The 108937-nt window shown below is 70.2% G+C and carries 120 protein-coding genes, 4 tRNA genes and 1 riboswitch (2 of these 125 only partly in view); of the genes, 98 read left to right on the forward strand and 26 right to left on the reverse strand.

The features are described from left to right. On the forward strand, positions 1 to 88 hold the final stretch of the coding sequence (gene recQ / locus ACIRQ9_RS03685) for a DNA helicase RecQ (protein ID WP_404167510.1). Its footprint begins 1934 nt before the window's first position; the window shows 88 of its 2022 coding nt (coding positions 1935-2022); its start codon lies beyond the left edge, outside the window; its stop codon occupies positions 86 to 88. A gap of 82 nt (positions 89 to 170) precedes the next feature. On the opposite strand, the gene ACIRQ9_RS03690 is transcribed toward recQ, so the two are convergent. Continuing rightward, positions 171 to 1109: a M56 family metallopeptidase gene (locus ACIRQ9_RS03690; protein WP_404166797.1), complete on the reverse strand. Its 939-nt coding sequence runs from the start codon at positions 1107 to 1109 to the stop codon at positions 171 to 173. Positions 1110 to 1340: 231 nt separating this feature from the next. Next, positions 1341 to 2558 (reverse strand): fumarylacetoacetase, encoded by a 1218-nt coding sequence (gene fahA, locus ACIRQ9_RS03695; RefSeq protein ID WP_404166799.1) that lies wholly within the window; start codon positions 2556 to 2558, stop codon positions 1341 to 1343. A gap of 276 nt (positions 2559 to 2834) precedes the next feature. On the opposite strand from fahA, the gene ACIRQ9_RS03700 reads away from it, so the two are divergent. Both ACIRQ9_RS03700 and ACIRQ9_RS03705 read left to right on the forward strand, forming a co-directional pair. Then, the gene (locus ACIRQ9_RS03700) at positions 2835 to 4079 is read left to right on the forward strand and encodes an ATP-grasp domain-containing protein (protein ID WP_404166801.1); all 1245 of its coding nucleotides are present in this window, start codon (positions 2835 to 2837) and stop codon (positions 4077 to 4079) included. 172 nt (positions 4080 to 4251) lie between these two features. Continuing rightward, positions 4252 to 5058, forward strand: a complete 807-nt coding sequence (locus ACIRQ9_RS03705) for an HAD family hydrolase (protein ID WP_404166803.1) — start codon at positions 4252 to 4254, stop codon at positions 5056 to 5058. Positions 5059 to 5081: 23 nt separating this feature from the next. Here the strand turns inward: ACIRQ9_RS03705 and ACIRQ9_RS03710 are convergent, their stop codons facing one another. Beyond that, positions 5082 to 5579, reverse strand: coding sequence for a transglycosylase SLT domain-containing protein (locus ACIRQ9_RS03710; protein ID WP_404166805.1), 498 nt, complete (start codon positions 5577 to 5579; stop codon positions 5082 to 5084). Positions 5580 to 5584: 5 nt separating this feature from the next. After that, a riboswitch (cyclic di-AMP (ydaO/yuaA leader) is annotated at positions 5585 to 5780 on the reverse strand. Between the two features lie 697 nt (positions 5781 to 6477). Between ACIRQ9_RS03710 and ACIRQ9_RS03715 the strand changes: the two genes are divergently transcribed. The 4 genes from ACIRQ9_RS03715 (at position 6478) to ACIRQ9_RS03730 (ending at position 10961) form a co-directional block, all read left to right on the forward strand. Then, positions 6478 to 7485 (forward strand): polyprenyl synthetase family protein, encoded by a 1008-nt coding sequence (locus tag ACIRQ9_RS03715; RefSeq protein WP_404166807.1) that lies wholly within the window; start codon positions 6478 to 6480, stop codon positions 7483 to 7485. A 305-nt stretch (positions 7486 to 7790) separates the two neighbouring features. Beyond that, a complete protein-coding gene (locus tag ACIRQ9_RS03720; RefSeq protein WP_404166809.1) occupies positions 7791 to 9032 on the forward strand; it encodes an outer membrane lipoprotein carrier protein LolA in 1242 nt (413 codons plus the stop codon). 53 nt (positions 9033 to 9085) lie between these two features. Next, positions 9086 to 10093 (forward strand): ABC transporter ATP-binding protein, encoded by a 1008-nt coding sequence (locus ACIRQ9_RS03725; protein ID WP_404166811.1) that lies wholly within the window; start codon positions 9086 to 9088, stop codon positions 10091 to 10093. Continuing rightward, positions 10080 to 10961: an ABC transporter permease gene (locus ACIRQ9_RS03730; RefSeq protein ID WP_404166813.1), complete on the forward strand. Its 882-nt coding sequence runs from the start codon at positions 10080 to 10082 to the stop codon at positions 10959 to 10961. Before ACIRQ9_RS03725 ends, ACIRQ9_RS03730 begins: the two co-directional genes overlap by 14 nt. On the opposite strand, the gene ACIRQ9_RS03735 is transcribed toward ACIRQ9_RS03730, so the two are convergent. After that, the gene (locus ACIRQ9_RS03735) at positions 10951 to 11562 is read right to left on the reverse strand and encodes a flavodoxin family protein (protein ID WP_404166815.1); all 612 of its coding nucleotides are present in this window, start codon (positions 11560 to 11562) and stop codon (positions 10951 to 10953) included. The two genes, ACIRQ9_RS03730 and ACIRQ9_RS03735, sit on opposite strands and share 11 nt — an antisense overlap. Before the next feature lie 246 nt (positions 11563 to 11808). On the opposite strand from ACIRQ9_RS03735, the gene ACIRQ9_RS03740 reads away from it, so the two are divergent. Further along, positions 11809 to 13107, forward strand: coding sequence for a tetratricopeptide repeat protein (locus ACIRQ9_RS03740; RefSeq protein ID WP_404166817.1), 1299 nt, complete (start codon positions 11809 to 11811; stop codon positions 13105 to 13107). 15 nt (positions 13108 to 13122) lie between these two features. Here the strand turns inward: ACIRQ9_RS03740 and ACIRQ9_RS03745 are convergent, their stop codons facing one another. The 3 genes from ACIRQ9_RS03745 to ACIRQ9_RS03755 form a co-directional block, all read right to left on the reverse strand. Further along, complete coding sequence (locus ACIRQ9_RS03745; protein WP_404166819.1) at positions 13123 to 13587, reverse strand: VOC family protein; 465 nt, start codon at positions 13585 to 13587, stop codon at positions 13123 to 13125. Positions 13588 to 13619: 32 nt separating this feature from the next. Beyond that, on the reverse strand, positions 13620 to 14585 hold the full coding sequence (rarD, locus tag ACIRQ9_RS03750; RefSeq protein WP_404166821.1) for an EamA family transporter RarD: 966 nt from the start codon (positions 14583 to 14585) through the stop codon (positions 13620 to 13622). 159 nt (positions 14586 to 14744) lie between these two features. Next, positions 14745 to 15596, reverse strand: a complete 852-nt coding sequence (locus ACIRQ9_RS03755) for an NAD(P)H-binding protein (protein ID WP_404166823.1) — start codon at positions 15594 to 15596, stop codon at positions 14745 to 14747. Between the two features lie 173 nt (positions 15597 to 15769). Here ACIRQ9_RS03755 and ACIRQ9_RS03760 point away from each other — a divergent pair, with 173 nt between their 5' ends. After that, positions 15770 to 16108, forward strand: a complete 339-nt coding sequence (locus ACIRQ9_RS03760) for a winged helix-turn-helix transcriptional regulator (RefSeq protein ID WP_404167512.1) — start codon at positions 15770 to 15772, stop codon at positions 16106 to 16108. Positions 16109 to 16169: 61 nt separating this feature from the next. Here ACIRQ9_RS03760 and ACIRQ9_RS03765 read toward each other — a convergent pair whose 3' ends face one another. From ACIRQ9_RS03765 to ACIRQ9_RS03785, 5 genes are all read right to left on the reverse strand, one after another. Next, positions 16170 to 17231 carry a 2-oxoacid:ferredoxin oxidoreductase subunit beta gene (locus ACIRQ9_RS03765; protein ID WP_404166825.1) on the reverse strand — a complete coding sequence of 354 codons (1062 nt, stop codon included), beginning with the start codon at positions 17229 to 17231 and terminating at the stop codon, positions 16170 to 16172. Beyond that, positions 17224 to 19152 (reverse strand): 2-oxoacid:acceptor oxidoreductase subunit alpha, encoded by a 1929-nt coding sequence (locus tag ACIRQ9_RS03770; RefSeq protein ID WP_404166827.1) that lies wholly within the window; start codon positions 19150 to 19152, stop codon positions 17224 to 17226. Before ACIRQ9_RS03770 ends, ACIRQ9_RS03765 begins: the two co-directional genes overlap by 8 nt. A gap of 200 nt (positions 19153 to 19352) precedes the next feature. After that, positions 19353 to 20060 (reverse strand): LuxR C-terminal-related transcriptional regulator, encoded by a 708-nt coding sequence (locus ACIRQ9_RS03775; RefSeq protein WP_404166828.1) that lies wholly within the window; start codon positions 20058 to 20060, stop codon positions 19353 to 19355. Between the two features lie 217 nt (positions 20061 to 20277). Then, positions 20278 to 21657 carry a sensor histidine kinase gene (locus ACIRQ9_RS03780; protein ID WP_404166830.1) on the reverse strand — a complete coding sequence of 460 codons (1380 nt, stop codon included), beginning with the start codon at positions 21655 to 21657 and terminating at the stop codon, positions 20278 to 20280. A 134-nt stretch (positions 21658 to 21791) separates the two neighbouring features. Further along, positions 21792 to 22985: a sensor histidine kinase gene (locus tag ACIRQ9_RS03785; protein ID WP_404166832.1), complete on the reverse strand. Its 1194-nt coding sequence runs from the start codon at positions 22983 to 22985 to the stop codon at positions 21792 to 21794. A gap of 248 nt (positions 22986 to 23233) precedes the next feature. Here ACIRQ9_RS03785 and ACIRQ9_RS03790 point away from each other — a divergent pair, with 248 nt between their 5' ends. From ACIRQ9_RS03790 to ACIRQ9_RS03850, 13 genes are all read left to right on the forward strand, one after another. Then, positions 23234 to 23644 (forward strand): NADH-quinone oxidoreductase subunit A, encoded by a 411-nt coding sequence (locus tag ACIRQ9_RS03790; protein WP_351937508.1) that lies wholly within the window; start codon positions 23234 to 23236, stop codon positions 23642 to 23644. Continuing rightward, positions 23635 to 24234, forward strand: coding sequence for an NADH-quinone oxidoreductase subunit B (locus tag ACIRQ9_RS03795; protein WP_404166834.1), 600 nt, complete (start codon positions 23635 to 23637; stop codon positions 24232 to 24234). The genes ACIRQ9_RS03790 and ACIRQ9_RS03795 overlap by 10 nt, the downstream gene beginning before the upstream one ends. Next, complete coding sequence (locus ACIRQ9_RS03800) at positions 24231 to 25673, forward strand: NADH-quinone oxidoreductase subunit C (RefSeq protein ID WP_404166836.1); 1443 nt, start codon at positions 24231 to 24233, stop codon at positions 25671 to 25673. The genes ACIRQ9_RS03795 and ACIRQ9_RS03800 overlap by 4 nt, the downstream gene beginning before the upstream one ends. Continuing rightward, positions 25670 to 26638 carry an NADH-quinone oxidoreductase subunit H gene (locus ACIRQ9_RS03805; protein ID WP_404166838.1) on the forward strand — a complete coding sequence of 323 codons (969 nt, stop codon included), beginning with the start codon at positions 25670 to 25672 and terminating at the stop codon, positions 26636 to 26638. The genes ACIRQ9_RS03800 and ACIRQ9_RS03805 overlap by 4 nt, the downstream gene beginning before the upstream one ends. Before the next feature lie 2 nt (positions 26639 to 26640). Next, positions 26641 to 27195, forward strand: a complete 555-nt coding sequence (locus ACIRQ9_RS03810; RefSeq protein ID WP_351937512.1) for an NADH-quinone oxidoreductase subunit I — start codon at positions 26641 to 26643, stop codon at positions 27193 to 27195. Next, positions 27192 to 27920, forward strand: a complete 729-nt coding sequence (locus tag ACIRQ9_RS03815; RefSeq protein WP_404166840.1) for an NADH-quinone oxidoreductase subunit J — start codon at positions 27192 to 27194, stop codon at positions 27918 to 27920. The genes ACIRQ9_RS03810 and ACIRQ9_RS03815 overlap by 4 nt, the downstream gene beginning before the upstream one ends. Then, positions 27920 to 28303, forward strand: coding sequence for an NADH-quinone oxidoreductase subunit NuoK (nuoK, locus tag ACIRQ9_RS03820; protein ID WP_404166842.1), 384 nt, complete (start codon positions 27920 to 27922; stop codon positions 28301 to 28303). The genes ACIRQ9_RS03815 and nuoK overlap by 1 nt, the downstream gene beginning before the upstream one ends. Further along, on the forward strand, positions 28300 to 30294 hold the full coding sequence (locus tag ACIRQ9_RS03825) for an NADH-quinone oxidoreductase subunit L (protein ID WP_404166844.1): 1995 nt from the start codon (positions 28300 to 28302) through the stop codon (positions 30292 to 30294). Before nuoK ends, ACIRQ9_RS03825 begins: the two co-directional genes overlap by 4 nt. Positions 30295 to 30300: 6 nt before the next feature. Then, the gene (locus ACIRQ9_RS03830; protein WP_404166846.1) at positions 30301 to 31875 is read left to right on the forward strand and encodes a NuoM family protein; all 1575 of its coding nucleotides are present in this window, start codon (positions 30301 to 30303) and stop codon (positions 31873 to 31875) included. Next, positions 31872 to 33395, forward strand: a complete 1524-nt coding sequence (locus ACIRQ9_RS03835) for an NADH-quinone oxidoreductase subunit N (protein WP_404166848.1) — start codon at positions 31872 to 31874, stop codon at positions 33393 to 33395. Before ACIRQ9_RS03830 ends, ACIRQ9_RS03835 begins: the two co-directional genes overlap by 4 nt. Positions 33396 to 33664: 269 nt before the next feature. Next, positions 33665 to 34528 carry a zinc metalloprotease HtpX gene (htpX, locus tag ACIRQ9_RS03840; protein WP_404166850.1) on the forward strand — a complete coding sequence of 288 codons (864 nt, stop codon included), beginning with the start codon at positions 33665 to 33667 and terminating at the stop codon, positions 34526 to 34528. Continuing rightward, a complete protein-coding gene (locus ACIRQ9_RS03845) occupies positions 34525 to 34917 on the forward strand; it encodes a YccF domain-containing protein (RefSeq protein WP_404166852.1) in 393 nt (130 codons plus the stop codon). Before htpX ends, ACIRQ9_RS03845 begins: the two co-directional genes overlap by 4 nt. Positions 34918 to 35028: 111 nt before the next feature. Beyond that, positions 35029 to 35601, forward strand: a complete 573-nt coding sequence (locus ACIRQ9_RS03850; RefSeq protein WP_404166854.1) for an SMI1/KNR4 family protein — start codon at positions 35029 to 35031, stop codon at positions 35599 to 35601. Positions 35602 to 35724: 123 nt separating this feature from the next. Here the strand turns inward: ACIRQ9_RS03850 and ACIRQ9_RS03855 are convergent, their stop codons facing one another. Continuing rightward, positions 35725 to 36969, reverse strand: a complete 1245-nt coding sequence (locus ACIRQ9_RS03855) for an APC family permease (protein ID WP_404166856.1) — start codon at positions 36967 to 36969, stop codon at positions 35725 to 35727. Positions 36970 to 37156: 187 nt separating this feature from the next. Between ACIRQ9_RS03855 and ACIRQ9_RS03860 the strand changes: the two genes are divergently transcribed. Beyond that, positions 37157 to 37423 carry a GlsB/YeaQ/YmgE family stress response membrane protein gene (locus ACIRQ9_RS03860; RefSeq protein WP_404166858.1) on the forward strand — a complete coding sequence of 89 codons (267 nt, stop codon included), beginning with the start codon at positions 37157 to 37159 and terminating at the stop codon, positions 37421 to 37423. 117 nt (positions 37424 to 37540) lie between these two features. Here the strand turns inward: ACIRQ9_RS03860 and ACIRQ9_RS03865 are convergent, their stop codons facing one another. After that, complete coding sequence (locus ACIRQ9_RS03865) at positions 37541 to 38029, reverse strand: YajQ family cyclic di-GMP-binding protein (protein ID WP_404166860.1); 489 nt, start codon at positions 38027 to 38029, stop codon at positions 37541 to 37543. A 222-nt stretch (positions 38030 to 38251) separates the two neighbouring features. Here ACIRQ9_RS03865 and ACIRQ9_RS03870 point away from each other — a divergent pair. Together ACIRQ9_RS03870 and ACIRQ9_RS03875 are read left to right on the forward strand one after the other, a co-directional pair. Next, positions 38252 to 38333, forward strand: a tRNA-Tyr gene (locus tag ACIRQ9_RS03870). Between the two features lie 243 nt (positions 38334 to 38576). After that, a complete protein-coding gene (locus ACIRQ9_RS03875; protein ID WP_404166862.1) occupies positions 38577 to 38789 on the forward strand; it encodes a hypothetical protein in 213 nt (70 codons plus the stop codon). 48 nt (positions 38790 to 38837) lie between these two features. Here ACIRQ9_RS03875 and ACIRQ9_RS03880 read toward each other — a convergent pair whose 3' ends face one another. After that, a complete protein-coding gene (locus tag ACIRQ9_RS03880) occupies positions 38838 to 39494 on the reverse strand; it encodes an SDR family oxidoreductase (RefSeq protein WP_404166864.1) in 657 nt (218 codons plus the stop codon). Positions 39495 to 39770: 276 nt separating this feature from the next. Then, entirely contained in the window at positions 39771 to 41039 is a 1269-nt protein-coding gene (locus tag ACIRQ9_RS03885; protein WP_404166866.1) for a hydrolase, read from the reverse strand. A 267-nt stretch (positions 41040 to 41306) separates the two neighbouring features. On the opposite strand from ACIRQ9_RS03885, the gene ACIRQ9_RS03890 reads away from it, so the two are divergent. The 9 genes from ACIRQ9_RS03890 (at position 41307) to ACIRQ9_RS03930 (ending at position 47133) form a co-directional block, all read left to right on the forward strand. Beyond that, positions 41307 to 41379, forward strand: a tRNA-Thr gene (locus ACIRQ9_RS03890). Between the two features lie 44 nt (positions 41380 to 41423). Next, positions 41424 to 41496: transfer RNA gene (locus ACIRQ9_RS03895), tRNA-Met, on the forward strand. A gap of 89 nt (positions 41497 to 41585) precedes the next feature. Next, positions 41586 to 41750, forward strand: a complete 165-nt coding sequence (rpmG, locus tag ACIRQ9_RS03900) for a 50S ribosomal protein L33 (protein ID WP_003948671.1) — start codon at positions 41586 to 41588, stop codon at positions 41748 to 41750. Positions 41751 to 41867: 117 nt separating this feature from the next. Beyond that, the gene (locus ACIRQ9_RS03905) at positions 41868 to 42332 is read left to right on the forward strand and encodes a MaoC family dehydratase N-terminal domain-containing protein (protein ID WP_404166868.1); all 465 of its coding nucleotides are present in this window, start codon (positions 41868 to 41870) and stop codon (positions 42330 to 42332) included. A gap of 7 nt (positions 42333 to 42339) precedes the next feature. Next, positions 42340 to 42768, forward strand: coding sequence for a MaoC family dehydratase (locus tag ACIRQ9_RS03910; RefSeq protein ID WP_404166870.1), 429 nt, complete (start codon positions 42340 to 42342; stop codon positions 42766 to 42768). 271 nt (positions 42769 to 43039) lie between these two features. Further along, positions 43040 to 43612 (forward strand): TetR/AcrR family transcriptional regulator, encoded by a 573-nt coding sequence (locus ACIRQ9_RS03915; RefSeq protein ID WP_404166872.1) that lies wholly within the window; start codon positions 43040 to 43042, stop codon positions 43610 to 43612. 99 nt (positions 43613 to 43711) lie between these two features. Next, positions 43712 to 45160: a DHA2 family efflux MFS transporter permease subunit gene (locus ACIRQ9_RS03920; protein ID WP_404166874.1), complete on the forward strand. Its 1449-nt coding sequence runs from the start codon at positions 43712 to 43714 to the stop codon at positions 45158 to 45160. 123 nt (positions 45161 to 45283) lie between these two features. Further along, a complete protein-coding gene (locus ACIRQ9_RS03925) occupies positions 45284 to 46339 on the forward strand; it encodes a UDP-N-acetylmuramate dehydrogenase (RefSeq protein ID WP_404166876.1) in 1056 nt (351 codons plus the stop codon). A 125-nt stretch (positions 46340 to 46464) separates the two neighbouring features. Then, positions 46465 to 47133: a hypothetical protein gene (locus tag ACIRQ9_RS03930; protein ID WP_404166878.1), complete on the forward strand. Its 669-nt coding sequence runs from the start codon at positions 46465 to 46467 to the stop codon at positions 47131 to 47133. A gap of 42 nt (positions 47134 to 47175) precedes the next feature. Here ACIRQ9_RS03930 and ACIRQ9_RS03935 read toward each other — a convergent pair whose 3' ends face one another. Together ACIRQ9_RS03935 and ACIRQ9_RS03940 are read right to left on the reverse strand one after the other, a co-directional pair. Continuing rightward, complete coding sequence (locus ACIRQ9_RS03935; protein ID WP_404166880.1) at positions 47176 to 48216, reverse strand: adenosine deaminase; 1041 nt, start codon at positions 48214 to 48216, stop codon at positions 47176 to 47178. A gap of 143 nt (positions 48217 to 48359) precedes the next feature. After that, positions 48360 to 49586: a pyridoxal phosphate-dependent aminotransferase gene (locus ACIRQ9_RS03940; RefSeq protein ID WP_404166882.1), complete on the reverse strand. Its 1227-nt coding sequence runs from the start codon at positions 49584 to 49586 to the stop codon at positions 48360 to 48362. A 262-nt stretch (positions 49587 to 49848) separates the two neighbouring features. Between ACIRQ9_RS03940 and ACIRQ9_RS03945 the strand changes: the two genes are divergently transcribed. From ACIRQ9_RS03945 to tuf, 14 genes are all read left to right on the forward strand, one after another. Beyond that, positions 49849 to 49921 (forward strand) — tRNA-Trp (locus ACIRQ9_RS03945). Positions 49922 to 50029: 108 nt separating this feature from the next. Next, positions 50030 to 50314: a preprotein translocase subunit SecE gene (secE, locus tag ACIRQ9_RS03950; RefSeq protein ID WP_404166884.1), complete on the forward strand. Its 285-nt coding sequence runs from the start codon at positions 50030 to 50032 to the stop codon at positions 50312 to 50314. A gap of 80 nt (positions 50315 to 50394) precedes the next feature. Next, positions 50395 to 51288 carry a transcription termination/antitermination protein NusG gene (nusG, locus tag ACIRQ9_RS03955; RefSeq protein WP_404166886.1) on the forward strand — a complete coding sequence of 298 codons (894 nt, stop codon included), beginning with the start codon at positions 50395 to 50397 and terminating at the stop codon, positions 51286 to 51288. Positions 51289 to 51445: 157 nt separating this feature from the next. Beyond that, entirely contained in the window at positions 51446 to 51880 is a 435-nt protein-coding gene (gene rplK, locus ACIRQ9_RS03960) for a 50S ribosomal protein L11 (protein ID WP_037858373.1), read from the forward strand. Positions 51881 to 51961: 81 nt separating this feature from the next. Then, positions 51962 to 52687, forward strand: coding sequence for a 50S ribosomal protein L1 (gene rplA, locus ACIRQ9_RS03965; RefSeq protein WP_404166888.1), 726 nt, complete (start codon positions 51962 to 51964; stop codon positions 52685 to 52687). Between the two features lie 215 nt (positions 52688 to 52902). After that, positions 52903 to 53769 carry a hypothetical protein gene (locus ACIRQ9_RS03970; RefSeq protein WP_404166890.1) on the forward strand — a complete coding sequence of 289 codons (867 nt, stop codon included), beginning with the start codon at positions 52903 to 52905 and terminating at the stop codon, positions 53767 to 53769. A gap of 285 nt (positions 53770 to 54054) precedes the next feature. Continuing rightward, positions 54055 to 54585 (forward strand): 50S ribosomal protein L10, encoded by a 531-nt coding sequence (gene rplJ, locus ACIRQ9_RS03975; protein ID WP_351318133.1) that lies wholly within the window; start codon positions 54055 to 54057, stop codon positions 54583 to 54585. Between the two features lie 160 nt (positions 54586 to 54745). Beyond that, on the forward strand, positions 54746 to 55129 hold the full coding sequence (rplL, locus tag ACIRQ9_RS03980; RefSeq protein ID WP_404167514.1) for a 50S ribosomal protein L7/L12: 384 nt from the start codon (positions 54746 to 54748) through the stop codon (positions 55127 to 55129). A gap of 559 nt (positions 55130 to 55688) precedes the next feature. Next, the gene (gene rpoB, locus ACIRQ9_RS03985; protein WP_404166892.1) at positions 55689 to 59174 is read left to right on the forward strand and encodes a DNA-directed RNA polymerase subunit beta; all 3486 of its coding nucleotides are present in this window, start codon (positions 55689 to 55691) and stop codon (positions 59172 to 59174) included. A gap of 102 nt (positions 59175 to 59276) precedes the next feature. Continuing rightward, on the forward strand, positions 59277 to 63176 hold the full coding sequence (locus tag ACIRQ9_RS03990) for a DNA-directed RNA polymerase subunit beta' (RefSeq protein ID WP_404166894.1): 3900 nt from the start codon (positions 59277 to 59279) through the stop codon (positions 63174 to 63176). A 691-nt stretch (positions 63177 to 63867) separates the two neighbouring features. Then, positions 63868 to 64239 carry a 30S ribosomal protein S12 gene (gene rpsL / locus ACIRQ9_RS03995; RefSeq protein ID WP_003948652.1) on the forward strand — a complete coding sequence of 124 codons (372 nt, stop codon included), beginning with the start codon at positions 63868 to 63870 and terminating at the stop codon, positions 64237 to 64239. A 2-nt stretch (positions 64240 to 64241) separates the two neighbouring features. Beyond that, complete coding sequence (gene rpsG / locus ACIRQ9_RS04000; RefSeq protein ID WP_007384059.1) at positions 64242 to 64712, forward strand: 30S ribosomal protein S7; 471 nt, start codon at positions 64242 to 64244, stop codon at positions 64710 to 64712. A gap of 39 nt (positions 64713 to 64751) precedes the next feature. After that, positions 64752 to 66878: an elongation factor G gene (fusA, locus tag ACIRQ9_RS04005; protein ID WP_404166896.1), complete on the forward strand. Its 2127-nt coding sequence runs from the start codon at positions 64752 to 64754 to the stop codon at positions 66876 to 66878. Between the two features lie 156 nt (positions 66879 to 67034). Then, entirely contained in the window at positions 67035 to 68228 is a 1194-nt protein-coding gene (tuf, locus tag ACIRQ9_RS04010; RefSeq protein ID WP_351693772.1) for an elongation factor Tu, read from the forward strand. A gap of 100 nt (positions 68229 to 68328) precedes the next feature. Here tuf and ACIRQ9_RS04015 read toward each other — a convergent pair whose 3' ends face one another. Then, the gene (locus ACIRQ9_RS04015) at positions 68329 to 68550 is read right to left on the reverse strand and encodes a hypothetical protein (RefSeq protein ID WP_404166898.1); all 222 of its coding nucleotides are present in this window, start codon (positions 68548 to 68550) and stop codon (positions 68329 to 68331) included. A 213-nt stretch (positions 68551 to 68763) separates the two neighbouring features. Next, positions 68764 to 69606 (reverse strand): FkbM family methyltransferase, encoded by an 843-nt coding sequence (locus ACIRQ9_RS04020; protein WP_404166900.1) that lies wholly within the window; start codon positions 69604 to 69606, stop codon positions 68764 to 68766. Between the two features lie 265 nt (positions 69607 to 69871). Here ACIRQ9_RS04020 and ACIRQ9_RS04025 point away from each other — a divergent pair, with 265 nt between their 5' ends. Further along, positions 69872 to 70747, forward strand: coding sequence for a helix-turn-helix domain-containing protein (locus ACIRQ9_RS04025; protein WP_404166902.1), 876 nt, complete (start codon positions 69872 to 69874; stop codon positions 70745 to 70747). Then, the gene (locus tag ACIRQ9_RS04030; protein ID WP_404166904.1) at positions 70744 to 70968 is read left to right on the forward strand and encodes a DUF397 domain-containing protein; all 225 of its coding nucleotides are present in this window, start codon (positions 70744 to 70746) and stop codon (positions 70966 to 70968) included. The genes ACIRQ9_RS04025 and ACIRQ9_RS04030 overlap by 4 nt, the downstream gene beginning before the upstream one ends. Positions 70969 to 71049: 81 nt before the next feature. On the opposite strand, the gene ACIRQ9_RS04035 is transcribed toward ACIRQ9_RS04030, so the two are convergent. Beyond that, positions 71050 to 71394 carry a hypothetical protein gene (locus ACIRQ9_RS04035; protein ID WP_404166906.1) on the reverse strand — a complete coding sequence of 115 codons (345 nt, stop codon included), beginning with the start codon at positions 71392 to 71394 and terminating at the stop codon, positions 71050 to 71052. A gap of 78 nt (positions 71395 to 71472) precedes the next feature. On the opposite strand from ACIRQ9_RS04035, the gene ACIRQ9_RS04040 reads away from it, so the two are divergent. After that, a complete protein-coding gene (locus ACIRQ9_RS04040) occupies positions 71473 to 72120 on the forward strand; it encodes a hypothetical protein (protein ID WP_404166908.1) in 648 nt (215 codons plus the stop codon). Between the two features lie 43 nt (positions 72121 to 72163). Here the strand turns inward: ACIRQ9_RS04040 and ACIRQ9_RS04045 are convergent, their stop codons facing one another. Then, positions 72164 to 72664 (reverse strand): nuclear transport factor 2 family protein, encoded by a 501-nt coding sequence (locus tag ACIRQ9_RS04045; protein ID WP_404166910.1) that lies wholly within the window; start codon positions 72662 to 72664, stop codon positions 72164 to 72166. Positions 72665 to 72823: 159 nt separating this feature from the next. Here ACIRQ9_RS04045 and ACIRQ9_RS04050 point away from each other — a divergent pair, with 159 nt between their 5' ends. The 32 genes from ACIRQ9_RS04050 (at position 72824) to truA (ending at position 91222) form a co-directional block, all read left to right on the forward strand. Beyond that, positions 72824 to 73138 (forward strand): hypothetical protein, encoded by a 315-nt coding sequence (locus ACIRQ9_RS04050; RefSeq protein ID WP_404166912.1) that lies wholly within the window; start codon positions 72824 to 72826, stop codon positions 73136 to 73138. Between the two features lie 673 nt (positions 73139 to 73811). Further along, positions 73812 to 74120: a 30S ribosomal protein S10 gene (rpsJ, locus tag ACIRQ9_RS04055; protein WP_003948644.1), complete on the forward strand. Its 309-nt coding sequence runs from the start codon at positions 73812 to 73814 to the stop codon at positions 74118 to 74120. A 17-nt stretch (positions 74121 to 74137) separates the two neighbouring features. Beyond that, on the forward strand, positions 74138 to 74782 hold the full coding sequence (gene rplC, locus ACIRQ9_RS04060) for a 50S ribosomal protein L3 (protein WP_351318159.1): 645 nt from the start codon (positions 74138 to 74140) through the stop codon (positions 74780 to 74782). A 7-nt stretch (positions 74783 to 74789) separates the two neighbouring features. Beyond that, positions 74790 to 75446 (forward strand): 50S ribosomal protein L4, encoded by a 657-nt coding sequence (gene rplD, locus ACIRQ9_RS04065; RefSeq protein ID WP_351318161.1) that lies wholly within the window; start codon positions 74790 to 74792, stop codon positions 75444 to 75446. Continuing rightward, positions 75446 to 75865: a 50S ribosomal protein L23 gene (gene rplW / locus ACIRQ9_RS04070; protein WP_404166915.1), complete on the forward strand. Its 420-nt coding sequence runs from the start codon at positions 75446 to 75448 to the stop codon at positions 75863 to 75865. Before rplD ends, rplW begins: the two co-directional genes overlap by 1 nt. Positions 75866 to 75903: 38 nt before the next feature. After that, positions 75904 to 76740, forward strand: coding sequence for a 50S ribosomal protein L2 (gene rplB / locus ACIRQ9_RS04075; protein ID WP_189268841.1), 837 nt, complete (start codon positions 75904 to 75906; stop codon positions 76738 to 76740). 12 nt (positions 76741 to 76752) lie between these two features. After that, positions 76753 to 77034 carry a 30S ribosomal protein S19 gene (gene rpsS, locus ACIRQ9_RS04080; RefSeq protein ID WP_003992359.1) on the forward strand — a complete coding sequence of 94 codons (282 nt, stop codon included), beginning with the start codon at positions 76753 to 76755 and terminating at the stop codon, positions 77032 to 77034. 44 nt (positions 77035 to 77078) lie between these two features. After that, a complete protein-coding gene (gene rplV, locus ACIRQ9_RS04085) occupies positions 77079 to 77426 on the forward strand; it encodes a 50S ribosomal protein L22 (RefSeq protein WP_003974262.1) in 348 nt (115 codons plus the stop codon). After that, entirely contained in the window at positions 77426 to 78253 is an 828-nt protein-coding gene (gene rpsC, locus ACIRQ9_RS04090) for a 30S ribosomal protein S3 (RefSeq protein WP_093499641.1), read from the forward strand. The genes rplV and rpsC overlap by 1 nt, the downstream gene beginning before the upstream one ends. Positions 78254 to 78258: 5 nt before the next feature. Further along, positions 78259 to 78678 (forward strand): 50S ribosomal protein L16, encoded by a 420-nt coding sequence (gene rplP / locus ACIRQ9_RS04095; protein ID WP_030788270.1) that lies wholly within the window; start codon positions 78259 to 78261, stop codon positions 78676 to 78678. Then, positions 78678 to 78902 carry a 50S ribosomal protein L29 gene (gene rpmC, locus ACIRQ9_RS04100; RefSeq protein ID WP_018564811.1) on the forward strand — a complete coding sequence of 75 codons (225 nt, stop codon included), beginning with the start codon at positions 78678 to 78680 and terminating at the stop codon, positions 78900 to 78902. The genes rplP and rpmC overlap by 1 nt, the downstream gene beginning before the upstream one ends. Next, on the forward strand, positions 78902 to 79189 hold the full coding sequence (gene rpsQ / locus ACIRQ9_RS04105; RefSeq protein ID WP_404166918.1) for a 30S ribosomal protein S17: 288 nt from the start codon (positions 78902 to 78904) through the stop codon (positions 79187 to 79189). The genes rpmC and rpsQ overlap by 1 nt, the downstream gene beginning before the upstream one ends. Before the next feature lie 100 nt (positions 79190 to 79289). Next, the gene (gene rplN / locus ACIRQ9_RS04110) at positions 79290 to 79658 is read left to right on the forward strand and encodes a 50S ribosomal protein L14 (RefSeq protein WP_003992364.1); all 369 of its coding nucleotides are present in this window, start codon (positions 79290 to 79292) and stop codon (positions 79656 to 79658) included. 2 nt (positions 79659 to 79660) lie between these two features. Continuing rightward, entirely contained in the window at positions 79661 to 79984 is a 324-nt protein-coding gene (rplX, locus tag ACIRQ9_RS04115; protein ID WP_030967306.1) for a 50S ribosomal protein L24, read from the forward strand. Beyond that, on the forward strand, positions 79984 to 80541 hold the full coding sequence (rplE, locus tag ACIRQ9_RS04120) for a 50S ribosomal protein L5 (RefSeq protein WP_093499638.1): 558 nt from the start codon (positions 79984 to 79986) through the stop codon (positions 80539 to 80541). The genes rplX and rplE overlap by 1 nt, the downstream gene beginning before the upstream one ends. A 5-nt stretch (positions 80542 to 80546) precedes the next feature. Next, positions 80547 to 80732: a type Z 30S ribosomal protein S14 gene (locus ACIRQ9_RS04125; protein ID WP_003948630.1), complete on the forward strand. Its 186-nt coding sequence runs from the start codon at positions 80547 to 80549 to the stop codon at positions 80730 to 80732. A gap of 210 nt (positions 80733 to 80942) precedes the next feature. After that, positions 80943 to 81341 carry a 30S ribosomal protein S8 gene (gene rpsH, locus ACIRQ9_RS04130; protein WP_030420829.1) on the forward strand — a complete coding sequence of 133 codons (399 nt, stop codon included), beginning with the start codon at positions 80943 to 80945 and terminating at the stop codon, positions 81339 to 81341. 24 nt (positions 81342 to 81365) lie between these two features. Next, positions 81366 to 81905 (forward strand): 50S ribosomal protein L6, encoded by a 540-nt coding sequence (rplF, locus tag ACIRQ9_RS04135; protein WP_404166921.1) that lies wholly within the window; start codon positions 81366 to 81368, stop codon positions 81903 to 81905. A gap of 3 nt (positions 81906 to 81908) precedes the next feature. Then, a complete protein-coding gene (gene rplR, locus ACIRQ9_RS04140) occupies positions 81909 to 82292 on the forward strand; it encodes a 50S ribosomal protein L18 (protein WP_089099426.1) in 384 nt (127 codons plus the stop codon). A 36-nt stretch (positions 82293 to 82328) separates the two neighbouring features. Continuing rightward, positions 82329 to 82934 (forward strand): 30S ribosomal protein S5, encoded by a 606-nt coding sequence (gene rpsE, locus ACIRQ9_RS04145; protein WP_009190144.1) that lies wholly within the window; start codon positions 82329 to 82331, stop codon positions 82932 to 82934. A gap of 2 nt (positions 82935 to 82936) precedes the next feature. Beyond that, positions 82937 to 83119, forward strand: coding sequence for a 50S ribosomal protein L30 (gene rpmD / locus ACIRQ9_RS04150; RefSeq protein ID WP_003974250.1), 183 nt, complete (start codon positions 82937 to 82939; stop codon positions 83117 to 83119). A 2-nt stretch (positions 83120 to 83121) separates the two neighbouring features. Then, positions 83122 to 83577 carry a 50S ribosomal protein L15 gene (gene rplO / locus ACIRQ9_RS04155; RefSeq protein ID WP_007443991.1) on the forward strand — a complete coding sequence of 152 codons (456 nt, stop codon included), beginning with the start codon at positions 83122 to 83124 and terminating at the stop codon, positions 83575 to 83577. Positions 83578 to 83916: 339 nt separating this feature from the next. Then, positions 83917 to 85230, forward strand: coding sequence for a preprotein translocase subunit SecY (gene secY, locus ACIRQ9_RS04160; protein WP_351318172.1), 1314 nt, complete (start codon positions 83917 to 83919; stop codon positions 85228 to 85230). Further along, complete coding sequence (locus ACIRQ9_RS04165) at positions 85230 to 85895, forward strand: adenylate kinase (protein ID WP_404166925.1); 666 nt, start codon at positions 85230 to 85232, stop codon at positions 85893 to 85895. Before secY ends, ACIRQ9_RS04165 begins: the two co-directional genes overlap by 1 nt. Before the next feature lie 104 nt (positions 85896 to 85999). Further along, on the forward strand, positions 86000 to 86836 hold the full coding sequence (gene map, locus ACIRQ9_RS04170; RefSeq protein ID WP_404166927.1) for a type I methionyl aminopeptidase: 837 nt from the start codon (positions 86000 to 86002) through the stop codon (positions 86834 to 86836). A 237-nt stretch (positions 86837 to 87073) separates the two neighbouring features. Next, entirely contained in the window at positions 87074 to 87295 is a 222-nt protein-coding gene (infA, locus tag ACIRQ9_RS04175; protein WP_003948620.1) for a translation initiation factor IF-1, read from the forward strand. A gap of 61 nt (positions 87296 to 87356) precedes the next feature. Continuing rightward, the gene (rpmJ, locus tag ACIRQ9_RS04180) at positions 87357 to 87470 is read left to right on the forward strand and encodes a 50S ribosomal protein L36 (RefSeq protein WP_003998809.1); all 114 of its coding nucleotides are present in this window, start codon (positions 87357 to 87359) and stop codon (positions 87468 to 87470) included. Positions 87471 to 87661: 191 nt separating this feature from the next. After that, positions 87662 to 88042: a 30S ribosomal protein S13 gene (gene rpsM / locus ACIRQ9_RS04185; protein WP_360487433.1), complete on the forward strand. Its 381-nt coding sequence runs from the start codon at positions 87662 to 87664 to the stop codon at positions 88040 to 88042. A gap of 70 nt (positions 88043 to 88112) precedes the next feature. Further along, positions 88113 to 88517: a 30S ribosomal protein S11 gene (rpsK, locus tag ACIRQ9_RS04190; protein WP_003956432.1), complete on the forward strand. Its 405-nt coding sequence runs from the start codon at positions 88113 to 88115 to the stop codon at positions 88515 to 88517. A 124-nt stretch (positions 88518 to 88641) separates the two neighbouring features. After that, complete coding sequence (locus ACIRQ9_RS04195; RefSeq protein WP_003966937.1) at positions 88642 to 89664, forward strand: DNA-directed RNA polymerase subunit alpha; 1023 nt, start codon at positions 88642 to 88644, stop codon at positions 89662 to 89664. Between the two features lie 86 nt (positions 89665 to 89750). Then, the gene (gene rplQ / locus ACIRQ9_RS04200) at positions 89751 to 90248 is read left to right on the forward strand and encodes a 50S ribosomal protein L17 (RefSeq protein ID WP_404166930.1); all 498 of its coding nucleotides are present in this window, start codon (positions 89751 to 89753) and stop codon (positions 90246 to 90248) included. A gap of 128 nt (positions 90249 to 90376) precedes the next feature. Continuing rightward, positions 90377 to 91222, forward strand: coding sequence for a tRNA pseudouridine(38-40) synthase TruA (gene truA / locus ACIRQ9_RS04205; protein ID WP_404166932.1), 846 nt, complete (start codon positions 90377 to 90379; stop codon positions 91220 to 91222). 219 nt (positions 91223 to 91441) lie between these two features. On the opposite strand, the gene ACIRQ9_RS04210 is transcribed toward truA, so the two are convergent. Then, complete coding sequence (locus ACIRQ9_RS04210) at positions 91442 to 92320, reverse strand: hypothetical protein (protein ID WP_404166934.1); 879 nt, start codon at positions 92318 to 92320, stop codon at positions 91442 to 91444. A gap of 368 nt (positions 92321 to 92688) precedes the next feature. On the opposite strand from ACIRQ9_RS04210, the gene rplM reads away from it, so the two are divergent. From rplM to glmM, 3 genes are all read left to right on the forward strand, one after another. Next, a complete protein-coding gene (gene rplM / locus ACIRQ9_RS04215) occupies positions 92689 to 93132 on the forward strand; it encodes a 50S ribosomal protein L13 (protein ID WP_404166936.1) in 444 nt (147 codons plus the stop codon). A 42-nt stretch (positions 93133 to 93174) separates the two neighbouring features. After that, positions 93175 to 93687 carry a 30S ribosomal protein S9 gene (gene rpsI / locus ACIRQ9_RS04220; protein WP_351318187.1) on the forward strand — a complete coding sequence of 171 codons (513 nt, stop codon included), beginning with the start codon at positions 93175 to 93177 and terminating at the stop codon, positions 93685 to 93687. Positions 93688 to 93915: 228 nt separating this feature from the next. Beyond that, positions 93916 to 95274 (forward strand): phosphoglucosamine mutase, encoded by a 1359-nt coding sequence (gene glmM, locus ACIRQ9_RS04225; RefSeq protein WP_404166938.1) that lies wholly within the window; start codon positions 93916 to 93918, stop codon positions 95272 to 95274. Between the two features lie 106 nt (positions 95275 to 95380). On the opposite strand, the gene ACIRQ9_RS04230 is transcribed toward glmM, so the two are convergent. Both ACIRQ9_RS04230 and coaA read right to left on the reverse strand, forming a co-directional pair. Next, complete coding sequence (locus tag ACIRQ9_RS04230; RefSeq protein WP_404166940.1) at positions 95381 to 96301, reverse strand: DUF389 domain-containing protein; 921 nt, start codon at positions 96299 to 96301, stop codon at positions 95381 to 95383. 22 nt (positions 96302 to 96323) lie between these two features. Beyond that, positions 96324 to 97292: a type I pantothenate kinase gene (gene coaA, locus ACIRQ9_RS04235; RefSeq protein ID WP_404166943.1), complete on the reverse strand. Its 969-nt coding sequence runs from the start codon at positions 97290 to 97292 to the stop codon at positions 96324 to 96326. A 232-nt stretch (positions 97293 to 97524) separates the two neighbouring features. Here coaA and glmS point away from each other — a divergent pair, with 232 nt between their 5' ends. The 8 genes from glmS to ACIRQ9_RS04275 all read left to right on the forward strand — a co-directional run bounded on the left by glmS (position 97525) and on the right by ACIRQ9_RS04275 (position 105946). Next, positions 97525 to 99372, forward strand: a complete 1848-nt coding sequence (gene glmS / locus ACIRQ9_RS04240) for a glutamine--fructose-6-phosphate transaminase (isomerizing) (protein WP_404166945.1) — start codon at positions 97525 to 97527, stop codon at positions 99370 to 99372. A 53-nt stretch (positions 99373 to 99425) separates the two neighbouring features. Continuing rightward, entirely contained in the window at positions 99426 to 99797 is a 372-nt protein-coding gene (locus ACIRQ9_RS04245) for a holo-ACP synthase (RefSeq protein ID WP_404166947.1), read from the forward strand. A 54-nt stretch (positions 99798 to 99851) separates the two neighbouring features. Next, entirely contained in the window at positions 99852 to 101306 is a 1455-nt protein-coding gene (locus tag ACIRQ9_RS04250) for an NAD(P)H-hydrate dehydratase (protein WP_404166949.1), read from the forward strand. A gap of 275 nt (positions 101307 to 101581) precedes the next feature. Next, positions 101582 to 102502: a L,D-transpeptidase family protein gene (locus ACIRQ9_RS04255; protein WP_404166951.1), complete on the forward strand. Its 921-nt coding sequence runs from the start codon at positions 101582 to 101584 to the stop codon at positions 102500 to 102502. Between the two features lie 94 nt (positions 102503 to 102596). After that, on the forward strand, positions 102597 to 103793 hold the full coding sequence (alr, locus tag ACIRQ9_RS04260) for an alanine racemase (RefSeq protein WP_404166953.1): 1197 nt from the start codon (positions 102597 to 102599) through the stop codon (positions 103791 to 103793). 129 nt (positions 103794 to 103922) lie between these two features. Continuing rightward, positions 103923 to 105176: an alpha/beta fold hydrolase gene (locus ACIRQ9_RS04265; RefSeq protein WP_404166955.1), complete on the forward strand. Its 1254-nt coding sequence runs from the start codon at positions 103923 to 103925 to the stop codon at positions 105174 to 105176. Continuing rightward, positions 105142 to 105654: a tRNA (adenosine(37)-N6)-threonylcarbamoyltransferase complex ATPase subunit type 1 TsaE gene (gene tsaE, locus ACIRQ9_RS04270; RefSeq protein ID WP_404166957.1), complete on the forward strand. Its 513-nt coding sequence runs from the start codon at positions 105142 to 105144 to the stop codon at positions 105652 to 105654. The genes ACIRQ9_RS04265 and tsaE overlap by 35 nt, the downstream gene beginning before the upstream one ends. 130 nt (positions 105655 to 105784) lie before the next feature. Further along, positions 105785 to 105946 carry a hypothetical protein gene (locus tag ACIRQ9_RS04275; protein ID WP_404166959.1) on the forward strand — a complete coding sequence of 54 codons (162 nt, stop codon included), beginning with the start codon at positions 105785 to 105787 and terminating at the stop codon, positions 105944 to 105946. A 31-nt stretch (positions 105947 to 105977) separates the two neighbouring features. On the opposite strand, the gene ACIRQ9_RS04280 is transcribed toward ACIRQ9_RS04275, so the two are convergent. Beyond that, positions 105978 to 106541, reverse strand: a complete 564-nt coding sequence (locus tag ACIRQ9_RS04280) for a hypothetical protein (RefSeq protein WP_404166961.1) — start codon at positions 106539 to 106541, stop codon at positions 105978 to 105980. A gap of 112 nt (positions 106542 to 106653) precedes the next feature. Here ACIRQ9_RS04280 and tsaB point away from each other — a divergent pair, with 112 nt between their 5' ends. The 4 genes in view from tsaB to ACIRQ9_RS04300 are tightly spaced (at most 17 nt apart) and all read left to right on the forward strand, a layout consistent with a single transcriptional unit that may run on beyond the window. Then, positions 106654 to 107310, forward strand: coding sequence for a tRNA (adenosine(37)-N6)-threonylcarbamoyltransferase complex dimerization subunit type 1 TsaB (tsaB, locus tag ACIRQ9_RS04285; protein WP_404166963.1), 657 nt, complete (start codon positions 106654 to 106656; stop codon positions 107308 to 107310). 17 nt (positions 107311 to 107327) lie between these two features. After that, a complete protein-coding gene (rimI, locus tag ACIRQ9_RS04290; RefSeq protein ID WP_404167516.1) occupies positions 107328 to 107825 on the forward strand; it encodes a ribosomal protein S18-alanine N-acetyltransferase in 498 nt (165 codons plus the stop codon). Continuing rightward, positions 107818 to 108912, forward strand: coding sequence for a tRNA (adenosine(37)-N6)-threonylcarbamoyltransferase complex transferase subunit TsaD (tsaD, locus tag ACIRQ9_RS04295; protein WP_404166965.1), 1095 nt, complete (start codon positions 107818 to 107820; stop codon positions 108910 to 108912). Before rimI ends, tsaD begins: the two co-directional genes overlap by 8 nt. Next, positions 108909 to 108937 carry the 5' end (the start) of a hypothetical protein gene (locus ACIRQ9_RS04300; protein ID WP_404166967.1) on the forward strand. It continues 238 nt past the right edge of the window, so only the first 29 of its 267 coding nucleotides appear in the window; its start codon is at positions 108909 to 108911; the stop codon falls past the right edge of the window. Before tsaD ends, ACIRQ9_RS04300 begins: the two co-directional genes overlap by 4 nt.

Below are 108937 nucleotides of genomic sequence, written 5' to 3' on the forward strand. Positions count from 1 at the left end.
CGCCGAGACCCCCGCGGCCGCCGCCACCGAGCACGAGGACCACTGGCCCGAGCTGGACGCCGAGCCGGAACCGGAGGACTGGGAGTAGGCCGGTCCGGCCGCCCGGTGGGCCGGCGCCCGTCCCGAGTTCCCCGCGGAGAAGGCGGTCCGGGCGGCGCGGCCCCGCAGGGTCAGCCGAGCGCTGTCAGGCCCGGGGCGAAGGTGATCAGCAGCGGGAGGAGAGGGACGAGCGCGGCCACGGTCGTCGTCAGGGCCCGCTGACGGCGCAGCAGCCGCGGCGGCGGCTCCAGGAGCCGGTCGACCCGCTCGCCGAGCAGCCGCCGGCTGGACGCGCAGGACAGCACACCGCGGTGCTGGTTCAGTTCGATCAGAGCCAGCGCCGTGGTGAGGTGGCCGCAGCGGCGGGACGCCGCGTCGTCGGCGGCGAGTTCGACGAGCCGGTGGGTCTGGTCGCAGAAGTGGGAGAACAACGGCACGCGCGGGAAGCCCGTGGCCAGCGCGCTGGACAGGTGGAGCAGCCAGTCGTGGTGGGCGCGGGCGTGGCCACGCTCATGGGTGAGCACGGCGTCGAGCTGGTGGTCGGTGAGGCGGTGCAGCGCCCCGGTCGTCACGACCAGCTGCGCCGGATGCCCGGGCATCCACCAGGCGTCCGGGTACTCGTCCTCCAGCACCAGCATCGGCCCGCGCGCGGCCGGCAGCCCGGCCGGCAGTTCCGGGGCCCGTTCACGCAGGTGCGCGCGGGTCTGGCCGCGCCGCCGCCGGGCTTCGACCAGTTCGCGGGCGAGCATCGCCGTCGTCCACGCGGCGCCGCAGGCGAGCAGCACCGTGAGGGCGTCCGCCCACGCCGGCGCGGCGGACAGGTCGTAGGCGGCGGTGACCGCCGGTGGCGCCGGCGCGAACACCCGGTCGCGCACGGTGTGGAAGACGGCCGCCGCGCCCAGGACGAGCGCGGTCAGGCAGCACATCAGCACCGTGGCGACCAGGCACTGCCACACCCACAGCGCGACCACCGGTTCCCGTTCCGGCCACAGGGCCCGCACCAGCGCGCGCGGCGCGGGCACCGCGGCCGTCAGGGCGACGACGCTCAGCAGGAGCAGGCAGACAGTCATGCCGAGGCTCCGTTTCCCGGTCGAGGGGTGTGCGGGTGGCGTGGTGCTGGGGTGATGCGCCGTTGCGCGACGGAGTGCGTACGCCGGCGCATCACGTGACAGGTGCGCCGTCGCCTCGCATGGTGCGCGTGCGGGCGCATCGCCATGGTGCGTGTCCCGTCAGTATGACGGCACCGGGAGTCCCGAGTCAGGCATCGACGAGGATCCGGGTCTCCTCGTCACACCCCGCCCTCACCCGGCGACGATCCGCCCGCTGACGTCCCCGAGCCCCACCCGGACGCCGCCCGGTCCCGGAGCCCACGCGGACATCGTCACCACGTCACCGTCCTCCAGGTACGTCCGCTTGCCGTCCGGGAGTTCGAGCGGATCCCGTCCGTTCCAGGTGAGCTCCAGCAGCGAACCGCGCTGCGCGGGTTCCGCGCCGCTCACCGTGCCGGAGCCGTACAGGTCGCCGGTGCGCAACGAGGCGCCGTTGACGGTCAGATGGGCGAGTTGCTGGGCGGCGGTCCAGTACATGGTGGAGAACGGCGGCTCGGAGACCACGTTGCCGTTGATCGCGATCGACATCCGCAGGTCGTAGCCCGCGGGTTCCTCGGCGCTGTCGTCGAGGTACGGCAGCAGCGGGTGGGTCCGCGCGGGCGGGGCGACGCGGGCGTCCTCCAGCGCGTCCAGCGGCGTGATCCACGCCGAGACCGAGGTGGCGAACGACTTGCCGAGGAAGGGGCCGAGCGGGACGTACTCCCAGGCCTGGATGTCGCGCGCGGACCAGTCGTTCAGAAGGGTCAGCCCGAACACGTGCTCGCGGTAGTCGCCGAGCGGCACCGGCCGCCCCTGCTCCGACGGCGCGCCGACGACGAAGCCGACCTCCGCCTCGATGTCCAGCCGGACGCTGGGCCCGAACACCGGTGCCTCCGCCGGGTCCGGGGACGTCTTGCGCTGGCCGGAGGGCCGTACGACATCCGTTCCCGACACCACGACCGTGCCCGCGCGGCCGTGGTAACCGATCGGCAGATGCTTCCAGTTGGGGGTGAGCGGATCGGCGGCGTCGGGGCGGAAGATGCGGCCGGCGTTACGGGCGTGGTTCTCCGAGGCGTAGAAGTCGACGTAGTCGGCGACCTCGAAGGGGAGGTGCAGGGTCACCGCCGGCAGCGGGTGGAAGAGCGGTTCGAGCACCTCGCGGTGGGCGGGCACGGTCACCCATGCGGTCAGGGCGCGCCGGACGTCCGACCAGGTGGTGCGGCCCGCGGCCAGCAGCGGGTTGAGGGTCGGACGGGCCAGCAGCGTGGCGTAGGGGGAGCCGAGCGCGAGAGCCGCGGCACCGGCATCCAGGACGTGGTCTCCGAGGCGGACGCCGACCCTCCGTTCCGTGCTCTCGGAGGTCGAGAACACGCCGTACGGAAGATTGTGCGGGCCGAAGGGGTCACCCTCGGGGACCTCGAAAGGGGGCAAGGGGGGCATGGGGGTGGCTGCCTCGCTCTCATCCGTGCCGCGCCTGGCCGACTGTGTGGTGACGCCGTTCCGACGTCGCGCGGCATTCCATGTGGTCGCGCCACACGTTACGGGTGAGTCGGCTGTCGCGGCAGTGTCTAAAGAGTTCGCAATGTCCGGATAAGCCTTGTCGGAGGGTTCAATTCCGGCTTAGCGTCCTTTGGGGGACACGGACGGGGTGGGTCCGGTCCGTAGGGGGAACACGTGGGGGGACCCGTGGCCGGGAGTGCCGTCAGCATGCCGCTCGACGCGGATCGCGACGTACCGGGCCTGATCGTCAAGTTCGGCGACTATCCGCTGCATCACGGCGGGGTCGGCGCGATCCGCAGTCTGGGGCGCATGGGCGTTCCCATGTACGCGATCACGGAGGACGCCTACACGCCGGCGGCCTCCTCCCGTTATCTCGCACGGGCGTTCGTGTGGCCGACGACCGGCGCCGAGGAACCGGACCACCTGGTCGAGGGACTGCTCCGCATCGGCCGCCGCATAGGCCGTCCGGCCGTGCTGATCCCCACCGACGAGGAGGCAGCCGTCCTGATCGCCGAGCACCAGGACGCGCTCGCAGACCGCTTCCTCTTCCCGCGCGTGGACCCCGCGCTGCCGCGCCGGCTCGCCAGCAAGCAGGGGCTGCACGAACTGTGCGTGGAGCACGGCGTCCCCAGCCCCGCGGCCGCCTTCCCGCAGTCGTACGACGACATCGCCGACTTCGCCGAGAAGGCCCGCTTCCCGATCGTCGCGAAGAACCGCGAGGCCTTCGTCCGGCGCAGCAGGCCCGCCGTCAACGGCACGACGAAGATCGCCACGCGTGAGGGACTGCTCGCTCTCGCCCGTGACTGGGGCACCCGTCCGGGTGTCATCCTCCAGGAGTACCTGCCGAGAGAGGACGCCGAGGACTGGATCGTGCACGGCTACGCCGACGCCGATTCCAACCCGCTCGCCCTGTTCACCGGCGTCAAGGTGCGGTCGTGGCCGCCGCACGCGGGCATGACGGCCAACGCGTACGTCGTCGACAACCCGGAACTCGCCGACCTCGCCGCGCGTTTCGTCAAACAGATCGGCTTCAGCGGCGTCGTCGACCTCGACCTGCGCTTCGACCGCCGCGACGGGCGGTACAAACTGCTCGACTTCAACCCGCGGATGGGCGCCCAGTTCCGGCTCTTCGAGAGCGAGTCGGGGGTGGACGTGGTCCGCGCGATGCACCTGGATCTCACCGGGCGCCGGGTCCCGGAGGGGGAACAACGGGCCGGGCACCGGTACGTGGTGGAGAACATCGACCTGCCCGCCCTCCTCGCCTACCGGCGCAGCGGCTACACGACACCGCACGCGCCCGGCCGGCCGAGCGGGACCGAGCTGGCCTGGCTCGCCGGCGACGATCCGCTGCCGTTCGTCACGATGCTCGCCCGCCTCGTGCGACCGGGCGCGAAGCACCTGTACGAACTGTGGCGCACCAACCGCCGCGGGTCCGGCGCGTCCGCGCCTTAGCCGCCGGACCGTCCGACCGGCCGCGGACGCCGTTCCCGGCCGGCCACCGCCCGTGTCCCGCCGCGGACCTCACGCGCCCTGCCCGGGACGCCCCATCACCGTGACCGCGGGCGCCACTTGGGGCCGAGACGCACGGTGAGTCTGCCGGGCGTGCTGTCCGTATTCTCTGATCATGGTCGCACCCACGCCGTACTCACTGATCGCCACCGACCTGGACGGCACGCTGCTGCGCGCCGACGACAGCGTGTCGGAACGGTCGCTCGCCGCGCTCGCGCGGGCGGCCCGGGCCGGGGCCCGGCATCTCGTGGTGACCGGCCGCCCCGCGCCGAGAGTGCGCGCTCTCCTGGCGGACCTGGGCTGCACCGGACTCGCGGTCTGCGGCCAGGGCGCCCAGGTGTACGACGCCGGCGCGCACCGGCTGCTCTGGTCGGTGACCCTGGACCGGGACCTGGCGGAGACCGCCCTGGGCAAGATCGAGGCCGAGGTCGGTCAGGTCTACGCGGCGGTCGACCAGGACGGCGTGGACGGGCTCACGCTCATCGAGCCGGGCTACCGGATGCCCCACCCCGCGCTGCCCGCGCTGCGGGTCGGCCGGCGCGACGACCTGTGGTGCGCGCCCATCAGCAAGGTGCTGCTGCGCCACCACACCCTGTCCGACGACGAACTGGCGGCGACCGCCCGCGCGGTGGTCGGGTCGCTGGCGACGGTCACCATGTCGGGACCGGGGACGGTCGAGCTGCAGCCGTGCGGGGTGACCAAGGCGACCGGCCTCGCGCTGGCCGCCGACCGGCTCGGGCTGAGCCCGGAGCGGGCGGTCGCCTTCGGGGACATGCCCAACGACGTCCCGATGTTCGACTGGGCGGCCCACGGGGTGGCGATGGCCGACGCCCATCCCGAACTCAAGACGGTGGCCGACGAGATCACCTCGTCGAACGAGGACGACGGCGTGGCCGTCGTCCTCGAACGACTTTTCGGCTGACGGCGGCGGTCAGTACGCGCCGGTCAGTACGCGCCGTGCACGTTGTCGATCGAGCCGTACCGCGCGGCGGCGTAGTTGCAGGCGGCGGTGATGTTCGCGACCGGGTCGTAGACGTCGAACGACGTGCCGTCCACGTGGTAGGTCTTGAACGTCGGGTCGATCACCTGGAGCAGGCCCTTGGACGGGATGCCCTTGGCGGCGTTGGAGTCCCAGAGGTTGATGGCACTCGGGTTGCCCGAGGACTCGCGCATCACGTTGCGGTAGATGCCGTCGTAGGTGCCCGGGATCTTCTTTTCGGCCATGATCGCGAGGGACTCGCGGATCCAGCCGTCGAGGTTGTTCGGGTACCCGGCGAGCGTCGTGGAGGCCGACGAAGCCGTCGTGGCGGTGGACGTGGCGGCGGAGGCGGCGCTCGCCCCGATGAGCGGAAGGGCGAGAACGGCCGCGCCGGTCGCCGCGACGGTGAGCCTGCGAAGGACGGAGTTGCGGCGGGTACGGCGGTGCTGGGCGACAACGGACATGGTGACGTTCCTCTCCGTCGCCTGCGAGGTGAGCTGTCGGGTTCGGGCCCGGGGAGTGCCCGGCCGCACCGCCCTGAGGCGGAGCGACTTCACCCCTAGCCGTTCCGGTACGACGTTCTTCGATGACGTCCGTCGCCCGGTCCGGCGGCTTACCTGGTTCCCCCGCTCCTGCCGTGCGAATGAACTCGTCAATGGGTCACGACGGGCGGCGGCAGGATTCGGCGTCCGCCCGGTGAGCCGGAACGTATGCGAGAGCACATGTCCGAAACAAGCGCCTGATGCCCACAAAACCTCTATTGACCTTGATCTGAGTATTATGGGGTACTTGATCCTTTGCGGTTGCCAAGCCTCAACTCCCGTGCGGCGCAAGGGAAGAAAGGGTCACCTCACCGCATGTGTGGCACCCAGGGCCACGTGACTCACTTCACGAAGAGGCAATTGCGGCGAATCGGACAATAGGGATTCATTGCATGAGCTTTTCCGGGTGTCGACGGAATAGCGGGACGCCGCGATTTGTAGGCATTGCCCCGATGGAGGCGGGTGGAGTGGCGGGCGTCACAGGTAATTCCGAGAATTGTCCGAATTGTTCTTATTCGGAATGAGAGGCCGCGCAGTGGGGTCTGCCGGCATCGACGAGCGGCGGCAGGGGTACCTCCGGTCCGGGGCACCGCGTGCCTCCGGTTCGCGACAAGATCCGGTACTTCCTGTTAAGTCATGAGATGTCAGGTCGTATCGGCTGATCAAAAACATACCGGTCGTGATCCGATAGCGCCCGGGGTGTAACGGTGGGCGCCCTCGGTGATCGAAACCTGACCGGATACGCTGACTTGAGTGATGGCAGCGACCTATCGACAAACCGTGTAAGCGCCAGTGGACACCAGCAGACAGGAGACCCCTCGTGACCGTCGGGCCGTTCGGGCTGAGCGTGCGGGACCAGGCTCTGGAAGCCGATGTCCAGGCCGGATTGACGGCTGTCGAGGAGGGCTTGCTAGAAGCCACCAAGAGTGAGGTCCCGTTCATCACGGAGGCCGCGCAGCATCTGGTGCGGGCCGGCGGGAAGCGGTTCCGGCCCCTGCTGGTGATGCTGGCCGCGCAGTTCGGCGACCCGTACGCGCCCGGCGTCGTGCCGTCGGCGGTGGTCGTCGAGCTGACCCACCTCGCCACGCTCTACCACGACGACGTCATGGACGAGGCGGCCGTGCGGCGCGGCGTCGACAGCGCCAACACCCGCTGGGGCAACTCGGTCGCCGTCCTGACCGGCGACTTCCTCTTCGCCCGCGCCTCGCAGATCCTCGCGGACCTCGGACCCGAGGCGGTGCGGGTCCAGGCCCTCGCGTTCGAACGGCTGGTGACGGGCCAGATCCTGGAGACCGCCGGGCCCTCCGACGGACGCGACCCGGTCGACCACTACCTCGACGTGCTCGGCGGCAAGACCGGCTCGCTGGTGGCGGTCTCCTGTCGCTTCGGCGCGATGATGTCCGGCGCCGACGAGACGGTCGTGGACGTCCTCACCCAGTACGGCGAACGCCTCGGCGTCGCCTTCCAGCTCGCCGACGACGTCCTGGACATCGCCTCCGATTCCCACGAGTCCGGCAAGACCCCGGGGACCGATCTCCGCGAGGGCGTCCCCACGCTGCCGGTGCTGCGGCTGCGGGAGCGGGCGGCCCGGCTGGGGCTGGCCGAGGACCTGGCGCTGTGCGAGCTGCTGGACTCCGACCTCACGGACGACGCGCGGCATGCGGAGGCCCTGGCCGCCCTGCGGGCGCATCCGGCGCTGGAGCAGGCACGCCGGGACACGGTCAGGTACGCGGAGGAGGCCAGGGCCGCCCTGGCGCCGCTGCTGGAGTGCGACGCGAAGGCCGCGCTCCTGGAGCTGTGCGACGCGGTCGTGCACCGCGCGGGCTAGCTCCGGCCCTTCTTGTGTGACACAGGTCGTGCATCCCGGAGGACCCGCGCGGCCGGCGGGTCACGGAACGTGACCGGAGGCGCCTGTGCCGTGCGACCCCTACGGGTCGGGGCAGGCGCCTCCGCTCTTGTGTCATACCGCAGTCGTACACGGAGTTGGCTCCCGGGTCTGACGCTTGAGCGGCCCGGATTTGGTGAGATGGACACCACGGAAATCACCACCGCTCACCGATTCGGGTGAGAATGGCGGCTCAGGGTGGGACACGTGCGAGCACAGCCGCCGCCGACGACGGAGGTAAGGCACACATGGCACCGTACGAAACCGAGGACAGCACGGGGGCCGCGCAGGCCGACGACGAGCTGCGCGCCGAGCGGCGGCGCAAGGCCACGCGATACGTCGTCCCGGTCGCGGTCATGGGCGTGGCCGCGGCCACGATCGGCCTGGTTCCGGCACTCGCCGACTCCGGCGACCCCGACCTGCCGAAGATCACCGCTCAGGAACTCATCAACAAGATCGCCAAGTCGGACGTGCAGCAGCTGTCCGGCACGGTGAAGATCAGCACCGACCTCGGCCTGCCCGACCTCGGCGGCCTGGAGAACGGCCTGCTGTCCGGCGCCACGCAGGGCGGCGGCGGCTCCTCGGCCGACCCGTCGGCCAAGCTCACCGAGCTGGCCTCCGGCACGCACACCCTGCGGGTGGCCGCCGACGGCCCCGACCGGCAGAAGGTGTCGGTGCTGGAGAGCGGCGCCGAGTACAGCCTCATCCACAACGGCACGAACGTGTGGGGCTACGACAGCAAGTCCAACGAGGTCTACCACTCCACCGCCGCGGCCTCCGGCAAGGGCGAGCGCCACGACGCCCCGGCCACCCCGAAGGACTTCGCCGACCAGCTCCTCAAGTCGGTCGACGACACCACCTCGGTGAAGGTCGACGGCACCGCCCAGGTCGCGGGCCGCGACGCCTACCGGCTGGTCGTCAAGCCCAAGCAGTCCGGCACGACGGTCGGCGCGATCAGCATCGCGGTGGACGCCAGGACCGGCACCCCGCTGAAGTTCACGCTCACCCCGTCGAGCGGCGGCGCGGCCGTGATCGACGCCGGGTACACCCAGGTCAGCTTCGCGAAGCCGGCCGCCTCCACCTTCGACTTCACCCCGCCCAAGGGTGCCAAGGTCACCGAGGGCGACAGTCCCGACAAGGCGGGCAGGGCCGAGAAGGGCGACAAGGGCGACAAGATCACCAGGACCCCCGGCGGCCACGCCACTCCCGAGGCGCCCGGCAAGAACGGCTTCGACGTCCTCGGCAAGGGCTGGAACGCGATAGCCGTCGTCGACACCGGCGACAAGGGCGGCCTGCCCAGCGGCTCCGCCTCCGCGGGCGGTGACCTCGGCGGCTTCCTCGGCTCGCTCGGCGACCCGGTCTCCGGCAAGTTCGGCAAGGGCACCGTCTTCTCCACCCGCCTGATCAACGCCCTGATGACGGACGACGGCAAGGTCTACGTCGGTGCCGTGGACAAGGCCGCGCTGGTGAAGGCGGCGAACGCGGGGTAACAAGGGCGTCAGGAGTTCCCCGCCCGGAGCGGCACGACGAATCGAGGGAGCCGATGGACCGACCGTCCGCCACGGAGCGCGAGCAGCGTGACCAGGGTGAGGACGACCCGGGCCGGGACGACCCGGCGCGCGCGGGCGTCATCGACACCCGCGGCCTCACCAAGCGCTACCGCGGCGGACAGCTCGCCGTGGACGGTCTGGACCTGACCGTCCCGGCGGGCAGCGTCTTCGGCTTCCTCGGTCCGAACGGCTCCGGCAAGACCACCACCATCCGCATGCTGATGGGCCTCATCGCCCCCACCTCGGGCACCGCCCGCGTCCTGGGCCGCCCGATGCCGCGCGCCTCCCGCGTCGTCCTGCCCCAGGTCGGGGCGCTCATCGAGGGCCCGGCGCTGTACGGCTTCCTCTCCGGCCGCGACAACCTGCTGCGGTACGACGCGGCCGACCCGACCGCCGACCCGCGCACCCGGCGCACCCGCGTCGAGGCCGCGCTGGACCGGGTGGGCCTGACGGCGGCCGCCGCGAAGAAGGCGAAGGCCTACTCCCTGGGCATGAAACAGCGCCTGGGACTGGCCGCCGCCCTCCTCCAGCCCCGCAAGCTGCTGGTCCTGGACGAGCCGACCAACGGGCTCGACCCGCAGGGCATGCGGGAGATCCGGTCCCTGGTGCGGGAGCTGGCCGGGGACGGCACCACCGTCTTCCTCTCCTCCCACCTCCTCGACGAGATCGAGCAGGTCTGCACCCACGCCGCCGTGATGGCGCAGGGCCGGCTGATCGCCCAGGGGGCGGTGGCCGACCTGGCGGCCGGGGCGCGCGGCCGGCTCGTGGTGCACACCCCGGACACCGGCGACGCGGCCCGGGTGCTCAAGGAACAGGGCGTCGCGGACGTCGTCACCACCGAGGACCGGGTCACCGGCGAACCGCCCGAACGCGACCTCGCCGAGGTCAACGCGGCGCTCGTCGCGGCGGGCGTGCGGGTGCGCGGCTTCACCCTCGAACGGGCCTCGCTTGAGGACGCGTTCGTGGCACTGACCGGGGAGGGATTCGATGTCGCGGGCTGACGCGGCGGTCCTGGACGCGCCGGCCGCACGGCCGAACCCGCTGTGGACCCTCGGCCTGTTCCGCAGCGAGCTGGCCGTCACCCTGCGCCGCTGGCGCACCCTCGCGCTCCTCGGCGTCCTGGCCGCGGTGCCCGTCCTGATCGGGATCGCCGTCAGGATCGAGACGCGGGGCGACGGGCCGGGCGGCGGTGGCGGCGGCCCGGCGTTCATCGCGCAGATCACCAACAACGGGCTCTTCCTGGTGTTCACGGCACTGGCGGCGACCCTCCCGTTCTTCCTGCCGATGGCGGTCGGCGTGGTGGCCGGGGACGCGATCGCCGGCGAGGCCAACGCGGGCACCCTGCGTTATTTGCTGGTCGCCCCGGCGGGCCGAACCCGCCTGCTGCTCACCAAGTACGCGACGACGATGACCTTCTGCCTGCTGGCCACCCTGGTGGTGGCCGCCTCCGCCCTCGCCGTCGGCGCGCTCCTCTTCCCGCTCGGCGACCTGACCACCATCTCCGGCACCCGGATCTCCTTCACCGAGGGCCTCGGCCGGGCCCTGCTGATCGCCCTGGTGGTGGCGGCCTCCCTGACCGGCACGGCCGCGCTGGGCCTGTTCGTGTCCACGCTGACCAACAGTGGCATCGCGGCGATGGCGACCACCGTCGGCCTGCTGATCACCGTCCAGATCCTGGACCAGATACCCCAGCTGCACGCGCTCCAGCCGTACTTCTTCTCCCACTACTGGCTGTCCTTCGCCGACCTGATGCGCGACCCCGTCTACTGGGACGACCTGGTCAAGAACCTGGAGCTGCAGGCCCTGTACGTGGCGGTGTTCGGCTCGGCGGCCTGGGCACGGTTCGGTACGAAGGACATCACGGCCTGACGGCGTCCGGTCCGCCGGTCCCGGCCGTCGCGAAGCGGGCCGGCGGTGCGTCCGCGGCGAAGAACTCCTTGGCCCGCGCCAGTGCCCCGCTGTCCCTGAGGACGTCCCCGCGCGCACTGCCGTTGCCGAGCAGTACGCCGCCGAAGCGCATGCCGAGGTAGGCGGCCGAGTTGTGCAGAAGGCCGGCGTACGGGTCCGCGACGGACGGATCGTCGTCGGCCAGGGCGGCCACGCCCCACAGGGTGCGGCCCGCGAGGGTCGCCTTGAAGTCGACGCCGGGCGTGCGCAGCCAGCCCGACCAGTGGTCCAGGTAGCGCTTGGTGAGGCCGGACACCGAGTACCAGTACACGGGCGAGGCGATCACGATGTCGGTGGCGGCGAGCGTGGCGTCGAGCAGCAGGCCGGGCGCGGTGTGCGCGGGCGGCCGTACGTGGTCGGCGTCGCGGCGCAGATCCACGAAGTCCGGCAGCGGGTGGTCGGCCAGGCTGATCCAGCGCTGTTCGACGCTCTCGGGCAGCTGCTCGGCGGCCCGGCGCGCCAGGAGTTCGGTGTTCCCCTCGGGACGGGAGCTGCCGAGCAGGAACAGGAAACGTCGAGTCACAGGATCCCCCAGGTGAGCGGCGCGCGATGAATAAAGCCCTCTGCATCTTATGCGTATGCATTCATATTGGCCAGGGGGTTGCGTCGGCGGCCGGGCCGGAACGCGGCCGGGCGCGCGAGGACACCGGGTGGGCCCTTCCTGATGCGAGGCTGTGACGTCGCGGTGACGCGTGGGCCGAGGGGAGCGGCCAGACTTGACGGTACGCACGGGTACGACCGGACGGTGACGCCGGGGGAATGAGGGCCGATGTCCGGACTCAGCCGCGAGACGAAGCGGGAAGCGCAGCAGACCGGCCGGCCGGCCGAACCGGTCGAAGTCCGGGTCACGGGCGCCGCCGCGACCGTCGACGGCGTCCCGCTGTTCCCGGCACCCGGCGAAGAGCCCCAGCAGGCGGTCCTCAACCACCTCCAGCGCCGCGCCCTCGCCGCCGGCCGCCCCGCCCTCGCCACCGTGCACGACAGCCGCATCGGCTATGTCGTACGCCTCCAGGTGAACCCGGACGGGTCCAGCAGCTTCACCGGCGAACCGGTACGGATGGCCGTGCCCGGCGCTCCGGCCCCGTCCATGGCCCCGGATCCGGCGCAGCGGCCCGGCCGGGACCGGCCCGTGCCCGCTCTGCACGCCGTCGCCGAACCGGAGCCCGCGCACTCCTCGCACGCCGTCACCGCACCCGAGGCCGCGGACCCGGCTCCCGCCCACCGCCCGAAGGCAGCCCCGGTCCCGCGCCTCCTCGGCACGGTGCAGCCGCCGACCGGCGTCTTCGGCCCGCCCCCGGTCATGGACGGGCCGAAGGCCCCCGCTGCCGTCCCGGCACCCGGCCCCGCAGTCGTCCCACCACCCGCCCCCGTCGTCGTCCCCGCGCAGGCCGTCACCGGGCTTCGGCCGGCGCCCCGGACGGAGGGGACCGGCCCTCGCGTCCAGCCCCGCACGGCGCCCCCCGGGCCCGTCCCGGCGCTGCTCGTGCGGTCCTCGGGCGGCGGGGTCTTCGACCCCGACCCCAGGCACACCCCGGCCCGCGGCTTCGACGCCGTCGCCGAGGAGGTGCTCGGGGACGAGCCGGTGACCGTGACCGCGGAAGGGGCCGCCCTGCTCACCGGGCCGGTGTCGCGGATCAACGAGGCCGTCCGCGCGGGCCGTATCGAGGCGGCGGCCGAACTCGCCGGGCGCACCGTCGCCGAGGCCGGCGCGACCCTCGGCGAGAACCACACCGAGGTGCTGCGCCTGCGCGAGCTGACCGCCTACATCGCCTACCTGTCCGGCGACCCGCTGCGCGCCTTCCACCTCTCCCTCGACCTGGCACGGCAGCACCGGCGGGCCGGGGACGGCGAGGGCGCCTACGGGAACGTGCGCAGCGCGGCCACCGCCTGGCGCGCGGTGCGCGACCCGGGGCACGGGCTGCGCCTGGGCCGCGACCTGATCGACCTCTGGGCACAGCTCACCGCCGAGGACGGCCCGGCCGCGGGCGAACCGGAGGAACTGGACTCCGCCCGCGCCCGGATGGGCCGCCTCACCGAACGGGCCCGGCGCGCCGCCGAGCAGGCCTGAGCGCGGGGCGGCGGGTCACTGTACGCAGAACTCGTTGCCCTCCGGGTCGGCCATCACCGTCCACTCCCCGGCCGGTTCGGACACGTGCCGCACCACCGTCGCGCCCAGCTCCTCGAGCCGGGCCACCTCCCGCGACCGCTCGCCCGCCTCGGCGTGCAGGTCGATGTGGAGCCGGTTCTTGCCCGGCTTGCCCTCCGGCACCCGCTGGAACAGCAGCCGCCGGCCCAGCCCGGTGCCGCGCTCCTGGTCGAACGGGTCGTCCGGATGCCGTACGGCGACCAGGTCACGGAAGGCGGCACGGCCGTGGTGCCGGACGGCCGCCGCGGCGGGCAGCGCGCCCAGCTCCAGCAGCCGTTCGACGAACGCGCTGTTGTCCTCGGCCGTGTAGTGCAGCGCGGCCGCCCAGAAGTCGGCCTGTGCGTGCGGATCGCGGGCGTCGATGACGAGCTTCCAGTGCAGGGGTGCGGGCGTCTGCGTCATGGCGCCCACTTATAGCCGACCGGGCGCCGGCCTCACACCTGGCTTCGCGGTGCCGGGGCGGCCGCGGTCACCGGCAGGGCGGCGGCCGCCGCCGCGAGCGCCCGCGCGGACCGGTGGGCGGTGCGCAGGGCGTCCCAGGTGAGCAGGGCGAGGGCGACCCAGACCAGGGCGAAGCCGGCCCAGCGCTCGGCGGGCATCGCCTCGTGGAAGTAGAGGATGCCGAGCAGGAACTGGAAGACCGGCGCCAGGTACTGCAGCAGACCGAGCGTGGAGAGCGGGACGCGGATCGCGGCGGCGCCGAAGCAGACCAGCGGCAGCGCGGTGACGATCCCGGTGGAGGCCAGCAGGGCGGCGTGTCCGGCCCCGTCGTTGACGAAGCTGGACTCGCCGTGGCCCGCCAGCCACAGGAGATAGCCGAGCGCGGGCAGGAACTGGATCGCGGTCTCCGCGGCGAGGGACTCGACGCCGCCGAGGTTGACCTTCTTCTTGACGAGCCCGTAGGTCGCGAAGGAGAAGGCCAGGACGAGCGAGATCCACGGCGGCTGCCCGTAGCCCACGGTCAGCACGATCACGGCGGTGAGGCCGACGCCCACCGCCGTCCACTGCACGGGCCGCAGCCGCTCCTTGAGCAGCAGCACGCCCATCGCGATGGTCACCAGAGGGTTGATGAAGTAGCCGAGCGAGGCCTCGACGACGTGACCGGCGTTCACGGCCCAGATGTAGACGCCCCAGTTGACGGTGATCACGGCGGCGGCGACCGTCACCAGGGCCAGCCGGCGCGGCTGCCGCAGCAGTTCCCCGGCCCACGCCCACCGCCGTACGAAGGCCAGCGCGACGGCGACGAAGACCAGGGACCATGCCATCCGGTGGGCCAGGATCTCCAGGGATCCGGCGGGCTTGAGCAGCGGCCAGAACAGCGGGACCAGGCCCCACATCCCGTACGCGGCGAAGCCGTTCACCAGCCCCGCCCGCCGCTCACCCCTCGATATCTCGGCCACCGGCCCTCCTCACGCCCACGTGCCCCGCTCCGGCACACCGGGACGAAGGTAGCGCCGAGCACCCCCGCCTGTCATGGCCGTATCGGCATACGGTCATGACAGGCGGGGGTGCGGGCACCACGGGGCTCGCGGGCCGCTCCCGGCCCGCCGGCTCCGGGGCTACTTCAGCGCGTCCGCGACGGCCTCCGAGATCGGCGTGGTCGGCCGCCCGGCCAGCCGGGAGAGGTCGCCGGAGTCGACGACCAGCTCGCCCTTGGCGATCGACGCGTCGACCTCGGCCAGGATCCCCGCGAAGGCCTCCGGCACGCCGGCACCCGTCAGGATGGACCGCAGCGTCTCCACGGGCACGGAGTTGTACGCGATCTCCTTGCCGGTGTGGCGCGCGATCTCCGCCGCGTACTCCGCGAAGCTCCAGGCGGTGTCGCCGCCCAGCTCGTACGTCCGGTTCTCGTGGCCCTCGCCGGTCAGCACGGCGACGGCCGCGGCCGCGTAGTCCGCGCGGGAGGCCGAGGAGACCCGGCCGTCACCGGCGGCCGCGACGACGGCGCTGTGCTCCAGCACCGGGGCGAGGTTCTCGGTGTAGTTCTCGTGGTACCAGCCGTTGCGCAGCAGGGTGTAGGGCAGGCCGGAGGCGAGCAGCAGCTCCTCGGTGGCGCGGTGGTCGTCCACCAGCGAGGCGTTCAGGCTGGCCGGTGCGCTGGTGTACGCCAGGAGCGCCACACCGGCCGCCACGGCCGCGTCTATGACGACCTTGTGCTGCTGCGGACGGCCCTTGTCGAACTCGTTGCCCGAGATCAGCAGCACCTTGTCGCCCGCGGCGAAGAGGCCGTCGAACGTCTCGGGGGAGTTGTAGTCGGCGACGGCGACGGTGACGCCCCGGGCGGCGAGGTCGGCGGCCTTCGCCTCGTCGCGCACGACGGCGGTGATCTGCTCGGCCGGGACCTTCTCCAGCAGCTGTGCCACGACGTGGCGGCCCAGGTGTCCGGTGGCTCCTGTGACGACGATGCTCATGGTCTGCGATCTCCTTGTGGGGTGCGGATGTCACTAACCTTAGGAGGTGCGCTAACCATTGGAAAGTACCCACTTTGAAGTAAGGTACTGGCATGGTCGTACGTACTCATGAAGCCGAGAACCGCTCCGACGCGCCCGCGGCGCGGGCCGACCGGTACGCCGTCGGCGAGCAGATGTGCCCGCACCGGCTGGTCCTGGAGCACGTCACCAGCCGCTGGGGCGTCCTGGTCCTGATCCAGCTCCTGGACCGATCCCACCGCTTCAGCGAACTGCGCCGGGCCATCGGCCGGGTCAGCGAGAAGATGCTCACCCAGACCCTCCAGACCCTGGAACGGGACGGCCTCGTCCATCGCGACGCCCAACCCGTCATCCCGCCTCGGGTCGACTACTCCCTCACCGACCTCGGCCACGAGGCCGCCCTGCAGGTGCGGGACCTGGCGCTGTGGACCGAACGGCGGATGGCGGACGTCACCCGGGCCCGGGAGGCCTACGACGAGGCGAAACGCGCCTGAACGCGGAGCGGGGCCCGGACGTCGCGTCCGGGCCCCGCTCCGTGTTTCCGGCCGGGAAGGGTCAGCCCACGACCGTCCAGGTGTCCCCGCCGGCCAGCAGCGCCGCCAGGTCGCCGGTGCCGTGCTGTTCCACCGCCGTGTCCAGCTGCTGCGACATCTGGACGTCGTAGACCGGCCGTTCCACCGAACGGAAGACGCCGATGGGCGTGTGGTCCAGGGTGTCCGGGTCGGCCAGCCGCGACAGGGCGAAGGCCGTCGTGGGGGAGGGGGAGTGGGCGTCGTGGACGAGGATCTCGGACTCGTTGTCCGGGGTCACGTCGACGATCGTCAGGTCACCGGTGAGCCGGTCCCGGACGAGTCCGCGGGCGCCGCCCGCGCCGAACCGGATGGGCCGGCCGTGCTCCAGACGGATCACCGCCTCCTCGGCGGACTGCTTGTCCTTGAGGGTGTCGAAGGCGCCGTCGTTGAAGATGTTGCAGTTCTGGTAGATCTCGATCAGGGCCGTGCCGGGATGGGCGGCGGCCTGCCGCAGCACGTCGGTCAGGTGCTTGCGGTCCGAGTCGACGGTGCGGGCCACGAAGGACGCCTCGGCGCCGATCGCCAGGGACACCGGGTTGAAGGGCGCGTCCAGCGAGCCCATCGGCGTGGACTTGGTGATTTTCCCGACCTCGGACGTCGGCGAGTACTGGCCCTTCGTCAACCCGTAGATGCGGTTGTTGAAGAGCAGGATCTTCAGGTTGACGTTGCGGCGCAGGGCGTGGATCAGGTGGTTGCCGCCGATGGAGAGGGCGTCGCCGTCGCCGGTGACGACCCAGACGCTCAGGTCCCGGCGCGAGGCGGCCAGCCCGGTGGCGATCGCCGGGGCACGGCCGTGGATCGAGTGCATCCCGTAGGTGTTCATGTAGTACGGGAAACGCGAGGAGCAGCCGATGCCGGAGACGAAGACGATGTTCTCCCGCGCCAGCCCCAGCTCCGGCATGAAGCCCTGCACTGCGGCCAGGATCGCGTAGTCACCGCAGCCCGGGCACCAGCGCACCTCCTGGTCGGACTTGAAGTCCTTCATGGACTGCGCGGCCTGGGCCTTGGGGACGAGCTGGAGCAGTCCGTCGGCGGTGTCAGTCATGGATGGCCTCCCTGAGCGCCTCGGCGAGCTGCTCGGCCTTGAACGGCATGCCGTTGACCTGGTTGTAGGAGTGCGCGTCCACGAGGTACTTCGCGCGGACGAGGGCGGCGAGCTGGCCGAGGTTCATCTCGGGGATCACCACCTTGTCGTACCGCCCCAGGACCGCGCCCAGGTTGCGCGGGAAGGGGTTGAGGTGGCGCAGGTGCGCCTGGGCGATCGGCTCGCCGGCCCGGCGCAGCCGCCGCACCGCCGCCGTGATCGGCCCGTAGGTGGAACCCCAGCCGAGGACCAGGGTGCGCGCGCCGTCCGGGTCGTCGACCTCGATGTCCGGGACGTCGATGCCGTCGATCTTGGCCTGCCGGGTGCGGACCATGAAGTCGTGGTTGGCGGGGTCGTAGGAGATGTTGCCGCTGCCGTCCTGCTTCTCGATGCCGCCGATGCGGTGTTCGAGACCGGGCGTGCCCGGGATCGCCCACGGACGGGCCAGGGTCTGCGGGTCGCGCTTGTACGGCCAGAAGACCTCGGTGCCGTCGTCGAGGGTGTGGTTGGGGCCGGACGCGAACTCGACGCGCAGGTCAGGGAGTTCCGTCAGGTCCGGGATGCGCCAGGGCTCGCTGCCGTTGGCCAGGTAGCCGTCGGACAGCAGCATGACCGGGGTCCGGTACGTCAGCGCGATCCGGGCTGCCTCCAGCGCGGCGTCGAAGCAGTCGGCGGGGGTCATGGGGGCGATCACGGGGACCGGGGCCTCGCCGTTGCGGCCGTACATCGCCTGGAGCAGGTCGGCCTGCTCGGTCTTGGTGGGCAGTCCGGTGGACGGCCCGCCGCGCTGGATGTCGACGACCAGCAGCGGCAGCTCCAGCGAGACCGCGAGCCCCACCGTCTCCGCCTTCAGGGCGACGCCGGGACCGGAGGTGGTCGTCACGGCGAGCGAGCCGCCGAACGCCGCGCCGAGGGCCGCGCCGATCCCGGCGATCTCGTCCTCCGCCTGGAAGGTCCGCACACCGAAGTTCTTGTGCTTCGACAGCTCGTGCAGGATGTCGGAGGCCGGGGTGATCGGGTACGAGCCGAGGAAGAGCGGCAGGGCGGCCTGCCGGGAGGCGGTCACCAGACCGTAGGCCAGCGCCAGGTTCCCGGAGATGTTGCGGTAGGTGCCCACCGGGAAGGCGGTGCTCGCGGGGGCGATCTCGTAGGAGACCGCGAAGTCCTCCGTCGTCTCCCCGAAGTTCCAGCCCGCGCGGAAGGCCGCCAGGTTGGCGTTCATCACCTCGGGCTTGCGGGCGAACTTCTGCTTGAGGAACCGCTCCGTGCCCTCGGTCGGCCGGTGGTACATCCATGACAAGAGGCCGAGCGCGAACATGTTCTTGCTGCGCTCGGCCTCTTTGCGGGTGAGGTCGAATTCTTTGAGGGCTTCCACCGTCAGGGTGGTCAGGGGCACCGGATGGAGGCTGTAGCCGTCCAGCGAGCCGTCCTCCAGCGGTGAGGCGTCGTAGCCGACCTTCTGCATCGCCCGTCTGGTGAACTCGTCCGTGTTGACGATGATCTCCGCGCCGCGCGGCAGGTCCCCGATGTTCGCCTTCAGGGCGGCCGGGTTCATCGCGACCAGCACGTTCGGCGCGTCCCCGGGGGTGAGGATGTCGTGGTCGGCGAAGTGCAACTGGAACGAGGAGACCCCGGGCAGGGTGCCTGCCGGGGCCCGGATCTCGGCGGGGAAGTTGGGGAGGGTCGAGAGATCGTTGCCGAAGGACGCGGTCTCGGAGGTGAAGCGGTCGCCGGTGAGCTGCATACCGTCACCCGAGTCCCCCGCGAACCGGATGATCACCCGGTCGAGGCGCCGGACGGCCTTCACACCGCCCGGCCTGCGCTGTTCTCCCACGACGGTTCCGTCGGCCTGTTCCGTTGTCCTGCTGACCTGGCTGGTCACTGAACTGGACCTCCTTCGAGGCGGCTGTCCGGGGGCGGCCGTCCCACTGACCATCCCGCAATCAACCCTACGTCGGTTAGGGTCGCCTTCCCGTGCCGGCTCACATGATGGACGGCGTTCCGAGACGACCTGTCGCCCTGACTTGTCATGATTTTCTCTCCCGCTGACCGCCTTCCGGTTCCGACACGGTGCCGGCTCCGTCAGGAGTTCAGATAGGTCAGAACGGCCAGCACGCGCCGGTGATCCCCGTTGCTCTGGGACAGTCCCAGTTTGAGGAAGATGTTGCTGACGTGCTTCTCGACGGCTCCGTCGCTCACGACCAGCTGGCGGGCGATCGCCCCGTTCGTCCGCCCCTCGGCCATCAGGCCCAGCACCTCCCGCTCGCGCGGGGTCAGGCCGGCCAGCACGTCCTGCTTGCGGCTGCGCCCGAGCAACTGCGCGACCACCTCGGGATCGAGCGCGGTACCGCCCTCGGCGACCCGCACCACCGCGTCCACGAACTCCCGGACCTCGGCGACCCGGTCCTTCAGCAGGTAGCCCACGCCCCGGCTGGAACCGGCCAGCAGTTCGGTGGCGTAGCGCTCCTCCACGTACTGCGACAGCACCAGCACGCCGAGCCGCGGATGCGTCTTCCGCAGCCGCACGGCGGCCCGCACCCCCTCGTCGGTGTGCGTCGGCGGCATCCGTACGTCCGCCACCACCACGTCCGGCAACGCGCCCTGCGCGTCCAGATCGGCGATGGTCTTGACCAGCGCCTCCGCGTCACCGACGCCCGCGACGACGTCATGTCCGCGGTCGGTCAGCAGCCGGGTCAGCCCCTCTCTGAGCAGCACGGAATCCTCGGCGATGACCACCCGCACCCTGTCCTCCACGATCTCCCGGCCCCCCACACCCCGTCCGGCGTACATGCCTGCCCTGTCCGAAAGACCAGCATTCCAGCATTCGCGACGGCGCGCGGGGCGCTCATGGCAGGAGAGGGGTCAATTCGGCCGGGCCGACGCCTGGAGAGGCGCGGCCCGGCATCGGGAGAGAGGTAGCACGCGGGGACCGGAATCCGGGGGACGGGAGACCGGGGAACGGGACGCCGCGGGACCAGACGTCCGCGGGGCGCGAAAGCAACGGGCCTCAGCGGCGCCAGGGCAGCTCAGCGGTCACCCGGGTGGGGCCGCCCGCCGGCGAGTCCACCACCAGGATCCCGTCGACCGCGTCCAGCCGCTCGGCCAGCCCGGCCAGACCCGACCCGCTCGCCGTGTCCGCGCCCCCCACCCCGTCGTCCACGACCTGCAGCATCAGCCGGTCCTCGCTCCGCCACACGTCCACCGTCGCCGCACCCGCCCGCGCGTGCTTGCTGACGTTCTGCAGCAGCTCGGAGACCGTGAAGTAGGCGATGCCCTCGATCGCCGCCGCCGGCCGCTCCGCCAGATCGACCTCGACCCGCACCGGCACCGTGCACCGCGAGGCCACCGCCGACAGCGCCGCGTCCAGACCCCGGTCGGTGAGCACCGCCGGATGGATGCCCCGGGCGAGATCCCGCAGCTCCCGCAGCGCCGTCTTCACCTCGCCGTGCGCCTCGTCCACCATCCGCGCGGCCACCTGCGGATCCTCCCGCAGCTTCTCCTTCGCCAGCCCGAGATCCATGGCCAGCGCCACCAGCCGGGCCTGCGCCCCGTCGTGCAGGTCCCGCTCGATGCGCCGCAGATCGGCCGCAGCCGTGTCGACGACCGTCCCCCGGTCGGACTCCAGCTCCACCACCCGCGACGCCAGCTTCGAGGGCCCCAGCAGACCGTGCACCATCAGCCGGTCCACCAGCGTCAGCGCCCGCACGATCCACGGCGTCGCCAGCGTGAAGAGCAGCCCCACCAGCGCGGTCACCGTGATCTCGAACGGGTTGTCGAGGTAGACGCTGTGGTGCGCGTCGCCGTACAGCTGGAGGCCGTCCTGCCCGGCGTGCACCGGCAGCACCCAGAACCACAGCGGATACGTCAGCAGGGCCCAGCCGTACGCCCAGAAGTTCAGCGCGACGACGAAGGAGAACACCGACCAGGGGAACTGCAGGACCGCGTAGAGCAGATGCCGCCACGACACACCGCTCTTGAGCACCGCGCCGATCCACGCCGCCACCCCCGGCTTGCGCATCCGCAACGGCTCCGGATCCGCCACCTCGAGGCCCAGCAGCCCACGCGCCCGCGCCCGCTCCAGCGCTCCGAACCCGCGGCAGCCTGCGAGCGCCGCGGCCAGCACCGGGATCCCGACGAAGGTCACCAGCAGCCCGGCGCCCAGGGACAGCATCGTCACGGTCCACACGAACAGCGCCACACCGATCGGGAAGCCCAGCAGCACATACGCGAACTCACGCCAGCTGCGCGCCTCGAACGGTGCCCGCAGCACCGCCGGCACCCGGTGCCGGCGCTCCCCGTGGAAGCCGTCGTCGCGGCCGTGGCCGAACCCGTGGTCCTGACCGTATCCCTGCCCGTATCCCTGCCCGTGCCGGTACTCCGTGGCCATCGGTGCCGTCCCGTCCGTCCTGTGCCGTCTGTCCCTGCCCGTCCGCCAGGACTGTCCCTGGCGTACCTCCACCCTGCTCTGCCGCCGCTCCCCGGACCATGGAGCCCGTCTCCGTCTTGAACGGGGGGTTTTCCCTACCCCCGGTCCCGCCAGGGCAGCTCGGCGGTGACCGTCGTGGGCCCGCCCGCCGGCGAGTCGACGACGAACAGGCCGTCCACCGCGCCCAGCCGGTCCGCGAGCCCGCGCATCCCCGTACCGCCGTCCAGGCTCGCCCCGCCCCGCCCGTCGTCCTTCACCTGGATCAGCAGCCGGTCGTCACTGCGCCACACGTCGACCGAGGCGGTCCGCGCCCCGCTGTGCTTGCTGATGTTCTGCAGCAGCTCGGAGACCGTGAAGTAGGCGATCCCCTCGATCGCGGGCGCCGGTCTCGACGGCAGATCGGCCGTCACCTGGACCGGCACCGTGCAGCGCGAGGCGACCGAGGACAGCGCCGCGTCCAGCCCGCGGTCGGTCAGCACCGCCGGGTGAATGCCCCGGGCGAGATCCCTGAGCTCCCGCAACGCCAGCTTCACCTCGCCGTGCGCCTCCTCGACCATCGCCGCGGCCCCGTCGGGATCCTCCAGAAGCTTCTCCTTGGCCAGCCCGAGCCCCATGGCGAGGTTGACGAGCCGCGCCTGCGCGCCGTCGTGCAGATCCCGCTCGATGCGCCGCAGATCGGCGGCGGCCGTGTCCACCACGACTCCCCGGTCCGACTCCAGTTCGGCGATCCGACGCTCCAGCTCGTCGGAGGGCGACAGCAGACCGCGGACCATCGCCCGGTCCGCGTTCGTCAGCCCGCGGGCGATGAACGGCAGCACCGGCCACAGCACGAACAGCGACACCAGCACCGTGCAGAAGGTGAGCACACCCCAGGGCAGCCGGATGAAGTCGTACAGCAGGGTCCGCCAGCCCACCGGATCCTTCAAGGCCATGAACAGCCGCTGCGTCCCTCCGCCCCGCTTGCCCAACGGCAGCGGAGTCGGCTCCTCCACCCGCACCCCGAGCAGCGCCCTCGCCCGCGCCCGCTCCAGCTTCCCCAGCTGCCGCGCGCCCAGCAGCGTGGCCGCCAGCAGCGGGATGCCCACCACCGTGATCGTCAGCGCGGCGCTCACCCACACCGTGGTGACGACGTAGACGAAGCCGAACACCGCCGCCGGCAGATTCAGCAGGAGGTGCGCGATCTCCTTCCAGGTGTGACCGTCGTAGGCGAAGCGGACGGGCGGAAGCCGGTCGCGGTCTTCGCCGCCGTCGGCCTGACTGCTGCGGGAACGGGGAACAGGTGCGGTCATATGCGCCAGCGTGCCGTGTGCCGTGGCGCGACGCCATGGAGTTCGCCGCCGGGGCCACCCTGGGAAAACCCCACCGGCCGCTCCCGCCGCCCCCTCCCACCGCTCTCACCGCGTGACGGGCTGCTTACCGTGTCTTTATCAGGGCCTAGACTCCCGTGCGTACAGATCGTCGAATCAAGAGTTGACTGAGGTCACGACGCGGAGCCCGGACCGGCCCGCGGTCAGTCGAGGGAGCGAGGGGACCGACGATGCGGGAGACGGTGAACGGCGGACCGGCCACGGTCCTCGCCTCGGACTACTTCGCGTCCTACTCGGTCGTGGGACTGCTGACCCTGCTCGGCGTGCTCTTCGTCGCCGTCGCCTTCGGCACCGGCCGGCTGCTGCGCCCCGTGGTCCCCACACCGGAGAAACTCCTGACCTACGAGTGCGGTGTCGACCCCGTCGGCGAGGGCTGGGCCCACACCCAGGTCCGCTACTACGTCTACGCCTTCCTCTACGTCATCTTCGCCGTCGACTCGATCTTCCTGTTCCCCTGGGCGACGGTCTTCGCCGCCCCCGGCTACGGCGCCACCACGCTCGTGGAGATGTTCGTCTTCCTCGGCTTCCTGGCCGTCGGCCTGCTGTACGCCTACAAGAAGGGCGTCCTGACATGGACGTGACGCCGTCGGAGCCCGTGCTGCTCCCGGAACCCAAACGACTGGGCACGCTCGCCCGCCTCGCCCCCGAGCCGATGAAGGTCGTCCTGAACTGGGGCCGCCGGTACTCGCTGTGGGTCTTCAACTTCGGCCTCGCCTGCTGCGCGATCGAGTTCATCGCCGCGTCCATGGCCCGCCACGACTTCATCCGCCTCGGCGTGATCCCCTTCGCGCCCGGCCCCCGCCAGGCCGACCTGATGGTGGTCTCGGGCACGGTCACCGACAAGATGGCCCCCGCCGTCAAGCGCCTGTACGAGCAGATGCCCGAGCCCAAGTACGTCATCTCCTTCGGCGCGTGCAGCAACTGCGGCGGCCCCTACTGGGACTCCTACTCCGTCACCAAGGGCGTCGACCAGATCATCCCGGTCGACGTCTACGTCCCCGGCTGCCCGCCGCGCCCCGAGGCCCTCCTCCAGGGCATCCTCAAACTCCAGGAGAAGATCGCCGCGGAGTCCCTGGGCGAGCGCTACGGCACCTCGCGCCCGTCCGCCGCCGCCCTGCAGAGCGACCTGGTGCGGCCACCGGCCCCCGCCGCCGAAGAGGACCCGCGATGACCGCCCCCGCCGGCTGGCTCCCCGCACCCGTGGACGAACTCTTCGGCCCTGACGCCACCGCCGAGGAGTCCTACGAGGTCCTCACCGTCGATGTCCCTCCCTCCTCCTGGCTCACCGCCCTCGACACCGCCCGTGCGGCCCTGGGCTGCACCTTCTTCGACTGGATGAGCGCGGTCGACGAACCCGGCACCGGCTTCCGCGTCTGCGCCCACCTCGTCGCCCTCGCTCCCGTCCGCCGCCTGCTCCTGCGCACCACCGTGCCGCACACCGCCGCCGAACTCCCCTCGGCCGTCGGCGTCTACGCGGGCGCCCGCTGGCACGAACGCGAGACCCACGAGATGTTCGGCGTCCGCTTCTCCGGACACCCCGGCCTGGACCACCTCCTCCTCCCGGAGACCTTCGAGGGCCATCCCCTGCGCAAGGACTTCGTCCTGGCGGCCCGCGTCGCCAAGGCCTGGCCCGGAGCCAAGGAGCCCGGCGAGTCCGACCACGCCGGGCCCAGGCGCCGCCAGATGCTCCCTCCGGGCGTTCCCGACCCCAACGACTGGGGCCCCCAGAAGGGCCAGCTGCCCCCCGCCCCCGCGCGCCCGGCCCGAGCCGCCGCGGGCCGCCCCGCCGGCGACCGCCCGGCCCGCGCGGCAGGCGACCGCCCGGTACGCCGCGCCCGCACGGCAGCGGGGGGCTCGGCCAGCCAGACGACCGACGAGACGCCCCCGACCACCCCGACATCCGCCCCGGAACCGACACCCACCGGCACAGAGCCACCGGTCACGCCCCGGCGGGGGCGGAGCGCGAGCGAGGGGTCTGCTTCGCAGCGGGAGGTGTCTGCCGCGAAGCAGAACGCGGCCGGGGACGAGACCACGTCAGGCGGGAGCGCCGCGGGAGGCGAGTCCTCTCCGGGAGGCGAGACCGCCGGGGCGGAGCCGACGGCAGCCGCTCCCCGCGGGCCGCGCCGGGCCCGCACCGCGTCCGGAGGATCCGCGTCGCAACGCGCGCAGCACACGGCACCGGCGTCGAACCCTGCCATCCCGGCCCGGCCCTCGACGCCGCGCAGCCCCGACGCCCCCTGGCACCACGCCCGTCCGGCCTTCGACGAACCCGGGCCCGAAGAGGAACGGCGGGACACCACCAACGGGGTGACGGAGCCGACCGGGGTGACGGAGCCGACCGGGGCGACGGAGCCGGGTGGGTCGGCTGAGCCGGGTGGGTCGGCTGAGCCGTCCGGGCCCACCGAGGCGGAGTCTGTCCCGCCCGCCCCGCCCGCGGTTCCTGAGGAGGGCGAGGCGTCCCAGGCGTCGGAGGATGCCGGTTCCGAGTCCTCACGCCCCGACGCCGACGACGCCGGTGACTCCGAGGCCGCCCCTGGCTCTGGAGCCGCTCCCGAAGAGCAACCCGACCGACCCGCCCCCCGTGAAGAGCGCTCAGGAGGCCCGCAGTGAACGACGCCCTGGACGTCGTGTTGCGACTCCTTCTCGTGTTCGTCGTCTTCCTCACCTTCCCTCTGATCGTCGGTCAGACCGAGCACAAGGTGATGGCCCACATGCAGGGCCGTCTCGGTCCGATGTACGCGGGCGGCTTCCACGGCTGGGCCCAGCTGGTCGCCGACGGTGTGAAGTTCGCGCAGAAGGAGGACGTGGTCCCCGCGGGCGCGGACCGCCGCATCTTCCAACTGGCCCCCGCCGTCGCCCTCCTCCCGTACCTGCTGGTGCTGCTCGCCATCCCGATCGGCCCCGGCGAAGGCGCGGTGGGCCAGGTGCTGGACGCCGGCGTGTTCTTCGTGCTGGCCGTCATGGGCGTCGGCGTCCTCGGCTCGCTCATGGCCGGCTGGGCCAGCGCCAACAAGTTCTCCCTCCTCGGCGGTCTGCGTACCGCCGCTCAGCTCCTCGCCTACGAACTGCCCATGCTGCTCGCCGCCGCCTCCGTGGCGATGGCGGCCGGCACGGTCTCCCTGCCGGGCATCGTCGGTGCCTTCCACTGGTGGTGGCTGCCCTGGCAGATCACCGGCGGCCTGGTCTTCTTCATCTCCGGTCTCGCCGAACTCCAGCGGCCCCCCTTCGACATGCCCGTCGCCGACACGGAGATCATCTTCGGCGCGTACACCGAGTACACGGGCCTGCGGTTCGCCCTGTTCCTGCTCGCCGAGTACGCCGGGATCGTCGTCCTGTGCGGTCTGACCACCGTCCTCTTCCTGGGCGGCTGGCACGGCCCCTGGGGAGCCGACGGCCTCGGCTGGCTGTGGACCCTCCTGAAGACCGCGCTGCTCGCCTTCGTCGTGATCTGGCTCCGCGTGACCTATCCCCGGCTGCGCGAGGACCAGTTGCAGAAGTTCTCCTGGACCCTCCTCGTCCCCCTTTCCCTCGCCCAGATCGCCCTCACCGGCATCGTCAAGGTGGTGATCTCCTAACCGTGGCCCCCATTCCCGGCAGCGGCCTCGCCAAGGGCCTGGCCGTCACCCTGCGCACGATGACCCGGAAGACGGTCACCGAGCAGTACCCGGACGCTCTGCCCGAGCTCCCGCCCCGCACCCGCGGTGTCATCGGCCTGTTCGAGGAGAACTGCACGGTCTGCATGCTCTGCGCCCGTGAGTGCCCCGACTGGTGCATCTACATCGACTCCCACAAGGAGACCGTCCCGGCGGCGGCCCCGGGCGGCCGCGAACGCAGCCGCAATGTCCTGGACCGCTTCGCCATCGACTTCTCCCTGTGCATGTACTGCGGTATCTGCATCGAGGTCTGTCCTTTCGACGCCCTGTTCTGGTCACCGGAGTTCGAGTACGCCGAGACCGACATCCACGAACTCACCCACGAGCGGGACAAGCTCCGCGAGTGGATGTGGACGGTCCCGGCCCCGCCCGCCCTCGATCCCGGCGCGGAGGAACCGAAGGAGATCGCCGCCGCCCGGAAAACCGCGGACAAGCTCGCGGCCGCCGCTCAGGACGAACCGCAGGAAGGGGAGTCGTGAGCCCTCTCGCCCAGGCGCCGCACGGCTTCCTGTCCCCGACCGGTGTGGAGATCGCGTTCCTCCTCGTCGGTCTGGTCACCTTCGGCGCCGCCCTCGTCACCGTCACCACCCGCCAGCTGGTGCACGCCGCCCTGTGGCTCGTGGTCACGCTCGGCGGTCTCGCCGTCGAATACCTGCTGCTCACCGCGGAGTTCATCGCCTGGGTGCAGGTCCTCATCTATGTCGGTTCCGTAGTCGTCCTCCTTCTCTTCGGTCTGATGCTCACCAAGGCCCCGATCGGCCGCTCCCCGGACGCGGACTCCGAGAACCGCTGGACCGCGCTCGCCGTGGCGGTGGCCGCCGCGGCCGCCCTGGTCTGGGTGGTCGTCGACGCCTTCCGCACCACCTGGGTCGACCTCGGCGGTCCCGCCGCCGGCTCGACGAAGGTCACCGGCGAGAGCCTGTTCCAGAACTGGGTGCTGCCCTTCGAGGCACTCTCCGTCCTCCTGCTCGCGGCCCTGGTCGGCGCGATCGTCCTGTCCCGGAAGACGAAGGCGGACCCGGCCCCGCCCCCTGTGAACGGCCGGCCCGTCACGCAGAGTTCCCCTCCCGTCACCAATCCGGGGATTCACCCGATCGAGCGGGACACCGTGCGACGAGTCACCGAGCGGCGAGGCACCGCGGGGCGAGGCACTGAACAGGAAGCCGCCGAGCCGCAGGACACCGAGCAGGAAGGCGCCCGCTGATGCACCTCGCCTATCCCGCCGTCCTCTCCGCGCTCCTCTTCTGCACCGGCCTGTACGGCGTCCTCGCCCGCCGCAACGCGATCCTGGTCCTGATGTCGGTCGAGCTGATGCTCAACGCCGTCAACCTCAACCTCGTCGCCTTCGACGTGTGGCTGAACAAGGCCGCCCGGGACACCCTGCACTCCGGACAGGCACTGACCCTGTTCACCATCGCCATCGCCGCCGCCGAGATCGGCATCGGCCTGGCGATCGTCCTCGCCGTCCACCGCAACCGCGGCACCTCCGACATCGACCGGCTCCGCGACACCGCCGAGGGCCACGAACACGGCACGCCCACGCCCCCGGACGGGACGACCGGCGAGAAGGCGGAGGCCACCGCGTGACCACGATCCACCTCGCCGCCCTCGTCCCCCTCCTGCCCTTCCTCGCCGCCGTGGCCGGCCTGCTCGTGGGGCGCTCGGCACCCGGTTTCGTCCGCCCGCTCGCGGTCCTGCCCGCGCTCGCCGCGCTCGCGCTGGCCAGCACGGTCGCCGTGGACCAGAGCGGCGGCCGGGCCGTCGAAGCCCACACCCAGCTGACCCCGACCGGCTCGGTCCCGATCGAACTCGCCCTGCACATCGACGGCTTCGCCGCCCTCGTCGCGGTGCTGGTCGCCTTCGTCGCCACCTGTGTGCAGATCTACTCGACCGGCTACCTGCGCGACGACCCCCGCTACCCGTCGTACGCCGCCCTCGTCTCCCTCTTCACCTCCGCGATGCTGCTGGTCGTCTACTCCGGCGACCTGATCGTCCTGCTCGTCGGCTGGGAGGTCATGGGCATCTGCTCCTACTTCCTGGTCGGCCACTACTGGGAGACGCCCGAGGCCCGCGCCGCCTCCGTCAAGGCCTTCCTGGTCACCAAGCTCGGCGACGTGCCGTTCCTCATCGGCCTGTTCGCCCTCGCCACCGACGCCGGTTCGTTCCGCATCAGCACGATCCTCGGCACCGTCGCCGACGGCGGACTGCACCACCCGACCCTGGTCGGCCTGCTGCTCCTGTGCGGCGTCGCGGGCAAGTCGGCGCAGTTCCCGCTGCACACCTGGCTCCCCGACGCGATGGCCGGCCCGACACCCGTCTCCGCGCTGATCCACGCCGCCACGATGGTCGCCGCCGGTGTCTACTTCATCGCCCGTCTCCTCCCGGTCTTCGAGGCCAGTGCGGCCGTGATGGTCGTCCTCGCCGTCATGGGCGCCGTCACCATGGTCGGTTCGGCCCTCGCCGCGCTCGCCCAGGACGACATCAAACGCGTCCTCGCCTACTCGACGATCGGCCAGCTCGGCTACATGACCGGCGCGCTCGCCGTCGGCGACCGCGGCGCCGCCGTCTTCCACCTCCTGTCCCACGGCGCCTTCAAGGCGCTGCTGTTCCTCGCCGCCGGCGTGGTCATCCACGCCGCGGGCACCAACTCACTGGCCGTCATGTCCCGCACCTCCGGACTGCGTCAACGCGTCCCGGACGCCTACTGGACGATGACCGTGGCACTCCTCGCCCTGGCCGCGATCCCGCCCTTCAGCGGCTTCTTCTCCAAGGAGTCCGTCCTGGGCGCCGCCGAACGAGCGGCCGAAGGCCACACCGCGCACGCCCCCGGCAGCGCCGGCTGGATCGTCCTCGTCGCCGGCCTGGTCACCGCCCTGCTCACCGCCGCCTACGCGACCCGGCTGTGGCTGCTCGCCTTCCGGGGCCGGGGCACCGAGGCGCCCGACCACGGTCGGCAGCCGCTGTCCATGATCGTGGTGCTGTGGGTCCTGGCCGTGCCGTCCCTCGCCTTCGGCGGCTTCGCCTACCGGTCACTGCCCGGCTGGTTCGACGGCCGCGACCTCACCCCCACCCTCACCACGTCGGTCCTCGGCACCGGCCTCGCACTCGTCGGCGCACTCCTCACCTACGGGGCGTGGACGCACACCAGGACACAGGCCGCCGGCGCCCCGCTCGGAGCCGTCGCCGCGCACCCCGAGGGCGACGCCGCCCTCGTGGAGGCCGAGGCGATCGCCACCCACGAGCCCGCCTTCGGCGACATCGCCTACGCACCCGACCCGGCGGACCCCGCCCGGCTGCTGCTCGGCCCGCTCCGCCGGCCCGCCGCCGCGGGCTTCCACCTGGACGCCGTGTACGACGCGCTGTTCGTCCGCCCGGTCCTGGCCGCCGCCGGCCTCGTCCAGTTCCTGGACCGCGAGGTCGTCGACACCTACGTCCGCGGCGCGGCCGCCGCACCCCGCCTGCTCGGCGCCGCCGTACGCCGCGCCCAGACCGGCAACGTCCAGACCTATGTGAGCGCGCTGCTCGCCGGCACCGTCGTCCTGGCGGTCGCCGTCCTCCTCGTCGCCACGGGAGCGTGAGCAGGCGTGATCGATATCAACGAGTCCGTGATGCAGATCCTTCTGGCATTGATCGTCGTCGGCCCGCTCCTCGGTGCCGCCGCCACCCTGCTGCCCGCCCCGCCGGGACTGAAGGGGAAATCACCCGAGCAGGCCGTGCTCCGCCACGGCGTGACCGTCACCGGTGCCGTCCTCATCGCCGCGATCGTCCTCGCGGCCGGCTTCGACCAGGACCATCCGTCCAGGATGCAGGCCACGACCGACATCAGCTGGATCCCCGCACTCGACGTGCGCATCCACCTCGGCATCGACGGCATCTCCCTCCCCCTCGTGGTCCTGACCGCGCTGCTGACCTTCCTCTGCGCGCTCTACTCGTACTTCAACATGCCCGCCGGCCCGTCCCCGAAGGCCTTCGTCGCCCTGCTGCTCGTCCTGGAATCCGGCACCCTCGCCAGCTTCGCCGTCCTCGACCTGCTGCTGTTCTTCCTCGCCTTCGAGACGGTCCTCATCCCGATGTACTTCCTCATCGCCCGCTGGGGCGGCGCGGGCCGGACCCGGGCCGCCTGGAAGTTCATCCTGTTCACCCTGCTCGGATCCGTCGTCATGCTGCTCGGCCTGCTCCTGATCGGAATCAAGGCGGGCACCTTCGACATGGTGGCACTCGCCACTGACAACGGGCGGTCCCTGACCACATCCGTGCAGGTCATCGCCGTTCTCGCGATCGGCATCGGGCTGGCGGTCAAGACCCCGATGTGGCCCCTGCACAGCTGGCTGCCGGACGCCCACACCGCCGCGCCGACCGTCGGCTCGGTCCTGCTGGCCGGCGTCCTGCTGAAGATGGGCACCTACGGATTCGTGCGGATCCTGCTGCCGGTCGCCCCGGACGGGTTCCGCACCTTCGCCCCCTACCTCGCGGCCCTCGCCGTGATCGGGATCGTGTACGGCTCCCTGGCCTGCCTGAACCTTGCCAAACGGGGCGCCAGGGGCGACCTCAAACGCCTGATCGCCTACTCCTCCGTCGGCCACATGGGCTTCGTGCTGCTCGGCATCGCCACCATGACCCCGACCGGCGTCAACGGCGCCCTGTTCGCCAACATCGCCCACGGACTCATCACCGGCCTGCTGTTCTTCCTGGTCGGCGGCATCAAGGACCGCACCGGAAGCACCGACCTCGACACCCTCGCCGAGGAGACGGGGGCCGCGCTGTACGGCAAGGCACCGCGCCTCGGCGGGCTCATCGCCTTCGCCGCCGTCGCCTCGCTCGGACTGCCGGGCCTCGCCGGCTTCTGGGGCGAGATGCTCGCCCTGTTCGGCGCGTTCAAGCCCGCCGCCGGCCTCAGCAGGCCCGCCTTCCTGACCTTCATGGCGGTCGCCGCCCTCGGCACCCTGCTGACCGCCGCCTACATGCTCGCCGTGATCCGCCGCGTCTGCATGGGCGCCGTCCCCCGGGACATGCCGGAACTCGCCGACGTCCGCACCTACGAGTTCGCGGCCTGGACCCCGCTCGTCGCCCTCACCGTCGTCGCCGGACTGTGGCCCAAGGCCCTGCTCGGACTGACCGACCCGGCCGTGCAGCAGCTCCTCGCAGGAGGCCCCCGATGAGCGCCCTGGCCCAGTCGCCGGCCGCGACCCTCGTCCAGTCCGTCGACTGGCTCGCCATCGCCCCGCCCACCCTCACCGCGGTGGTCGCCCTCGCCGTCCTGGTCGCCGACCTGTTCCTCCCCGAAGCCAGGAAACCCGTCCTCGGCTGGATCTCCACGGCCGGACTCGCCGCGGCCGCCGCCCTGCTGCTGCCGCTCCTCGACCACGACCGCAGCACCTTCTGCCTGACGGGCACCACGCGCGCGTGCAGCTACACCGCCGACCGGTTCACCCTGGTCGTGCAGTTCCTGGTGCTCGGCGGCGCCCTGCTCACTGCCCTGCTGTCCGTCACCACCCTCAAGGACGGCAACCGCCGCTACCCCCAGGGCGAGTTCTGGTTCCTGCTGCTCTCCTCGGCCGCCGGCGCCGCCCTGCTGCCCGCCTCCCGCGACCTCGCCACCCTGATCGTCGCCCTGGAGGTCGCCTCCCTGCCCGCCTTCGCCCTCGTCGGCATCCGGCACGGCGACGCGAAGTCCTCGGAAGCCGCCCTGAAGTTCTTCCTGTCCTCGGTGACCGCGACCGCCGTCAGCCTCCTCGGCGTCAGCTTCGTGTACGCCACCACCGGCACCCTCTACCTCACCCAGGTCGCCGACCGCCTCCAGCACGTCGACGGCCAGCTGCACACCCTCGCCCAGACCGGCGTCGTCCTCACCCTCGTGGGCTTCGCCTTCAAGACCGCCGCCGTCCCGTTCCACTTCTGGGTCCCCGACACCTACGTCGGCGCCCCGCTGCCCGTCGCCGCCTACCTGTCGGTCGTCGGCAAAGCCGTCGGCTTCTCCGGCCTGATCCTGGTCACCGTCGTCGCCTTCCCCTCGTACGCCGACGTCTGGGGACCGGCCCTGGCCGCCCTGGCCGCCCTCACCATGACCGTCGGCAACGTCGCGGCCCTGCGCCAGCAGGCCACGCGCGCGTACAGCGCGGTACGGCTGCTCGCCTGGTCGTCGGTCGGACAGGCCGGCTATCTCCTCGTACCGATCGCCGCGGCCGGATACGCCGAAGACCCCCGGAAGGCCATCGGCTCCACCGTCGCCTACGCCCTCATGTACGCGGCCGTGAACCTCGGCGCCTTCACGGTGGCCGCCCTGGTCGGCCGTACGAAGGAACTCAACCGGCTCTCCGACTACCGCGGCCTGTACGGCAAGAACCCGCTGACCGCGCTGCTCCTGGCGTTCTTCCTGCTGTGCCTGGCCGGACTCCCGCCCGGCGTCATCGGACTGTTCGCCAAGGTCACCGTCTTCTCGGCGGCCGTTGACGCCGGCCTCGGCTGGCTCGCCGTCGTCATGGCCGTCAACGTCGTGATCGCCCTCTACTACTACCTCCAGTGGGCGGGCCTGCTGTTCCGCGCCCCCGACGGCGAGGCCACCGAGCACCGCGTCCCGGCCTCCCTCACCGCCGCGCTCGCCCTCACCGGAGCCGTCGGCGTCGCCCTCTCCGGCGCACCCCAGCTGGTGCTCCGCTTCGCCGCCACCGGACTCTTCTGACACCGCCGCCGGACTCTTCTCACCCCCTCCTGCGCGCGTCCGCCCCCGCCGCCGCACGCCTGCCGCCCCAAGCGCGCCAAGGCGCGGCTCTCACCCGAACGGCCCACGCGGCGCACAGCGGACACAAGGGAACTAGTGGCCGTCGCCTGGCGTTGACCAGTGCGTAAGGGTCCACTGGACGTGACACCACGACACCGGTGGCAAGGCAGATCGGAAGGCAGCACCGCAGCGCAAAGGGTTCTCCTGCCGCACGACTTGGAGGGCGTACCGTGCACCGCCGGCACAACGGACTCAGAACCGCAGTTCTCCTCGGAGGACTGTCGGCACTCATCATCGTCATCGGCAGCTTCTTCGGCCGTACGGGTCTGATCGTCGCGGTCCTCGTCGCACTCGGCACGAACGCGTACGCGTACTGGAACAGCGACAAACTGGCGCTACGCGCGATGCGCGCCCGCCCGGTGAGCGAATTCGAGGCCCCGGCCCTCTACCGGATGGTCCGTGACCTCTCCACCCAGGCCCGCCAGCCGATGCCCCGCCTGTACATCTCCCCGACGGAGGCCCCGAACGCCTTCGCCACCGGCCGCAACCCGCGCAACGCCGCCGTGTGCTGCACGGAAGGCATCCTGCGCATCCTCGACGAGCGCGAACTGCGGGGCGTGATCGGCCACGAGCTCAGCCACGTCTACAACCGGGACATCCTCATCTCGTCGGTCGCCGGCGCCCTCGCCTCAGTGATCATGTTCCTGGTCAACTTCGCCTGGCTGATCCCGATCGGCCGTTCGGACGACGACGACGGCCCCGGCTTCCTCGGCCTGCTGCTCATCATGATCCTGGGCCCGCTCGCCGCGACCCTCATCCAGCTCGCCATCAGCCGCTCCCGGGAGTACGAGGCGGACGCCTCCGGCGCCCAGCTCACCGGTGATCCGCTCGCCCTCGCCAGCGCCCTGCGCAAGCTGGAGGTCGGCACCAAGCAGCTCCCGCTGCCCCCCGAGCCCCGGATCGAGACCGCGAGCCACATGATGATCGCGAACCCCTTCCGTCCGGGCCAGGGACTGTCCAAGATGTTCTCGACGCATCCGCCCATGGCGGAGCGGATCGCCCGACTGGAGAAGATGGCAGGTCGCCCGCAGTGAAGACCATCCTGAACGTCATTTGGCTCGTCCTGAGCGGCTTCTGGCTGTTCCTCGGGTACCTGCTGGCGGGCGTGATCCTCTGCATTACGATCATCGGCATTCCCTTCGGCCTGGCCGCGTTCCGTATCGGCGTCTACGCCTTGTGGCCCTTCGGGTACACGACCGTCGAGCGGCGGGACGCCGGCGCGCCCTCCTGCGTCGGCAACGTCCTGTGGCTGGTCCTCGCGGGCTGGTGGCTGGCTCTCGCCCACATCGTCACCGGCGTCGCGATGTGCCTGACGATCATCGGAATCCCGTTCGGCATCGCCAACTTCAAGCTGATCCCGGTCTCCCTCCTTCCGCTGGGACGCGAGATCGTACCCACCGACCAGCCGTTCGCGAACCGCTGACCGCACCTCATCCAGGCCCTCTCACGCCGGAGTTGCCCACAGGGCCCAGGTCCGGTCCGAGGTTGTCCACAGGCCGCCACGCTTGTCGGTGGCGGCCTGCATCATGAAGCCATGACCGAGATCGAGCAGATGCTGGCACGGGTGGCCGTACAGGCCCGCGACTCCCGTCCGTGGGGCTGGCCTTCGCTTCCCGCGCCCGTCGACGCGGCCACCCTCGACCGCGCCAGGGAGGCCCTGGGCTTCCCCCTGCCGCCTCTCCTCGCCGCGCTCTACGAGCAGGTGGGCGACGGCGGCTTCGGACCGTCGTACGGCCTGCTGCCCCTGCTCGACGCCGCGCCCTCCGGCGAACCGGCCGCCGTCGCCCAGTACCTCGCCAACCGCGCGTACGGCCGCAAGAACCCACAGTGGCCCTGGCCGGAGGGCGTCCTGCCCATCTCCCACTGGGGCTGTGGCATGTACGCGTGCGTGGACTGCCGAACCCCGCAGGCCACGGTCCTGCTCTACGAGCCCAACGCCGATGCCGCCGAGGGCGCCTGGTTCGTGGACGCGCCCAGCCTCACCGACTGGCTGCGCGTCTGGATGGACGGCACCGGCTGGTACGAGGAGACCGACGAGGGCACGGACCTCGCGCCGTGGGACGACGTCCGGATACGCACGGCCCCGGCCCCGCAACAGGGCCCCTGACCGACCGGTCTCCCTACGGACGGGCCAGGACCAGGCCTCCTTCCGGACCGGAACCCGCCGGACCAGAACCCGCCGGACCAGAACCCGCCGGACCGGAACCGGCCTTCCGAGGGCCGCGGCCGGCTACGGAGCGGGCGACCGCCGCGGTACGGCATACGCCAGCGCCCCCACCGCCAGCACCGCCGCCCCCGTGACCACCGACACCACCGGCAGCGCGAACGCCAGCACCGCGCACCCCAGCACGCCCACCACCGGCACCACGCGCGCCCGCGGAGCCGGATCGAGCGTCCAGGCCGAGGCGTTGGCCACCGCGTAGTACACCAGCACACCGAAGGAGGAGAAACCGATGGCACCCCGCACGTCCACGGTCGCCGACGCGACGGCGACCACCGCACCCACCGCCAGCTCCGCGCGGTGCGGGACCGCGAAACGCGGATGCACGGCGGCCAGCGCCGCGGGGAGACGGCGGTCCCGGGCCATCGCGAGCGTGGTCCGTGACACGCCCAGGATCAGCGCCAGCAGCGAGCCGAGCGCCGCCACCGCCGCCCCCACCCTCACCACGGGCACCAGCCCCGGCACCCCGGCCGCCCGCACCGCGTCCGCCAGCGGCGCCCCCGATCGGCCCAGCGCGTCGGCGCCGAGCACGGAGAGCACGGCCACCGCCACACACGCGTACACCACCAGCGCGATACCCAGGGCCACCGGAATCGCCCGCGGGATGGTGCGCGCCGGATCCCGCACCTCCTCGCCGAGGGTCGCGATCCGCGCGTACCCGGCGAACGCGAAGAACAGCAGACCCGCCGCCTGAAGCACACCGCCCGCACCCGACGACAGACCGACGTCCAGCCGCCCGAAGCCCGCCCGCCCCGACGTCAGGCACACGACCACCACGGAAGCGAGGACGCCCAGCACCACGGCCACGATCACCCGCGTCAGGCGGGCCGACTTCTGGACACCGCCGTAGTTCACCGCGGTCAGCGCCACCACGGCCGCGACCGCGACGGCATGCGCGTGCCCCGGCCACGCGTAGACGCCCACGGTCAGGGCCATCGCGGCGCAGGACGCCGTCTTGCCCACGACGAACGCCCAGCCCGCGAGATATCCCCAGAAGGCGCCGAGCCGCTCCCGTCCGTAGACGTAGGTCCCGCCCGACTGCGGGTAGCGGGCGGCGAGGCGGGCCGAGGACATGGCGTTGCAGTAGGCGACCACGGCGGCGACGGCCAGAGCGGGCAGCAGCCCCGTCCCGGCCGCGCGAGCCGCCGGACCCAGGGCCGCGAACACACCGGCCCCGATCATCGAGCCGAGGCCGATCACCACGGCGTCGCGGACGCCCAGCGTGCGCCGCAGAACAGGGGAGGGGGAGGACATGCGAGCACCCTACTGATCGCCGCAACCGCAGGGTGGCGTCACGGCGTCCTCGTCATCGACAGGGCGCGAACAGATGCGCGACGGTCATCTGCGGATGACTCGGACAACCTGTCCGCCACGACCGGCCGAAACCGAATTCACAGCGCCGGAACAGTGCGAACACAGCGCGGAAGGGCAGGTGCAGGGCATGGGCATCATCGGTTGGATCATCCTGGGACTGTTGGCCGGCGCCATCGCCAAAATCCTGCTGCCGGGACGCGACCCGGGCGGCTTCGTCGGCACGACCCTCATCGGCATCGTGGGCGCGTTCCTCGGCGGCTGGATATCGGCCCGCTGGCTGGACCACCCCGTCTCCAAGCACTTCTACGACGGCGCGACCTGGGTGGCGGCGATCGGCGGCTCGCTGGTCCTGCTGATCCTCTACCGCCTTCTCTTCGGCAATTCACGCGACTGACCACCGGCCGCGACCGGCCCACGAGAAGAGCCGCCGGACGAGAAGAGCACGCGAACGAGACGAAGGGTGGGCGCCAGGGGCGCTCACCCTTCGTCGTCCCTCGCCCGGGCGGTGTGACTACCGGTAGTTCACGAACTGGAGGGCGAAGTCGAAGTCCTGGCCCTTCAGGAGCGTGATCACGGCCTGGAGGTCGTCGCGGCTCTTGGAGCTGACGCGCAGTTCGTCGCCCTGGACCTGGGCCTTCACGCCCTTGGGGCCCTCGTCACGGATGACCTTCGCGACCTTCTTCGCGTTCTCCTGGGAGATGCCCTCCTCGATGGACGCGAAGATCTTGTACTCCTTGCCGGAGAGCTGCGGCTCACCCGCGTCGAGCGCCTTCAGCGAGATGCCGCGCTTGATCAGCTTCGACTGGAAGACGTCGAGGATGGCCTTGGCCCGCTCCTCGGAGTTCGCCTGCATCAGGATCTTCTCGCCGGACCAGGCGATCGAGGCGTCCACGCCCTTGAAGTCGTAGCGCTGTGAGACCTCCTTGGCGGCCTGGTTGAGGGCGTTGTCGACTTCCTGCCGCTCGACCTTCGAGACGATGTCGAAACTGGAGTCGGCCATGTCCTGTGGCTCCTTGTATCGGGGGGCGTAACGGGATGCGTTCCGGTGCGTGACGGCGACCGCGCCTGGTGTGGGGACCGGGCCGCATCCGCCCAAGCGTAGCCACCCCGCGTCCCCTGAGCGCAGATCAATCGGGTGGCGGAGCACCCCCGGGGATCGGGTATTGTTTACGTCGTTGCCAGGGAGCGCCGCCGAAAGCGGTTCGACTTGGCGGCAAACCCCGGCGGTGTGCCCGAGCGGCCAAAGGGAGCAGACTGTAAATCTGCCGGCTTCGCCTTCCCAGGTTCGAATCCTGGCGCCGCCACTTTGGGGAAGACCCCCTCTGCACTGTGGAAACACAGCGCGGAGGGGGTCTTTTGTTGTGCCGTGAGCGTGTCGGGGAGAGGGCGTGACGTGCCCCACACCGAGGGTGAGGCGCCGCTCCCGGACGGTTGCCGCAACAGCCTTCGCGCGCCTGCCGGTGCGCGCGGCCCGCGGACCCTCGGACCTGCCGCCGAGGACCCCTGCGGCCCGGTACGAGCGGGGCGCTCCGGGGCACACTGGGCTCATGTCCTCCCGACGCAGAACCTGTCCGGTGTGCCGCCGCGAAATCGCCGTCGTCGCGGGCCGCTTCGCGCGGCACGACCCGCCCGGGGCGCGGGACACCGGCGACCTCGTCTCCTGCTCAGGCTCCCGGCGGCAGGCGGAACTCGGCGCGGCCCAACCGGCGTTGGACGGGTATGCCGTGCCGGACTTTCCGGGTCAGCTGCCGTTGTTCTGAGGACCGGGCCCGGCCGCCGTCACCCTGTGCAACGGCCGGGCAGTGCGCTCAGTTCCCGGCCACCGACTTCACGGCCACCGAGATCGGCGTGGAACCGCTGATCAGCTCCAGGGTCAGACCTGCCGTCGCCGAGGTGTCCACCAACTCCGCGAGCACGGCGGCCACATCGTCACGGGGGACCGTCCCGCGACCGGTGTGGGCCTCCAGCCGCACCAGGCCCGTGCCCGGCTCGTCCGTCAGCCGGCCGGGGCGCAGGATCGTCCAGTCCACGGCGCTCTGCCGGGCGACATAGGCGTCGGCCTCGCCCTTGGCCCGCAGATACACGTCGAAGACGTCGTCACCGGGGTGCGCCGGGTCCGCGCCGATCGACGACACGATCACGAAACGGCGCACGCCCGCGCGTACCGCCGCGTCCACGAACAGCACCGCCGCGCCCTTGTCGACCGTCAGCTTGCGCGCCGTGCCGCTGCCCGGGCCCGCGCCCGCCGCGAACACCGCCGCGTCGGCACCCCGCAACCGCTCCGCGACCTCCTCGACCGACGCCGACTCCAGGTCGAGCAGCACCGGTTCGGCACCGACCGCCCGCAGATCGTCGCTCTGCTCGGCCTTCCGGATGATCCCCGCGACCTCGTCCCCGCGCGCGGAGAGCAGCCGCTCCAACCGCATCGCGACCTGACCATGACCACCAGCGATGACAATGCGCATGTCTCCGACCGTACGCCCGAAGCCCCGCATCCGCCGCACGACTTCATGCGCCCCGCGCGCCCGCGCCGGGCCCGTGAACTGCCTCGGAACCGCCTCCGGCGGCGTCCAGAAGCACTGTGAGCGCCCCGCCGGGTTCGCCCCGTCCGACGTCGCGCGCCCGCCCGCACCATGCCCACGCGCACCGCAGGCCCGTACGGCACGCCGCCTGCCCCCGCCGCACCGCGCCCCTACCGCGCCCTCGGCCACCGCGCCCCTTCCGTCAGGACACCCCGCCCCTCACGACACCTCGCCCCGCCCCTGCCGGGGCAGCCCCAGTTCCGAGGTGCCCGCGGAGTTGCAGTACTCGCGGACAGCGCTCGTGCGTGCCACCACGCGCCCCCGGTGCACCACGATCCGGCTGTACGCGAGTGAGAGGGCGCCGGCCAGGTGGTCGCCGCGTACGGCGAGGAGTTCGGCGGGGAAGCCGGCCTCGACGCGGACCTCGGGAAGGCCCAGGGCGGCGCGGGCCGACGTGCTCACGGCGTCGTAGGCGTCCTCGGGGCGCAGGCCGTGCCGGGACGCCAGCAGGTAGGCGGCCTCCAGCGGGTCGCCACGGCCCACGGGGTTCGACAGGTCGCGCAGGGCGCCGCTGCCTGCCGCCACCCGCACCCCGGCCGCGCGCAGCAGCCGTGCCGGGGCGGTGCCGCGGCGGTCGACGGACCCGCAGCCGCCCTGGGGCAGGCACACCACCGTGACACCGGCCGCGGCCAGCTGGTCGGCGACCCGGGTGACCGCCTCCGCGGGCAGGCGCGCGAGCCCGGCGCACGGGCCGAGCGTCACGCCGGGGCGCATGCCGCCGGAGATCGCCGCGAGCCTCGCCAGCCGGGCGGGGTCGACGGCGTCGGTGTGCAGGTCGACCGGGCAGCCGTGCTCGGAGGCCACCTCCAGGACGGCCTCCGCGTACCCCGTGGGATCGGGGTCCAGGTCCGGACAGCCGCCCAGGACGGACGCGCCCATCTTCGCGGCGTCCCGCAGCAGCGCCAGCCCCTCGGCCCCGGCCACTCCGGTCAGCACGCGCGGCATCGCGACCGCTGTCAGTTCCGCGAGCCCGCGCAGCGAACGGCGTGCCTGCAGAACGGCGGCCAGGGCGGCCAGCCCCTGGACGTCGCCCACGCGCACGTGCGCGCGCACCGCCGTCGCGCCGTGGCCGAGCTGCAGCAGCGCGGCCTCGGTGGCGCGCCGCTGGACGTCGTCGGAGTCGTACGGGACGGGACCGTCGTGGTCGGCGGAGAGCGCGGTGTCGCCGTGGGCGTGCGGCTCGGCCGGGGCGGGCAGCAGGAGGTAGCCGCTGAGGTCCACGCGCGCGCCGCCCGTGCGGGCCGGACCCGGTGCCAGGCTGCCGGCCGTACCGACCGCCTCGATGCGCCCGCCGCCCAGCCGTACGTCCACGGTCCGGCCGTCGGTGAGCCGTGCCCCGCACAGCAGGATTCCGGTCGGCTCGGACTGGCCCGAGGAGCCCGGGGAGTTGGACGACGACGAGGGCGGCTGCGGCTGGCTGTCTGGCATCGCGCTCCAGGGAGGTCGGTCCGGGCCGGGGGACTCAAGATCACGCAGAGTGAGTCGAGCCTAGGGTGGCGAACCGTGCGTGGCGGGGAGGAGCGCAATAGTCGTACCGGCCTCGTCGGACCCGTCGGGAACGGTTCGGCACGCGCGCGTGAGCTGCGTCGGAAGCGGCTCCCGAGGCTGCTGTGGGCCCGGTGGAACGGGGCCGGTGGAGCCGTGGGAAACGGATTTGGGCGAACGGCTGCCGAGCGTGTAATGTCTTCATCGCTCGCCCCAATAGCTCAGTCGGCAGAGCGTCTCCATGGTAAGGAGAAGGTCAACGGTTCGATTCCGTTTTGGGGCTCTGGTGTGAGAGGTCCCGTCGCGAGGCGGGACTGATCTCATCAAAGCGGTGTAGCTCAGTCGGTAGAGCAAGCGGCTCATAATCGCTGTGTCACCGGTTCAAGTCCGGTCACCGCTACTGACAGTAGCCGATTGCGGGGTCGGTCCTTCGATCGGCTACTCTTTTTGCGTTGAACCAGTCCATCCGTTCGTCTTAGGAGCACTCACGTGGCTGCCACCGACGTCCGCCCGAAGATCACGCTGGCCTGCGTGGAGTGCAAGGAGCGGAACTACATCACCAAGAAGAACCGGCGTAACAACCCGGATCGTCTTGAGATGAAGAAGCACTGCCCGCGTTGCAATGCGCACACCGCGCATCGCGAAACGCGATAATTTCAGGCTCGTTCGTGAGGCCGTCCCCGGCTCGGGGGCGGCCTCACGGCGTTTCGGCGGTCGGCTTTCCCGCTAGTTTGTGGGACATCACAGCAGACATCAGGAGGTGCCGGGCCAATGGCGCTCGACCAGTCCTTCGTGGGACGGACCTACCCACCCACCGAGCCCTATGAGGTGGGCCGGGAGAAGATCCGTGAGTTCGCCGAGGCGGTCGGCGACACCAACCCGGTGTACACGGACCCGGAGGCCGCCAAGGCGCTCGGTCACTCCGACGTGATCGCTCCGCCGACCTTCGTCTTCTCGATCACCTTCCGGGCGGCCGGACAGGTCGTCGAGGACCCGCAGCTGGGCCTGGACTACAGCCGGGTGGTGCACGGCGACCAGAAGTTCACCTACCGCCGTCCGGTGCGGGCCGGCGACCGGCTGACCGTCGTCTCCACGATCGAGGCCGTCAAGTCCCTCGCGGGCAACGACATCATCGACATCCGCGGCGACGTCCGCGACGAGACGGGCGAACTCGTGGTGAGCGCCGTCACCAAGCTGGTGGCCCGCGCCGCCGACGCTGCAGAAGGCGAGGCGTGAGGATCCGATGACGTCGAAGATCGCGTACGAGGACGTCGAGGTCGGCACCGAGCTGCCCGCCCGGACCTTCCCCGTGACCCGCGCCGCACTGGTGCGGTACGCGGGTGCCTCCGGGGACTTCAACCCCATCCACTGGAACGAGAAGTTCGCCAAGGAGGTGGGCCTGCCGGACGTCATCGCGCACGGCATGTTCACCATGGCCGAGGCGATCCGCGTGGTCACCGACTGGACCGGGGACCCGGGCGCGGTCACCGAGTACGGCGTCCGCTTCACCCGGCCCGTCGTCGTCCCGAACGACGACCAGGGCGCCCTGATCGAGGTCAGCGGAAAGGTCGCGGCCAAGCTCGACGACAACACCGTGCGCGTCGACCTGACGGCGACGAGCGCGGGCCAGAAGGTGCTGGGCATGTCACGGGCGGTCGTGCGACTGGCCTGAAGCCGGGGCGTCCGGCGGCGGGCCGTGAGGTCCGCGACCGGGGCCAAGGCCTGTACGGCGGGGGTGGAGACCTCCACGGATCGCGGCCTCGGCCTCCACGGATCGCGGCCTCGGCCGTGACCGCGTGCTGGTAAGGGGCGTTCTCCACTGCGGGGCGCCCCTTACGTGTGGTCGCCCCCTACCCGTCGAACGGTCGGTGAGGGAGCGGGGTTCCGGGACGGCCTGGAGCGCACCCTTGACTTGGTTAGTGATTGAGTACTAACTTTCTCGCATGGTCAGGATGAGTGCCGAGGAGCGGCGCGAGAGCGTCGTCCGTGCGGCGATCACCGAGTTCTCGCGGAGGGGCTACTACGGCACCTCCACCGAGGCGATCGCCAAGCGGGTCGGAGTGTCGCAGCCGTACCTCTTCCGGCTCTTCCCGGGCAAGAAGGCGATCTTCGCCGCCGCCTCTCAGCGCTGCCTCGACGAGATGTGCGAGCTGTTCGAGGGGGCGGCCCACGGGGTGCGGGGCGAGGGCGCCCTGCATGCCATGGGTGACGCCTACGTGCGGCTGATCCAGGAGCGCCCGGAGTGGCTCCAGATGCAGATGCAGATGTACATCGCCGTCGCGGCCGCGGAGGCGGAGGGCGAGCACGAGTTCGGCGAACTGGTGCGGGCCGGCTGGGGGCGGCTGTGGGACACCGTGCATCTGCTCTCGGGGGCCGACATGGGACGCACCACGACCTTCCTGGCCAAAGGGATGCTCATCAACACCTACGCGGCCATGGGCTTCCCGCCCGAGCACCGGGTCTGGCAGGGGATGGCCGCCGTCATGGGCCAGCTGGACGAGCACGGCGACGACTGAGGAAGCGGGGGACCGCCCCGTCACCGGGCCTTTCCATGGATCAAAAAATTAGTGATCAATAACTAATCCACCTTCGCAGAAGCACGCTCTGGGGGAGCGATGTCACAAGAGACCGCACAGCAGAACGCCCGTCAGGGGGGCGCCGTATGGGCGCTCGTCATCACCAGCGTCGCCGGATTCATGGCGGCCCTCGACAACCTCGTCGTCACCACCGCACTGCCCTCCATCCGCAAGGACCTCGGCGGTGCGCTGGACGACCTCGAATGGACCGTGAGCGCCTACACGCTCACCTTCGCCGTCCTGCTGATGTTCGGCGCGGCCCTCGGTGACCGCTTCGGCCGCCGCCGGCTCTTCCTCGTCGGCCTCGCCGTGTTCACCGGCGCCTCCGCCGCCGCGGCCATGGCACCCGGCATCGACTCCCTGATCGCGGCCCGCGCCGTGCAGGGCGTCGGCGCGGCCGTGATGATGCCGCTGACGCTGACCCTGCTGACGGCCGCCGTGCCGGAGGCCAGGCGCGGAATGGCGTACGGCATCTGGGGCGCCGTCAACGGACTCGCGGTCGCCTCGGGACCGCTCATCGGCGGCAGCCTCACCGAACACGTGTCCTGGCACTGGATCTTCTGGCTGAACGTCCCGCTCGGCCTCGTCCTGCTGCCGCTCGCCCGGCTCCGGCTCGCCGAGTCCCACGGCGCCGGCGCCCCGCTCGACTTCCCCGGCACCCTGCTCGCCAGCGGCGGACTCTTCGGCATCGTCTACGGCCTGGTGCGCGGCCCCGCCGACGGCTGGACCAGCCCCCTCGTGCTCACCGGACTGTTCGCGGGCGGCGCCCTGCTCGTCGGGTTCGTCATCCACGGCAGCCGCGCCAAGAACCCCATGCTCCCGATGCGGCTCTTCCGCTCCCGCGCCTTCTCCGGGATCAACGCGGCAAGCCTGCTGATGTTCCTCGGCATGTTCGGCTCGATCTTCCTGCTCAGCCAGTACATGCAGGGCGTCCTCGGTTACTCGCCCACCGAGGCGGGCCTCAGGATGCTGCCCTGGACCGGCATGCCGATGCTCGTCGCACCGATCGCCGGCATCCTCTCCGACCGGATAGGCGGCCGCCCGGTCGCCGCCGCGGGACTCTTCCTGCAGGCCGTCGGGCTCGGCTACATGGCCTCCGTGGTCACCGCCCACGCCTCCTACGGCGTCCAGCTGCCCGCCCTGATCATCAGCGGGATCGGCATGGCGCTGTACTTCGCGCCCGCCGCCAACCTCGTGATGTCCTCCGTGCTGCCGCAGGAACAAGGCATCGCGTCCGGCGCCAACAACGCGCTCCGCGAGGTCGGCGGCGCGCTCGGCATCGCCGTCATGTCCTCCATCTTCGCCGCCCAGGGCGGCTACGAGAGCGCCCAGAGCTTCGTGGACGGACTGCGGCCCGCCCTGGTCACCGGCTCGGCCGTGGTCGCCGTCGCCGGGATCGCCGCCCTCCTCATCCCCGGCCGCAGGCGCGCCGCCCGGACGGTGACCGGCACCGAGCCCGCGCCGGCCCTGGAGAGCGTCGGCGGCTGACGCTCACGCGCGCGTGGGGCCCCGTTCCGGGCGGACGGGGCCCCACGCGCGCGTGCGGCCCGTCACGGGGAGAGCGGGGAGAGCACGGAGGGGGTGCCGGTGACGTCTCGTAGTCTTGGGCGCGTGCAGGAACTCCACGACGCCCCCCTCGCCCCCCTCACCACCTTCCGGCTCGGCGGCCCCGCCACCCGGCTGGTCACCGCGACCACCGACGCCGAGGTGATGGCCGCCGTGCGTGAGGCCGACGACACCGGCACCCCGCTGCTCGTCATCGGCGGCGGCTCGAACCTCGTCATCGGCGACAAGGGCTTCGACGGCACGGCGCTGCGCATCGCCACCACCGGCTTCGAGGCACGCGGTACGGGGCTGGAGCTGGCGGCCGGCGAGGTGTGGACCGACGCGGTCGCCCGCACCGTCGAGGCGGGCCTCGCGGGTATCGAGTGCCTCGCCGGGATCCCGGGCTCCGCGGGCGCCACCCCCATCCAGAACGTCGGGGCCTACGGCCAGGAGGTCTCCTCGACCATCACCGAGGTCGTCGCCTACGACCGGCGGGCCGGCGAGACGGTGACGCTGACCAACGAGGAGTGCGCGTTCTCCTACCGGCACAGCCGGTTCAAGGCCGACCCCGAGCGGTACGTCGTCCTGCGCGTGCGCTTCGGACTGGAGGACGCCGGCGGGCTGTCGGCGCCGGTGCGGTACGCCGAGGCCGCACGCGCGCTCGGAGTGGCACCGGGCGAACGGGCACCGCTGGCCCGAGCCCGCGAGGCCGTGCTCGCCCTGCGCGCGGGGAAGGGCATGGTGCTCGACCCCGAGGACCACGACACCTGGTCGGCGGGATCCTTCTTCACCAACCCCATCCTCACGGACGAGCAGTTCGCCGACTTCCACGCGCGCGTGCGCGACCGGCTCGGCGACGAGGCCGAGCCGCCCGCCTACCCGGCGGGGGAGGGACGCACCAAGACCTCCGCGGCCTGGCTGATCGACAAGGCCGGGTTCGGCAAGGGATACGGCAGCGGGCCCGCCCGGATCTCCACCAAGCACACGCTGGCGCTGACCAACCGGGGCGGGGCCACGACCGAGGACCTGCTGGCACTCGCGCGCGAGGTCGTCGCCGGTGTCCACGGGGCGTTCGGAGTGACCCTCGTCAACGAGCCGGTGACCGTCGGCGTGAGCCTGTAGCGACCGGCGCCCGCGGCAACCGCCCCGCCCCGGGCCACGCCCGCCCCGGACCACGTCAGGCCCGGCGGAATCCCGTTGCCGGGAGACACCGCCGTCCGCGACCCTGGTGCCGTGAGAAGCGCCCCATGCGGCTGAGACTGCGCGAGTTCCGGCCCCGCACCGGCCCGCACGAACACCGCGTCGTCCAGCCCCGGCAGCCGCTGCGGCACACCGCGCTGCGCGAGCCCGCGCCCGTCGGCGTCCTCATGGGCGACCACGACGGGCTCAGCCGGCTCGCCGGACTGTTCTCGTTCGCCGCCCACTCACCGCACACCGTCGTCCACGTGCCGCTGCGGGACGGAGTCCCGCCCGACGAGGGACGGGGCCCGCTCGTCGACCTCGTCCTGGCCCACGGCACGCTCGGGCTGCGCGCCTCGCAGTGGCCCGCACTGCGCCGGCGGCTGCGGCGGGGCGGCGTCCCGCTCACCGTCCGCACCGACGAGGCGCGCACCGCACGGCACGCCGCCGCCCTGCTCGCGCGGGAGCACCACGCCGACCGCCGCGACGAACTGCGCCACACCACCCACGCGGGCACGTTCTTCCTCTTCGGCAGCCGGGACGTCTTCGCCGACGCCGCCATGTCGTTCGCCGACGCGGCCGGCCGGGGCCCCCGGCAGAAACGGGTGGCCACGGGACAGGCGGCACTGGTGGCCGGGCTGCGGGGCCTGCGGCAGCCGCCCGGCGGCGGACACCCGGTCGAGCTCCTGATCTGCTTCAAGGCCCACCCGCCCTACGCCCACTTCCGCAGACCCTGACGGAACCACGAGGGCACCCGCCCGGTCAGGACACCGGCCCGATCAGGACACCGGCGCGGTCAGCCAGGCGTCGATGTCCGTCAGCAGCCGCGCCTTCACGTCCTCGGGTGCCGCCGAACCCCGTACCGACTGCCGGGCCAGCTCCGCCAGTTCGGCGTCCGTGAAACCGTGGTGCACGCGCGCGATGTCGTACTGGGCGGCCAGCCGTGAGCCGAACAGGAGCGGGTCGTCGGCGCCCAGCGCCAGCGGGACGCCCGCCTCGAACAGCGTGCGCAGCGGCACGTCCTCGGGCTTCTCGTAGACGCCGAGCGCCACGTTGGAGGCCGGGCACACCTCGCAGGTGATGCCCCGGTCCGCCAGCCGCTTGAGCAGCCTCGGGTCCTCCGCCGCCCGCACACCGTGCCCGATCCGGGAGGCGTGCAGATCGTCCAGGCAGTCCCGCACCGACGCGGGCCCGGTCAGCTCGCCGCCGTGCGGGGCCGCCAGCAGGCCGCCGTCGCGCGCGATGTGGAACGCCCGGTCGAAGTCCCGGGCCATGCCCCGCCGCTCGTCGTTGGAGAGGCCGAAGCCGACCACACCCCGGTCCGCGTACCGCACGGCGAGCCGCGCGAGCGTGCGCGCGTCCAGCGGGTGCTTCATGCGGTTCGCGGCGACCAGGACGCGCATCCCGAGCCCGGTGTCCCGGGACGTCGTCTCCACCGCGTCCAGGATGATCTCCAGCGCCGGGATCAGCCCGCCCAGACGCGGCGCGTACGACGTCGGGTCCACCTGGATCTCCAGCCAGCCCGAGCCGTCCCTGATGTCCTCCTCGGCGGCCTCCCGGACCAGCCGGCGGATGTCGTCGGGTTCTCTCAGGCAGGAGCGCGCGGCGTCGTACAGGCGCTGGAAGCGGAACCAGCCGCGTTCGTCGGTGGCCCGCAGTCTCGGTGGTTCGCCGCTGGTCAAGGCATCGGTCAGCGCCTCCGGCAGGTGTACGCCGTACTTGTCGGCCAGCTCCAGGACGGTCGCCGGCCGCATCGAACCGGTGAAGTGCAGATGCAGATGAGCCTTGGGCAGCTCAGAGACATCACGTACGTGCTCCATTCCAGGATCCTGCCGTACGCGGCGGCCGTACCGGTAGCGGATTCCCCGTTAGTGGCCTTGCTCGCACAGACAAACGGGCCGCCTCCCCGCGGGGGAGACGGCCCGTACGCGCGCGTGCGACGCGAGGCGACGACGGTCCGGGGTCAGTCCCGTGCCTCGGCCAGCAGCTTCTGCAGGCGGCTCACGCCCTCGGCGAGGTCCTCGTCACCGAGCGCGTACGACAGCCGCAGGTAGCCGGGCGTGCCGAAGGCCTCGCCGGGCACGACCGCGACCTCGGCCTCCTCAAGGATCAGCTCGGCCAGCTCCACCGACGTGGCGGGCCGCCTGCCGCGGATCTCCTTGCCGAGCAGCCCCTTGACCGACGGGTACGCGTAGAAGGCGCCCTCGGGCTCCGGGCAGACCACGCCGTCGATCTCGTTGAGCATCCGCACGATGGTCCTGCGGCGCCGGTCGAAGGCCTCGCGCATCGTCGCCACGGCCTCCAGGTCGCCGGAGACGGCGGCCAGGGCGGCGGCCTGCGCCACGTTGGAGACGTTCGAGGTGGCGTGCGACTGCAGGTTGGTCGCGGCCTTGACGACGTCCTTGGGGCCGATGAGCCAGCCCACCCGCCAGCCCGTCATGGCGTACGTCTTGGCGACACCGTTGACGACGATGCACTTGTCGCGCAGCTCGGGCAGGATCGCCGGCAGCGAGGTGAACTTCGCGTCGCCGTAGACGAGGTGCTCGTAGATCTCGTCGGTCAGCACCCACAGGCCGTGCTCGGCTGCCCAGCGGCCGACCGCCTCGGTCTCGGCCTCGCTGTAGACGGCGCCGGTCGGGTTGGACGGGGAGACGAAGAGCAGGACCTTCGTCTTCTCCGTGCGCGCCGCCTCCAGCTGCTCCACGGAGACCCGGTAACCGGTCGTCTCGTCGGCGACGACGTCCACCGGGACACCGCCGGCGAGACGGATCGACTCCGGGTACGTCGTCCAGTAGGGGGCGGGGACGATGACCTCGTCGCCCGGGTCCAGGATCGCGGCGAAGGCCTCGTAGATGGCCTGCTTGCCGCCGTTGGTGACGAGGACCTGGCTCGCGTCCACCTCGTAGCCGGAGTCCCGCAGCGTCTTCGCGGCGATCGCGGCCTTCAGCTCGGGCAGGCCGCCGGCCGGCGTGTAGCGGTGGTACTTCGGGTTGCGGCAGGCCTCGATCGCGGCGTCGACGATGTAGTCCGGGGTCGGGAAGTCGGGCTCACCGGCGCCGAAGCCGATCACCGGACGCCCGGCGGCCTTCAGGGCCTTGGCCTTGGCGTCCACGGCGAGGGTCGCGGACTCGGAGATCGCGCCGACTCGGGCGGAGACCCGGCGCTCGGTGGGAGGGGTTGCAGCGCTCATGGGGCCCATCGTTTCAGACCGGAAACCTGACCGGCACGCCGGTTTCACGGACTGAACCGCCAAGAGCCGGGCCGTGAACAAGCGTCCGGATCCCGGCCCCGGCCAGGACGATCTTCCGTACGGTCGCCCCGGACTGCCGCTTTCTGTTCGACGCGGCGCCCGCGACCACGTACACTCACTCCTCGTTGGCCTTCAGCAGGCGCGACCGAGCCGGTGCACTCCGAGCACTCGGCCGGATGCGGTACGTTGGGGGACACAGCAGAGGGTCGTAGCTCAATTGGTAGAGCACCGGTCTCCAAAACCGGCGGTTGGGGGTTCAAGTCCCTCCGGCCCTGCTACACACACCGCCAGGATGTGTGCCCATGTACGTACAAGCATTGCACCGCCGTGCGGCTCTGGAACCGGGCGCGGCACGGCCACGACCCGGGATCAGGTGAGGATGAATGACGGACGCCGTGGGCTCCATCGATACGCCTGATGCCCAGGACGAGGTGTCGGAGTCCAAGAGGGCCCGCAAGGGCGGTAAGCGGGCCAAGAAGGGCCCGCTGAAGCGTCTTGCCACCTTCTACCGCCAGATCATCGCGGAACTCCGCAAGGTCGTCTGGCCGACTCGCAACCAGCTGACGTCGTACACCACCGTGGTGATCTTCTTTGTCGCCATCATGATCGCTCTGGTGACCGTGATTGACTATGGGCTCAACCACGCTGCCAAGTACGTCTTCGGCTGAGCACAGAGCGAAGGGCGCCGTGGTACCGGCGCCCCTTTTCGCATGTTCCACCCCTATGTATCCAGGAAGAAGCAGCCATCGTGTCTGACCCGAACCTGAACGACGACGCCACCGAGCCCCGTGGGCAGGCGGCCGAGACGGTCGACGACGAGCTCGACATCGTCGAGGGCGCGGACGAGCAGGACGAGTTCGAGGCTGCAGAGGCCGAACTGGGGGAGCCGGCCGAGGAGGCCGCGGTCCACGTCGAGGACGAGGACGTCGACGCGGAGGAGTCGGACGAGGCTGACGACGCCGAAGAAGCCGACGAGGACGACGAAGAGGCCGAGGCGGCCGCCGAGGAAGAGCCCGCGGAGCCCGTTGATCCCGTCCAGGCGCTCCGTGAGGAACTGCGGCTCCTGCCGGGCGAGTGGTACGTCATCCACACCTACGCCGGCTACGAGAACCGCGTGAAGACCAACCTGGAGCAGCGCGCCGTCTCGCTGAACGTCGAGGACTACATCTTCCAGGCCGAGGTGCCGCAGGAAGAGGTCGTCCAGATCAAGAACGGCGACCGCAAGACGATCAAGCAGAACAAGCTCCCCGGTTACGTGCTCGTCCGCATGGACCTGACGAACGAGTCCTGGGGCGTCGTCCGCAACACCCCGGGTGTCACCGGCTTCGTCGGCAACGCCTACGACCCGTACCCGCTGACCCTGGACGAGATCGTAAAGATGCTCGCCCCGGAGGCCGAGGAGAAGGCCGCCCGCGAGGCCGCCGAGGCCGAGGGCAAGCCGGCGCCGCAGCGCAAGGTCGAGGTCCAGGTGCTGGACTTCGAGGTCGGCGACTCGGTCACCGTCACCGACGGCCCGTTCGCCACGCTCCAGGCCACGATCAACGAGATCAACCCCGACTCCAAGAAGGTCAAGGGTCTGGTGGAGATCTTCGGTCGGGAGACGCCGGTGGAGCTGTCCTTCGACCAGATCCAGAAGAACTAGCTCCTTCTGGAGATCGCACGTCCGAGCAGGTCAGGCATCGCCTGACCTGCTCGGTTTTTGGCCGCGCATCTATACCCGTTATCGTTGTGCGGTATGCCTGCGTTCGGGTTGGTCCCTTCGCGCAGGCAGGACCCGAAATGAAAGGACCCGGAGAGCTATGCCTCCCAAGAAGAAGAAGGTCACGGGGCTCATCAAGCTCCAGATCAACGCCGGTGCGGCGAACCCGGCTCCGCCGGTCGGCCCCGCGCTGGGCCAGCACGGCGTCAACATCATGGAGTTCTGCAAGGCCTACAACGCCGCGACCGAGTCGCAGCGCGGTTGGGTCATCCCGGTCGAGATCACGGTCTACGAGGACCGCTCGTTCACCTTCGTCACCAAGACCCCGCCGGCCGCGAAGATGATCCTCAAGGCCGCCGGTGTCGAGAAGGGCTCGGGCGAGCCCCACAAGACCAAGGTCGCCAAGATCACCGAGGCGCAGGTCCGGGAGATCGCCCAGACCAAGCTTCCCGACCTGAACGCCAACGACCTGGACGCCGCGTCGAAGATCATCGCCGGCACCGCCCGTTCCATGGGCATCACGGTCGAGGGCTGAACCCCACCTTCGTAGAACCACCGTGGCAGGGCCTGCTCGGCCCGTGAACCACGACTCCTTCAGAACCCACAGGAGCAAGTTGTGAGCAAGCGCAGCAAGGCCCTTCGCGCTGCGGACGAGAAGATCGACCGGGACAAGCTGTACGCCCCGCTCGAGGCCGTCCGTCTCGCCAAGGAGACCTCCACGACCAAGTTCGACGGCACCGTCGAGGTCGCCTTCCGCCTGGGTGTCGACCCGCGCAAGGCCGACCAGATGGTCCGTGGCACCGTGAACCTCCCGCACGGCACCGGCAAGACCGCCCGGGTCCTGGTCTTCGCGACCGGTGACCGTGCCGAGGCCGCGCGTGCCGCGGGCGCCGACATCGTCGGCGCCGACGAACTGATCGACGAGGTGGCGAAGGGCCGTCTGGACTTCGACGCCGTCGTCGCCACCCCGGACCTCATGGGCAAGGTCGGCCGCCTGGGCCGTGTCCTCGGCCCGCGTGGTCTGATGCCGAACCCGAAGACCGGCACCGTGACCCCGGACACCGCCAAGGCCGTGACCGAGATCAAGGGCGGCAAGATCGAGTTCCGCGTCGACAAGCACTCGAACCTGCACTTCATCATCGGCAAGACGTCCTTCGACGACTCCAAGCTGGTGGAGAACTACGGCGCCGCGCTGGAGGAGATCCTCCGTCTGAAGCCGTCCGCCGCCAAGGGTCGCTACATCAAGAAGGCCGCCATCAGCACCACGATGGGCCCCGGCATTCCGGTCGACTCGAACCGCACCCGCAACCTCCTCACCGAGGAGGACCCGGCCGCCGTCTGAGCCCCGCGCTCGGTCCGGCAGCCGCGTCAGGGACGCGTCACCACCAGGACGGGCCCCGCAACCCACGAGGGTTGCGGGGCCCGTCCCGTTTCTCCGGCAGGGCCGCGGCCCGTCGCGGACCGGGCCGCCAGGCCCGGCTACGCGGGCCTTCGGGGACGCCTGACGGCGGGCTGGGTTAGCGTCGGGGGTGCGGGAGACACAGGGGGTGGGGCGACATGACGAGGTCCAGGGTGTGCCGGACGGTCCTGGCGATCGCGGTGGCGACCACACTGACCGGTGCGGTCGCCTGCACCGCGTCGGCCGGCCCCGAGCCCGAGGACACCGGCGCCGCGCACCGGAGCGGCGCCCTGGCCGCCCTGCGTTCCGCCGAGCGGTCCACGCAGCGGGCCCGGTCGGTGCGGGTCCGCTCCACCACCGCGCTGGGCTCCCTGCTGTCCACCAGGGCCGAGGGCGCCCTCGGCTGGACGGACGGCCTCACCGGCACCCTCACCATCACCTACACCGGCGGCAGCACCGCCGACCTGATGCGCAGTCTCGACTCCACGTCCCTGGAGACCCGCTACCTCCAGGACGCCTACTACGCCAAGGTCGGCCCCGCCTTCGCCCGCCGGCTGGGCGGCAGGCACTGGATCAAGTACCCCTACGCGTATCTCGCCACCCTCGGCGGCGGCTCGGGCGCCATGATCACCGACCTGATGCGCAACACCACCCCCAACCGGCCGGTACGGCTGCTGCTGGCCGCCGGGGACGTGCGCGTGGCGGGCCGGGAGCAGGTCTCTGGCCGGCGCACCACCCACTACTCGGGCACGGTCAGCGTCTCGGACCTGGACGCCGGCAGCGAGCTGCGCGACCAGCTCACCCAGGCCGGCGTCGGCACCGAGACCGTCGACATCTGGGTCGACGACCAGGACCTGCTGGTCAAGAAGGTAGAGAAGGCCGCCACGGCGAACGGCGCGATGACCCAGACCGCCTACTACCGGGACTACGGGGTGCGGGTCACCGCCGAGCGGCCCCCGGCCGCCGACACGGAGGACTTCCGGACGCTGCTGAAGAAGCAGGACGGCACCGGACCGGCCTCGTGAGAGCACCCGTCCGGCACGGATTTGCTTGACGGCGCACCGGTCCCGTACTCTCCTGGAGAAGCCAAAGACCGCTGGTCGTTGCCGTGTGCTCGTGAGAGGGCGCGGTGGCCGAAGGATCCGCTGAACAGCGGACGACCCGCGCAGGTGACTGTGGAAATGCTCCCGGGACCCGCACTCAGGTGTGTGTGATCGGTCGAGCTGAGCCCCGTGCGCCTGCGCCGGGGCGTTTCGTTTTCCCAGCCCCTTCTGAGCGGTCCTCATCACCCGGAAGGAGGCCGACGCTCTATGGCAAGGCCCGACAAGGCTGCCGCGGTAGCCGAGCTGACGGAGCAGTTCCGCAGCTCGACCGCCGCCGTGCTGACCGAGTACCGGGGTCTCACCGTGGCGCAGCTCAAGACGCTGCGTCGTTCGCTCGGTGAGAACGCCCAGTACGCCGTGGTGAAGAACACGCTGACCAAGATTGCGGCCAACGAGGCCGGGATCTCCACGCTCGACGACCTGTTCAACGGTCCGACGGCGGTCGCCTTCGTCACCGGTGACCCGGTGGTGTCGGCGAAGGGTCTTCGTGACTTTGCCAAGGACAACCCGAACCTCGTCATCAAGGGCGGTGTCCTTGACGGCAAGGCGCTGTCCGCCGACGAGATCAAGAAGCTTGCGGACCTCGAGTCCCGCGAGGTTCTGCTCGCCAAGCTGGCGGGCGCCATGAAGGGCAAGCAGACGCAGACTGCGCAGCTCTTCCAGGCGCTTCCCTCGAAGCTCGTCCGCACCGTGGACGCGCTCCGTGCCAAGCAGGACGAGCAGGGCGGTGCCGAGTAATTCGGCTCCCGAAATGACCGCCGCCTGAGGCTCGCCGTCCATGGCGACGCGCCTGAGGCAGAGGTCGTAGCGGGCCGAACGTCTACGCAGTAACGCCGCAAGGCGTACGCCCGCCAGACATGTACATCCGGCACCTGCCGAATTGAGTGGAAGGAAAGCCATCGTGGCTCTCACCCAGGACGAACTGCTCGCCGAGTTCGAGGGCATGACCCTCATCCAGCTCTCCGAGTTCGTGAAGGCGTTCGAGGAGAAGTTCGACGTCACCGCCGCCGCCGCGGTTGCCGTCGCGGGTCCGGCCGGCCCGGCCGCCGCCGCCCCGCAGGAGGAGGAGAAGGACGAGTTCGACGTCATCCTCACCGGTGCCGGCGACAAGAAGATCCAGGTCATCAAGGTCGTGCGTGAGCTGACCTCCCTCGGCCTGAAGGAGGCCAAGGACCTGGTGGACGGCGCCCCGAAGCCCGTCCTCGAGAAGGTCGCCAAGGACGCCGCCGAGAAGGCCGCCGAGTCCCTCAAGGCCGCCGGCGCCTCCGTCGAGGTCAAGTAACACCCCGCGGGTCCGCAGGGACCCGCACGGGCCGCAGCCCTCGTACAGAGGGCTGTAACGCTCGAGCACCGAAGAGCGATCATCCATCCGGGTGGTCGCTCTTCGGCGTTCCCGGAGGGCCGACCACGGTTACCTTGCACCCGCTCCGGCGGGGGGTATGGTGATCTTCGTCGTGTCCCTGGCGCACCGGGTTTGCGCAGGGGGGCCTTGACGAACCGCACGCAGCGCGCAATTCTCAGGACGCGTCGCCAGAACGGTCCGAATCCGAGGCATGGATCGGCGACGAAGAGGGCAGTATCAACGTGCGTTTGAAGGCAGGCATGTGACGCAGGCGTTGACGATGATGAGGGTCTCAGAAAATGGAGACTGGACATCAGTGTGCCAAGTGGCTACACTGACCCTTTGCGCTGCCTGTTAGCCGTCCCCTGCCCGTCACCAGGGGTCTGCCCTCACCCGAATGCCGACGACCGAACCTCCTCTGAAGTGGGGTTTCCGTCTCTGTGTCCGGGAAGGGACCGGGGAGCGCGTAGTGAGTCCGAGCCCTCGGAAGGACCCCCTCTTGGCCGCCTCGCGCACTGCCTCGAACGCGAATATGAACAACGGCGCCAGCACCGCCCCGCTGCGCATCTCCTTTGCAAAGATCAAGGAGCCTCTCGAGGTTCCCAACCTGCTCGCGCTGCAGACCGAGAGCTTCGACTGGCTGCTCGGCAACACCGCCTGGCAGAGTCGGGTCGAGGAGGCTCTGGAGTCCGGTCAGGACGTCCCCACCAAGTCCGGTCTGGAGGAGATCTTCGAGGAGATCTCCCCGATCGAGGACTTCTCCGGGTCGATGTCGCTGACGTTCCGCGACCACCGTTTCGAGCCGCCGAAGAACAGCATCGACGAGTGCAAGGAGCGCGACTTCACGTACGCCGCCCCGCTCTTCGTCACGGCGGAGTTCACCAACAACGAGACCGGTGAGATCAAGTCCCAGACGGTCTTCATGGGCGACTTCCCGCTCATGACGAACAAGGGCACCTTCGTCATCAACGGCACCGAGCGTGTCGTGGTGTCGCAGCTCGTCCGGTCGCCGGGTGTCTACTTCGACTCCTCGATCGACAAGACGTCCGACAAGGACATCTTCTCCGCCAAGATCATCCCCTCCCGCGGTGCCTGGCTGGAGATGGAGATCGACAAGCGCGACATGGTCGGTGTCCGCATCGACCGCAAGCGCAAGCAGTCGGTCACCGTCCTGCTCAAGGCGCTCGGCTGGACCACCGAGCAGATCCTCGAGGAGTTCGGCGAGTACGAGTCCATGCGCGCCACCCTGGAGAAGGACCACACCCAGGGCCAGGACGACGCGCTGCTCGACATCTACCGCAAGCTGCGTCCGGGCGAGCCCCCGACGCGGGAGGCGGCGCAGACCCTGCTCGAGAACCTGTACTTCAACCCGAAGCGCTACGACCTCGCCAAGGTCGGCCGCTACAAGGTCAACAAGAAGCTCGGCGCGGACGCCCCGCTCGACGCCGGCATCCTGACCGTCGAGGACATCATCTCGACGATCAAGTACCTGGTGAAGCTGCACGCCGGCGAGACCGAGACGGTCGGTGACAGCGGTGGCTCGATCGTCGTCGAGACCGACGACATCGACCACTTCGGCAACCGCCGCCTGCGCAGCGTCGGCGAGCTGATCCAGAACCAGGTCCGCACGGGTCTGGCGCGTATGGAGCGCGTCGTGCGTGAGCGCATGACCACACAGGACGTCGAGGCGATCACGCCGCAGACCCTGATCAACATCCGGCCGGTCGTCGCCTCCATCAAGGAGTTCTTCGGCACCAGCCAGCTGTCCCAGTTCATGGACCAGAACAACCCGCTGTCGGGTCTCACCCACAAGCGCCGTCTGTCGGCGCTCGGTCCGGGTGGTCTCTCCCGTGAGCGGGCCGGCTTCGAGGTCCGTGACGTGCACCCGTCGCACTACGGCCGCATGTGCCCGATCGAGACGCCCGAAGGCCCGAACATCGGTCTTATCGGCTCGCTCGCCTCCTACGGCCGTGTCAACGCGTTCGGTTTCGTCGAGACCCCGTACCGCAAGGTCGTCGACGGCCAGGTCACCGACGACGTCGACTACCTGACCGCCGACGAAGAGGACCGATTCGTCATCGCGCAGGCCAACGCCGGCCTCAACGACGACATGCGCTTCTCCGAGAACCGCGTCCTGGTCCGCCGCCGCGGCGGCGAGGTCGACTACGTCGCCGGCGAGGACGTGGACTACATGGACGTCTCGCCGCGCCAGATGGTGTCGGTCGCGACCGCCATGATCCCGTTCCTGGAGCACGACGACGCCAACCGTGCCCTCATGGGCGCGAACATGATGCGCCAGGCCGTGCCGCTCATCAAGAGCGAGTCCCCGCTCGTCGGCACCGGCATGGAGTACCGCTCCGCCGTGGACGCCGGTGACGTGGTCAAGGCCGAGAAGCCGGGTGTGGTCCAGGAGGTCTCCGCGGACTACATCACCACCGCCAACGACGACGGCACCTACATCACCTACCGGCTGGCCAAGTTCGCCCGCTCCAACCAGGGCACCTCGGTCAACCAGAAGGTCATCGTCAACGAGGGCGACCGGATCATCGAGGGCCAGGTCCTGGCCGACGGTCCGGCCACCGAGAACGGCGAGATGGCCCTCGGCAAGAACCTGCTCGTGGCGTTCATGCCGTGGGAGGGTCACAACTACGAGGACGCGATCATCCTGTCGCAGCGCCTCGTGCAGGACGACGTCCTCTCCTCGATCCACATCGAGGAGCACGAGGTCGACGCCCGTGACACCAAGCTCGGCCCCGAGGAGATCACCCGGGACATCCCGAACGTCTCCGAGGAGGTCCTCGCCGACCTCGACGAGCGCGGCATCATCCGGATCGGTGCCGAGGTCGTCGCCGGCGACATCCTCGTCGGCAAGGTCACGCCCAAGGGCGAGACCGAGCTGACGCCGGAGGAGCGCCTGCTGCGCGCCATCTTCGGTGAGAAGGCCCGTGAGGTCCGTGACACCTCGCTGAAGGTCCCGCACGGCGAGATCGGCAAGGTCATCGGCGTCCGCGTCTTCGACCGCGAGGAGGGCGACGAGCTTCCCCCGGGCGTGAACCAGCTGGTCCGCGTCTACGTCGCTCAGAAGCGCAAGATCACCGACGGTGACAAGCTCGCCGGCCGTCACGGCAACAAGGGTGTCATCTCCAAGATCCTGCCGATCGAGGACATGCCGTTCCTGGAGGACGGCACCCCGGTCGACATCATCCTCAACCCGCTGGGTGTCCCGTCCCGAATGAACCCGGGACAGGTCCTGGAGATCCACCTGGGCTGGCTCGCCAGCCGAGGCTGGGACGTCTCCGGCCTCGCCGACGAGTGGGCCCAGCGCCTCCAGGTCATCGGCGCCGACCAGGTCGCCCCGCGCACCAACGTCGCCACCCCGGTGTTCGACGGTGCCCGCGAGGACGAGCTGGCGGGTCTGCTGCAGCACACCATCCCGAACCGCGACGGCGACCGCCTGGTCCTCCCGTCCGGCAAGGCGCGGCTGTTCGACGGCCGCAGCGGTGAGCCGTTCCCGGACCCGATCTCGGTCGGCTACATGTACATCCTCAAGCTGCACCACCTGGTCGACGACAAGCTGCACGCCCGGTCGACCGGCCCCTACTCGATGATCACCCAGCAGCCGCTGGGTGGTAAGGCCCAGTTCGGTGGCCAGCGGTTCGGCGAGATGGAGGTGTGGGCGCTGGAGGCTTACGGCGCCGCGTACGCCCTCCAGGAGCTGCTGACCATCAAGTCCGACGACGTCACCGGCCGCGTGAAGGTCTACGAGGCCATCGTCAAGGGCGAGAACATCCCCGAGCCCGGCATCCCCGAGTCCTTCAAGGTCCTCATCAAGGAGATGCAGTCGCTCTGCCTGAACGTGGAGGTGCTGTCCAGCGACGGTATGTCCATCGAGATGCGTGACACCGACGAGGACGTCTTCCGCGCGGCGGAGGAGCTCGGCATCGACCTGTCCCGGCGTGAGCCGAGCAGCGTCGAAGAGGTCTGACGGGAGTCCGGTAGGGGTCTCACCGCCGTGTGAGACCCCCGCCGACCCCCAGGCCCCCGTTTCAGACCAAAGACTCACAACCCTGAGAGGGATTGACGCATAGTGCTCGACGTCAACTTCTTCGACGAGCTCCGGATCGGCCTGGCCACCGCTGACGACATCCGTCAGTGGAGCCACGGCGAGGTCAAGAAGCCCGAGACGATCAACTACCGCACCCTCAAGCCGGAAAAGGACGGGCTCTTCTGCGAGAAGATCTTCGGCCCCACCCGGGACTGGGAGTGCTACTGCGGCAAGTACAAGCGCGTCCGCTTCAAGGGCATCATCTGTGAGCGCTGCGGCGTCGAGGTGACCCGCGCCAAGGTGCGCCGTGAGCGGATGGGCCACATCGAACTGGCCGCGCCCGTCACCCACATCTGGTACTTCAAGGGCGTCCCCTCGCGCCTGGGCTACCTGCTCGACCTCGCCCCGAAGGACCTGGAGAAGGTCATCTACTTCGCGGCGTACATGATCACGTTCGTCGACGAGGAGCGCCGTACCCGCGACCTGCCCTCCCTGGAGGCGCACGTCTCGGTCGAGCGCCAGCAGATCGAGAACCGCCGCGACTCCGACCTCGAGGCCCGTGCCAAGAAGCTGGAGAGCGACCTCGCCGAGCTGGAGGCCGAGGGTGCCAAGGCCGACGTGCGCCGCAAGGTGCGCGAGGGTGCCGAGCGTGAGATGAAGCAGCTGCGCGACCGTTCGCAGCGCGAGATCGACCGCCTCGACGAGGTGTGGACCCGCTTCAAGAACCTCAAGGTCCAGGACCTGGAGGGCGACGAGCTGCTCTACCGCGAGCTGCGTGACCGCTTCGGCACGTACTTCGACGGCTCGATGGGTGCCGCGGCGCTGCAGAAGCGTCTGGAGTCCTTCGACCTCGACGAGGAGGCCGAGAAGCTCCGCGAGATCATCCGCACCGGCAAGGGCCAGAAGAAGACCCGTGCGCTCAAGCGCCTCAAGGTCGTCTCCGCGTTCCTGCAGACCAGCAACAGCCCCAAGGGCATGGTGCTGGACTGCGTGCCGGTCATCCCGCCGGACCTCCGCCCGATGGTGCAGCTGGACGGTGGCCGCTTCGCGACCTCCGACCTGAACGACCTGTACCGCCGTGTGATCAACCGCAACAACCGCCTGAAGCGCCTTCTCGACCTCGGTGCGCCCGAGATCATCGTGAACAACGAGAAGCGCATGCTCCAGGAGGCCGTGGACGCCCTCTTCGACAACGGTCGTCGTGGTCGCCCGGTCACCGGTCCCGGCAACCGCCCGCTGAAGTCCCTGAGCGACATGCTCAAGGGCAAGCAGGGCCGCTTCCGTCAGAACCTGCTCGGCAAGCGAGTCGACTACTCGGCGCGTTCCGTCATCGTCGTCGGCCCGCAGCTGAAGCTGCACCAGTGCGGTCTGCCGAAGGCGATGGCGCTGGAGCTGTTCAAGCCGTTCGTGATGAAGCGCCTGGTGGACCTGAACCACGCGCAGAACATCAAGTCCGCCAAGCGCATGGTGGAGCGCGGCCGCACCGTCGTGTACGACGTCCTCGAAGAGGTCATCGCCGAGCACCCGGTGCTGCTGAACCGTGCGCCCACCCTGCACCGCCTCGGCATCCAGGCCTTCGAGCCGCAGCTGGTCGAGGGCAAGGCCATCCAGATCCACCCGCTCGTCTGCACCGCGTTCAACGCGGACTTCGACGGTGACCAGATGGCCGTGCACCTGCCGCTGTCCGCGGAGGCGCAGGCCGAGGCCCGCATCCTGATGCTGTCCTCGAACAACATCCTCAAGCCCGCCGACGGCCGTCCGGTGACGATGCCGACCCAGGACATGGTCCTCGGTCTGTTCTTCCTCACCACCGACGGCGAACTGCGTGACACCAAGGGCGAGGGCCGGTCCTTCGGCTCCACGGCCGAGGCGATCATGGCGTTCGACGCCGGCGAGCTCGCGCTGCAGTCGCCGGTCGACATCCGCTTCCCGGTGGGCACCATCCCGCCGCGCGGCTGGACCCCGCCGGCCGTCGAGGAAGGCGAGCCGGAGTACCAGACCGGTGACACCTTCCGGCTGCGGACCACCCTGGGCCGCGCGCTCTTCAACGAGCTGCTGCCCGAGGACTACCCGTTCGTCGACTACTCGGTGGGCAAGAAGCAGCTCTCCGAGATCGTCAACGACCTGGCCGAGCGTTACCCCAAGGTCATCGTGGCGGCGACGCTCGACAACCTGAAGGCGGCCGGCTTCTTCTGGGCGACCCGTTCCGGTGTCACCGTCGCCATCTCCGACGTCGTCGTTCCCGAGGCGAAGAAGGAGATCGTCAAGGGCTACGAGGCCCAGGACGAGAAGGTCCAGAAGCAGTACGAGCGCGGTCTGATCACCAAGGAAGAGCGCACTCAGGAGCTCATCGCGATCTGGACCAAGGCGACCAACGAGGTCGCCGAGGCGATGAACGAGAACTTCCCCAAGACGAACCCCATCTTCATGATGGTTGACTCGGGTGCCCGAGGAAACATGATGCAGATGCGGCAGATCGCCGGTATGCGTGGTCTGGTGTCGAACGCGAAGAACGAGACCATCCCGCGTCCGATCAAGGCCTCGTTCCGTGAGGGCCTGTCCGTGCTGGAGTACTTCATCTCCACCCACGGTGCCCGTAAGGGTCTGGCGGACACCGCCCTGCGTACCGCCGACTCGGGTTACCTCACCCGTCGTCTGGTGGACGTCTCGCAGGACGTCATCATCCGCGAGGAGGACTGCGGCACCGAGCGCGGGCTCAAGCTGCAGATCGCCGAGGTCGGCGCCGACGGCGTGCTGCGCAAGGCGGACAACGTCGAGACCAGCGTGTACGCACGTGCGCTGGCCGAGGACATCGTCGTCGACGGTGTGGTGCTGGCCCCGGCCAACACCGACCTCGGTGACGTCCTCATCGAGGAACTGGTCGCCCGTGGCGTCTCCGAGGTCAAGACCCGCTCGGTCCTGACCTGTGAGTCCGCCGTCGGCACCTGCGCCATGTGCTACGGCCGTTCGCTGGCCACCGGCAAGCTGGTCGACATCGGTGAGGCGGTCGGCATCATCGCCGCCCAGTCCATCGGTGAGCCCGGTACCCAGCTGACGATGCGTACCTTCCACACCGGTGGTGTGGCCGGTGACGACATCACCCAGGGTCTGCCGCGTGTCGTCGAGCTCTTCGAGGCCCGTACCCCGAAGGGTGTCGCCCCGATCTCCGAGGCCCAGGGCCGCGTGCGGATCGAGGAGACCGAGAAGACCAAGAAGATCGTCATCACGCCGGACGACGGCAGCGACGAGACGGCGTTCCCGATCTCGAAGCGTGCCCGGCTCCTGGTCAGCGAGGGCGAGCACGTCGAGGTGGGCCAGAAGCTCACCGTGGGTGCCACCAACCCGCACGACGTGCTGCGCATCCTGGGTCAGCGTGCCGTCCAGGTCCACCTGGTCGGCGAGGTCCAGAAGGTCTACAACTCGCAGGGTGTGTCGATCCACGACAAGCACATCGAGATCATCATCCGGCAGATGCTGCGCCGCGTGACGATCATCGAGTCCGGCGACGCCGAGCTGCTGCCCGGCGAGCTGGTCGAGCGCTCGAAGTTCGAGCACGAGAACCGTCGTGTGGTCCAGGAGGGCGGTCACCCGGCCTCCGGTCGTCCGCAGCTCATGGGTATCACCAAGGCCTCGCTGGCCACGGAGTCCTGGCTGTCGGCGGCGTCCTTCCAGGAGACGACCAGGGTCCTGACGGACGCGGCGATCAACGCCAAGTCCGACTCCCTGATCGGCCTCAAGGAGAACGTCATCATCGGTAAGCTCATCCCGGCCGGTACGGGTCTGTCCCGCTACCGCAACATCCGGGTGGAGCCGACCGAGGAGGCGAAGGCCGCGATGTACTCGGCCGTCGGCTACGACGACATCGACTACTCGCCGTTCGGCACGGGCTCCGGCCAGGCCGTTCCGCTGGAGGACTACGACTACGGTCCGTACAACCAGTAGAAGTGAGTTCTGAAGGGCGGCCGTCCCGGCACGGGGCGGCCGCCCTTCGGCGTACCCGGTCCGTCCCGCCGGCTCCCGGCCCCGCGGCCCCGGGGTGCCGCGCCTCGGATCCGCCCGCCCAGGCGGGCACCCTCGGCCGGCGCTGGGCCTCACGGCTCCACGAGCGGCGCTGCGGGGCCGCCGGAGGGCCGGTGCCGGTGCGGCGCGGGCAGCGCCCGGGCAGACGCCCAGCGGGCGTCGAGAGGCGCTTCTGGGTGCCGGCGGGTGGCATGGAGGCCGTGTGGTGCGGTCCGGCGGGTGGCGAGAAGGTCGCGTGGCGCGGTCCGGCGGGTGGCGTGGAGGCCGTGTGGCGCGGTCCGGCGGTCCGCGGTCCCTCCGGTTCGCGTGTCGGCGGGTTTCGTGGTACCTCGGAGGCCTCGGCAAAACCGCAGGTCAGGGCGTTCACGATCGGCCGCGCTTCTTTTGTTTTGACCGAAGTGATTGCGCTGGGTACGCTCAGACCTTGTGCCTGGGGTGTGCCCTGATCCTCGTGCGTGCCTTCAAACCGCACCTGAGTGACGAAGCGGCCACCGCGATCCGCGCCCCCTTCTGCCATTCGGCAGGAGTCCGCGGACTCCGACACACCCGACCGCGTGGGTCGGTGGCGTTCCAGGTTAGCTTCACCATTCGGCACACAGAAACCGGAGAAGTAGTGCCTACGATCCAGCAGCTGGTCCGCAAGGGCCGGCAGGACAAGGTCGAGAAGAACAAGACGCCCGCACTCGAGGGTTCCCCTCAGCGCCGTGGCGTCTGCACGCGTGTGTTCACGACCACCCCGAAGAAGCCGAACTCGGCCCTGCGTAAGGTCGCGCGTGTGCGTCTGACCAGCGGTATCGAGGTCACTGCTTACATTCCGGGTGAGGGACACAACCTGCAGGAGCACTCCATCGTGCTCGTGCGCGGCGGCCGTGTGAAGGACCTGCCCGGTGTTCGCTACAAGATCATCCGCGGCTCGCTCGACACCCAGGGTGTCAAGAACCGCAAGCAGGCCCGCAGCCGCTACGGCGCCAAGAAGGAGAAGTAAGAATGCCTCGTAAGGGCCCTGCCCCGAAGCGCCCGGTCATCATCGACCCGGTCTACGGTTCTCCTCTTGTCACGTCGCTCATCAACAAGGTGCTGCTGAACGGCAAGCGCTCCACCGCCGAGCGCATCGTGTACGGCGCCATGGAGGGCCTGCGCGAGAAGACCAGCAACGACCCGGTCATCACGCTCAAGCGCGCGCTGGAGAACATCAAGCCCACGCTTGAGGTCAAGTCCCGCCGTGTCGGTGGCGCCACCTACCAGGTGCCGGTCGAGGTCAAGCCCGGCCGCGCCAACACCCTGGCGCTGCGCTGGCTGGTCGGCTACTCCCGCGCCCGTCGCGAGAAGACCATGACCGAGCGTCTGCTCAACGAGCTTCTCGACGCTTCGAACGGCCTCGGTGCGGCCGTCAAGAAGCGCGAGGACACCCACAAGATGGCCGAGTCCAACAAGGCCTTCGCGCACTACCGCTGGTAGTCGCTACCCACATCGAGACCGAGAGAAGACTGAAGCCTTATGGCTACCACTTCACTTGACCTGGCCAAGGTCCGCAACATCGGGATCATGGCCCACATCGACGCGGGCAAGACGACCACTACCGAGCGGATCCTGTTCTACACCGGCGTGTCGTACAAGATCGGCGAGGTTCACGACGGCGCCGCCACCATGGACTGGATGGAGCAGGAGCAGGAGCGTGGCATCACGATCACCTCTGCTGCCACCACCTGTCACTGGCCGCTGGAAGACGTCGACCACACGATCAACATCATCGACACCCCGGGCCACGTCGACTTCACCGTCGAGGTGGAGCGTTCGCTCCGCGTGCTCGACGGTGCCGTGACGGTGTTCGACGGCGTCGCTGGTGTCGAGCCCCAGTCCGAGACCGTCTGGCGTCAGGCGGACCGCTACGGCGTGCCGCGTATCTGCTTCGTCAACAAGCTCGACCGGACCGGTGCCGAGTTCCACCGCTGCGTGGACATGATCAAGGACCGTCTGGGCGCGCAGCCGATCGTCATGCAGCTCCCGATCGGTGCCGAGGCCGACTTCCAGGGCGTCGTGGACCTGGTCCGCATGAAGGCGCTCGTGTGGTCCGCCGAGGCCACCAAGGGTGAGATGTACGACGTCGTCGACATCCCGGCCACGCACACCGAGGCTGCCGAGGAGTACCGCGGCAAGCTGCTGGAGGCCGTCGCCGAGAACGACGAAGAGATCATGGAGCTGTACCTGGAGGGCGAGGAGCCCTCCGAGGAGCAGCTGTACGCCGCGATCCGTCGTATCACCATCGCGTCCGGCAAGTCCAAGGACATCACGGTCACCCCGGTGTTCTGTGGTACCGCGTTCAAGAACAAGGGCGTTCAGCCCCTGCTCGACGCGGTCGTGCGCTACCTGCCCTCCCCCCTTGACGTCGAGGCCATCGAGGGCCACGACGTGAAGGACCCGGAGGTCGTCGTCAAGCGCAAGCCGTCCGACGACGAGCCGCTGTCCGCGCTCGCGTTCAAGATCATGAGCGACCCGCACCTCGGCAAGCTCACCTTCGTCCGGGTCTACTCGGGCCGCCTGGAGTCCGGCACCGCCGTGCTGAACTCCGTCAAGGGCAAGAAGGAGCGCATCGGCAAGATCTACCGCATGCACGCGAACAAGCGTGAGGAGATCGAGTCGGTGGGCGCCGGCGACATCATCGCCGTCATGGGTCTGAAGCAGACCACGACCGGTGAGACGCTGTGCGACGACAAGCAGCCGGTGATCCTGGAGTCCATGGACTTCCCGGCGCCGGTCATCCAGGTCGCCATCGAGCCCAAGTCGAAGGGCGACCAGGAGAAGCTGGGCGTCGCGATCCAGCGCCTGGCCGAGGAGGACCCGTCCTTCCAGGTCCACTCGGACGAGGAGACCGGCCAGACCATCATCGGTGGTATGGGTGAACTGCACCTCGAGGTGCTGGTCGACCGTATGCGCCGTGAGTTCAAGGTCGAGGCCAACGTCGGCAAGCCGCAGGTCGCCTACCGTGAGACGATCCGCAAGGCCGTCGAGCGCGTGGACTACACCCACAAGAAGCAGACCGGTGGTACCGGTCAGTTCGCCAAGGTGCAGATCGCGATCGAGCCCATCGAGAGCGGCGACGCCTCGTACGAGTTCGTGAACAAGGTGACCGGTGGCCGCATCCCGAAGGAGTACATCCCTTCGGTGGACGCCGGTGCGCAGGAGGCCATGCAGTTCGGCATCCTCGCCGGCTACGAGATGACGGGCGTCCGCGTCACGCTTCTCGACGGCGCCTACCACGAGGTCGACTCCTCCGAGCTCGCGTTCAAGATCGCCGGTTCGCAGGCCTTCAAGGAGGCCGCGCGCAAGGCGTCCCCCGTGCTCCTCGAGCCGATGATGGCCGTCGAGGTCACCACGCCCGAGGACTACATGGGTGAGGTCATCGGCGACATCAACTCCCGCCGTGGTCAGATCCAGGCCATGGAGGAGCGGGCCGGTGCCCGCGTCGTGAAGGGCCTCGTGCCCCTCTCGGAGATGTTCGGTTACGTCGGCGACCTGCGCAGCAAGACGTCCGGCCGGGCCAGCTACTCCATGCAGTTCGACTCCTACGCCGAGGTTCCGCGGAACGTCGCCGAGGAGATCATCGCGAAGGCCAAGGGCGAGTAACGCACCGCGCTACGACGCTTTAGGCTTGACCCCGGAGCCTCACGGGTCGTTCCTCCGCATTCGCGGCGGAATGACCCGGGGCCCGGGAACCAACAGCAAAGATCACCTGGCGCCGATCGAATCAAGGCGTACAGAACCACTCCCAGGAGGACCCCCGTGGCGAAGGCGAAGTTCGAGCGGACTAAGCCGCACGTCAACATCGGCACCATCGGTCACATCGACCACGGTAAGACGACCCTCACGGCCGCCATTACCAAGGTGCTGCACGACGCGTACCCGGACCTGAACGAGGCCACCGCGTTCGACAACATCGACAAGGCGCCCGAGGAGCGCCAGCGCGGTATCACCATCTCCATCGCGCACGTCGAGTACCAGACGGAGACCCGTCACTACGCCCACGTCGACTGCCCCGGTCACGCGGACTACATCAAGAACATGATCACCGGTGCCGCGCAGATGGACGGCGCGATTCTCGTCGTCGCCGCCACCGACGGTCCGATGCCGCAGACCAAGGAGCACGTGCTCCTGGCCCGCCAGGTCGGCGTGCCGTACATCGTCGTCGCCCTGAACAAGGCCGACATGGTGGACGACGAGGAGATCCTGGAGCTCGTCGAGCTCGAGGTCCGTGAGCTCCTCTCCGAGTACGAGTTCCCGGGCGACGACCTGCCGGTCGTCAAGGTCTCCGCGCTCAAGGCCCTTGAGGGCGACGCCGAGTGGACCCAGTCCGTCCTCGACCTGATGAAGGCCGTCGACGAGTCCATCCCGGAGCCCGAGCGTGACGTCGACAAGCCGTTCCTGATGCCGATCGAGGACGTCTTCACGATCACCGGTCGTGGCACCGTCGTCACCGGTCGTATCGAGCGTGGTGTCCTCAAGGTCAACGAGACCGTCGACATCATCGGCATCAAGACCGAGAAGACCACCACCACGGTCACCGGCATCGAGATGTTCCGCAAGCTGCTCGACGAGGGCCAGGCCGGTGAGAACGTCGGTCTGCTCCTCCGTGGCATCAAGCGCGAGGACGTCGAGCGCGGCCAGGTCATCATCAAGCCGGGTTCGGTCACGCCGCACACCGAGTTCGAGGCGACCGCGTACATCCTGTCCAAGGACGAGGGTGGCCGTCACACGCCGTTCTTCAACAACTACCGCCCGCAGTTCTACTTCCGTACCACGGACGTGACCGGCGTCGTGACCCTCCCCGAGGGCACCGAGATGGTCATGCCGGGCGACAACACCGACATGAAGGTGGAGCTGATCCAGCCCATCGCCATGGAGGAGGGCCTGAAGTTCGCCATCCGTGAGGGTGGTCGCACGGTGGGCGCCGGCCAGGTCACCAAGATCAACAAGTGATCTCGGCCCGCAAGGGCTGACCAGGCAGGTCTCTGAGGGGCCCGTACGACTCCGGTCGTACGGGCCCTTCGGCATGCCAGGACACCGCGGCCGCGGATGCTCAGCACCCGCGCCGGAGCAGGGCGACGGCCCGGTCCAAGGCCGAGTCCCGGCCCTTCGCGACCTCCTCCGCGGTGAAGACCGGTTCACTGATCCGGCGCGGGATTCCGGTGCCGTCGAAGGTGCGGCCGGTCCGGGTGAGGCGTAGAGCGGACCGGGTGGTGTCCGCGCGCACCAGCGGGCGGTAGCGCTCGCGGACGGCACGCCGGCGGACCTCCGCCACCGGCCCGGGCGTGCGGACCGCCCGCGGCCCCCGCCGCGGCCAGGACCAGGGCACAGGCCACGCTTTTGACGGTGACACGGCGACACGGCGACGCACGCTCACGACGAAGTCCTTCCCCCACGCGAGTTCGCTTCCGACGTTCACGGTGCCGGACGCGGCCCGGCCCCGACTATCCGGGAGACAGGTGGGCGAGGGCGGGGGCGGTGGGCGGCCTCAGGCGCGCGGGGCGAAGAGCAGGTTGCGGGTGTGCGGGGGCCGGGGCTCGCGCCAGTGCACCGGGGTGCCGTCGGCCTCGGTGATCCAGTAGGCGTCGTAGCCGAGCGGTTCGAACTCGGCGAACAGCTCGTCCAGGGAGGCGTCGACCAGGGCCTCGACGACCAGGAACGGCCGGTCGCGCTTGAGCACCTGGCGGGCCCCGCCCAGCACCGACATCTCGTGGCCCTCCACGTCGATCTTGACGAGGTCCAGCCTGGTGTCGGCGAACACCTCGTCCAGCGTGACGAGTTGGATGCGCTTGAGCTGCGCGTCGGGAGCCGCGCCCTCCAGCGTCGAGCCGGTCGACAGCAGATTCCCGGAGAACCGGACGCTGATGTCGGCCCAGCCGGGCTCGCTGGAGACGCCGGCCTGGTGGAGCCTGACGTTCTGGACGCCGTTCGAGCGCACGTTCACGGAGAGCCGGGAGTGGATCTGGTCGACCGGCTCGAAGGAGTGCACCTTCGCCTTCGGGTTCGCGTGCGCGGCGATCATCGAGAAGTAGCCGACATGCGCGCCGACGTCCGCGATCGTCGCGCTCCGCGCCGCCAGCCGGGACCAGGTGGCGAGGGTGCCCGGCTCGTAGCCGAACGTCCCGTTCCACAGGGTGTCCATGGCCACCGCGTCGTCGTTCACGCAGAACATCACGAACGGCGGACAATGCGGCGAATCGATCTCCACGAAGCCGCGGTACGGGAATTTCTTGCGGTGCACGCGGATGATGTCGCCGGTGGCCACGGGCCTGACCGATGGCGCGTGGGCCAGCATGCGGGCATTGGCTGCTTCGACCTCGGAAATGCGCATTGGGCGATGGTAGAGCCAGGGTCAGAAATTGTCACAGGGTGCGGAAACATTGCGTAAGGCCTGCTGGCGGGCGGGGTGAATTTGTTATTCGACTTCCCAACCATTTCGAATAACGTGGAATTAACCTTCCCTTTCCCGGGACGGCCGGGGTCTCTCGGCGGGTGGAGATTTCCCGGTTTCCGTCACTCAGCGTATCCGCGTGTGCGTACCGTGTACGGACGGCGGTGCGTTGCCGCGGCACGGTCGTACGACGGAGGGGTGCGGGATGAGCGTGGACGGCGCGGTGGAGCCGCTCAGGAACGAGGCGGACGAGCCGGGTTGGGAGGTGGAGCCCGACGACGAGTGGGGCGTCGCGGTGATCGCCACCGTCGGGCGCCAGCTGAAGCTGCGACGCGAGGCCGTGGGCCTGCGGGCCGCCGAGTTCGGTGAGCAGGTCGGGTACGGCGAGGACATGGTCTACAAGATCGAGGGCGGAAAACGGATTCCGCGCCCGGAGTATCTGGACCGGGCGGACGAGGTGCTGGGAGCGGGCGGGCTGCTCGCGGCGATGAAGGAGGACGTGGGCCGGGTCCGCTATCCCAAGAAGGTGCGCGACCTGGCGGAGCTGGAGGCGAGGGCGGTCGAGCTGCAGCTCTACGATCCGCTGCATGTCCACGGCCTGTTGCAGACTCCCGAGTACGCCCGCGGACTGCTCCTCATGCGCCGGCCGGCGTACAGCGGTGACGAGGTGGAGCGGTACGTCGCGGCGCGCGTGGCGCGCAAGGCCGTCTTCGAACGGGACCCGGCGCCCGAACTCAGCTTCGTCCTGGAGGAATGGACACTACGGCGTCCGCTCGGTGGCCGTGCGGCCCTCCGGCGGCAGCTGGAACACCTGCTGGAGACGGCGCAGCGGCGGAACGTCGAGTTGCAGGTGATGCCGATGGAACGGGAGGAGCACGCCGGGGTCGACGGGGGGATCGAGGTACTGAAGTCGGAGGACGGTTCGGCGGTGGGGCGTTCGCCGGCCGTGGCGGCCGGGCGGCCGGTGTCCGATCCGAAGCATCTCCGTATCCTTGAACTCCGGTACGGCATCATCCGGGCGCAGGCACTCACACCGCGTGAGTCGACGGCCTTCATCGAACAACTGCTGGGGGAGACATGATCCGTAAGACCACGGCCGGGGCCGTCTCCGGTCTGGCATGGTTCAAGAGCAGCTACAGCAGCGGCAGCGAAGGCGACTCCTGCGTCGAGGTGGCCACCACAGCCGACACCGTCCACATCCGCGACTCCAAGAACCCGCCCGCCGACGGCCCCCGCCTCGCGGTCCCGGCGGCCACCTGGACCGCGTTCCTCTCCTCCGCGGCCCTGACCGGCGGCGAGTGAGGTACGCCCGGGGGAGTGGTGGTGAGCGGCCCGGCGCCCCTGTGGTGCGCCGGGTAGGCGCGACGGGCCCGCGGCCGTCGGCTATTCAGCCTTCGGCTGCCCGCCGCCCTGCTGTTGGCCCTCCGGCCGTACCGCGTCCTTCGCCTTCTTCGCGAGGTCGTCGTCCAGCTTCTTGAACTCGCGGACCACGGTGTCGGACATGTCGGCGAGCGAGTCGATCTGCTTGGTGATGTCCTCGCGGCCGTCGTGCCAGTTGGACTCGAAGTCGTCGAGGGCGTCGTAGACCGTGCCGCTGCCGACGTCGTCCCGGTAGGACTCGAACATCTTCTTGGTGTGGTCGAGACGCTCCTTGATGGAACGCAGCTTGCGGCCGTAGTCCTCCAGCTCGCTCAGCGGTATCGCGAGGTCGCTCTTGCCTGTGCCCATGTGGCCGTCCCCCGTCCGCGCATCTCGTACTCTGGCCGCACCGTATATCAGATCACCGGAACGGGGACGACGTACACCATGGCCCGCTACATGGAGACGCTCACGATCGAGCGCGGCGGATTCCGGATCAAGGTGCCCGAGTCGTGGTGGGAGTTCGACGTCCGGCCGGAGTCGCGCGACGACTCGATCCGGCGGATGGTGAACGAGCGGGTGGCCCAGTACCCGGAGCTGGCGCCGTACCGGGACACCTACGTCGGCTTCCTGCGCAAGTCCGCCGCGGACGCGTGGAAGTCCGGTGCGCTGTACTGCGGTTGCATGGCCGAGAGCTTCGGCGGGGACACCCCGATCACGGGTTCCGTGACGGTGTCGCTGGTCGGCGGCCGCACCCGCGAGGGCGCGCCGCTGTCCAACGACCCGGCCGCCATCGCCGCCCAGCTCGCGCCGAAGGAGGCGCACCGGGAGGGCGACTCCTGGCGCAAGGTGACGACCGTCGACATCCCGGGCGTCGGCCCCGCCGCGCGCACCTACGGCATCGAGGACATCCCGGTCCCCGAGGACAGCCTGGGCCGTACGATCCGCGCGGTCCTGATGCAGACGTTCGTCCCGGTGCCCGGCCAGGAGGGCAAGGTCGCACTGATCGCCGGCAGCAGCCAGGTCCTGGACCTGGCGGACTCCTTCTTCGACATCTTCGACGCGATCACGTCGACGTTCCGCTTCGCGGACTGAGCGCACGGGGTGCCCACGGAGGGCGGTTCCGTGCCCGGGGCGATCACGGCATGACGTTCTCGCGCATGAACCGGGGGGCCTCGGCGGGACCGGCCATGGGCAGGTCGGCGGCGGTGATCAGCCCGGCCTGGGCGAGCAGGGCAGCCTGGTCCCAGTAGATCCGCTCGCTTGCCATCAGGTCGCCGCGGAACCTCACGACGACCACCAGCGCCACGTCCAGGGTGCGTCCGGTCGCGGGCAGCCCCGGCAGCAGGAACGGGATCTCCTGGTCGTGCGTCATCCGCATGACGAGTTCCTCGACGATGACGTCCCGGCCCACCGACCGGTCCGCCGTCTCCATCGTGGTGTCCCGCGGAATGCCGGGAATGAAGACGTCGCGGTAGTAGTCCCGCAGGCGGTCCTTGCCGAAGCCGCCGCTCATCGTCGGCAGATGCATCACGCTCGCGTCGTCGACCATGGTGGACACCGCCAGGTCGGCGTCCCTGGCGACGAACTCGTACTCGGTGTGCCGCTCCCACAGCGCGACCATGTCCTCTTGCTGCATGCCGTCCTCTCCTTCCGGGACCTGTCCCGGCCCGCCAACGAGCACCACCGGGGGCAGGATGCGCTTCAGCCGGCCGCCTTCACCTCGAACAGCCGTTCCTTGTAAGTTCGCGTGTGCACAGGCGGGTTGACGGGGCGTACGCGGCGGGGGTTGCGGGTTATGGCGGGGTACCGGCCGGCGGACTGGCAGCCACTCGATCTGGACCGGGATCCGACGCCCGGCGACCCGTACCGGGTCCGCACGCTCGCCTCCCAGTTGCACGCGTTCGCCGATGACGTGTCGGTCGGACGGATCGCACATGAGGTGGAGACCGGTGTCCTCGCCGGACGACTCGCCCGACTGGACGGTGACCGGACGCAGGGCATCGACTCCATCGAGCAGCGGGCCTGGAGCCTGGGGAACCGGTTGCTGCTCGTCGGCGCGGTCCAGGACGACACGGAACTCCCGGTAAGGGTCGACGCGGTCGTTTCGTGAACCCGGGAGGAGTGAGTAACGGCGTGATGTCCGCTGTGCCGCGGAATCCGGCGGTGCACCGGCTCCTGCCGGGCCTGAGCGACCACGAGACGCCGCGTCCGGACGGCGCCGGCCAGAGCGGGCTCATGCGGTGGCGGCGGAGCGGGGACGACGGGGACCGGCCGATCGGGCTGCCCGCGTTCCGGCTGCCCCGGTTCCCGCGCGCCGTCCGGTGGAACGGCCGGGTTCTGACCCCGCCCCGCTCGGCCCTGTGTTTGACCTACGTCACCCTGGGGGTATTCTCTCCGGCTCGATTGGCCAGCCCCCTGTCGCGTATGGCAGACTAGCGGGGTTGCTCGGTCGAGTGTTGATGCTGCGCGCCTCCCGCCGGGAGGACCGGAAGCGAGTCCCACAGTACTCGTCGTCCTAACTGCCCCACGGCAGCACTGGGACGGACGTACGGGAATCTTTCGGGAAGCAAGGTGCGGCACCGACCAGGCACCCGGTGGGCCTTCCGCCCCCGGCCTGCGGTTCCGGAAGGGCCGTGCGCATTCCCCACAGGGATGTTCGAACAAGGGGCATCTGTGTCAGCGGGAGAGCGACACGCCCGACCGCGTGGGTCGGAGACGCGAAGGCAGCAGGAGGAATCCACCGGGTTCCGGAGCGTAAGAAGAGACAGGACTACTGAGTAGCCATGGCGGGACAGAAGATCCGCATCCGGCTCAAGGCCTACGACCACGAGGTCATCGACTCATCGGCGAAGAAGATCGTCGAGACGGTGACCCGCACTGGTGCGTCGGTCGCGGGCCCGGTGCCGCTGCCCACTGAGAAGAACGTGTACTGCGTCATCAAGTCGCCGCACAAGTACAAGGACTCGCGCGAGCACTTCGAGATGCGCACGCACAAGCGCCTGATCGACATCCTCGACCCGACGCCCAAGACCGTTGACTCTCTGATGCGACTCGACCTCCCGGCCGGTGTCGACATCGAGATCAAGCTCTGAGGGCCGGTGATCTGAGAATGGCTAAGCAGATCAAGGGCATCCTGGGCGAGAAGCTCGGCATGACGCAGGTGTGGGACGAGAACAACCGTGTCGTCCCGGTCACCGTCGTCAAGGCCGGCCCGAACATCGTCACCCAGGTCCGCACGAACGACGTCGACGGCTACGAGTCCGTCCAGCTCGCCTTCGGCGAGATCGACCCGCGCAAGGTGAACAAGCCCCTCAAGGGTCACTTCGCGAAGGCCGACGTCACCCCCCGTCGTCACCTCGTCGAGATCCGGACGGCCGACGCCACCGAGTACACCCTCGGTCAGGAAGTCACCGCCGAGGTCTTCGAGGCCGGCGTGAAGGTCGACGTCACCGGCAAGAGCAAGGGCAAGGGCTTCGCCGGTGTCATGAAGCGTCACAACTTCAAGGGCCTCGGCGCCGGTCACGGCACCCAGCGCAAGCACCGCTCTCCCGGTTCCATCGGTGGCTGCGCCACCCCGGGCCGCGTGTTCAAGGGCCTCCGCATGGCGGGTCGCATGGGCAACGAGCGGGTCACCACCCAGAACCTGACCGTCCACGCCGTTGACGCGGAGAAGGGTCTGCTGCTCATCAAGGGCGCGGTTCCCGGTCCGAACGGCGGCCTCGTCCTGGTCCGCACCGCGGCCAAGGGGGCCTGAGGTACCGATGAGCACTGTTGACATCCTTTCGCCTGCCGGCGAGAAGACCGGTAGCGTCGAGCTCCCCGCGGAGATCTTCGGCGTGGAGAAGGTCAGCATTCCGCTGATCCACCAGGTCGTCGTCGCGCAGAACGCTGCTGCCCGCCAGGGCACGCACAAGACCAAGACCCGTGGCGAAGTCCGTGGTGGTGGCAAGAAGCCGTACCGCCAGAAGGGCACCGGCCGCGCCCGTCAGGGCTCGACCCGCGCCCCGCAGTTCGCCGGCGGTGGCGTCGTCCACGGCCCGCAGCCGCGTGACTACTCGCAGCGCACCCCGAAGAAGATGAAGGCTGCCGCTCTGCGTCACGCCCTCACCGACCGGGCGCGCCACAACCGCATCCACGTCGTCACCGGCGTGATCGAGGGCGAGAACCCCAGCACCAAGGCCGCTCGCACGCTGTTCGGCAAGATCTCGGAGCGCAAGAACCTGCTCCTGGTCGTCGACCGCGCCGACGAGGCCGCGTGGCTGTCCGCCCGCAACCTGCCCCAGGTCCACATCCTGGAGCCGGGCCAGCTGAACACGTACGACGTGATCGTCTCGGACGACGTGGTCTTCACCCAGGCCGCTTTCGAGTCCTTCGTCGCCGGCCCGAAGGCCAACGACACCGAAGGGACCGAGGTCTGATGGCCATCCGTCACCCGAGCATCGCCTCGAAGGCTGCCAAGGCCGCCAAGGTCGCGCGCGTCGCCAAGGCGCGCCGTCACGCCGCCGAGGGCAAGAACACCGTCGAGACCCCGCTGAGCAAGTCCTTCACGGACCACCGTGACGTGCTGCTCAAGCCGGTCGTCTCGGAGAAGAGCTACGCGCTCCTCGACGAGGGCAAGTACACGTTCATCGTCGCCCCGGGCGCCAACAAGACCCAGATCAAGCAGGCCGTCCAGGCGGTCTTCGACGTCAAGGTCACCGGGGTCAACACCCTCAACCGCCAGGGCAAGCGCAAGCGCACCAAGACCGGTTTCGGTCAGCGCGCGGGCTCCAAGCGCGCGATCGTGACCCTCGCCGAGGGCGACCGTATCGACATCTTCGGCGGTCCGACCGCGTAAGCGGGTCGGATCGTCCGATATCGGACGAGGACTGAGAAATGGGAATCCGCAAGTACAAGCCGACTACGCCGGGCCGTCGTGGCGCCAGCGTCGCCGACTTCGTCGAGGTCACGCGGTCCACGCCGGAGAAGTCGCTGGTCCGCCCGCTGCACAGCAAGGGCGGCCGTAACAACGCCGGTCGTGTGACCGTTCGCCACCAGGGTGGCGGACACAAGCGCGCCTTCCGAGTGATCGACTTCCGTCGTCACGACAAGGACGGCGTGCCGGCGAAGGTCGCGCACATCGAGTACGACCCCAACCGCACCGCGCGCATCGCGCTGCTGCACTACGCGGACGGCGAGAAGCGCTACATCCTCGCCCCGCGCAACCTGCAGCAGGGCGACACCGTGGAGAACGGCCCCGGGGCCGACATCAAGCCGGGCAACAACCTGGCCCTCCGCAACATCCCGGTCGGTACCACGATCCACGCGATCGAGCTCCGTCCCGGCGGTGGCGCCAAGTTCGCCCGTTCCGCGGGTGCCTCGGTGCAGCTGCTCGCCCGTGAGGGCGCCATGGCGACCCTCCGTATGCCGTCCGGCGAGATCCGCATGGTGGACGCGCGCTGCCGCGCCACCGTCGGTGAGGTCGGCAACGCCGAGCAGTCGAACATCAACTGGGGCAAGGCCGGCCGCAAGCGGTGGCTGGGCGTTCGCCCGACCGTCCGTGGTGTCGTGATGAACCCGGTCGACCACCCGCACGGTGGTGGTGAGGGCCGGACGTCCGGTGGTCGTCACCCTGTCTCCCCGTGGGGCAAGAAGGAAGGTCGTACTCGTTCGCCCAAGAAGGCGTCGAACAAGTACATCGTCCGCCGCCGCAAGACGAACAAGAAGCGTTAAGGACTGGTTGAGATGCCTCGTAGCTTGAAGAAGGGGCCCTTCGTCGACGACCACCTGATCAAGAAGGTGGACGCCCAGAACGAAGCCGGCACCAAGAACGTCATCAAGACCTGGTCCCGTCGCTCCATGATCGTCCCGGCCATGCTGGGTCACACGCTCGCGGTGCACAACGGCAAGACCCACATCCCGGTGTTCGTCACCGAGTCGATGGTCGGTCACAAGCTCGGCGAGTTCTCGCCGACGCGTACCTTCCGGGGTCACGTCAAGGACGACCGGAAGTCGAAGCGCCGCTAGCAGCGGATCGCATTCAGACACGTAAGTAACTGAGAGGGACAACCATGGAAGCCAGGGCCCAGGCGCGGTACATCCGCGTTACGCCCATGAAGGCCCGCCGCGTGGTGGACCTTATCCGTGGCATGGATGCCACGGAGGCTCAGGCTGTTCTGCGATTCGCTCCGCAGGCAGCCTCCGTGCCGGTCGGCAAGGTGCTCGACAGCGCCATCGCCAACGCCGCGCACAACTACGACCACACCGACGCCGACAGCCTCTTCATCTCCGAGGCGTACGTCGACGAGGGTCCGACCCTGAAGCGGTTCCGGCCGCGCGCCCAGGGCCGTGCCTACCGGATCCGCAAGCGGACCAGCCACATCACCGTGGTCGTCAGCAGCAAGGAAGGAACCCGGTAATGGGCCAGAAGGTTAACCCGCATGGGTTCCGGCTCGGTGTCACCACGGACTTCAAGTCCCGGTGGTACGCCGACAAGCTGTACAAGGACTACGTCAAGGAAGACGTCGCCATCCGTCGGATGATGACGTCCGGCATGGAGCGCGCCGGCATCTCGAAGGTCGAGATCGAGCGCACCCGCGACCGTGTGCGTGTGGACATCCACACCGCGCGTCCGGGCATCGTCATCGGCCGCCGTGGCGCCGAGGCCGACCGCATCCGCGGCGACCTCGAGAAGCTCACGGGCAAGCAGGTCCAGCTGAACATCCTCGAGGTCAAGAACCCCGAGACGGACGCTCAGCTCGTGGCCCAGGCCGTCGCCGAGCAGCTCTCCTCCCGCGTCTCCTTCCGCCGTGCCATGCGCAAGAGCATGCAGTCGGCGATGAAGGCCGGCGCCAAGGGCATCAAGATCCAGTGCGGCGGCCGCCTCGGCGGCGCCGAGATGTCCCGCTCGGAGTTCTACCGCGAGGGCCGCGTGCCCCTGCACACCCTCCGCGCGAACGTGGACTACGGCTTCTTCGAGGCCAAGACGACCTTCGGCCGCATCGGTGTGAAGGTCTGGATCTACAAGGGCGACGTCAAGAACATCGCCGAGGTCCGCGCCGAGAACGCCGCAGCCCGCGCCGGCAACCGCCCGGCCCGTGGCGGTGGCGCTGGTGACCGCCCGGCCCGTGGTGGCCGTGGTGGCGAGCGGCGCGGTCGCAAGCCGCAGCAGGCTCCCGCTGCCGAGGCCCCCCAGGCCGAGGCCGCCGCCGCTCCGGCTGCTGAGAGCACCGGAACGGAGGCCTGACCGACATGCTGATCCCCCGTAGGGTCAAGCACCGCAAGCAGCACCACCCCAAGCGGCGTGGTGAGGCCAAGGGCGGTACCACGGTCGCGTTCGGCGAGTACGGCATCCAGGCCCTCACGCCGGCGTACGTGACCAACCGCCAGATCGAGGCCGCTCGTATCGCCATGACCCGCCACATCAAGCGTGGCGGCAAGGTCTGGATCAACATCTACCCGGACCGCCCGCTCACGAAGAAGCCTGCCGAGACCCGCATGGGTTCCGGTAAGGGTTCTCCGGAGTGGTGGATCGCGAACGTGCACCCGGGCCGGGTCATGTTCGAGCTGTCCTACCCCAACGAGAAGATCGCCCGTGAGGCCCTGACTCGCGCAGCCCACAAGCTGCCGATGAAGTGCCGGATCGTCAAGCGCGAGGCAGGTGAAGCGTGATGTCGGCCGGTACCAAGGCGTCCGAGCTGCGCGAGCTGGGCAACGAGGAGCTTCTTGGCAAGCTCCGCGAGGCCAAGGAAGAGCTGTTCAACCTCCGCTTCCAGGCGGCCACGGGTCAGCTCGAAAACCACGGCCGTCTCAAGGCGGTCCGCAAGGACATCGCGCGGATCTACACCCTGATGCGCGAGCGTGAGCTGGGCATCGAAACGGTGGAGAACGCCTGATGAGCGAGAACAATGTGACTGAGAACAACGAAGCGCGCGGCAGCTTCCGCAAGACCCGCGAGGGTCTCGTCGTCAGCGACAAGATGGACAAGACCGTCGTCGTCGCCGTCGAGGACCGCGTCAAGCACGCGCTGTACGGCAAGGTCATCCGCCGTACGAACAAGCTCAAGGCGCACGACGAGCAGAACGCCGCGGGCGTCGGCGACCGTGTCCTCCTCATGGAGACCCGGCCGCTGTCCGCCACGAAGCGGTGGCGCATCGTCGAGATCCTCGAGAAGGCCAAGTAATCCTCCTGCGGGGCATCCCTCGCAGGACAGTTCCGCCAGGCTCCGGGGTCCGTTCTTCTGAACGGCCCCCGGGGAACCGGCAGACACACAGGAGATAGACGTGATCCAGCAGGAGTCGCGACTGCGCGTCGCCGACAACACTGGTGCGAAGGAAATCCTTTGCATCCGTGTGCTCGGTGGCTCCGGTCGCCGCTACGCGGGCATCGGTGACGTCATCGTCGCCACCGTCAAGGACGCGATCCCCGGCGGCAACGTGAAGAAGGGTGACGTCATCAAGGCGGTCATCGTTCGCACCGTCAAGGAGCGCCGCCGTCCGGACGGCTCGTACATCCGCTTCGACGAGAACGCCGCCGTCATTCTCAAGAACGACGGTGACCCTCGCGGCACCCGCATCTTCGGCCCGGTCGGGCGTGAGCTGCGCGAGAAGAAGTTCATGAAGATCATCTCGCTGGCTCCGGAGGTGCTGTAAGCATGAAGATCAAGAAGGGCGACCTGGTCCAGGTCATCACCGGTAAGGACAAGGGCAAGCAGGGCAAGGTCATCGCGGCCTACCCCCGCGAGGACCGTGTCCTGGTCGAGGGTGTCAACCGGGTCAAGAAGCACACCAAGGCCGGTCCGACCGCTCGCGGTTCGCAGGCCGGCGGCATCGTCACCACCGAGGCGCCCGTCCACGTCTCCAACGTCCAGCTGGTCGTTGAGAAGGACGGCAACAAGGTTGTCACGCGTGTCGGTTACCGCTTCGACGACGAAGGCAACAAGATCCGCGTTGCCAAGCGGACGGGTGAGGACATCTGATGGCTACCACCACTGCTCCGCGTCTGAAGCTGAAGTACCGCGAGGAGATCGCGGGCAAGCTGCGTGACGAGTTCAAGTACGAGAACGTCATGCAGATCCCCGGCCTCGTCAAGATCGTGGTCAACATGGGTGTCGGCGACGCCGCCCGTGACTCGAAGCTGATCGAGGGCGCGATCCGCGACCTGACCACCATCACCGGTCAGAAGCCGGCCGTCACCAAGGCCCGCAAGTCCATCGCGCAGTTCAAGCTGCGTGAGGGTCAGCCGATCGGTGCCCACGTCACGCTCCGTGGCGACCGCATGTGGGAGTTCCTGGACCGCACCCTGTCGCTCGCGCTGCCGCGCATCCGCGACTTCCGTGGTCTGTCCCCCAAGCAGTTCGACGGCCGTGGCAACTACACCTTCGGTCTCACGGAGCAGGTCATGTTCCACGAGATCGACCAGGACAAGATCGACCGCACCCGGGGTATGGACATCACCGTGGTGACCACGGCGACCAACGACGCTGAGGGCCGCGCGCTCCTTCGTCACCTCGGCTTCCCGTTCAAGGAGGCGTGAGCGAGATGGCGAAGAAGGCTCTGATTGCCAAGGCTGCTCGCAAGCCGAAGTTCGGTGTGCGTGGCTACACCCGCTGCCAGCGCTGTGGCCGCCCGCACTCCGTGTACCGCAAGTTCGGCCTGTGCCGCGTGTGCCTTCGTGAGATGGCTCACCGTGGCGAGCTGCCGGGCGTGACCAAGAGCTCCTGGTAGTCCCCGCTTTTAGGGACTCCCGAAGCTCTCGGTAAGCAATGGGCGTGTCAGGGGCCCACCCTTCCATGGCTTAGGCTTGGAGGGTTGGGCGCCTGACGCCCCGTACGACTTACTACGCCGTAGGTCCACCGCACCGCACCCGCCTCGTCTCGGATCGAGGAGAGGGATGGGCACCTGGAAACCCCGGCGAGAGAGGCCGAAGGCCAATTCATGACCATGACTGATCCGATCGCAGACATGCTTACGCGTCTGCGGAACGCGAACTCGGCATACCACGACTCCGTGACGATGCCGGCGTCGAAGATCAAGTCTCACATCGCGGAGATCCTCCAGCAGGAGGGCTTCATCACGGGCTGGAAGGTCGAGGACGCCGAAGTCGGCAAGAACCTCGTCCTGGACCTGAAGTTCGGTCCCAACCGTGAGCGCTCCATCGCGGGCATCAAGCGCATCTCCAAGCCCGGTCTCCGGGTTTACGCGAAGTCCACCAACCTGCCGAAGGTGCTCGGCGGCCTGGGCGTGGCGATCATCTCCACGTCGCACGGGCTCCTCACCGACAAGCAGGCCGGCAAGAAGGGCGTAGGCGGAGAAGTCCTCGCCTACGTCTGGTAGCAGAAGGGAACGGAGGAAACAGCTATGTCGCGCATCGGCAAGCTCCCCATCGCGGTTCCCGCCGGCGTGGACGTCACCATCGACGGCCGCACGGTGAAGGTCAAGGGCCCCAAGGGCGAGCTGACCCACACCGTCGTGGCTCCGATCGACATCGCCAAGGGCGAGGACGGCACTCTCGCGGTGACCCGCCCCAACGACGAGCGTCAGAGCAAGGCCCTGCACGGCCTGTCCCGCACGCTGGTGGCGAACATGATCACCGGCGTGACCCAGGGTTACGTGAAGAAGCTCGAGATCAGCGGTGTCGGTTACCGCGTGACCGCCAAGGGCTCGAACCTCGAGTTCGCGCTCGGTTACAGCCACCCGATCGTCGTCGAGGCCCCCGAGGGCATCAGCTTCAAGGTCGAGAACCCCACCCGGTTCTCGGTCGAGGGCATCGACAAGCAGAAGGTCGGCGAGGTTGCGGCCAACATCCGCAAGCTGCGCAAGCCCGACCCGTACAAGGCCAAGGGCGTCAAGTACGAGGGCGAAGTCATCCGCCGCAAGGTCGGAAAGGCGGGTAAGTAAGCCATGGCATACGGACAGAAGATCCTCAAGGGCGACGCCTACAAGCGCGCCGCGATCAAGCGCCGTCACATCCGGATCCGTAAGAACATTTCCGGTACGGCGGAGCGTCCCCGTCTGGTCGTTACCCGCTCCAACCGCCACATCGTGGCCCAGGTGATCGACGACATCAAGGGTCACACCCTGGCGTCGGCGTCCACGCTGGACACCTCGGTCCGTGGTGGCGAGGGTGACAAGTCCGCGCAGGCCAAGCAGGTCGGCGCCCTGGTCGCCGAGCGTGCCAAGGCCGCCGGTGTCGAGGCCGTGGTGTTCGACCGTGGTGGCAACCAGTACGCCGGGCGCATCGCCGCCCTGGCGGACGCCGCCCGCGAAGCCGGGCTCAAGTTCTGAGCCGCTTGTAGCTAGCGGAAAGAGAGAGGTAATCCAATGGCTGGACCCCAGCGCCGCGGTGGCGGTGCCGGTGGCGGCGAGCGGCGGGACCGGAAGGGCCGTGACGGCGGCGCTGCTGCCGCCGAGAAGACCGCGTACGTTGAGCGCGTTGTCGCGATCAACCGCGTCGCCAAGGTTGTGAAGGGTGGTCGTCGCTTCAGCTTCACCGCGCTGGTCGTGGTGGGCGACGGTGACGGCACCGTGGGTGTCGGTTACGGCAAGGCCAAGGAGGTGCCGGCCGCCATCGCCAAGGGTGTTGAGGAGGCCAAGAAGCACTTCTTCAAGGTCCCCCGTATCCAGGGCACCATCCCGCACCCCATCCAGGGTGAGAAGGCTGCCGGCGTCGTCCTGCTCAAGCCCGCGTCCCCCGGTACCGGCGTTATCGCCGGTGGCCCGGTGCGTGCCGTGCTCGAGTGCGCCGGTATCCACGACGTGCTGTCGAAGTCGCTCGGCTCCGACAACGCGATCAACATCGTGCACGCGACGGTGGAGGCCCTCAAGGGCCTGCAGCGTCCCGAGGAGATCGCGGCCCGCCGCGGTCTGCCCCTGGAGGACGTCGCTCCCGCGGCTCTGCTGCGTGCGCGTGCCGGGGCGGGTGCGTAATCATGGCGCAGCTCAAGATTACGCAGGTCAAGTCCTACATCGGCAGCAAGCAGAACCACCGTGACACCCTGCGTTCCCTTGGTCTCAAGGGCATCAACACGCAGGTCGTCAAGGAGGACCGCCCCGAGTTCCGCGGCATGGTGCACACCGTCCGCCACCTCGTGACGGTCGAGGAGGTCGACTGATCATGGCGGAGAACAACCCGCTCAAGATCCACAACCTCCGTCCCGCCCCGGGCGCCAAGACCGCCAAGACCCGTGTGGGTCGTGGTGAGGCGTCGAAGGGTAAGACGGCTGGTCGTGGTACCAAGGGTACGAAGGCCCGTTACCAGGTTCCGGAGCGCTTCGAGGGTGGCCAGATGCCCCTCCACATGCGTCTTCCGAAGCTGAAGGGCTTCAAGAACCCGTTCAAGACCGAGTTCCAGGTCGTGAACCTCGACAAGCTGGCCGCGCTGTACCCGGAGGGTGGCGAGGTCACCGTCGAGGGGCTCGTCGCCAAGGGTGCCGTTCGCAAGAACAGCCTCGTCAAGGTGCTCGGCCAGGGTGAGGTCTCCGTGGCGCTGCAGGTGACGGTCGACGCCGTCTCCGGCTCCGCCAAGGAGAAGATCACCGCCGCCGGCGGCACCGTCACCGAACTCGTCTGAGTCCGGTGACCGACTGACCCAGGTCAGCGAAGACGGCCGGGGACGTCCTCTCAGGAGGACCGTCCCCGGCCGTTCTCATGTCGCGGGTCGTCGCTCAGCCGTTCGAGCGCGGGGCCGTGGCATGCCCGTGCGAGCGGTAAAGAGGTTTTTGTACGCAGGTGTTCGAGACATTGACCCGGAAGAGCCATGCGGATCGGTGTCCCCTAAGGACCTCGATATGGGTAGGCTGGGCCGCTGGTATCCAGCGCCGTCTCGGCATGCCGTAATCTCGTTCCACAGGCCATCAAACCCTTAGTCATCCACCTCACGCGCGCACACGCGGGGGTCGCAGGAGGCACCGTGCTCACCGCGTTCGCCCGGGCGTTCAGGACGCCCGACCTGCGCAAGAAACTGCTCTTCACGCTGGCCATCATCGTGGTCTACCGGGTCGGCACCCACATCCCGATCCCCGGCGTCAACTACAAAGCCGTTCAGACGTGTGTGAACGAGGCCTCCGGCAACCAGGGCCTGTTCGGTCTCGTCAACATGTTCAGCGGTGGCGCGCTGCTCCAGATCACGATCTTCGCGCTCGGCATCATGCCGTACATCACCGCCAGCATCATCCTCCAGCTGCTGACCGTGGTCATCCCGCGCCTGGAAGCCCTGAAGAAGGAGGGCCAGGCGGGCACGACGAAGATCACGCAGTACACGCGTTACCTGACGGTGGCCCTCGCCATCCTGCAGGGCACCGGCCTCGTTGCCACCGCCCGCAGCGGCGCGCTCTTCAACGGCTGCACGGTCGCCTCCAGCATCGTCCCGGACCAGGCCATCTTCACCACCATCACGATGGTGATCTGCATGACCGCCGGTACGGCCGTCGTCATGTGGCTCGGTGAGCTGATCACCGACCGCGGCATCGGCAACGGCATGTCGATCCTGATGTTCATCTCGATCGCCGCCACCTTCCCGTCCGCGCTGTGGGCCATCAAGAAGCAGGGCACCCTGGCCGGCGGCTGGATCGAGTTCGGCACCGTCATCGCGGTCGGCCTGGTCATGGTCGCCCTGGTGGTCTTCGTCGAGCAGGCCCAGCGCCGGGTGCCGGTCCAGTACGCGAAGCGCATGATCGGCCGCCGGTCCTACGGCGGTACGTCGACGTACATCCCGCTCAAGGTGAACCAGGCCGGTGTCATCCCGGTCATCTTCGCCTCGTCGCTGCTGTACATCCCGGCGCTCGTGGCGCAGTTCGCCGGCGGCAACTCGGGCTGGAAGCAGTGGATCAGCACCAACCTCACCAAGGGCGACCACCCGATCTACATCACCCTGTACTTCTTGCTGATCGTTTTCTTCGCGTTCTTCTACGTCGCTATCTCCTTCAACCCCGAGGAAGTAGCCGACAACATGAAGAAGTATGGTGGCTTCATCCCGGGCATCCGGGCTGGCCGGCCGACCGCTGAGTACCTGTCGTACGTGCTCAACCGGATCACCTGGCCGGGTTCGCTGTATCTGGGTCTGATCGCTCTCGTACCGACGATGGCGTTGGTTGGCTTTGGGGCAAGCCAGAACTTCCCGTTCGGTGGCACCAGCATCCTGATCATCGTGGGTGTGGGCCTGGAAACGGTGAAGCAGATCGAGAGCCAGCTTCAGCAGCGCAATTACGAAGGGTTCCTCCGCTGATGCGAATCGTCCTCGTCGGGCCGCCCGGTGCCGGTAAGGGAACGCAAGCCGTTCGCCTCGCCGAGAAGCTGAAGATCCCGCACATCTCCACGGGCGACCTGTTCCGGGCCAACATCAGCCAGCAGACGGATCTCGGGAAACTCGCGAAGTCCTACATGGACGCCGGAAACCTCGTCCCGGACGAGGTCACCATCGCCATGGCCAAGGACCGCATGGAGCAGCCGGACGCCACCGGCGGCTTCCTGCTGGACGGGTTCCCGCGCAACGTCTCGCAGGCCGAGGCGCTCGACGAGCTCCTGAAGAACGAGGGCATCAAGCTCGACGCGGTCCTGGACCTGGAGGTCCCGGAGGACGAGGTCGTCAAGCGGATCGCGGGCCGCCGCATCTGCCGCAAGGACAACGGTCACGTCTTCCACGTGACCTACAGCCCGCCGAAGACCGAGGGTGTCTGCGACATCTGCGGCGGTGAGCTGTACCAGCGCGACGACGACTCCGAGGACACGGTCCGGACGCGGCTGGAGGTCTACCACACGCAGACCGAGCCCATCATCGACTACTACAAGTCGCAGGGCCTGGTCCGCACGATCTCCTCGCTGGGCCCGGTGGAGGAGATCACCCGGCGGGCGCTCGAGGCGCTCGGACGGGACGAGGACGACAAGAAGTAGTTCCACGGCGGTTCCGGCCGCGGTGCCCCGTCGGGTGCCGCGGCCGTACTGTTGTCAGGTATCCGGTTGACGTTGACGTGAGTGACGGAGAGCGCAGGCCCCCCATGGTGCAGATCAAGACCCCCGAGCAGATCGCCAGGATGCGGGCGGCGGGCCTGGTCGTAGCCGCCATCCACGCGGCCACCCGCGAGGTGGCCGTTCCCGGTGCCAGCACCAAGGACCTGGACGAGGTGGCCCGCAAGGTCCTCGCCGAGCACGGCGCCAAGTCGAACTTCCTCGGGTACGGCGGCTTCCCGGCCACCATCTGCACGTCCGTCAACGACGTGGTCGTCCACGGCATCCCTTCGGAGGACGTCGTCCTGAAGGACGGCGACATCATCTCCATCGACTGCGGCGCGGTCGTCGACGGCTGGCACGGCGACGCGGCCTACACGGCGTTCGTGGGCTCCGGTCACGCTCCGGAACTCATCGAGCTGTCCCGGGTGACCGAGGAGTCGATGTGGGCCGGCATCGCCGCGATGAAGCAGGGCAACCGGCTGGTGGACGTCTCCCGGGCGGTCGAGACGTACATCCGCCGGCAGCCGAAGCCGGGCGGCGGCCGGTACGGGATCATCGAGGACTACGGCGGCCACGGCATCGGCACCGAGATGCACATGGACCCGCACCTGCTGAACTACGTCGACCGGCGCCGGGGCAAGGGCCCGAAGCTGGTCCCCGGGTTCTGCCTGGCCATCGAGCCGATGGTGTCGCTGGGGACGCCGCGGACGGAGGTGCTGGAGGACGACTGGACGGTCATCACGACCGACGGGACCTGGTCCTCGCACTGGGAGCACAGCGTGGCGCTGACCGAAGAGGGTCCCCTGGTGCTGACGTCTCCCGACGGAGGCAGGGCCAAGCTGGCCGAGCTGGGGATCACGGCCGCGCCGGATCCGCTGGGCTGAGAACGGTTCGAAGCCGCGGCCCCGGTGGGGGCTGAGCGCGCGGTTCCCCGCGCCTTTCCAGGGTGCTCGTGCGGGCGGCGCTTAACGATCTGCCGTCCGGGGCAGGATCTCTCGATTCGTCTTTCCGGGTGCGCTGACGTAGACTGACTCGTCGGCTCTCGTGCACCCGCATGTCCGCATGCGCCCGAGAGGGAAAGTGCGGGAGTCGATCAAGGTAGTCGATTCGAAGGGCGAAGCGTGGCCAAGAAGCAAGGTGCCATCGAGATCGAGGGCACTGTCGTCGAGTCTCTTCCGAACGCGATGTTCAAGGTCGAGCTCCAGAACGGCCACCAGGTCCTGGCACACATCAGCGGCAAGATGCGTATGCACTACATCCGCATCCTCCCTGACGACCGGGTCGTGGTGGAGCTGTCTCCGTACGACCTGACGCGTGGCCGGATCGTCTACCGATACAAGTAGATCTTGCCCAGGTCCCGTGCGAGCGGGGCTGCCGGCAACTGACCCGGAGAACCTCAATCCCATGAAGGTCAAGCCGAGCGTCAAGAAGATCTGCGACAAGTGCAGGGTGATCCGCCGTCACGGTCGGGTCATGGTCATCTGCGAGAACCCGCGCCACAAGCAGCGCCAGGGCTGACGCACGACCGATCCCTCTGCACCCATCGCAGAGATTCGCGCGACGCAAGCTGAATTTGTTCATACGCAGGGCCCGAGTCACACGTGGCTCGACACCCCCGGTTCGGAGGCCGGGGACCCAGTTCGTACCTGGTACGGCGGCTGGGAGCCGGTCCTGCGGAAGACCTCCGAAGATCACCAGGAGCCATTGAAGTGGCACGCGTTTCCGGTGTTGACATCCCGCGCGAAAAGCGTGTGGAAGTCGCCCTCACCTACGTGTTCGGCATCGGCCGCACGCTCTCCCAGCTGACGCTGGCGGAGACGGGCATCGACCCGAACACCCGCGTCCGTGACCTGACCGAAGAGCAGCTGGTCGCGATTCGTGAGTACGTCGACAGCAACATCAAGACCGAGGGTGACCTCCGTCGCGAGATCCAGGCCGACATCCGCCGCAAGGTCGAGATCGGCTGCTACCAGGGTCTGCGTCACCGCCGCGGTCTGCCCGTCCGCGGTCAGCGCACCAGCACCAACGCCCGCACCCGCAAGGGGCCGCGTCGCGCCATCGCCGGCAAGAAGAAGCCGGGCAAGAAGTAGTCCTCAGCGGACAACGCTTCATCAGCGGTCTTCGCTGTAGGACCGACCACCTCCCCGTAGGAGTTACTAGATGCCCCCCAAGGGTCGTCAGGGCGCTGCCAAGAAGGTGCGCCGCAAGGAAAAGAAGAACGTCGCTCACGGCCACGCGCACATCAAGAGCACGTTCAACAACACGATCGTCTCCATCACGGACCCGTCCGGCAACGTGATCTCCTGGGCCTCCGCCGGCCACGTCGGCTTCAAGGGCTCCCGGAAGTCCACGCCGTTCGCCGCGCAGATGGCCGCCGAGTCGGCTGCCCGCCGCGCTCAGGAGCACGGCATGCGCAAGGTCGACGTGTTCGTGAAGGGCCCGGGTTCCGGTCGTGAGACCGCGATCCGCTCCCTGCAGGCCACGGGCCTCGAGGTCGGCTCCATCCAGGACGTCACGCCGACCCCGCACAACGGCTGCCGTCCGCCGAAGCGCCGCCGCGTCTGACGCGACGCCTTCGGGCCTGAGGTTTCCGGGCGGTACGGCTCCGTGAAAGGGCCGTATCGCCCGTACCCTTGCAGTACCAGCAGGGCGTCAAATAGCGGGCGTCCGCGACTGAAGGATCCACACCATGCTGATCGCTCAGCGTCCCTCGTTGACCGAAGAGGTCGTCGACGAATTCCGCTCCCGGTTCGTGATCGAGCCGCTGGAGCCGGGCTTCGGCTACACCCTCGGCAACTCCCTGCGTCGCACCCTCCTCTCGTCGATCCCCGGCGCTGCTGTCACCAGCATCCGCATCGACGGTGTCCTGCACGAGTTCACCACCGTGCCGGGCGTCAAGGAGGACGTGACCGACCTGATCCTCAACATCAAGCAGCTGGTCGTCTCCTCGGAGCACGACGAGCCGGTCGTGATGTACCTGCGCAAGCAGGGCCCGGGTCTGGTCACCGCCGCCGACATCGCGCCCCCGGCCGGTGTCGAGGTGCACAACCCCGACCTGGTCCTCGCCACGCTCAACGGCAAGGGCAAGCTGGAGATGGAGCTGACGGTCGAGCGCGGCCGCGGTTACGTCTCCGCCGTGCAGAACAAGCAGGTGGGCCAGGAGATCGGCCGTATCCCGGTCGACTCCATCTACTCGCCGGTGCTCAAGGTCACGTACAAGGTCGAGGCGACCCGTGTCGAGCAGCGCACCGACTTCGACAAGCTGATCGTCGACGTCGAGACGAAGCAGGCCATGCGGCCGCGTGACGCCATGGCGTCGGCCGGCAAGACCCTGGTGGAGCTGTTCGGTCTCGCCCGCGAGCTGAACATCGACGCCGAGGGCATCGACATGGGCCCGTCCCCGACGGACGCCGCCCTGGCCGCCGACCTGGCGCTGCCGATCGAGGAGCTGGAGCTCACGGTCCGCTCCTACAACTGCCTCAAGCGTGAGGGCATCCACTCCGTGGGTGAGCTCGTCGCCCGCTCCGAGGCCGACCTCCTGGACATCCGCAACTTCGGTGCGAAGTCCATCGACGAGGTCAAGGCGAAGCTGGCCGGCATGGGCCTGGCCCTCAAGGACAGCCCGCCCGGATTCGACCCCACGGCCGCTGCCGACGCCTTCGGCGCCGACGACGACGCGGACGCGGGTTTCGTGGAGACCGAGCAGTACTGATCGGTCGTATGCCGGTGGGCATCCGCCCACCGGGTTCCTGACCCCGGTACCTGACACGGCCGGGGCAGACACACAGGAGAAGAACCATGCCGAAGCCCACCAAGGGTGCCCGTCTGGGCGGCAGCGCCGCGCACGAGAAGCTGCTCCTCGCGAACCTCGCGAAGTCGCTCTTCGAGCACGGCCGTATCACCACCACCGAGGCGAAGGCCCGCCGTCTGCGGCCCTACGCCGAGCGTCTGGTCACCAAGGCGAAGAAGGGCGACCTTCACAACCGCCGTCAGGTGCTCCAGGTGATCACGGACAAGAGCATCGTCCACACGCTCTTCACCGAGATCGGCCCGCGCTACGAGAACCGTCCGGGTGGCTACACCCGCATCACCAAGATCGGTAACCGCCGTGGCGACAACGCGCCCATGGCTGTCATCGAGCTGGTCGAGGCCCTGACGGTCGCGCAGCAGGCCACGGGCGAGGCCGAGGCGGCGACGAAGCGTGCCGCCAAGGACGCCGAGGAGACCAAGGTCGAGCAGACCGAGGTCGTCGAGGACGCCAAGGCCGACGAGGCCGAGGAGTCGAAGGACGCGTAAGACCGTCCTACGGCTGCCGGTCCTCCGCGGCCGGTCGCGCAGTTCCCCGCGCCCCTGAGGGGCGTGCTGGTGGGCCCGTTCCCTTCGAGGGGCGGGCCCACTTTTTTGGTGCCTGAGAGGATTCTTCCGTGAGTGACGAAGTGCAGCCCGGCCATGTCCGTGTCCGTCTCGACCTGTCCTACGACGGCAGCGCCTTCCACGGCTGGGCCAAGCAGGCCGGCGGGAAGCGGACCGTGCAGGCGGAGATCGAGGACGCGCTGCGCGTCGTCACCCGGTCGCAGGGGGCGGCGTACGACCTGACCGTGGCCGGGCGAACGGACGCCGGGGTGCACGCGCGGGGGCAGGTGGCGCACGTCGATCTGCCGGCCGGGGTGTGGGAGGAGCAGCGGGAGAAGCTGCTGAAGCGGCTGGCCGGCCGGCTCCCGAAGGACGTGCGGGTGTGGGCGCTGGCCGAGGCCCCGGAGGGGTTCAACGCGCGCTTCGCGGCGCTGTGGCGGCGCTACGTCTACCGGGTCGGCGACCGGCCGGGCGGCGTGGACCCGCTGCTGCGCAACCATGTGCTCTGGCACGACTGGGAGTTGGACGTCGACGCCATGGACGCCGCCGCGAGGTCGCTGATCGGGGAGCACGACTTCGCCGCCTACGCCAAGAAGCGCGAGGGCGCGACGACGATCCGGGAGATCCTCGCCTTCGGGGCGAGCCGGCGCGCCGACGGCGTGGTGGAGATCGAGGTGCGGGCCGACGCCTTCTGCCACAACCAGGTGAGGTCGATGGTCGGCGCGCTGCTCTTCGTCGGCGACGGCCACCGGGGCGTGGAGTGGCCGCGGAAGGTGCTGGACGCGGGGGTGCGGGACAGCGCCGTGCACGTCGTACGGCCGCACGGTCTGACCCTGGAGGAGGTCGCCTATCCGGCGGCCGACCAGCTGCTGGCGAGGCAGCGGGAGGCACGGCGGGTGCGGGTGCGGACGGCCTGACGGGTCCCCGAGCGGCGCGCCCGGCCGGTCGTGCCCGGGGCGGCGGCTCCCTGAAGCCCGTCAGCCGGGCCGTGGGGCCGGAGCCCGTCGCGGGCGGCCTCCGGGGCCCGCCGTACCGCCGGCGGCCCCGGTGTGCCCCTGTGCGGGCCCGTCCGCGCGGGAGGCCCGCCCGCTCCCGTTCCGTGTCCGGGAGCCTGGCTCAGGCGGCCCGCGGTGGGGTCACCGGTTCGCGGCCGCCGACGCCTGGGCCTCGCCGCGCCTGCGGATCTGCCGGAAGGTGAACTCGGCCAGGTCGTCGCCGGTGCGGAAGACCTTGGTGTCCTTGGTGGTGACGTCCTTGCCGTCGAGGAAACCGGCGGTGGTGAAGTAGGCGTACCGGCCGGAGGAGTTGGTCGTCGTACGGCAGACGCCGGAAGCGCAGAACGCCTTCGCCCCGGAGCCCGCCAGCGCGGTGACGAAGCCCTTCTTGTCGGCCTCGCTCTTGGCCTTGGCGGCCTGTGCCTCGGTGTCGAAGACCGCCACACCGACCGTGACCGCCACGCCGTCCTTGAAGTAGGTGACGCGCAGCAGCCGGGTGCAGTCGTTCTTGGTGAGGACGTTCGGGAGGGTGCCCTTGGCGGCGGTGGCGCACTTCTTCGTGTCCGCCGTGGCGCCCTTCTTGTACACCGTCTCGCCCATGGTCAGCTGGGTGCCGGGGAAAAGGGTCTCGGCGCTCAGCGGCGCGGTGTCCTTCTTCGCGCTGGATATGAAGTCCTGGGGATCCAGCGGCGGCGGCGCGCTGGTCGGAGCGAAGGACGGTGCCGTGGCCGCCGACTCGCTCGGCAGCGAGACGCTGGCGGGCAGGTTGCTGGGCGTGCCGGAGGCGTTGTTGTCGCCGTTCGCGGACACCACGGCCATGGCGACGGCCGTGCCGATCGCCAGGGTGGCGACCACGCCACCACCGATGAACAGCACTCTGCGCCGCTTGTTGCGCGTCTCCGAGGCCTCGGCGAGCGCGGCCCAGTCCGGAGTCTGGTCGGAGCCGCCGCTCCAGGGCTGCTGTGACTGCGGTTTCCAGGGATCCCACTGGGACTGGGGTCCCCCCTGCCCATAGCTCATGGGGCGCATCTTAGACGGGGGTCGAGGGGTACCGGTGCGACAGTACGAAGGGTGATAGTGGACCTTTGGTGGCAGGACGGCGCATCCCGGCCGCGCCGGACGCCCCGGGTAGGGTCGGTGTCGACGGCGGCTCGTCCGGATGTCGGCGGGAGCTCGTTTTGACCCGTCAGGGGGCCTCCTTGTAAGCTTTCCCATCGTTGTGTATTGGCTCGCTCATTCTCACGGGAGTGGCCTCTACCTAGGTTCCCTGGAGCAGTTACCAGTGGGCGGCATACGGGCGACTTGCCCGGCACTGTCGTCCCCAGCTGCACGATCGCTTCAGTGATGCCATGTCTCAGCACCCATCCACTGAAGAAGAAGGCTGCGAAGTGCGTACGTACAGCCCCAAGCCCGGCGATGTGACTCGCCAGTGGCACGTCATCGACGCTCAGGACATCGTCCTGGGTCGTCTCGCCACCACCGCCGCGTCCCTTCTGCGGGGCAAGCACAAGGCGATCTACGCCCCTCACGTCGACACCGGTGACTTCGTCATCATCATCAACGCCGACAAGGTGCACCTGTCCGGCAACAAGCGGACCCAGAAGATGGCGTACCGCCACTCCGGCTACCCGGGTGGTCTGCGCTCCGTCCGCTACGACGAGCTGCTGGACAAGAACCCCGAGAAGGCCGTCGAGAAGGCCGTCAAGGGCATGCTCCCCAAGAACACCCTGGGCCGTCAGATGCTCTCCAAGCTGAAGGTCTACCGAGGCGAGAACCACCCGCACGCTGCCCAGCAGCCGGTTCCGTTCGAGATCACCCAGGTCGCGCAGTAAGTCCGGCCACCCCCTAAGACTGAAGAGAATCTGAGGAGCATCGTGGCCGAGACCACTGCCGAGCAGCCGCTCGAAGAGATCGACATCGACAGCTACACCACGGAGACGGACGTCCCCGTCGAGGGCGAGTACACCTCCGAGTCCCTCGCCTCCCGCTTCGGCGACCCGCAGCCGGCCGCCGGCCTGGGCCGTCGCAAGAACGCCATCGCCCGCGTCCGGATCGTCCCGGGCACCGGCAAGTGGAAGATCAACGGTCGCACCCTTGAGGACTACTTCCCCAACAAGGTGCACCAGCAGGAAGTCAACGAGCCCTTCAAGGTGCTCGAGCTCGAGGGCCGCTACGACGTCGTCGCCCGCATCGCCGGTGGCGGTGTCTCCGGTCAGGCCGGTGCGCTCCGTCTCGGTGTCGCCCGCGCGCTGAACGAGGCCGACGTCGACAACAACCGCGGCCCGCTGAAGAAGGCCGGCTTCCTCAAGCGCGACGACCGTGCGGTCGAGCGCAAGAAGGCCGGTCTGAAGAAGGCCCGCAAGGCTCCGCAGTACAGCAAGCGTTAATCGCTCGCTGCCTGCCCGTACGCTCGTACGAGCCTGGCCCGCGCATCCGGGTCCTGGCTCGCCGCGTACTCCGAACGCCCCGGCGGCACGCCACATGTGCCGCCGGGGCGTTCGTTTATCCCGGTCAAGGGCGTATAACGACACAAGACGCTCAAAGGCTGGTGTGATCGCATGACTAAGCGCCTGCCATCATTTCCTGGCAGCAAGGACGCTTCTTCAGGAGGACAAGTGGGACGACTCTTCGGCACGGACGGCGTGCGCGGCGTCGCGAACGCGGACCTGACCGCCGAGATGGCGCTCGGGCTGTCGGTCGCGGCGGCCCACGTGCTGGCCGAGGCGGGCACGTTCGAGGGCCACCGGCCGAAGGCGGTCGTCGGACGGGACCCCCGTGCGTCCGGGGAGTTCCTGGAGGCCGCCGTGGTCGCGGGCCTGGCCAGCGCGGGCGTCGACGTCCTGAGCGTCGGCGTGCTGCCCACCCCGGCGGTCGCCTTCCTGACCGGCGCGCTCGGCGCCGACCTCGGTGTCATGCTCTCCGCCAGCCACAACGCCATGCCCGACAACGGCATCAAGTTCTTCGCCCGCGGCGGCCACAAGCTCGCCGACGACCTGGAGGACCGGATCGAGGCGGTCTATGAGTCGCACCGGCACGGCGAGCCCTGGGAGCGGCCCACCGGCTCCGGCGTCGGCCGGGTGCGGTCCTACGACGAGGGTGCCGAGCAGTACATCGCGCACCTGCTGTCGGTCCTCCCGAACCGGCTCGACGGGCTGAAGATCGTCCTGGACGAGGCGCACGGCGCGGCCGCGGGGGTCTCGCCGGAGGCGTTCCGCAGGGCCGGCGCGGAGATCGTCACGATCGGCGCGGAGCCGGACGGGCTCAACATCAACGACGGCTGCGGCTCCACGCACCTCGGCAAGCTCAAGGCCGCGGTCGTCGAGCACGGGGCCGCGTTCGGTGTCGCCCACGACGGCGACGCGGACCGCTGCCTGGCCGTCGACCACACCGGCGAGGAGATCGACGGCGACCAGATCCTGGCCGTGCTGGCGCTGGACATGCGGGAACGGGGCGTGCTGCGCGCCGACACCGTCGTCGCCACCGTCATGTCCAACCTCGGCTTCAAGCTGGCGCTGGAGCGGGAGGGGCTGCGCCTCGTCCAGACCGCGGTCGGCGACCGGTACGTCCTGGAGGAGATGAAGGAGCACGGCTACGCCCTCGGCGGCGAGCAGTCCGGGCACGTCATCGTCCTCGACCACGCCACCACCGGTGACGGCACGCTGACCGGGCTGCTGCTGGCGGCGCGGGTCGCGCAGACCGGCCGCTCGCTGCGCGATCTGGCGGGCGTCATGGAGCGGCTGCCGCAGGTGCTGATCAACGTGCCGGACGTCGACAGGTCCCGGGTGAAGACCTCCGGGGACCTGGCGGCGGCGGTCGCCGAGGCGGAGCGGGAGCTGGGGGAGACCGGGCGGGTGCTGCTGCGTCCCTCGGGGACCGAGCCGCTGGTGCGGGTGATGGTCGAGGCCGCCGACATCGAGCAGGCCCGGTCGGTGGCGGGACGGCTGGCGGACGCCGTCAAGTCCGCGCTGGGCTAGTCCGGCCCTCCGGGGCGGAGGCGCAGGGGGAGGGCGCGCGCCCCGGGCCGCGGGGTTCGCCGTGACCGGTCGCGCCGTTCCCGGCACCCCTTCGGGCGCGTGGTGCTCAGGCCGCTTTCCGCCACAGCCATTTCTGGGCCAGCAGGGTCACCGTGCCCGCCAGCACGATGCCCAGCAGGTTCAGCAGCAGCTGTTCCGCCGAGCCCCAGGCCTGGCGGTACTCGGTGTAGGTGAAGGCGACCGCCGCGTTGGCCGCCGCCGGGACCGTGGTGACCGAGATCGCCACCCCCACCAGGGCGCCCGACTTGGCCGAGGTCAGGGAGAGGATGCCGGCGATGCCGGCCAGCACCGCCACCACGAACGAGAACGCGTCGGGCCGGTAGATGAAGTTCGTGTTCGGGCGCTCCGCCTCCAGCTGCACCTTCGTGAACAGGCCGAGGCCGTCCATGAGGTAGGTGAAGCCGACCGTCAGCAGCAGGGCCGCCGCGAAACCGACGAGCAGCGCGACCGCGGACCGCAGGGCCAGACGGGGGCGGCGCTCCACCACCGCGGTGCAGATGCCGGCCAGCGGGCCGAACTCGGGGCCCACCGCCATCGCCCCCACGATCAGGATCGCGTTGTCCAGGACGACACCGCAGGCCGCGATCATCGTGGCCAGCGCGATGAAGGCGACGTAGGTGACCGAGAGCGTCGACTCCTCGTGGGTGGCCTCCGCCAGCCCCTCCCACAGCACGGCGTCCGCGCCCTCGCCGGGCGCCTCCGTCTCGGCGCGGTCCGCCCGGTGGGACAGGCTCAGGTCGATGTCCTCGACGGCGATCGAGCCGGTGCGGTCGAGACCCAACGCCCGCAGTTCACGGATGAGTTCGTCGCCGGCCTCGCGCGCCACGTCGCACATGACGACGTCCCCGGCGGGATCGCGGGCGGCGCCCGGCATCACCACGAGGTGGGCGGTGCCGACGGTCGACTCGATCAGCCCGACCACGTCGTCGGTGCCGGCGGCCGGGACGATCAGGCGCAGATGCAGCATGCCGTCTTTCTAACAGGCCGCGCTACAGCTTGCGGAGCCGCAGCCGCTGCACCTTGTGGTCCGCGCCCTTGCGGACGACCAGGGTGGCCCGGCCGCGGGTGGGGGCGATGTTCTCGACCAGGTTGGGCTTGTTGATGGTCCGCCACAGACCGCGGGCGTAGTCGACGGCCTCCTCCTCGGAGACCTGGGTGTACTTCCGGAAGTACGAGTCCGGGTTCTGGAAGGCGGTCGCGCGCAGCTTGCGGAAGCGGTTCAGGTACCAGGTCTCGATGTCCTCGGCGCTCGCGTCGACGTACACGCTGAAGTCGAAGTAGTCCGCGAGGCCGACCCGGGTCCGGCCGTCCTTGCCGGGCAGGGCGGGCTGGAGGACGTTGAGGCCCTCGACGATCAGGATGTCCGGGCGCCGGACGGTGAGCCGGCGGTCCGGGACGATGTCGTAGATGAGGTGGGAGTAGACGGGCGCGGTGACCTCGTCCTTGCCGGCCTTGATGTCGGCGACGAACCGGGTCAGGGCCCGGCGGTCGTACGACTCGGGGAAACCCTTGCGGGCCATCAGACCGCGGGCCTCCAGTTCCTCGGTGGGGAGCAGGAAGCCGTCCGTCGTGACCAGTTCGACGTGCGGGTGCTCGGGCCAGCGGGAGAGCAGGGCCTGCAGGAGCCGGGCGACGGTCGACTTGCCGACGGCGACCGACCCGGCGACGCCTATGACGAACGGGGTGCCGGACTGGGAGCCCTGCTCACCGAGGAAGGTGTTCAGGGCGCCTCGGAGGCCGTCCGTGGCGCCGACGTACAGATTGAGCAGCCGGGACAGCGGGAGGTAGATGTCCCGCACCTCGTCGAGGTCGATGACGTCGCCGAGGCCGCGCAGCTTCTCGACCTCCTCGGCGGTCAGCGGCAACGGCGTCTTGTCCCGCAGCGCGCTCCACTCGGAGCGGGTGAGGTCGACGTAGGGAGTCGCCTCCGGCCTGTGCCGGGGGGCGCTGCGGGGCATCGGGGAGACCGGAGAGATCACATTCCATTGTTAACGGAGTTTGAACACGATGGCGGGTGGGGTCGGTCACGTGAGGCCGCGACGAGCGCGCCGCTCGCCCGCTCGTCGGGTCACGGCAGGTGTCCGCCGGCTCGGCGGGGCAGCGATCCGGCGCGTGGACGGGCGGGAAAATTTCCGATTTCGGGCACGATGAGCCGTGTTCGGGCGCCGGTCGGCGCTTAGGCTGCCGCTCATGTGCGGAATCGTGGGATACGTGGGGGCGCAGTCGGCGCTCGATGTGGTGGTCGCCGGGCTGAAGCGGCTGGAGTACCGCGGATACGACTCCGCGGGCGTCGCCGTGCTCGCCGACGGCGGCCTGGCCTCGGCGCGGAAGGCCGGGAAGCTGGTCAACCTGGAGAAGGAGCTGACGGAACGGCCGCTGCCGAGCGGGGCGACCGGGATCGGGCACACCCGCTGGGCCACGCACGGCGCACCGACGGACGCCAACGCCCATCCGCACCTCGACAACGCGGGCCGGGTGGCGGTCGTCCACAACGGCATCATCGAGAACTTCGCCGCGCTGCGCGCCGAGTTGGCCGAGCGCGGGCACGACCTGACCTCCGAGACGGACACCGAGGTGGTCGCGCACCTGCTGGCGGAGGAGTTCTCCGGCACCGCCGACCTCGCGGAGGCGATGCGCCTGGTGTGCCGGCGTCTCGAGGGCGCGTTCACGCTGGTCGCCGTGCACGCCGACGACCCGGACGTGGTGGTGGGCGCACGCCGCAACTCCCCGCTGGTGGTGGGCGTCGGCGAGGGCGAGGCCTTCCTCGCCTCGGACGTCGCCGCGTTCATCGCGCACACGCGGTCGGCGATCGAGCTGGGCCAGGACCAGGTCGTGGAACTGCGCCGGGACGGCGTCACGGTGACCCGCTTCGACGGCGCCCCGGCGGACGTCCGCTCCTACCACGTCGACTGGGACGCGTCGGCGGCGGAGAAGGGCGGTTACGACTACTTCATGCTCAAGGAGATCGCCGAGCAGCCCAAGGCGGTCGCCGACACCCTCCTGGGCCGCATCGACGCGAACGGCTCGCTGACCCTGGACGAGGTCCGGATCGGCGCCGCCGAACTGCGCGAGGTCGACAAGGTCGTCATCGTCGCCTGCGGTACGGCCTTCCACGCGGGCCTGATCGCCAAGTACGCCATCGAGCACTGGACGCGCATCCCCTGCGAGGTGGAGCTGGCCAGCGAGTTCCGCTACCGGGACCCGATCCTGGACTCCCGGAGCCTGGTGATCGCCATCTCGCAGTCCGGCGAGACCATGGACACCCTGATGGCGCTGCGGCACGCCCGGGAACAGGGCTCGAAGGTCCTCGCCATCTGCAACACCAACGGCTCGACGATCCCGCGCGAGTCCGACGCGGTGCTGTACACCCACGCGGGCCCCGAGGTCGCGGTCGCCTCCACCAAGGCGTTCCTCACCCAGCTGGTCGCCTGCTACCTCGTCGCCCTCTACCTGGCGCAGGTGCGGGGCACCAAGTGGGGCGACGAGGTCAGCGCCGTGATCCGGGACCTCTCCCACATCTCCGGCGAGGTCGAGCGGGTCCTGGAGACCATGGAGCCGGTACGGGCCCTCGCGCGCTCCCTCGCCGACAAGCGGACGGTGCTGTTCCTGGGCCGGCACGTCGGCTACCCGGTCGCCCTCGAAGGCGCCCTGAAGCTCAAGGAACTGGCCTACATGCACGCCGAGGGCTTCGCGGCGGGCGAGCTGAAGCACGGCCCGATCGCGCTGATCGAGGAGGACCTGCCGGTGGTGGTGGTCGTGCCGTCGCCGCGCGGCCGTTCCGTCCTGTACGACAAGATCGTCTCCAACATCCAGGAGATCCGGGCCCGGGGCGCGCGCACCATCGTGATCGCGGAGGAGGGCGACGAGCAGGTGGTCCCCTACGCCGACCACCTCATCCGCATCCCGGCCACCCCCACCCTGCTCCAGCCCCTGGTCGCCACCGTCCCCCTCCAGGTCTTCGCCTGCGAACTGGCCACGGCCCGCGGCAACGAGGTCGACCAGCCGCGCAACCTGGCCAAGTCGGTGACGGTGGAGTGAGGCGGAGCGGCCGGACGGGCCCGCGGCGGCGGGGCGGATCGTAGAGTGCCCGGATGAGCATCATCGGGGTTGGGATCGACGTCGCCGAGATCGACCGGTTCCGGGAGTCGCTGCACCGGACTCCCGGACTGGCCGACCGGCTGTTCGTGGAGCGGGAGTTGCTGCTGCCGAGCGGGGAACGGCGCGGCATCGCCTCGCTCGCGGCGCGGTTCGCGGCCAAGGAGGCGGTGGCCAAGGCGCTGGGCGCGCCGTCCGGGCTGCTGTGGACGGACGCCGAGGTGGTCGTCGAGGACAGCGGGCGGCCGCGGCTGCGGGTGCGGGGGAGCGTGGCCGCGTGCGCGGCGGAACTCGGGGTGCGGTCCTGGCACGTGTCGCTCAGCCATGACGCCGGAGTGGCGTCGGCGGTGGTGATCGCGGAGGGGTGACCCGGCCGGGTCCGGCGGATGCGCGTCCCCGCGGTTCCGGGGGAGACTCGGGACATGCGGACTGCTTACAGCGTGGAGACGGTACGGGCGGCCGAGCGGGAGTTGATGGCGCGGCTGCCGGAAGGGGCGCTGATGCAGCGGGCCGCCGCCGGGCTGGCCGCCGCCTGCGCCGACCTGCTCGGCCGGGTGTACGGCTGCCGGGTGGTGCTGCTGGTCGGCAGCGGGGACAACGGCGGTGACGCGCTGTACGCCGGGGCGCGGCTGGCTCGCAGGGGAGCGGGGGTCACGGCCGTCCTGCTGGCGCCGGAGCGCACCCACGCGGGTGGCCTGGCGGCGCTGCGCCGGGCCGGCGGCACGACCGTACTCGCGGACGGCGCGGAGGAGTTGATCCTGCGGTCGGATCTCGTCGTGGACGGGATCGTCGGGATCGGCGGGACGGGCGGGCTGCGGCCCGAGGCGGCCGCGCTGGCCGCCGTGGTGGCACGGTCGCGGGCCGCCGTGGTCGCCGTGGACCTGCCCAGCGGGGTGGAGGCGGACAGCGGCGAGGTACGCGGAACGGCCGTACGGGCCGACCTGACCGTCACCTTCGGGACGCACAAGCCGGGACTGCTCGTCGATCCGGCGCGGGAGTACGCCGGTTCGGTGCGGCTGGTGGACATCGGGCTCGACCTGCCCGCGGAGGCCGAACTGGAGGCGCTGCAGGACGCGGACGTGGCGCGGCGGCTGCCGGCGCCGGGCGCGGAGAGCGACAAGTACCGGCGGGGCGTGGTCGGGATCGCGGCCGGGTCGGCCCGCTATCCCGGCGCCGCGGTGCTCGCCGTCGCCGGCGCGCTGCGGGGCGGGGCCGGGGCCGTACGGTACGCCGGGCCCGCCGGGGACGAGGTGCTGGCGCGCTTTCCCGAGACGCTGGTGTCGGACGGCGGGCCGCGCAAGGCCGGGCGCGTGCAGGCCTGGGTGGTCGGGCCGGGCGTCGGCGACGACGCCGATGCCGTCGCCGAGGTGCTGGAGGCCGACGTGCCGGTGCTGGTGGACGCGGACGGGCTGCGGTTCGCCGACCGGGACACGGTGCGCGCACGGACGGCGCCCACGCTGATGACGCCGCACGCCGGGGAGGCGGCGGCGCTGCTCGGCGTGCGCCGGGAGGAGGTCGAGGCGGCCCGGCTCGCGGCGGTGCGGGAACTGGCCGCGTCCTACCGGGCGACCGTCCTGCTCAAGGGGGCGACGACGCTGGTGGCGGCGCCGGAGGTCGGGTCGGTGGCCGTGCGGGTGAACGCGACGGGGACGCCGTGGCTCGCCACCGCGGGCAGCGGGGACGTGCTGTCGGGACTGGCGGGATCGCTGCTCGCCTCGGGGCTGGACGGGCGGGACGCGGGCAGCGTGGCGGCGTATCTGCACGGCCTCGCCGGGCGGTTCGCGGCGCAGGGCGCCCCGACGGTCGCGCACGCGGTGGCGGAGAAGCTGCCGTCGGCCTGGCGGGGGGTCTTCCCGGTCCGCCGTCCGGGGCGGTAGGCCGGCGGTCCGTGTCGCCGGGCCTCGCCGCGGTCCCCGGAGCGGGGCGGACCGGTCGTGGCCCGGGCGCCGGCGGAGTGGGCTTGTCGCGCGCTCCCTGCCCCGAGCCTTCGGTCGGGGGGCATCTCCGGCGCCGCTGCGGGGGCGTGTCCCGTAGGCGCCGGTAGCGGGGTGGGTCCGGACCTCTGAAGAGGGCGTCTCCCCTGCTCCCTCCCTCGGGTGACCCGGCCGCGCGGCTTCCCCGGATTCCCGGGCGTGCGCGGTTGTCTGATCACATGATCAGTGGACGAATTGTGCGTCATCCGGCCGGTGCCGCGCGCCGGGTCGCCGGAGCCCTCGTCGCCGCCGTGGTCGTGCTCTGCCTCGGGGCCGGGAGCGTCGCCGCGGACACCGCCCCCGAGCCGCCCGCCGCCGTCGCCGAGTCCGACCTGGTGCCGGGGGTTGCGCCAGGACCCGGGCAGTCCTGGCAGGTCGACACCCCCGACCAGGCGCTGGCGCCGAAGGTGTACACGCCCAGCGCCCGGGAGGACGCCGTCGAACCCAGGGCGGCGGCCCCCGGGACCTACGACCTGGTCGAGTACGTGCCGCTCAGCGACGCCGTCGCCAAGGTGAGCTGCTCCAAGCTGACCGGGCCGTACCAGCGGCAGATCGAGCAGTGGTTGAAGCTGAAGGTGGACGGCAAGCAGTCCGCCTCCGACTGCAAGGCCGTCCAGAAGTTCCAGAAGTCGTACAGGATCAAGCCGGCGATCGGATTCGCGGGACCGGTGACCTGGTACCAGATGATGCTGCTGTCGGCGAGGAAGAACCCGAACGCCGAGAAGAACTGCCCCGTGAAGTCGTACCGAGTCGCCTGCGTCGACCTCAACCGGCAGGTCACCTGGGTGCAGAAGGGCGGCAAGGTGGTCTTCGGGCCGGTGCAGATGCGCAGCGGACGCAAGGGCCACGCCACCCGCGCCGGCTGGCACACCGTCTACTGGCGGCACAAGAACCACTGGTCGACCCTGTACAACTCGCCCATGCCGTACGCCCAGTTCTTCGACGGCGGTGAGGCCTTCCACGCCGTCTACGGCTCCATCTACACCACTCTCGGCTCCTGGGGCTGCGTGAACCTCAAGCTCGGCGACGCCAAGAAGCTCTGGGGCGTGCTCAAGAAGGGCGACAAGGTGTACGTGTGGGGGCACCGGACGGGCAGCTGAGGCCGGTGCCCGGCGGGTACCCGCGGGCGGCCGGGGCCCGTACCGGGGCCTGTGCCGGAGGTCCCGCGGGGGCCTCTGAGACACTGGGGGCGCGATGAGTGAGACAGCGACTGCGCCGACCGCGCCCCTGCGCGCCCGCGCCGAGATCGATCTGGCCGCCCTGCGGGCCAACGTGCGGACCCTGCGCGCCCTCGCGCCGGGCGCGGCCCTGATGGCCGTGGTGAAGTCCGACGCGTACGGCCACGGGGCGCTCCGCTGTGCCCGCGAGGCCGTGGCCGCGGGCGCGAGCTGGCTCGGCACGGCCACGCCCGAGGAGGCCCTGGCGCTGCGCGCCGACCCGGGTCTGCCCGCGGACGTGCGGATCATGTGCTGGCTGTGGACGCCGGGCGGGCCCTGGCGGGAGGCCGTCGAGGCCGGCCTCGACGTGTCCGTGAGCGGGATGTGGGCGCTGCGGGAGGCCGTCGAGGCCGCCCGTGCGGCCGGCCGGCCCGCGCTGGTGCAGCTGAAGGCCGACACCGGGCTCGGCCGCAACGGCTGCCAGCCCGAGGACTGGCCCGAACTGGTCGCCGAGGCGGTGCGCGCGCAGACGGCGGGGCTGGTCCGGATCACCGGCCTGTGGTCCCACTTCGCCTGCGCCGACGAGCCGGGGCATCCCTCCGTCGCCGCCCAGCTCACCCTCTTCCGCGAGATGCTCGCCCACGCCGAGGAGCGGGGCGTCCGGCCCGAGGTACGGCACATCGCCAACTCCCCGGCCACCCTCACCCTTCCCGAGTCCCACTTCGACCTGGTCCGCACGGGCATCGCCCTCTACGGCATCTCGCCCAGCCCCGAACTGGGCACCGCGGCCGACTTCGGGCTGCGCCCGGTGATGACCCTCGCCGCCTCCCTGGCCCTGGTGAAGCACGTCCAGGGCGGTCACGGCGTGAGCTACGGACACCACTACGTCACACCCGGCCGGACCACCCTCGGGCTGGTTCCCGTCGGCTACGCGGACGGCGTTCCGCGCCATGCCTCCGGCACCGGTCCGGTGCTGGTCGGCGGCAAGTGGCGGACGGTCGCCGGGCGGGTCGCCATGGACCAGTTCGTCGTCGACCTCGGCGGCGACGAGCCCGAAGTCGGCTCCGAGGCGGTGCTGTTCGGTCCCGGCGACCGCGGCGAGCCCACGGCGGAGGACTGGGCGCAGGCGGCGGGCACCATCGCCTACGAGATCGTCACCCGGATCGGAACCCGGGTTCCCCGCGTCTATGTGAACGGGGAAGCGAGTGGGCAAGAACCAGGGGACGGGAACTGACCTCCGGGGTTCGGTGACCGCGGAACCCGGTTACACCTGTACCAGCAGCAACGAACGCGACAGCCGTCTCGTCGGTGTCACCCGTTTCACCTAACGAGCGAACTGCAGTACGGCGAAGAGGAGCGGTACGTGAGCGAGAGCAGTGCGGAGGCCGTAGCGGACGCCGCGGCGGCCGTCGCTTCCGCCACGGGGGCGGACGGGACGTGGCTCAAGGTCACCGGCATCGCGGGGGCCGCCATAGGCGTGCTCGCCGCCGGGGCGGCCGCCGGGGTCGCGGTGGAGCGGATGACCGTCGGCCGGGGGATGCGCCGCAAGGCCAGACTGGCCCTGGACTCGGCGGGACCCTACGGCACCCTGCGCGGCACGCCGGCCAAGGCGGTCTCCGACGACGGCACCGAGCTGTACTACGAGGTGGACGAGGTCGAGCCCGACCTCGGCCCGGCCGTCTCCCCGCGCCGCCGCCGGCTCTTCGGCCGCAAGGCACCGGCCCCCGTCACCGTCGTCTTCAGCCACGGCTACTGCCTCAACCAGGACTCCTGGCACTTCCAGCGCGCCGCCCTGCGCGGGGTCGTACGCACCGTGCACTGGGACCAGCGCAGCCACGGCCGCTCCGGGCGGGGCGTCGCCCAGCACGCGAGCGGCACCCCGCTCACCATCGACCAGCTGGGCCGGGACCTGAAGGCCGTCCTGGACGCTGCCGTCCCCGAGGGGCCGATCGTGCTGGTCGGGCACTCGATGGGCGGCATGACGGTGATGGCGCTCGCCGCGGAGTACCCCGAACTGATCCGCGAACGGGTCGTCGCCACCGCGTTCGTCGGTACGTCGTCCGGGCGGCTCGGCGAGGTCAACTTCGGGCTGCCGGTCGCCGGCGTCAACGCGGTGCGCCGGGTGCTGCCCGGAGTGCTGAAGGTGCTGGGCACCCAGGCCGCGCTGGTGGAGAAGGGCCGGCGGGCCACCGCCGAGCTGTTCACCGGGATCATCAAGCGGTACTCGTTCGCCTCCCGCGAGGTCGACCCCGCCGTCGAGCGGTTCGCCGAGCGGATGATCGAGTCCACCCCGATCGACGTGGTCGCCGAGTTCTATCCGGCGTTCACCGACCACGACAAGACCGCGGCCCTCGCCTACTTCCAGGATCTCCCGGTGCTGGTGCTGGCCGGGGTGCAGGACCTGGTCACCCCCAGCGAACACAGCGAGGTCATCGCCGACCTGCTCCCCGACGCCGAACTGGTGCTGGTCCCGGACGCCGGGCACCTGGTGATGCTGGAGCACCCGGAAGTGGTCACCGACCGCCTCGCCGACCTGCTCACCCGGGCGGGCGCGGTGCCCGCAGGGGCTACGGTAAGTGGCTATGGAAGCACCAGCAGCACCGCACAGCCGGGCTGAGACCGAGCTGATCGTCACCTCCCCCGGGCAGATGGGGGAGCTGGGCCGCCGTCTGGCCGCGCTGCTGCGCGCCGGTGACCTGGTGATGCTCAGCGGGGAACTCGGCGCCGGCAAGACGACGCTGACCCGCGGGCTGGGCGAGGGGCTCGGCGTGCGCGGGGCCGTCACCTCCCCGACCTTCGTGATCGCCCGCGTCCACCCGTCCCTCGGCGACGGGCCGCCGCTCGTCCACGTCGACGCGTACCGCCTGGGCGGCGGGCTCGACGAGATGGAGGACCTGGACCTCGACGTCTCCCTGCCGGAGTCGGTGATCGTGGTGGAGTGGGGCGAGGGCAAGGTCGAGGAGCTGACCGACGACCGGCTCTTCGTGCGGATCCACCGGGCCGCCGGGGACACCACGGACGAGGTGCGGCACGTGACCGTGACCGGGCTCGGGCAGCGGTGGGCCGGGGCGGACCTCGGGGCGCTGTCGGTCTGAGGCCGGCCCCGTCGTTCCGACGGGGTGTCGGCAAGATGTTGCGTTTCGTGACGCGGGCGTGGTCACATGGTACCCAGCCCGTGGTTAGGTGTGCCTAACTACATCCGCCCCCGCAGCTCAGGAGGCGTCCATGCCCGCGTCCAAGTCCACGGAGCGGCGGCCGTCCACGCCCGCCGGAGTCTCCATGCGCGAGCTTCTGGCGTCCTGCGCGGCCGCCGACGCGGTGTCGAGGCCCCCGAGGGTGCCGGACCTGCCCCCGCGCCCGGCCGAGAGCTGCCGCCGGGCCGCCTAGGTTGGTCCGGACCGTCGGCGGACCGCCGGGGTCAGCGGATGACCATGACCTTGACGCCGATCGTCGCGAACATCCACATCGCGCTGCCGTCGGCCCGGGTCTCGCGGATACCGCCCGTCTTGACCACCGGGTCCGGCGGCTCGGTCGCGCCGGTGCCGGTGACCGCGCTGAACCCGATCGCCGAGCCGTCCTTCGTGGTGGCGAAGCGCACCACGTGCTCGATGGGGAGGCCGTCGGTGCCCGTGACCGCCTTGGAGCGGGACGTCACCCAGTAGGCGCCCACGGGCGGGTCGATCGTGCCGGGCCGCACGGCGAAGGTGCGCAGCACCCGGTTGCGCTCGTCGACGAGCCAGACCCGGTCGTCGTCCACCGAGTACACCACCCGTTCACCCGCGCCGGAATTGTTCGGCAACGCGCTCGGATGGCGCTGGTCCCGGGGCGCCTTGGAGGCCTGCGCGCCCGGGGCGGGACTCGACGAGGGCCTGCCGCCGAGGCCGGGCGGAACGGTGGCCGAGGCCTGGTAGGCGAGGAGACCGACCGTCCCGACGGCCGCCGCGGTGAGGCCGGCCACGATTCCCGAGCTGGTCCCTGCCACGCGCACCACCTCTGAGTCGCCGTATATGTCGTACTTCGTACAGACCGTAGCAGCCAGTGACGGTCCGCCCCTGGCGGCCGTGCTCGCGGCGCCGGAGCCGTAGGCTGTTCGCGTGCTCTTGCTCGCTCTGGATACCGCCACCCCCGCCGTCACCGTCGCGCTGCACGACGGTGAGGCCGTCATCGCCTCGTCGAGCCAGGTGGACGCGCGCCGGCACGGCGAGCTGCTGCTGCCGGCCGTCGACCGCGTCCTCGCCGAGGCCGGGGTCACGCTGGACGCCGTCACCGGGATCGTCACAGGCATCGGTCCCGGTCCCTACACCGGCCTGCGGGTCGGTCTGATGACCGCGGACACCTTCGGCCTCGCGCTCGGCGTCCCCGTGCACGGCGTGTGCACCCTCGACGGGCTCGCCTACGCGGCCGACGTCGAGAAGGGACCGTTCGTCGTGGCCACCGACGCCCGCCGCAAAGAGGTCTACTGGGCCACCTACGCCGACTCGCGCACCCGGCTCACGGATCCGGCCGTCGACCGGCCCGCCGACATCGCCGAGCGCGTCGCGGGTCTGCCCGCCGTCGGCGCCGGGGCGATGCTCTACCCCGACACCTTCCCGGTCGTGCACGAACCCGAGCACGTCTCCGCCGCCGCCCTCGCCTCGTTCGCCGCCGAGCGGCTGGCCGCGGGCGAGGAACTGCCCGCGCCCCGGCCGCTGTACCTGCGCCGGCCGGACGCGCAGGTGCCCAGGAACTACAAGGTGGTCACCCCGAAGTGACCGCACAGTTGCGCGAGATGCGCTGGTGGGACATCGACCGGGTCCTGGAACTGGAGAAGGGCCTGTTCCCCGAGGACGCCTGGTCGCGGGGCATGTTCTGGTCCGAACTGGCGCACGCGAGGGGACCGGAGGCGACCCGGCGGTACGTGGTCGCCCTGAGCGACGGCCAGGTCGTCGGGTACGCCGGACTGGCGGCCCAGGGCGAACTCGGCGACGTCCAGACCATCGCCGTCGCCCGCGACCACTGGGGCACGGGCCTCGGCGGGCAGCTCCTGACCGAGCTGCTGCGGGCCGCGACCGCCTTCGAGTGCGCCGAGGTCATGCTGGAGTGCCGGGTCGACAACACCCGTGCGCAGAAGCTCTACGAGCGGTTCGGCTTCGAGGCCATCGGGTTCAGACGCGGCTACTACCAGCCGGGCAACGTGGACGCCCTGGTGATGCGCCTGACGACCGAACCGGGCAGCGGCCCCGCCGACGGACCCACTTCCGGACAAGGAACCGAGATCAATGGCTGACGAACCCCTGGTACTGGGGATCGAGACCTCCTGCGACGAGACCGGCGTCGGCATCGTCCGGGGCACCACCCTGCTCGCCGACGCCGTCGCCTCGTCCGTGGACGAGCACGCCCGCTTCGGCGGCGTGGTCCCCGAGGTGGCGTCCCGGGCGCACCTGGAGGCGATGGTCCCGACCATCCGGCGCGCCCTGAAGGACGCGGGCGTGAGCGCCAAGGACCTGGACGGCGTCGCGGTCACCGCGGGTCCCGGACTGGCCGGGGCGCTGCTGGTCGGCGTGTCGGCGGCGAAGGCGTACGCGTACGCGCTGGGCAAGCCGCTGTACGGCGTGAACCACCTCGCCTCCCACATCTGCGTCGACCAGCTGGAACACGGCCCGCTGCCGGAGCCGACGATGGCCCTGCTGGTGTCCGGCGGGCACAGCTCCCTGCTGCTCTCCTCGGACATCACCTCCGACGTGCGGCCGCTCGGCGCGACCATCGACGACGCGGCAGGCGAGGCCTTCGACAAGATCGCGCGTGTGCTGAACCTGGGCTTCCCCGGCGGCCCGGTCATCGACCGCTACGCGAAGGAGGGGGACCCGCAGGCCATCGCCTTCCCGCGCGGTCTCACCGGCCCGCGCGACCCGGCGTACGACTTCTCCTTCTCCGGTCTCAAGACGGCGGTGGCCCGCTGGATCGAGGCCAGGCGGGCGGCCGGCGAGGACGTCCCGGTCCGTGACGTGTCCGCCTCCTTCCAGGAGGCGGTCGTGGACGTCCTGACCCGCAAGGCCGTCCGGGCCTGCCGCGACGAAGGCGTCGACCACCTGATGATCGGCGGCGGTGTCGCCGCCAACTCCCGGCTGCGCGCCCTCGCCCAGGAGCGCTGCGAGGCGGCCGGCATCCGGCTGCGGGTGCCGCGCCCGAAGCTGTGCACGGACAACGGCGCGATGGTGGCGGCCCTCGGCGCCGAGATGGTCGCGCGCAACCGGGCCGCGTCGAGCTGGGACCTGTCGGCGGACAGCTCGCTGCCGGTGACCGACCCGCACGTGCCGGGCCACCATCATCACGACCACGTGCACGAGGTCAGCAAGGGGAACCTCTACACGTGACGGTCGCCTTGATGTGGGAGGCGCG

The sequence above is a fragment of the Streptomyces sp. NPDC101237 genome (genome assembly GCF_044767465.1).
In the GTDB taxonomy this organism is placed as follows: domain Bacteria; phylum Actinomycetota; class Actinomycetes; order Streptomycetales; family Streptomycetaceae; genus Streptomyces; species Streptomyces gramineus.

Excerpts from the sequence above, each read along its gene's own strand:
- ACIRQ9_RS03920 (WP_404166874.1), top strand. The coding sequence starts at position 43,712 with ATGTCACAAGAGACCGCACAGCAGAACGCCCGTCAGGGGGGCGCCGTA.
- ACIRQ9_RS03790 (WP_351937508.1), top strand. The coding sequence starts at position 23,234 with ATGCGGGAGACGGTGAACGGCGGACCGGCCACGGTCCTCGCCTCGGAC.
- ACIRQ9_RS04250 (WP_404166949.1), top strand. The coding sequence starts at position 99,852 with ATGCGGACTGCTTACAGCGTGGAGACGGTACGGGCGGCCGAGCGGGAG.
- rplK (WP_037858373.1), top strand. The coding sequence starts at position 51,446 with ATGCCTCCCAAGAAGAAGAAGGTCACGGGGCTCATCAAGCTCCAGATC.
- rpsH (WP_030420829.1), top strand. The coding sequence starts at position 80,943 with ATGACCATGACTGATCCGATCGCAGACATGCTTACGCGTCTGCGGAAC.
- ACIRQ9_RS03800 (WP_404166836.1), top strand. The coding sequence starts at position 24,231 with ATGACCGCCCCCGCCGGCTGGCTCCCCGCACCCGTGGACGAACTCTTC.
- ACIRQ9_RS04035 (WP_404166906.1), bottom strand. The coding sequence starts at position 71,394 with ATGGGCACAGGCAAGAGCGACCTCGCGATACCGCTGAGCGAGCTGGAG.
- rpsK (WP_003956432.1), top strand. The coding sequence starts at position 88,113 with ATGCCCCCCAAGGGTCGTCAGGGCGCTGCCAAGAAGGTGCGCCGCAAG.
- ACIRQ9_RS03710 (WP_404166805.1), bottom strand. The coding sequence starts at position 5,579 with ATGTCCGTTGTCGCCCAGCACCGCCGTACCCGCCGCAACTCCGTCCTT.
- ACIRQ9_RS03855 (WP_404166856.1), bottom strand. The coding sequence starts at position 36,969 with ATGTCCTCCCCCTCCCCTGTTCTGCGGCGCACGCTGGGCGTCCGCGAC.
- map (WP_404166927.1), top strand. The coding sequence starts at position 86,000 with ATGGTGCAGATCAAGACCCCCGAGCAGATCGCCAGGATGCGGGCGGCG.
- ACIRQ9_RS03940 (WP_404166882.1), bottom strand. The coding sequence starts at position 49,586 with ATGAGCGCTGCAACCCCTCCCACCGAGCGCCGGGTCTCCGCCCGAGTC.
- ACIRQ9_RS03690 (WP_404166797.1), bottom strand. The coding sequence starts at position 1,109 with ATGACTGTCTGCCTGCTCCTGCTGAGCGTCGTCGCCCTGACGGCCGCG.
- ACIRQ9_RS03755 (WP_404166823.1), bottom strand. The coding sequence starts at position 15,596 with ATGAGCATCGTCGTCACAGGAGCCACCGGACACCTGGGCCGCCACGTC.
- ACIRQ9_RS04210 (WP_404166934.1), bottom strand. The coding sequence starts at position 92,320 with ATGAGCTATGGGCAGGGGGGACCCCAGTCCCAGTGGGATCCCTGGAAA.
- ACIRQ9_RS04195 (WP_003966937.1), top strand. The coding sequence starts at position 88,642 with ATGCTGATCGCTCAGCGTCCCTCGTTGACCGAAGAGGTCGTCGACGAA.
- rplQ (WP_404166930.1), top strand. The coding sequence starts at position 89,751 with ATGCCGAAGCCCACCAAGGGTGCCCGTCTGGGCGGCAGCGCCGCGCAC.
- ACIRQ9_RS03785 (WP_404166832.1), bottom strand. The coding sequence starts at position 22,985 with ATGACCGCACCTGTTCCCCGTTCCCGCAGCAGTCAGGCCGACGGCGGC.
- rpsS (WP_003992359.1), top strand. The coding sequence starts at position 76,753 with ATGCCTCGTAGCTTGAAGAAGGGGCCCTTCGTCGACGACCACCTGATC.
- tsaE (WP_404166957.1), top strand. The coding sequence starts at position 105,142 with ATGGAAGCACCAGCAGCACCGCACAGCCGGGCTGAGACCGAGCTGATC.
- ACIRQ9_RS03880 (WP_404166864.1), bottom strand. The coding sequence starts at position 39,494 with ATGCGCATTGTCATCGCTGGTGGTCATGGTCAGGTCGCGATGCGGTTG.
- ACIRQ9_RS03970 (WP_404166890.1), top strand. The coding sequence starts at position 52,903 with ATGACGAGGTCCAGGGTGTGCCGGACGGTCCTGGCGATCGCGGTGGCG.
- secE (WP_404166884.1), top strand. The coding sequence starts at position 50,030 with ATGACGGACGCCGTGGGCTCCATCGATACGCCTGATGCCCAGGACGAG.
- ACIRQ9_RS03875 (WP_404166862.1), top strand. The coding sequence starts at position 38,577 with ATGTCCTCCCGACGCAGAACCTGTCCGGTGTGCCGCCGCGAAATCGCC.
- ACIRQ9_RS04045 (WP_404166910.1), bottom strand. The coding sequence starts at position 72,664 with ATGCAGCAAGAGGACATGGTCGCGCTGTGGGAGCGGCACACCGAGTAC.
- ACIRQ9_RS04020 (WP_404166900.1), bottom strand. The coding sequence starts at position 69,606 with ATGCGCATTTCCGAGGTCGAAGCAGCCAATGCCCGCATGCTGGCCCAC.
- rplD (WP_351318161.1), top strand. The coding sequence starts at position 74,790 with ATGAGCACTGTTGACATCCTTTCGCCTGCCGGCGAGAAGACCGGTAGC.
- ACIRQ9_RS03865 (WP_404166860.1), bottom strand. The coding sequence starts at position 38,029 with ATGGCCGACTCCAGTTTCGACATCGTCTCGAAGGTCGAGCGGCAGGAA.
- alr (WP_404166953.1), top strand. The coding sequence starts at position 102,597 with ATGAGTGAGACAGCGACTGCGCCGACCGCGCCCCTGCGCGCCCGCGCC.
- rplV (WP_003974262.1), top strand. The coding sequence starts at position 77,079 with ATGGAAGCCAGGGCCCAGGCGCGGTACATCCGCGTTACGCCCATGAAG.
- ACIRQ9_RS03760 (WP_404167512.1), top strand. The coding sequence starts at position 15,770 with ATGTGCCCGCACCGGCTGGTCCTGGAGCACGTCACCAGCCGCTGGGGC.
- ACIRQ9_RS04255 (WP_404166951.1), top strand. The coding sequence starts at position 101,582 with ATGATCAGTGGACGAATTGTGCGTCATCCGGCCGGTGCCGCGCGCCGG.
- ACIRQ9_RS03765 (WP_404166825.1), bottom strand. The coding sequence starts at position 17,231 with ATGACTGACACCGCCGACGGACTGCTCCAGCTCGTCCCCAAGGCCCAG.
- ACIRQ9_RS03700 (WP_404166801.1), top strand. The coding sequence starts at position 2,835 with ATGCCGCTCGACGCGGATCGCGACGTACCGGGCCTGATCGTCAAGTTC.
- ACIRQ9_RS03910 (WP_404166870.1), top strand. The coding sequence starts at position 42,340 with ATGACGTCGAAGATCGCGTACGAGGACGTCGAGGTCGGCACCGAGCTG.
- ACIRQ9_RS03730 (WP_404166813.1), top strand. The coding sequence starts at position 10,080 with ATGTCGCGGGCTGACGCGGCGGTCCTGGACGCGCCGGCCGCACGGCCG.
- ACIRQ9_RS03935 (WP_404166880.1), bottom strand. The coding sequence starts at position 48,216 with ATGGAGCACGTACGTGATGTCTCTGAGCTGCCCAAGGCTCATCTGCAT.
- rpsQ (WP_404166918.1), top strand. The coding sequence starts at position 78,902 with ATGAGCGAGAACAATGTGACTGAGAACAACGAAGCGCGCGGCAGCTTC.
- rplJ (WP_351318133.1), top strand. The coding sequence starts at position 54,055 with ATGGCAAGGCCCGACAAGGCTGCCGCGGTAGCCGAGCTGACGGAGCAG.
- ACIRQ9_RS04275 (WP_404166959.1), top strand. The coding sequence starts at position 105,785 with ATGCCCGCGTCCAAGTCCACGGAGCGGCGGCCGTCCACGCCCGCCGGA.
- rpmJ (WP_003998809.1), top strand. The coding sequence starts at position 87,357 with ATGAAGGTCAAGCCGAGCGTCAAGAAGATCTGCGACAAGTGCAGGGTG.
- ACIRQ9_RS04230 (WP_404166940.1), bottom strand. The coding sequence starts at position 96,301 with ATGCTGCATCTGCGCCTGATCGTCCCGGCCGCCGGCACCGACGACGTG.
- rplR (WP_089099426.1), top strand. The coding sequence starts at position 81,909 with ATGGCATACGGACAGAAGATCCTCAAGGGCGACGCCTACAAGCGCGCC.
- glmS (WP_404166945.1), top strand. The coding sequence starts at position 97,525 with ATGTGCGGAATCGTGGGATACGTGGGGGCGCAGTCGGCGCTCGATGTG.
- rpsE (WP_009190144.1), top strand. The coding sequence starts at position 82,329 with ATGGCTGGACCCCAGCGCCGCGGTGGCGGTGCCGGTGGCGGCGAGCGG.
- rplP (WP_030788270.1), top strand. The coding sequence starts at position 78,259 with ATGCTGATCCCCCGTAGGGTCAAGCACCGCAAGCAGCACCACCCCAAG.
- rpsG (WP_007384059.1), top strand. The coding sequence starts at position 64,242 with ATGCCTCGTAAGGGCCCTGCCCCGAAGCGCCCGGTCATCATCGACCCG.
- ACIRQ9_RS03930 (WP_404166878.1), top strand. The coding sequence starts at position 46,465 with ATGCGGCTGAGACTGCGCGAGTTCCGGCCCCGCACCGGCCCGCACGAA.
- ACIRQ9_RS03915 (WP_404166872.1), top strand. The coding sequence starts at position 43,040 with ATGGTCAGGATGAGTGCCGAGGAGCGGCGCGAGAGCGTCGTCCGTGCG.
- rplX (WP_030967306.1), top strand. The coding sequence starts at position 79,661 with ATGAAGATCAAGAAGGGCGACCTGGTCCAGGTCATCACCGGTAAGGAC.
- ACIRQ9_RS04165 (WP_404166925.1), top strand. The coding sequence starts at position 85,230 with ATGCGAATCGTCCTCGTCGGGCCGCCCGGTGCCGGTAAGGGAACGCAA.
- nuoK (WP_404166842.1), top strand. The coding sequence starts at position 27,920 with ATGCACCTCGCCTATCCCGCCGTCCTCTCCGCGCTCCTCTTCTGCACC.
- ACIRQ9_RS03885 (WP_404166866.1), bottom strand. The coding sequence starts at position 41,039 with ATGCCAGACAGCCAGCCGCAGCCGCCCTCGTCGTCGTCCAACTCCCCG.
- ACIRQ9_RS03775 (WP_404166828.1), bottom strand. The coding sequence starts at position 20,060 with ATGTACGCCGGACGGGGTGTGGGGGGCCGGGAGATCGTGGAGGACAGG.
- rplO (WP_007443991.1), top strand. The coding sequence starts at position 83,122 with ATGGCGGAGAACAACCCGCTCAAGATCCACAACCTCCGTCCCGCCCCG.
- ACIRQ9_RS03905 (WP_404166868.1), top strand. The coding sequence starts at position 41,868 with ATGGCGCTCGACCAGTCCTTCGTGGGACGGACCTACCCACCCACCGAG.
- ACIRQ9_RS04025 (WP_404166902.1), top strand. The coding sequence starts at position 69,872 with ATGAGCGTGGACGGCGCGGTGGAGCCGCTCAGGAACGAGGCGGACGAG.
- ACIRQ9_RS03850 (WP_404166854.1), top strand. The coding sequence starts at position 35,029 with ATGACCGAGATCGAGCAGATGCTGGCACGGGTGGCCGTACAGGCCCGC.
- rplF (WP_404166921.1), top strand. The coding sequence starts at position 81,366 with ATGTCGCGCATCGGCAAGCTCCCCATCGCGGTTCCCGCCGGCGTGGAC.
- rpmD (WP_003974250.1), top strand. The coding sequence starts at position 82,937 with ATGGCGCAGCTCAAGATTACGCAGGTCAAGTCCTACATCGGCAGCAAG.
- ACIRQ9_RS03740 (WP_404166817.1), top strand. The coding sequence starts at position 11,809 with ATGTCCGGACTCAGCCGCGAGACGAAGCGGGAAGCGCAGCAGACCGGC.
- rpsC (WP_093499641.1), top strand. The coding sequence starts at position 77,426 with ATGGGCCAGAAGGTTAACCCGCATGGGTTCCGGCTCGGTGTCACCACG.
- ACIRQ9_RS04125 (WP_003948630.1), top strand. The coding sequence starts at position 80,547 with ATGGCGAAGAAGGCTCTGATTGCCAAGGCTGCTCGCAAGCCGAAGTTC.
- rplB (WP_189268841.1), top strand. The coding sequence starts at position 75,904 with ATGGGAATCCGCAAGTACAAGCCGACTACGCCGGGCCGTCGTGGCGCC.
- rplC (WP_351318159.1), top strand. The coding sequence starts at position 74,138 with ATGGCTAAGCAGATCAAGGGCATCCTGGGCGAGAAGCTCGGCATGACG.
- ACIRQ9_RS04040 (WP_404166908.1), top strand. The coding sequence starts at position 71,473 with ATGGCCCGCTACATGGAGACGCTCACGATCGAGCGCGGCGGATTCCGG.
- tsaD (WP_404166965.1), top strand. The coding sequence starts at position 107,818 with ATGGCTGACGAACCCCTGGTACTGGGGATCGAGACCTCCTGCGACGAG.
- rpmC (WP_018564811.1), top strand. The coding sequence starts at position 78,678 with ATGTCGGCCGGTACCAAGGCGTCCGAGCTGCGCGAGCTGGGCAACGAG.
- ACIRQ9_RS03745 (WP_404166819.1), bottom strand. The coding sequence starts at position 13,587 with ATGACGCAGACGCCCGCACCCCTGCACTGGAAGCTCGTCATCGACGCC.
- rplE (WP_093499638.1), top strand. The coding sequence starts at position 79,984 with ATGGCTACCACCACTGCTCCGCGTCTGAAGCTGAAGTACCGCGAGGAG.
- coaA (WP_404166943.1), bottom strand. The coding sequence starts at position 97,292 with ATGCCCCGCAGCGCCCCCCGGCACAGGCCGGAGGCGACTCCCTACGTC.
- rimI (WP_404167516.1), top strand. The coding sequence starts at position 107,328 with ATGCGCTGGTGGGACATCGACCGGGTCCTGGAACTGGAGAAGGGCCTG.
- rpsJ (WP_003948644.1), top strand. The coding sequence starts at position 73,812 with ATGGCGGGACAGAAGATCCGCATCCGGCTCAAGGCCTACGACCACGAG.
- ACIRQ9_RS03835 (WP_404166848.1), top strand. The coding sequence starts at position 31,872 with ATGAGCGCCCTGGCCCAGTCGCCGGCCGCGACCCTCGTCCAGTCCGTC.
- fusA (WP_404166896.1), top strand. The coding sequence starts at position 64,752 with ATGGCTACCACTTCACTTGACCTGGCCAAGGTCCGCAACATCGGGATC.
- ACIRQ9_RS03780 (WP_404166830.1), bottom strand. The coding sequence starts at position 21,657 with ATGGCCACGGAGTACCGGCACGGGCAGGGATACGGGCAGGGATACGGT.
- ACIRQ9_RS03705 (WP_404166803.1), top strand. The coding sequence starts at position 4,252 with ATGGTCGCACCCACGCCGTACTCACTGATCGCCACCGACCTGGACGGC.
- ACIRQ9_RS04030 (WP_404166904.1), top strand. The coding sequence starts at position 70,744 with ATGATCCGTAAGACCACGGCCGGGGCCGTCTCCGGTCTGGCATGGTTC.
- ACIRQ9_RS03720 (WP_404166809.1), top strand. The coding sequence starts at position 7,791 with ATGGCACCGTACGAAACCGAGGACAGCACGGGGGCCGCGCAGGCCGAC.
- ACIRQ9_RS04050 (WP_404166912.1), top strand. The coding sequence starts at position 72,824 with ATGGCGGGGTACCGGCCGGCGGACTGGCAGCCACTCGATCTGGACCGG.
- ACIRQ9_RS03795 (WP_404166834.1), top strand. The coding sequence starts at position 23,635 with ATGGACGTGACGCCGTCGGAGCCCGTGCTGCTCCCGGAACCCAAACGA.
- ACIRQ9_RS04245 (WP_404166947.1), top strand. The coding sequence starts at position 99,426 with ATGAGCATCATCGGGGTTGGGATCGACGTCGCCGAGATCGACCGGTTC.
- rplW (WP_404166915.1), top strand. The coding sequence starts at position 75,446 with ATGGCCATCCGTCACCCGAGCATCGCCTCGAAGGCTGCCAAGGCCGCC.
- ACIRQ9_RS03725 (WP_404166811.1), top strand. The coding sequence starts at position 9,086 with ATGGACCGACCGTCCGCCACGGAGCGCGAGCAGCGTGACCAGGGTGAG.
- ACIRQ9_RS03860 (WP_404166858.1), top strand. The coding sequence starts at position 37,157 with ATGGGCATCATCGGTTGGATCATCCTGGGACTGTTGGCCGGCGCCATC.